Source organism: Streptomyces sp. NPDC001220, from assembly GCF_053597895.1.
Genome location: NZ_JBSFJE010000002.1, coordinates 630,392 through 745,734, shown reverse-complemented (window position 1 = coordinate 745,734; position 115,343 = coordinate 630,392). Strand labels below are relative to the sequence as shown.

Genomic DNA, 115,343 nt, shown 5'->3' with positions numbered 1-115,343 from the left:
AGCCCGCCGCCGCGATCGCCACCACCCCGCGCCCGGCCGCCCGGCCGTGCCGTCGCCGCCCGAGGGCGACCGCCGCTCCCGCCCCGGCCAGGCACAACCCGAGGAACAGCGCCTGCGCGTGCTTCACGGCGAACAGAGCCGACAGCGCGCCCGCCACCAGCGCCGTTCCCGCTCGCGCCCGCCCGGTGAGGGCCAGTGCGCAGCCCCAGACCGCTGTCAGGGTCAGCGCCAGCATCAGGCCCTCGGTCATCGGCCGCATCGCCGTCGTGCCCACCGGCAGGACGTAGTAGAGGGCCTGCCCGGTCAGCGCCAGCGGTACCGGTACCGACAGCGTCCGCAGGACCAGGAAGGCCAGTACCCCGCCCGCGGCCGTGACCAGGACAGACGCCAGCCACACCCCCCAGGTCACCCCGAACACGGTGACGAACGGCAGCAGGAGCACCGGATAGCCGGGCCGCACCTCGAAGATGGCCCGCAGCCGGGGGCCCACGAAGGGCACGACGTGCCCGTCCGTCCGCCCCGCCGCCAACCGGGTCTCCACGCGCCGTAGTCCGTCCTCCCGGCACTCGGCGAAGACCCGTCCCGCTGGGCTCGGCGCATGGAAGTGCACGACGTTCACGCTCTGCGCACGGGCGGCCTCGGACGCCTGGCCGGCGCACGCCCAGTCGACCGTCCGGGCCGCCGCCGCCCGCTGGTCCGCCCCGCCCAGGGTCAGCGCGTAGGACACGTAGTTCTTGGAGTCGGGGGTGTCCCGGCCGGTGACGTCGGCGAGTTGCAGCACCGCGAACACGGCGGCCAGGACCAGCACCCAGGTGCGCGGTCTCACGTCGACGCCAGCAGATCGTGACCCGGGGCCGGTTCCGGCACCCGCACGTCGGCGGCCGGCATCGGCTCGCCGAGCAGCAGCGTCCGTACGACCCGTTCGGCGGCCCTGCCGTCGTCGAACTCGCAGAACCGGGAGCGGAAGTCGGCCCGCAGCCGTGCCGACTCCTCGTCCCGCCAGCCGCCCGAGGTGAACAGCCACGCCAGCTCCCGGTAGGAGCGGGAGACATGGCCCGGTGCCTCGGCGGTGATGTCGAGATAGGCGCCCCGGCTCGCGGTGTACGCGGCCCAGTCGTCGGCGTGCACGACGATCGGCCGGTCCAGGTTGGCGTAGTCGAACATGACGGAGGAGTAGTCGGTGACCAGCGCGTCCGCCGCCAGCAGCACCTGCTCCCCGTGCGGTTCGCCGGTCGCGTCGACCACGATCCCGCGCCGGTGCAGCTCGGCCAGGCCCATCCCGCGTGCCGGACCGGTCGCCAGCGCCGGGTGCAGCCGGACCACCAGGGTGTGGCCCGCGCCGAGGTCGGCGGCGAACCGGGCCAGGTCGATCCGCTCCACATGACCGCCCCGGACGTAGTCCCGGCGGGTCGGGGCGTAGAGCACGACCGTGTGGTCGGCGGGAATGCCGTACCGGGCCCGGAAGTCCGTGGGGCCGCCCTGGACCAGGACGTCGTTGCGCGGGCTGCCCGTGCGGGCCGACGTGAAGTGGCAGGGGTAGGCCCGCTCCCACACCAGCTCCGAGTGGCGGTTGGCGACCAGGCTGTGGTCCCAGCGGTCGGCCCGGCGCAGCATCTGCGGCACGTCGAGACCGAGCCGGGCGCCGGGCTTGCCCAGCAGATCGGCGCCCAGGTACTTCAGCGGAGTGCCCCGATGGGTGTGGATGTGCACGCTGCCGGGCCGCTTGACCAGCGCGCCGGGCCAGTTGACGTCGTTCACGAGGAACTTCGCGCGGGCGGTGAGCCGCCGGTACTCCGGGGAGTCCAGCAGGACGTGCTCCACGTCCGCGGGCAGCGCCGCCGCCACCTCCGCGTCCTTCACCACCCAGACGCCCCGCAGCTCCGGCGCGATCTCCCGGGCCTTGCGGTAGACGGCCGCCGGGTCGCCCCGCAGGCCCCGGTGCGAGGACGCCGAGTACAGGACAAGACGCTCGTCCAGCGCACGGTGGCCGCCCAGCCTGGACAGTGCGCGCCGGGCCCGGGCGCCCGCCGCCCGCCGCACCCGCAGCACCTGCCGTCCGCTCTCCCGGCCGGCCCGCCCGGCCTGCTGCCGCAGCAGGTACGACGCGTACGAGCCGCCCAGCACCCCGAGGTCGGCGCCCTCGGGCCGGTACGCCCGGTACAGCTCCGCCGTGCGGCGGAAGAACTCGCCCTTGGCGGCGGGCGGCAGCCGGTCCGGCTTGGCGAGGATGTCCAGGCAGTGCTCGCCCATCTTCCGGTGCAGATACGGCCGCCAGCCCGCCAGCTCCGGGCGCGAGTCGACGAAATCGAACACCCTCCGGTACTGGTCGTGGATGTCGAAGTGCTTGCGGCTGGTGGTGGAGAGGATGTTGCCCTGGCGGCGCTGGCGGTAGTTCAGGCAGATCCGGTCGAGGGTGGCGATCCGGCCGGCGCCGAGCAGGACCGGGAAGGTCCAGGGGGTGTCCTCGTAGTAGCCCGGCGGGAACCGGAAGCCGTTCTCCGCGACGAAGTCACGCCGGTAGGCCTTGTTCCACACCACCATCAACAGGTCGAGGATCTCCGGGTGTTCGGCCGCGGTGAAGACGCCGTCGGTCGCACTCAGCACCTCGGCGAGGGCGTTGCGCCGGGTCCCGCCCCACCAGTAGGTGCGGGCGTAGTCGAAGACCAGGACGTCCGGGTCGCCGGTCTCCGTCAGCCGGTCGGCGATCGCGTGCAGCGCGCCCGGGGTGAGGGTGTCGTCGCTGTCGAGGAAGAGGAGGAAGTCGCCGGTGGCGTGGGGGAGTCCGGCGTTGCGGGCACGGCCGAGGCCGACGTTCTCGGGCAGGTGCAGGACCCGCACCCGTGGGTCGCGGGCCGCGTACTCGTCGAGGATCGCGCCGCAGCCGTCCGGGGAGCGGTCGTCGACGGCGATCACCTCGATGTCGTGGAAGGACTGGTCCAGGACCGAGTCGAGGCACTCGCGCAGAAAACCCTGCACCTTGAAACAGGGCACGATCAGACTGAGTCGGGGCACGGTCAGCTCCTCACGAAGGCGGTGGTGGCCGGCGCGGGCAGACGTTCCGCGAGGGGGATCAGCGGCGGGAGCGACTCCGGCGGCTGGCCGAGGAAGACCCGGCGTACGACCCGTTCGGCGGCCAGACCGTCGTCGAACTGGCAGAAGCGGGCCCGGAACTCGGCCCGCAGCCGCTTGGACTCCGGGCTCAGGTGGGAACCCTCGCGGAAGATCCGGGCCAGTTCCTCGGGGGTGCGCGCGACCGGGCCCGGCGGCTCGGCCATCAGGTCGAAGTAGACGCCCCGGGTCTCCCGGTAGACCTCCCAGTCGTCGGCGTAGACGACGATCGGCCGGTCCAGGTTGGCGTAGTCGAACATGATGGAGGAGTAGTCGGTGATCAGCGCGTCCGCCGCGAGACACACGTCCTCGGCGGAGCGGTGCGAGGTGACGTCGATGACCCGGCCGGTGCCTGCGAAGGCGCCCCGGTCGTAGAAGTAGTGGGCGCGCAGGAGGACGACGACGTTCTCGCCGGCCGCCTCGCAGAACGCCTCCAGGTCGAGGCCGGGCTCGAAGCCGCTGTGGTGGTCGCGGTGGGTGGGGGCGTACAGCACGGCCGTCCTGCCGTCCGGGACGCCCAGGCCGCGGCGGGCCCGGACCACGTCGTGGGCGGACGCCGTGTAGTAGACGTCGTTGCGCGGATAGCCGTACTCCAGCGCCTCGTACGAACCGGGGAAGGCGCGCTCCCAGGTCTGGGTGGAGTGGCTGTTGGCGGAGAGGTTGAAGTCCCAGCGGTCGACGCGGCCGAGCAGCTTGGTGAAGCTGCCGGTCTGCGCGGCGACCACCGGGTACGTCGACTGGTCGACGCCCATCTTCTTCAGCGGGGTGCCGTGCTGTGTCTGGAGATGCACGCTGCCGGGCCGCTTGACGACGCCCTCCGCGAAGTTGGCGTTGTTGACGAGGTACTTGGCGCGGGCCAGCACCTGCCAGTAGCGGCGGCTGCCGATCACGGCGTACTCGACGTCCGGGGGCACGGTGTGTTCCTGGCCGGCCTCGACCAGGAACACCGAACGCAGCCGCGGGGCCAGCTGGCGGGCCGTGGCGTGGATCGCGGCCGGGTTGCACGCGTAACCGCGTCCCCAGTAGGCGCAGTACACGGCGAGGCTCTCGTCCAGCGGGCGGCGCAGGTCGAGGGCGTAGCGCAGCCGGGTGAGCGGCAGCCGTGGGCGGGGCAGCCGTCCGGCCGCCCGGGTCACCGCCCGGTTGGCCCCGCGCAGCGCCCGGAACGCGGTGTACGCGCCCGCCGCGAGCAGCCGGTGCTGCACACCGAGACTGCCGCCCGGCATCCGGAACCCGGCCGGCCGGTACGTGCGGTACAGCGCCCCCGCCCGCCGGAAGAACGCCCGGTGCCCGGACGGCAGCCGCCGCGGGTGGGCCGCCGTCCGCAGCACGGCCTCGAAGAGTTGCTCGAACAGCCGCCGCGTCCGCTCGCCCGGGAGCTCCGCCGCGAACGCCCCCGCCAGCACCAGCTCGACCTGGTCGAGGAGTTCGTGCTGGTGCGCACCCGGCAGGTTCAGCCGGCTGCCCTGCCGGCGCAGCCGGTGGCGTACCACCACCGAACGCAGCACCGCGACACGGCCGGCGGCGACAGTGGTCCGGCCACCCCAGCCGAGGTCCGTGAAGTGGCCGTCGGGGAAGCGGAGCCGACGGTCCGTGAGGAAGGCGCCGCGGTAGGCCGCGCTCCACGCCGGCAGTGTCACGCCGGTCAGCGCGGGCGCCTCGGCCGGGGCGAAGGCGCCCCGCGGGGTGCCCGCCGGCAGCGTCGCCGCCGGGTTGGCGGGTTCGCCCTCCCACCAGGGCACCCGCTCGTGCTCGAAGTACAGCACGTCCACGTCACCGGTCTCGGCCAGCCGTGCCGCCAGCCGCGCCAGCGCGCCCGGGACCAGGACGTCGTCGCCGTCGAGGAACAGCAGGTACGTGCCCCGCGCCGCCCGCATCCCGGTGTTGCGGGCCCCGCTCAGCCCGGCGGACGGCGGCGAGTGCACCGGGACCACCCGGGAGTCCCGCTCGGCGTATCCGGCGGCGACCGTGGCGGCCGGGGCGTCGGGCGCGTCGCAGACCGGGATCAGCTCCAGGTCGCCGAAGGACTGGGCGAGGACCGAGTCCAGCGCCTGGGACAGCCGGCCGGCGACCCCGTGGGACGGGACGATGATGCTGAAGCGGGGCATGCTGCTCTTTCTCAGGTGTCCATGCGGCCCGGCCTCCCCGTGGGGCGCCAGGTGGACGGCCGGGACGGAGTGGGCCGCGAGGTGTTGGGGGGCATGAAAGAACTCCCTGGAAGGCAAACGGCGGTCAGCGGCTCTCGGTGACGGGCAGGTGACCAGAAGGTTGCGGAACGGTGGCCAGCGGGGAGTGGGCGAGCCCCGAGGCCGCCGACGGAACAGGGTGTCGCTCGTCCAGGGGGATGAACTCCGGCAGCCCGGCCGTCTCACCGAGCACCACGTGCCGTACGACCCGCTCGGCGGCGCGTCCGTCGTCGTACCGGCAGAACCGCTCGCGGAAGGCGGCGCGCAGCTGCGCGGAGCGGGAGCCGCGCCAGTGGCCGCTGGCGAAGATGTCGATCAGCTCGTCCTCGCTGCGGGCGACCGCGCCCGGCGGGGTGGAGCGCAGGTCGAAGTAGGTGCCACGGGCCGCGTGGTAGGCGTCCCAGTCCTCGGTGTGCACGACGATCGGGCGGTCCAGGTTGGCGTAGTCGAACATGATCGACGAGTAGTCGGTGATCAGCGCGTCCGAGGCGAGGCAGAGCGACTCCACGCTCGGGTGGTCGCTGACGTCGATCACCCGTGCCCCGGCCGCGAGCGGGCCGCCGTGCCAGTAGTGGGCGCGGGCCAGGACCACGAAGCGCGGGCCGAGCCGGCGCACGATCCGGTCCAGGTCGAGCGCCGGGCGCTGGGTGCGCCGGTAGTCGCGGTGGGTGGGCGCGTACAGCAGCGCGACCGCGCCCTCGGGGACGCCGAGCGACTCGCGGATCCGGGTCACGTCGGCCGAGGTGGCCTGCTGGAAGACGTCGTTGCGCGGATACCCGTATTCGAGGGTGGTGTAGCCGCCGGGGTAGACGCGCTCCCAGGTCAGGGTGGTGTGGCGGTTGGCGGACAGCAGGTAGTCCCACTTGTCGACGCCCCGCAGGAGCTCCTCGAAGTCCATGCCGGCGCCGGCCGCCGGGTGTTCCTGGAGGTCGAGGCCCATGTGCTTGAGCGGGGTGCCGTGCTGGGTCTGCACGAACACCTGGCCGGGGCGCTTCCTCAGCCGCCGGTCGAAGTTGACGTTGTTCACCAGGTACTTGGAGCGGGCCAGCGCGGTCCAGTAGCCGAAGGTGCCCGGGCGCAGCCGGCGCGGGCCCGGCGGGACGGCGTGCTGGTGCTCGGGGCGCGCGATCCAGGCGGTGCGGATGTGCGGGGCGTGGCTGCGGAACGCCGCCTCCAGCGCGCCCGGGTTGCAGCTGTGGCCGCGGTTCCAGTAGGCGGCGAAGACCGCGCGGTCGGCGCGCAGCGGCAGCCGCAGCTGGACGCGGTAGTGCAGCTGGAGGAGGGCCGAGCGCAGGCCCCGGAGGGACTTGACGCCGGCCTTCACCGTGCGGCGGCCCGCGAACCGGGCCAGCTGGAGGGCGCGGTAGGTGCGGTGCAGACCGTAGTGGACGAGGCCGTGGCGGAGCCGGGTGGGCCACGGGACCGGGGCGCCCTCGGCCCGGTGCCGGCGGTAGTGGGCACGGGCCCTGCGCAGGAACTCGGCGCGGGTGCCGCGGGGCAGCCGCTCCCGCTTGGTGAACACCGTCGACAGGTGGTCGATCATCCGCCGGAACAGCACCGGCCGCCAGCGGGCCAGTTCGGGCCGCTCGTCGAGGAACGCGAAGACCCGGTCGTACTGCTCGAAGATGTCGAAGTGGCCGCGGCTGGCGGTGGAGAGGATGCTGCCCCGCCGTCGCTGCCGGTAGTGCACACAGACCCGGTCCAGGGTCGCGATCGACCCGGCGGTCATCAGGACCGGGTAGGTCCAGGGGGTGTCCTCGTAGAAGCCGGGCGGGAAGACGAAGCCGTGCTCCGCCACGAACTCCCGCCGGTACGCCTTGTTCCAGGCCACCATGAGAACCCGGAGGAGACCCGGCCGCTCCTCCAGCCGGAAGGGCGCCGGACCCTGCTCGGTCAGTTGCTGCGCGACCTTGTTGCGTTCCGCCCGGCCCGTCCAGAAGGTCCGCGCGTAGTCGTAGACCAGCACGTCCGGCTCGCCGGTCTCCTTGACCCGGTCGGCGATCGCCCGCAGGGCATCGGGGGTGAGCGTGTCGTCACCGTCCAGGAAGAGCAGGTAGTCGCCGCGCGCCTGCTCCATCCCGGCGTTGCGGGCACCGCCCAGGCCCTGGTTCTCCGGCAGGTGCACAGGCCGTACCCGCGCGTCGCGGGCCGCGTACTCGTCGATGATCGCGCCACAGGCGTCCGGCGAACGGTCGTCGACGACGATCAGTTCCAGATCGGGATACGACTGCGAGAGCACCGAGTCCAGGCACTCGGGCAGATACGCCTGGACCTTGTACGCGGGGACAATGACACTGAACCTGGGCAAGGGGCATCCATGGGTCGGTCGGCGCGGGCGTTCTGCCCGGGAACGGCCAATGGAGTGATTTGGTTACGGTTCCCTACGTCATGTGGGTTACGTTCCGTACTGCGCTTTCCGGGGGACACCCTCAGAAACGCGGCGAAGGACGAGCCGATGACCGACTCGCCCTTCTTCGAAGCGTCTTGTGCGGTTATTTGACCGCGCCGGCCATCACTCCCGTCACGAACTGCCGCTGGAACGCGAAGAACACCGCCAGCGGGATCACCATCGAGATGAAGGCGCCGGGGGCGAGGACGTCGACGTTGTTGCCGAACTGGCGGACCTGGGTCTGGAGCGCCACCGTGATCGGCTGGGTGCCCGACTTGGTGAACACCAGCGCGACCAGCATGTCGTTCCACACCCACAGGAACTGGAAGATGCCCAGACTCGCGATCGCCGGCCCGCCCAGCGGCATCACCACCCGGGTGAACAGGCGCAGTTCACCGGCGCCGTCGAGACGGGCCGCCTCCAGCAGCTCCCGCGGGATCTCCGCGAAGAAGTTCCGCAGCAGGAACACCGCGAACGGCAGACCGAAGCCGACATGGAAGAGGACCACCCCGAGGATCGTCCCGAACAGGCCGATCTTGCCGAAGAGTTCGGCGATCGGGATCAGCGCGACCTGGACGGGGACCACCAGCAGGCTGACCACGATCAGGAACCACCAGTCCCGGCCCGGGAACTCCATCCACGCGAACGCGTAACCGGCCAGCGCCCCGATGATCACGACCAGGACCGTCGCCGGGACGGTGATCAGGACCGTGTTCCACAGCGAGTGGGTGATGTCGCTGTTCTCGAGGAGGTTCTGGTAACTGTCGAACGTCAGCTGGGACGGCTTGGCGAACACGTGCCACCAGCCGCTCGCGCTCATGTCCTCCGGGGAACGCAGGGAGGAGGCGAGCAGCCCGATCGTCGGCACCAGCCAGAACAGGCCGACGACGATCAGGAAGACCCGCACCAGACCGCCGTTGATCTTCTCCAGCAGCCAGCTCATCGCCGCTCCTCCCGTCGCAGCCGGCGCACGTTACCGCGCCGTCCCGGGGGATAACCCCCGGACCCCCAGCCGAAAATCAGGCGGTGCACGCTCATCGCCGCTCCTCCCGCCGCAGCCGACGCACGTTACTGCGCCGTCCCGGGGGATAACCCCCGGACCCCCAGCCGAAAATCAGGCGGTGCACGCTCATCGCCGCTCCTCCCGCCGCAGCCTGCGCACGTTGAACCACATCACCGGGATCACGAGGAGCAGCAGGAACACCGCGATCGCGCTCGCGATGCCCGGCTGGCCCTCCGAGAAGCCCTTGCGGTACAGCTCCAGGGCGAGCACGTTCGCGTCGTCCTGCGAGGAGCCGGGCGCGATGATGTACACGAGGTCGAAGACCTTCAGCACGTTGATCATCAGGGTGACGGTGACCACCGCGAGGACCGGCGCGAGCAGCGGCACGGTGACCTTGCGGAACACCTGCCACTCGGACGCCCCGTCGACCCGGGCCGCCTCCAGGAGTTCCCGGGGGACACCCGCCAGCCCGGCCGCGATCAGCACCATCGCGAAGCCCGCCCACATCCAGATGTACGACCCGATGATGGCGGGCGTGACCAGGGACGGGCCGAGCCAGTCGACGCCGTTGTAGGGCTGCTTGAAGTTGCCCGCCGGGAGCCTGAGTCGCGCTCCGTCGGCGGCTGCGGGGAGGGTGAAGGTGCCGTCGGCGGCGGCCTCGGCCGAGGCCACCACCTTGCCGTCCTTCACCGCCTCGATGCGCATCCCGTCGTAGCCGACCTCGGACGGGTCGGGGGCGCCGAGCCTGCCGACGCCCTTGCCGCGGGTGAAGTCCTGCCAGGTGGTGCCGGTGATCTTCCCGGGGTCGGGCTTCGCCGCCACGGCCTTCTTCGCGCCGTCGGGCATCTGGTCCGGGGCGACGCCGACCAGGGGGAGAGCGACGGTCTGCCCGGTGTGGACGGCGGCCGTGGTGACGAAGCCGCCCTGGTCCGGCTTCAGCGGTGACTCGCGGCCCGGGTGGGCGTTCGGGAACGCGGAGGACTGGGCGAAGGTGTCGTGGATCCCGACCCAGACCGCGTTGGCGACGCCCTTGTCCGGGTCCTGGTCGTAGACGAGACGGAAGATGATCCCGGCGGCCAGCATCGAGATCGCCATCGGCATGAAGACGACCAGCTTGAACGCCGTGCCCCAGCGGATCCGTTCGGTCAGCACCGCGAAGATCAGACCGAGGGCGGTGGAGACCGTCGGCGCGAACACCACCCAGATGATGTTGTTCTTCAGGGCGGTGCGGATGCCGTCGTCCGTGAAGATCGCCTTGTAGTTGTCGAAGCCGGCGAAACCGTCGCCGTTCGCGTTGTAGAAGCTGCGGATCAGCGAGTACCCGATCGGGTAGACCACGAGCGCGCCGAGCAGCACCAGGGCGGGCAGGAGAAAGAGGAACGCCACGGTCCTGCGGGTGCCGGTCACGCTCTTGCGGCGGCCCGGAGGAGCGGGGGCCGTGGTCGCGGGTGCGGCCATCGCCCGGTCAGCTTCCGCTGCCGTAGGCGGCCGCCGCGTCCTTCTCCAGCTTCGCCTGGGTGCCCGCGACGTCCTTCGGGTTCTTCAGGAAGTCCTGGAGGTCCTTCCACTCGCCCTTGCCCGGGGTACCGCCGAACGCCTGCGGGGCCTGGTCGGACATGTCGAAGCGGAAGTCGTCACCGGACGCGATCAGGGCCTTGGCGATGGTGCGCTGCACCTCGTTCGGATACGCCGAGTTCGGCACGCTCTTGTTCGGGGAGAGATAGCCGCCGAGCTTCGCCTGGATCGTCGCCGCGTCCGGGGAGGCGAGGAAGGTCGCGAGGGCCTGGGCCCCCTTGGAGTCCTTGAAGATGACGGCCGCGTCACCGCCGGAGACCACGGGGGCGGCGGAGCCGACCGCCGGGAACGGGAACACCTTGGCGCCCGTGCCCACCTTCGCCTTGGTCTCGCCGATGTTGACCTGCACGAAGTCGCCCTCGTAGACCATCCCGGCCTTCGGCTGGTCGCCGCCGGTGAAGGTCTGGGTGACCGAGGCCGGGAACTCCGTCTGCAGCGCGCCGTCCGCGCCGCCCGCGACGTAACCCTTCTTGCCCCAGATCTGGGCGAGCGTGGTCAGCGCCTGCTTCACCGACGGGTCGGTCCACTTGATCTTGTGCTGGGCGAGCTGGTCGTACTTGTCGGGGCCCGCCTGCGAGAGATAGACGTTCTCGAACCAGTCGGTCAGCGTCCAGCCGTCGGCGCCGCCGACCGAGAACGGCGTGACGCCCGAGTCGTACACCGTCTGCGCGGTCGTCTGCAGGTCCTGCCAGGTCTTGGGTTCCTTGGCGCCCGCGTTCTCGAAGACCGTGGTGTTGTACCAGATCAGCGACTTGTTGGCGGCCTTGTAGTAGACGCCGTACTGCTTGCCGCCGACCTTGCCGATGTCCTGCCAGCCCTGCGAGTAGTTCTTCTGCACTTCCTTGAGCGCGTCCGCGCCGAGCGGCTTCGCCCAGCCCTTCTGCACGGCCTGTTTGATCGCGCCGGGCTGCGGCAGCAGCGCGATGTCCGGCGGCTGACCACCCGCGATCTTCGACCCGAGGAAGTTGATGATCGGATCCTGGGCGGGCACGAAGGTGACCTTCGCACCGGTGCGCTTCTCGAACTCCGCGAGCACCTGCTTGAAGTTCTTCTGCTCCTGCCCGGTCCAGACCGCGGCCACCTCGAGTGTGGTGCCGTCCAGCTTCGGGAGGGCGAGGGTGGAACCGGACGTACTGGCGCTGCTCTTGGAGCCGTTGTCGTCCTTCTTGTCGTCACTGCCTCCGCACGCGGTGAGCACGAGGGCTCCCGCGAGGAGTGCGGTGAGTGTCGTGAGGGCCCTGCCTGTCCGGATGGTGTTGCTCATGGCGCGCATCACTTCCCCGTTCGTCGTTCCTCGTTGAACGTCAGAACTCTGTTCCGTGCGCTCCGGTGTACGCGGGGGCCGCCTGTGCGGCAAGGGTGCGTACAGGTGAGGGCAGGGGATCGTGATCACCTCGTGATCAGTGACCCGGGTTCGCCCTCGCTCACAGAAGCGAGGGAACCTCCGCCGCCGAGACCTCTTTCGCCGCTCTCTCCACCGCGCTCGCCAGCAGCGCCAGGTCCGTCGGGCCGTTGCCCAACTCCCGCACCGGGCGGCGGGTCGGGGGGTCGCCCATGCGGGGCCAGTCGAGGGGGACGACCGTGGGGCGCTGGGTCGCCGTGCGGGGGATGCGGCCGGTGACGCGGCCCGCCTGGAACGCCGTGACACGGCCGTCCGGTGTGGTCAGGCGGCCACGGCCCGGCGCCGGTTCGTCGGGTCCCGCGGCCGGTGGGTCCAGGGTGACGCGCAGGGTAGCCCGCCGGGCCGGTTCCGTCTCCGCCGTACGGCCGCCCGCGCCGGCCGCCGCGATCAGGTGGACGCCGAGCCGGTCGCCCTCCTTCGCCACCGCCTCCAGCGCCCGCATCACGGAACCGGCGGCCGGCCGGCCCGGTGAGCCGAGGGCGGGGGAGACCAGGGCGTCCAGATCGTCGACCACGACGACCAGGCGCGGCAACGGCGGTGGTGCCTCGGTGCGTTGACGGGCGGCGGCCCCGGCCGACGGGCGCAACCGGATCGTGGAGCTCGGCGGCGCCTCTATGTCGGCGGCACCCGACGCGGCGGGGCGGCCGCGCTGGGCGACGATACGGCCCGAGATCTCCCGCTGGGCGTGCCAGTCGGTGAAGTCGGAGCGGCCCAGCAGCTCGGCCCGCCGCTTCAGCTCGGCACTCAGCGACTGCGCCAACTCCCTCATCCGGACCGGGTCGTTCACGGAGAGGTGGGTGGTCACATGCGGTATGTCCGTGCACACCCGCAGGCCCTCGCCGAGTCCCGCGCCGGAACCGGTGCCGACGCCGTCGCGGCCGTCGATCAGGACGATCCCGAGCCGGTCGGGCCGCTCGGCGGCGGCCAGCGAGGCGACGATCGCCCGCAGCAGTTCGGTACGGCCGCTGCCGGGCGGGCCCTCGATCAGCAGATGCGGTCCCTCGGCCACCAGGTCGGCGCCGAGCGGGCCGCGCGGTCCGGCGCCGAGCACCGCCCGGGCCCGGCCGCCCAGCGACTCCGCGTCGTCGGCCGCGTCCGCCCAACGGGCCATCAGCGACGCCGGGGTGGCCCGGGCCAGCCCCAACTCGTCCAGCAGACGGGCGGACTGGGGGAGCGGGGTGGCCACGCGGGTGTGCCGGTCGCCGGCCGGGCCGTCGGGGCGCAGCGGGGCCAGCGCCCTCGCGAACCGCTCGGCCCAGGCGGGGGAGACCGCGTCCACCGCGGCCAGGGTGCCGGGGCCGAGGGGGGCCGCCGCATCGGTGCGGGCCACCCGCAGCAGATGCAGTGCGGTCGCCACGTCCCCGCTGAGCAGGGCCACGGCCCCGCACTCCCGGAACGTCGGCGTCACCGCGCACGCCGCCTCGTAGGTCTGGGTGACCGGCGAGGTGGGCGAGGTGGGTGCCGTCTCCGCCAGGCAGATCACATGCACTCCGGCGCGCGGCCCGGCGACGGTCAGCCGCGCCACCGCGTCCCGCAGCGCGGAGCCGCCGGGATCGCCGTCCACGACGACGACCGTGTACGGCCCCGGGAAGCCGCCCCTGTCGTCGCCGTCGTCGGTGCCGAGGTCGTCGCGGGCCCAGGAGGGGCGGTGGGCGGTCTCGGCGGACGGGGCGTCCGGGGTCGTACCGGCCAGGTTCGGGCGGTCGGCGGCGGTGGCCGGCCGTCGGGGCGCGGACAGGTCCTCCACCCTGCGGAGCAGTTCCTCCACGCGGGCGGCGGCCTGTTCGCGGTCGTAGGCGAGCAGGAGGCGGCAGTCCTGGCCGTGTCCGGGGCGGACGTGCGGGAGCCAGCCGAGCCAGGACCACTCGGCCGTGCGCTCCTCCAGGGGGCGGGCCCGGTCCGCGCTGATCAGCACGATCTCCAGCAGGTCGGGGGAGTGCAGCGCGGCGAGCTGGGCCAGCACCGCGCGCGTGAGGCCGGCGAGGCGGGTGCGCGGGCCCGCGAGACCGAGGGCGCCGGCCTCGCGCAGGTCGGCGGTGACCGGCACGGCGGGCAGCAGCCCCGGGGCGTCGGGCGCCGGGCGGTCCGCGGTGCCGAGCCGGACCGTGAGCGTCTCCGGGTGGCCGGGCCCGCGCTCCCAGAGACGGGGGCCGGGGCCGAGCGCGGTCAGCAGCAGGGCGGCGGGATCCGGCCAGGTCTCGGGCTGGGCGGGGAGATCGGCCGATGCCGGGCCGCCGACCTCGGCCGCGGGCTCGCCGTCGGCGGCCGACGGGACCTCACCGCGCCCGCCGGCCAGCCGCCGGGCCCAGGCCCCGAGCCCGCCGCGCCTGCGGGCGCCGGGCAGGGCGGGGGCGTCGGTGCCGCGCAGGGGGGTGCCTTTGCGCCTCGCGGAGAGGGCGGGGCCGTCGGAGCCGTCGTCGGTCGGTGAGGTGCCGTCCGGGGACGGGCGGTGGTGCGCTGTGGCCGGACGATCGGAGGACGCGGGCCCGGCGGAGCCGCCGCTTCGGGCGCCGGGGCCGGACGTGGGCCCGTGGGAGCCGCCTGGGGCGCCGGGGCCGCCGAGAACTCCGGAGCGGCCGGCGTGGGTGTCGCCGGAGCGTTGCGTGGGGGCGGACCGGCCCGTGGCGGTGAAGCGGTCCGTGACGGTGGAGCCTTCCGCGGCGGCGGGGCGTTGTGGGTCACCGGAGCGCTGCGCGGGGGCGGCGCCACCGCGTGGGCCGGGCAGTCCGCCGCGGCCCCCGGCCGACTCGGGGTCGTACCCGCGTCCGCTCGGCGAGGACTCGTACCCGCGCCCGGCGGACATGGGCGGCTGGTGCCCGGGTGCGGTCGTCTGTGCTCCGTCCCGGCGTCCGGCCGGGGACGGTTCGTGCCTGGATCCGGTCGGCTGCGGTCCGCCTCCGCGTCCGGCCGACGGGGGCTCGTGCCTGGGCCCGGCCGGCGGTGAACCGTCTGCGCGCCCGGCCGTCTGCGGTGCGTCCCCGCGTCCGGCGCCCGCCGGGGACCCGGCGCCCTGGCCGGCCCCGGCCGCCGGGATCCCGCCTCCCCACCCGGCCTGTGGCGAGCCGCCGCCCTGGCCGGGCGCCGGCAGCCCGCCCCGGCTCTCGATCCTCGGCGCCTCCCCCTGCGCGGGTACGACAGGTGGCTCCACCGGCCCGTGTTCCTGGCCCCCCGCCGCTCCGCCCGAGGCTCCCCAGCCCGCGGTGCCGTAGGCGTGATGGGTGCGGCCCGCGGGTCCGGTCCGGCCGTCGGCCGCCCCGCGCGCGGAGCCCGGGAAACCGCCGGCAGCCCCGCCGGCCGCGAAGCCGCCGTTCTCCTCGTCCGCGTCCGCGCCCTCACCGCCGAGCAGCACCCGTACGCAGCCCTCCCCGTCCGGTGCCGTGTCCACGCGGGCTCCCGGTCCCCCGGACGGCGTAAGCCGCAGGGCCGATTCCCCGATGCGCAGGAGCGCTCCCGCGGCGAGGCGGACCGGGCGCTCGGTGACGCGGGTGCCGTCCAGGGCCGTGCCGTTCGTGGAGTGCAGGTCGGCGACCGAGACGCGGCCGTCGGCGGCGACCGTGACGGCGCAGTGCAGCCGCGAGACGTCGGGGTCGTCGAGCGGGACGTCGGCGTCGGCGGAGCGGCCGATGGTGATCTGGCCGCCGTGCAGGAGGTGGACCCCGCCCGCGTCGGGCCCGGCGATCACATGGAGCTGGGTCGGGGCGTCGTCGAGCTCGGGATGCGGCTCGGGGGCGGCCGGCGCGCCCAGGGACAGCACGGCGCCGTCGACCAGCGGGGGCTCGCCCAGGGTCCGGCGGCGGGCGTCCAGCCGCTCGGTCCCCGCGTACAGCACCACCGGGGCGCCGCTCGTCTCCCGGCCGCCCGGGCCGCCGTCACCGGTGACAGCCGAGGCCAGCGCGGAGGCCACCGCGGCCAGATCCGTGCCCGCGGGCGCCGTCACCAGCACGTCCCGGCTCACGGTCCGGCCCCGCTGCGCGGCAGGGCCCAGCGGGTCTACGACGGTCAGCCGGATCTGCATCGCCGTCAGCGGTCCCTTCTGCGCGGGCGCGGAATTCCCCCCACCGCCACGAGCACGTCGGCCAGTTCTGCTGTCGCACGCATCCTCGCACCTGCCACTGACAACGCGCCCACGCCCCGATGGTAAGTGATCTTGATTGGTCAGCTCTGCCCCCAAAAGTGCCTGACCAATACCGCGCGGGCGATCACTTGAGATCGGTCACGTCCGGACCCGGCAACCACCGGACCGAAGCGAGCGTCTTTCCATCGAACAACTGCGGGAACGCCTACGTATGGGGATACGTCCGGAACACCTGCCGGCCGCCTGCGGTGCGGGGGAAAGCACAGCCGGACGACAGCCCGGTACCAGGGACCACGGCACTACAGTGGGTCGGACACAAGAACCGGACACACCAGCAAGCAACAGGGAGCGGATGACGTGCGGCCGGTAGGCAGCAAGTACCTCCTGGAGGAGCCGCTCGGACGCGGCGCCACCGGTACCGTCTGGCGTGCCCGCCAGCGGGAGACCGCGGGCGCCGAGGCGGCCGTGCCCGGCCAGCCCGGGGAGACCGTCGCGATCAAGGTCCTCAAGGAGGAGCTCGCCAGCGACGCCGATGTCGTGATGCGGTTCCTGCGGGAGCGCTCCGTGCTGCTCCGGCTGACCCACCCGAACATCGTCCGGGTCCGCGACCTCGTTGTGGAGGGCGATCTCCTCGCCCTGGTCATGGACCTCGTCGAGGGTCCCGACCTGCACCGCTACCTGCGTGAGAACGGCCCCTTCTCGCCGGTCGCCGCCGCGCTGCTGACCGCCCAGATCGCCGACGCGCTCGCCGCCAGCCACGCCGACGGCGTTGTGCACCGCGACCTGAAGCCCGCCAACGTGCTGCTCCAGCAGTACGACGGCCAGATGCACCCGCTGCTGACCGACTTCGGCATCGCCCGGCTCGCCGACTCCCCGGGCCTGACCCGCACCCACGAGTTCGTCGGCACGCCCGCGTACGTGGCGCCGGAGTCCGCCGAGGGCCGCCCGCAGACCTCCGCCGTCGACGTCTACGGCGCCGGCATCCTGCTGTACGAGCTGGTCACCGGCCGTCCGCCGTTCTCCGGCGGCAGCGCCCTCGAAGTCCTCCACCAGCACCTCAGCGCCGAGCCGCGCCGCCCGTCCACCGTCCCCGACCCGCTGTGGACGGTCATAGAGCGCTGCCTGCGCAAGAACCCCGACGAACGTCCCAGCGCCGAGAACCTCGCGCGCGGCCTGCGGGTCGTCGCCGAGGGCGTCGGCGTGCACGCGAACTCCGCGCAGATCGCCGCCGCCGAGGGGGTGGGCGCGCTGCTGGCCCCCGACCCGGCGCCGACGGCCGTACCGGGGTCGGCCGACCCCACGCAGGTGCTGCCGAACACCGGCGCGTTCGGATCGTACGACCCGAACGCGGCGACCAGCGTGCTCCCGCACACCGGCGGCCCCACCGGCGCCGCCGACCCGACCGCCGTGCTGCCGAACACCGGCGCCGCCGACCCGACGGCCGTCATGCCGCCGATGCCCCAGGGACAGCCGGGCCAGCCGCAGCCGGACCAGCCGCACCCCTGGCAGACCCAGCTCCGCGCGGCCCGCGACCGCAACGAGCAGACGCAGGTCCAGTACCTCGACCCGAACGAGGACCCGCTGCGCCGCCGCCCGCAGCGCCAGGTGGCCCGGCCGCAGCAGCAACAGCCGCGCCAGGCCCCGCAGCAGCAGCCGGTACGCCGGCCGCAGCCGCGCGGGCAGCAGGGCGGCGGGTACGGCCAGCAGGGCGGGTACGGGCAGCAGCAGCCCGCCGGCTACGGCCAGCAGCCCGCCGGGTACGGCCACCAGCCGCAGCAGTACGCCCCGCAGCAGCAGCCCCAGCGGCCGCAACAGCGCTACGCGCCCCCGGCCGCCCCCGCCGAGCCGCAGCGGGCCCCGCGCGAGCCGCGGCAGCGCAGCGCCAACCCGATGAAGATCCCCGGCCTCGGCTGCCTCAAGGGCTGCCTGTTCATGGTCGTCATCCTGTTCGTCGCGGGCTGGCTGATCTGGGACCTGACCCCGGTGCACACGTGGGTGGGGGAGGGCAGGGGTTACTGGAGCCAGCTGAAGGACTGGACGACGTCGGTCAGCAACTGGATCGGCGACCTCGGCAACGGCTCCGGCAACAACAACTGACCGCGACTCTGGGGATTTGTCGACACCTGGCGGGTGATTTCCGCCTCCGTGGTGAAGGTTGGCTCATCGGACGCGTACTTTTGTCGGCAACACGCGTCTGTAGGAGCAGTCTTGGCACGGAAGATCGGCAGCCGGTACACCGCCAACCAGATCCTGGGGCGGGGCAGCGCCGGCACGGTGTGGCTGGGCGAGGGGCCGGAAGGGCCCGTCGCCATCAAGCTGCTGCGCGAGGATCTCGCGTCCGACGAGGAACTCGTGGGCCGCTTCGTGCAGGAGCGCACGGCCCTGCTGGGCCTTGAGCACCCCAACGTGGTGTCCGTCCGCGACCTCGTCGTCGACGGCAACGACCTCGCCCTCGTCATGGACCTGGTCCGGGGCACCGATCTGCGCACCCGCCTGGAGCGGGAGCGGCGCCTCGCGCCCGAGGCCGCGGTGGCCATCGTCGCGGACGTCGCGGACGGGCTGGCGGCGGCGCACGCGGCGGGCGTGGTCCACCGGGACGTGAAGCCGGAGAACGTGCTGCTCGACATGCAGGGCCCGCTCGGCCCCGGCGGGGCCCACCCCGCCCTGCTGACCGACTTCGGCGTGGCCAAGCTGATCGACTCCCCGAAGCGGACCCGCGCCACGAAGATCATCGGCACCCCGGACTACCTGGCACCGGAGATCGTCGAGGGCCTGCCGCCCCGGGCCTCGGTGGACATCTACGCCCTGGCGACCGTTCTGTACGAGCTCCTCGCGGGCTTCACCCCGTTCGGCGGCGGCCACCCCGGCGCGGTCCTGCGCCGGCACGTGACCGAGACCGTCGTCCCCCTCCCCGGTATCCCCGAGGAGCTGTGGCAGCTGCTCGTGCAGTGCCTGGCGAAGGCGCCGGCCTCCCGGCTGCGGGCGTCCGAGCTGGCCGCGCGGCTGCGGGAGCAGCTGCCGACGCTGGCGGGGATGCCGCCACTGGACGTCGACGAGCCGGAGACCGAGGCGTCGGAGGAGGCCGCCGAGGAGACGGCCGCCGCTCCGGCCGCGGAGGAGCAGCGGGTACGGCGCCGGGGGGCCGTCTCCCTGGTGCCGGGCGCCAAGCCGGACTCCAACCGGGACACGCACACGTCGATGAGGGTGCCGGGCCCCGACGAGCTGGCGGGCGGCGCGCGGGGCACGGCCAGGGCGCCGAGGGCGGCCGGGGCGCCGCGACCGGGCTCGGCCCGGCACAAGGCGGCGGCACGGCGGCGCAGGGTGACGCTGGGCGTGGCCGGGATCGTGCTGGCGGCGGCGGTGGGAGTCGGCGCGTGGCTGGCGAGCTCCGGAGACGACTCCCCGCCCCAGGACACCCACAGCACCTCGGCGCCGTGACCTTCCGCCCGCCCGCCTGACCCGGCGACCGCGGTCCCCGGGCACCCCGCTCCCCCCGGGCGGGCGGGCCGGGCGCCGGTGGCCGGGCGCTGTGCGCTTGGCGGAGCCGTTACGCTGGGAGGCGTGGCAGTCGTCGATGTATCCGAAGAGCTCAAGTCCCTCTCCTCGACCATGGAGTCGATCGAGGCCGTTCTGGACCTCGACAAGCTGAGGGCAGACATCGCCGTGCTCGAGGAGCAGGCGGCCGCGCCGTCCCTGTGGGACAACCCGGACGAGGCGCAGAAGATCACCAGCAAGCTCTCCCACCTCCAGGCCGAGGTCAGGAAGGCGGAGGCGCTGCGCGGGCGGATCGACGATCTCGCGGTGCTGTTCGAGATGGCCGAGGAGGAGGACGACCCGGACACCCGTGCCGAGGCCGACTCCGAGCTCGCCGCCGTCAAGAAGGCGCTGGACGAGATGGAGGTGCGGACGCTGCTCAGCGGGGAGTACGACTCCCGCGAGGCGCTCGTGAACATCCGCGCGGAAGCGGGTGGCGTCGACGCCGCCGACTTCGCCGAGAAGCTGCAGCGGATGTACCTGCGCTGGGCGGAGCAGAAGGGCTACAAGACCGAGGTCTACGAGACGTCCTACGCGGAAGAGGCCGGCATCAAGTCGACCACCTTCGCCGTGCAGGTGCCGTACGCCTACGGGACGCTCTCGGTCGAGCAGGGCACCCACCGGCTGGTGCGCATCTCGCCGTACGACAACCAGGGCCGGCGGCAGACCTCCTTCGCGGGCGTGGAAGTCCTCCCCGTCGTCGAGACGACCGACCACATCGAGATCGACGAGTCCGAGCTGAGGGTGGACGTGTACCGGTCCTCCGGGCCCGGCGGGCAGGGCGTCAACACCACCGACTCCGCGGTGCGCCTCACCCACATCCCCACCGGCATCGTCGTCTCCTGCCAGAACGAGCGGTCGCAGATCCAGAACAAGGCGACCGCGATGAACGTCCTCCAGGCCAAGCTCCTGGAGCGGCGCCGGCAGGAGGAGCAGGCCAGGATGGACGCCCTCAAGGGCGACGGCGGCAACTCCTGGGGCAACCAGATGCGTTCGTACGTCCTGCACCCGTACCAGATGGTCAAGGACCTGCGTACGGAGTACGAGGTCGGCAACCCCGAGGCCGTCTTCAACGGCGAGATCGACGGCTTCCTGGAGGCCGGAATTCGCTGGCGCAAGCAGCAGGAGAAGTAACTTTGTCGACTTGCCCATGGTGAGTCGGCCCGATTCGCGAACTGCCGCCCCCTGGGCGGCAGTTCTCGTTTTTCCGGGCCACGCCGGGGCTATGTCTGGGTTTTACATCACACTCACAGGCTTCAACTCCCCGCATTCGGCGCGCAACTGGACATCGCGCCCGCAACGGCCTTGACGTTGCTTTGAAAAATGGGAAGGGTGAAGCGTGGCATGCGTATCTCTGGGGCGCATGAGAACCGGGGGGCTCGCGTATCCGTAGCTACCTCCGTAGAGCACAGCCCCAGCGCCGCCAACCTGACATTCAGCTACTGGGGGTAGCAACCAGATGACCAAGAAGACACGGATCCGGGTCGCGCGGATAGCCGCCTGCGCCGTGATCGCCGCCGGTGCCTCGCTGACCGCCGCCGGCGCGGCCTCCGCCCTCTCCATCGGCGTCGAGGCCAACGAGGACGGTCTGACCGCCACTGTCAACACGGCCGACGACCCGACCGACGACCCCACCGGGATCCCGACCGGCCCGGCCACCAGCGAGCCGCCCACGAGTGAGCCGCCCACCAGCGAGCCGCCGACCAGCGAGCCGCCGTCCGAGTCCTCGGAGCCCTCGGACGAGCCCACCCAGCCGACCGACGAGCCCACCGAGCCGACGGACGAGCCGACCAGCGACAACCCGACCGACGGCAGCGGCACGGGCACCGGTGGCGGCAACAACACCGGCACCGACGGCAACTCCGGCACCTCCGCGCAGGAGGAGGGCTCCTCCGCCCTCACCGACACCGGTTCGGACTCCACGAACACCCAGGCCCAGGGCGGCGGCGACCAGCTCGCCGAGACCGGTGCCGCGCAGACCGGCTTCCTGATCGTCGGTGCCGCCACGATGATCGCCGGCGGTATCGGCTTCCGTATCCTGCCGCGCCTCATGGGCGGCCGTGGCGGCGCCGCCGCCTGACGGCAGCCGTTCGCTCACGGAGCGTATGCGTTCACGTGTGACGAAGGGCCCGGAGCAGCAGCTCCGGGCCCTTCGGTCGCTTTTCGCGCGATGCGTTTGTCTGTGACGTTCGCTACGCGGTCTGATGCGCCAGCAGCGCCACGGCGGCGATCAGTACCGCCAGCAGCCCGATCAGCGCCATCGGGTTCAGCCCGCCCAGGAAGTTCTCCTGCTGCAGACGCTCGCGGTTGGCGCGGCACACGGGGCACCGGCCTTCGCTCACGGGCGCCGCGCAGTTCGCGCACACCAACCGGTCGTACGTCATGCGCTCGCCCTCCTTGCACCGGCCATTACCTACACAACGCTCAGCGGAACGAGAACGTTCCCCCTCCACTGTGCCAGGTTCCCCCGGAAAGGGCGCGGCCGTCCGTGGACCTCGCCCCGGCGTTCCGGAAAGACTGCCCCGGAACAAAACCGCACAAGCCTCACCCAACCGTGACCGGCGCCTGCGCTTCCTCACCCGACTCGCGTATGGTCACGCTCATCTACCCCCGGCGACCCGTGGTGCATCCGTGATCCGATTCGACAATGTCTCCAAGGTCTACCCCAAACAGACCCACCCCGCACTCAGGGATGTGTCCCTGGAAGTGGAGAAGGGCGAGTTCGTCTTCCTCGTGGGGTCCTCCGGCTCCGGAAAGTCCACCTTCCTGCGGCTGATCCTCCGCGAGGAGCGGTGCAGTCACGGCCAGGTGCACGTCCTGGGCAAGGACCTGGCCCGTCTCTCCAACTGGAAGGTGCCGCAGATGCGCCGCCAGCTCGGGACGGTCTTCCAGGACTTCCGCCTGCTGCCCAACAAGACGGTCGCCGAGAACGTGGCCTTCGCCCAGGAGGTCATCGGCAAGTCCAAGGGCGAGATCCGCAAGTCGGTGCCGCAGGTGCTCGACCTCGTCGGGCTCGGCGGCAAGGAGGACCGCAGGCCGGGCGAACTCTCCGGTGGTGAGCAGCAGCGCGTGGCCATCGCGCGGGCCTTCGTCAACCGGCCCAAGCTGCTGATCGCCGACGAGCCGACCGGCAACCTCGACCCGCAGACCTCCGTCGGCATCATGAAGCTGCTCGACCGGATCAACCGGACGGGCACCACCGTGGTGATGGCGACACACGACCAGAACATCGTGGACCAGATGCGCAAGCGCGTCATCGAGCTGGAGAAGGGCCGACTCGTCCGCGACCAGACCCGCGGCGTCTACGGCTACCAGCACTGAAACCGATGCACACGTTCCCGACGCTTCACGCGCTCCACGACGGAAAGGCATAACCCGACGCCATGCGCGCCCAGTTCGTACTGTCGGAGATCGGAGTCGGTCTCCGCCGCAATCTGACGATGACCTTCGCGGTCGTCGTCTCGGTCGCCCTGTCCCTGGCGCTCTTCGGTGGCTCGCTCCTCATGAGCGACCAGGTCACCACCATGAAGGGCTACTGGTACGACAAGGTCAACGTCTCGATCTTCCTCTGCAACAAGAGCGACGCCGAGTCCGACCCCAACTGTGCCAAGGGCGCGGTCACCGACGACCAGAAGAAGCAGATCCAGGCCGACCTCGGCAAGATGTCGGTGGTCGAGAAGGTCACCTACGAGTCGCAGGACGACGCGTACAAGCACTACAAGGAGCAGTTCGGCGACTCCCCGCTCGCCGACTCCCTCACGCCGGACCAGATGCAGGAGTCCTACCGGATCAAGCTGAAGGACCCGCAGAAGTACCAGGTGGTCGCGACGGCCTTCGACGGCCGTGACGGCGTCCAGTCCGTCCAGGACCAGAAGGGCATCCTGGACAACCTCTTCGGGCTGCTGAACGGCATGAACTGGGCGGCCCGCGCGGTCATGGCGATGATGCTGGTGGTCGCCCTGATGCTGATCGTCAACACGGTGCGCGTCTCCGCGTTCAGCCGTCGGCGCGAGACCGGCATCATGCGCCTGGTCGGCGCCTCCGGCTTCTACATCCAGGCCCCGTTCATCGCGGAGGCCGCGGTCGCCGGCCTGATCGGCGGCACAGTCGCCTGCGGATTCCTGGTGATCGCCCGCTACTTCATCATCGACCACGGCCTGGCCCTCTCCCAGAAGCTGAACCTGATCAACTTCATCGGCTGGGACGCGGTGCTGACCAAGCTCCCGCTCATCCTCGCAACAAGCCTCCTGATGCCCGCCCTTGCGGCGTTCTTCGCGCTGCGCAAGTACCTGAAGGTGTGACGCATGCCAAGAGGGCCGTACGGGCAACCGCCCGTGCGGCCCTTTTCGTTGTCCTAGACTCACCGGCATGTCAGGCCGAGAGCTGTTCTGTCAGCCCCGCCGGGTTCGCCGGGGGGCGGCTCTGACGTTGGTGTTCGCAGGCTTGTTGGTGACCGGGGCGGCCACCGGGGCGTTTCCCGATCCGGGGCTGGCCGACCGGAAGACGCCGGGCGGAGCCGCTCGTCCGGCCGCCGGGCACGACGAGGTCGCCAGGGCGGCCGCCGAGGCGATGGCCGACGGCAAGTCGCCCATGGAGGCGGCGGAACGGGCCGTGAGCCGCAGCGGGGACCGGTGGGCCGCGGTCTACTCCGAGGGCGAGTACCAGGAGTTCGAGGAGGCGCTCGACGGCCAGTACACCGGTGTCGGGCTGTGGGCCCGGCGGGAGCGGGACGGCCGGATCGAGGTGACCAAGGTGCAGGCCGGGTCACCCGCGGCCACCGCCGGCATCAGGAACGGCGACCGGCTGCGCAGTGTCGACGGGGCGGACGTCGACGGGCGGCCCGTCACCGACGTCGTCTCGTTACTGCGCGGCGACGCCACCGACGCCCGCGCCGGTACGACTGTCACCCTCGGCCTCGAACGCGGCACGCACGCGTGGACCGAGACCCTGCGCCGCGCGCTGCTGTCCACCGACTCGGTGACCGTCCGCAAGCTGTCCACCGGTATCACCGTCATCAAGATCTCCGCCTTCACCAGGGGGTCCGGGGAACTCGTCCGCGACGCCGTGCGGCAGGCCCCCGCCGACGGCGGGATCGTCCTCGACCTGCGGGGCAACTCCGGCGGCCTGGTCAGCGAGGCCGTCACCGCCGCCTCCGCCTTCCTCGACGGCGGCCTGGTCGCCACCTACGACGTCGACGGCGCCCAGCGCGCCCTGCACGCCGACGCCGGCGGCGACACCGCGAGACCCCTGGTCGCGCTCGTCGACGGCGGCACGATGAGCGCGGCCGAGATGCTCACCGGCGCCCTCCAGGACCGCGGCCGGGCGGTCGTCCTCGGCTCCCGCACCTTCGGCAAGGGCTCCATCCAGATGCCCACCCGGCTCCCCGACGGCTCGGTCGCCGAGCTCACCGTCGGCCACTACCGCACCCCCTCGGGCCACACCGTCGACGGCCGGGGCATCACCCCCGACCTGGAGGTGGGCTCCGGGGCGCTGGAGCGGGCCGAGACGGTCCTCAGCGGCCTGGGCGACCCGTCGTAGCCCGCCGTGGGTGCCCCTGCGGGACCCACCGCTAATCCGCTTCCCTCGCACCCCCTCCGTAGTGCGAAAATGGAGGGCACTATGGCCAAGGGAATGTACGTACCGAAAGAGTCCCAGCAGAAGCAGCAGGGGACGGCCGCCAAAGCCAGGGACGGCGAGAAGGGCGGCAAGCGCAAGATCGTCGCGCAGAACAAGAAGGCGCGGCACGACTACGCGATCATCGACACCTACGAGGCCGGCATCGTGCTGTCCGGCACCGAGGTGAAGTCGCTGCGCCAGGGCCGCACCTCGCTGACCGACGGCTTCGTGCAGATCGACGGGAACGAGGCGTGGCTGCACAACGCCCACATCCCCGAGTACAGCCAGGGCACCTGGACCAACCACTCGGTGCGCCGCAAGCGCAAGCTGCTGCTGCACCGGGAGGAGATCGACAAGCTGGAGGCCAAGTCCCAGGAGACGGGCCACACGATCGTGCCGCTCGCCATCTACTTCAAGGACGGCCGCGCCAAGGCGGAGATCGCGCTCGCCCGCGGCAAGAAGGAGTACGACAAGCGGCAGACCCTGCGCGAGCAGCAGGACCGGCGGGAGTCGGACCGGGCGATCGCGGCGGCGAAGCGGAAGCAGCGCGGCCAGTAGGGCGAAGCCGCCGGGAATACGGTGGCATCGGCGTGCGTTGGTCACGTACGATGGGACCAACACCAGGGGAAGCCCGGGTGTGCGCATTGAAAAATCAACATGGGGATGATCGGTTTCGACAGCGGATGTTGAAACAGGGGAAGCGTGTCGAGGAAGCGGCAATGATCTCGTTAACCATATGTCGCAACCAATAATCGCCAATTCCAAGAGCGATTCCCGCGCCTTCGCCCTCGCTGCCTAATAAGCAGTGAGTGAAGGCCCTTAACGGGTGTCAGCCCGGGGGTGTTCCCGACCCGGACCCTGGCATAATCTAGGGGACTAAACCATCGAGCCCGGTCACGGGGTTCGGTGGGAAATCAAACAGTGACTGGGCCCGTCGGCGACTTGTTCGCGTGATCGCCGGGGCCGAGAAAATCACAGCGAACTGCACACGGAGAAGCCCTGCTTTTGCACCGTTGGACGCGGGTTCGATTCCCGCCATCTCCACAGTCTCCATGTTGCGAGGGCCCGGTGGTCTACGACCACCGGGCCCTCGTCGTGTTCGCGGGACATGGCTGATGTGAAGGTTGATCTCGTTCGGTCAAAAACTCTTCACAGGTAGCCCATAAGTTGACTAAAGTGCGGTGCGCGCAGGGCTGATCTGACCAGTCGGCTGCCGCGCACGTCCATCGGCGACCGGGGGAACACTGTCGCCACGGGGGAGGGGCACATCGTCATGCCGTCATCGCTGACGTATCCGCAGAGACGAACGCATCCGCGCCGTACGCGAGCCTGACCGCCGCCACGGCACCTCACTTCTTCCAGTCGGGCCCCCGGTCTGCCCTCTTCACGAAGAACGGATGCTCTTTTGCGTTCCAGACCCGGGCCAGTGACGCCTCTTGCGCGAAAGTCCCGCAGTCTCAAGCGACTTGTCCCCTCCGTGCTCGCGCTCGCCGTGCTCGCCACGGTCGCCGGCCGGCCGGACCCGCCCCAGGACCGGGCCGCCGGCTTCAGTCCGGTGGCCGACAGCTACGACGGCTTCGACGCCAAGGCCGCCGAGCAGTTCCGTCAGGACCAGTGCCTGATGGCCGAGGTGCTGCGCACGGGCGGCGCGGCCATGTTCAGTACCGCCCAGAACGGGCTCGACCAGACCCCGGACAAGCTGCACACCGCGGCGAACCGCGAGTACTGGAATCCCACCCCGCTCTCGACGGCGTACGACAAGGACAAGGACACCGCCGACAAGGCGGGCGACGCCCTCAACGCGTACGTCGACGTCTGGAAGAAGCCGCTCGACGGCCTGAGCACCCCGGGCGGATTCACCGAGGCCGGATTCCACTGGCCGCCGGGAACCACCGGTACGGGCCCTGGCTTCTTCGAGCAGACCGGCCTGGGCCAGTGGATCGCCGCCCAGTTCTGGAAGTCGGAGGACGACTTCTACAAGGATCCGACCCCGAAGGCCGACGACGCCACGGTGAAGGCGGTCAAGGACCTCGGCACCCCGCTCTACGGCGGTGACCCGGACCCCTCGCTCCCCTCCCCGCAGTGGCAGCAGGCCTACGCCGAACACCAGGCGTGGGACGGCCTGGTGAACTCGTCCACGCCTCCGACGGGCACCGACGACGCCCGTGTCTTCCTCTCCTCCGGCGGTTTCCCGCGCACCGCGCCCGAGCCGGGCAGCGTCGAGTACCGCATCGCCGTGGAGGACCTGAAGACCCGGTTCGCGTCCTGCGACTGGCGCAGCCCCGTCGACCCGGACAGGGTCCTCGGCAAGGAGGTCGCAGACGCGTCCGCCGAGTGGCAGCGGGAGATCGCCGGCCAGACCACCCAGCGCGACCAGATCCTCAACGCGAACCGCGACGCCACCAAGGCCCTCGCGACCGGCTCCAAGGCGCTGGGCGAGCTGCTGGGCCAGTCGTGGATCGCCGACCGCCTCGCCCGCTGGCAGGACTACTGGTCCGCCGGCGGCCCCGGCTGGATCGGCGACAGCCCGATGATCGTGCACGCGCACGGCGCCGCCGACAAGTGCCTCGAAGTGGGCGGCGGCAAGAAGGACAACGGCACGCCGGTGCAGATCTACACCTGCAACGGCTCGGTCGGGCAGAAGTGGGCGATCAGCGGCGACGCGCTGGTCAACGTCAACTCCGGCAAGTGTCTGGAGGTGAAGGGCGGCGGCATCACGAACGGGACCGTGGCGCAGATCTCGACCTGCAACACCAAGACCCCGGCCCAGAAGTGGGAGTACGACACCCACGCGACCAGCCGCCTGTACAACCCCGGCACCGGCAACTGCCTGGACCTCGCGACCTACGACAACGGCCGCGACGCCCGGATGTGGGACTGCAAGGGCACCGACCCGCAGAAGTTCGACATCGCCCCGTCCGGCCACAACGGCACCGACAAGCTGGACTATCCGACCAAGGCCCAGTTCGACAAGGCGAAGAAGGGCGTCACCGACGCCCAGGCCGCGGCGAAGACCCAGCTCGACCTGCTCAAGGCCCAGGCGGCCGCGGCGAAGAAGTCCGCCACCGACACGGACACCGCCACCCAGGCCGCCTACGCCGTCGCCGACCAGGCGGGCGCCCCGCGCGGCCGAGGCCTGCTCGTCGGCCGGCAGAAGGCCCAGGTCACCAAGGCGTCGGCCGCCGCGCTCGACGCCCTGTCCAAGGCCGGCGACACCGCCTACGCGGCGACCAAGGCGTCCGCCGGGGACAGCGCGACCATCGCCGCCCGCGCGGTGACGCAGGCGGCACAGTCGAAGGCCGCGTTCCGTACGGCCGCCGCACAGGAGGCCAACGCGCAGGCGAAGGCCGCCGCCGACGCGGCCGCCGTACAGGCGCAGACCGCCAAGGCCGCGCGCGACACGGCGAAGGCGAAGCTCGGCGAGACCCAGCGGGCGGAGGCCGGCGCGAAGGCGGCCGCCGCCACCGCGCACGCCAAGCGGCTCGACGCGGAGGCGGAGGAGGCGACGGCCAAGGCGGAGAAGGCGACCGCCGCGCAGAAGCAGGCCGAGGCCGCGCAGCACAGGACGAACGCCGAGGGGTACGCGAAGACCGCCGCCGAGGCCAAGGACCGGGCGGAGACCGCCGAATCCACCGCCCGCGCCAAACGCCAGGACGCGGAGGCCGCGCGGGACCTGGCCAAGGGCAAGTCGGACGACGCGTGGGACGCGAAGAACAAGGCGAACGCGGCCCGCGCGAAGTCCGACGCCAAGGACGCCTACGCCGACGCGCACGACTCCGACGCCGACGCGAAGGACTCCCGGGCCGCGGCCGACGAGGCGGACCAGGCGGCCGACGACGCGGAGGCGGCGGCGGGTTCGGCCCGTACCGAGGCCGACGCGGCGAGCCAGGCCGCGGCGGACGCCGACGCGGCGGCGACGCGTGCCGAGGCGGCGGCGAAGCGGGCCCGTTCCGACGCGGACGACGCCCAGGCGGCCAAGCTGAAGGCGGACGCGGCGGTACGCACCGCGACCAGCGCGGCGGCGGACGCCATCAAGGCCTCCCAGTCCTCGGCCGCCGCGGCCCGCGCCGCCGTCAAGCTGGCCGACGAGGCGGAGCAGCACGCGGCCGACTCCAAGAAGCAGGCCGACGCGGCCAAGGCCGAGGCCGCCAAGGCGGTCGCGGGCGCGGCCGACGCGGCCGGTCACGCGTACACGACCGCGCAGGCGGCCGAGGACGCCGGAGCCTCCGCGCAGCAGGTCGCCGCACCGGCCAACGACGCGATCCAGCTCGGCTCGCCCTACGTCGACACCGACTCCGCGGCCGGACTCGTCGTCCTGACCGGCCAGTCGTCGAAGACGATCGCCGAGCAGCAGCAGGCCGTCGCCGAGGCGCACGCCGCCAACGCGCAGAAGAACGCCGAGCAGGCGCAGAGCCTCGCCGACGCGGCGACCGGCGACGCCAAGGCCGCGTACACGATCGCCGCCGAGGCGGCCGGTCACGCGGCGGACGCCCGCAGGTCCTCGAAGGAGGCGCTGGGGTACGCCGCCGAGGCGGCGCAGTACGCGGCGGACGCGCAGAAGTCACTGGCGCGCACCATCGAGTACGACCAGCAGGCCACCGCGGACGCGGCAGCCGCCGACCAGGCGGCCGGCAACGCCGAGGGCTACGCCAAGGACGCCCGGGACTCCGCCGACCAGGCGGCCCTGGACGCGGACGCGGCCCGTACGGCGGCCGCCGAGGCCGAGCAGTCCGCGAAGGATGCCCGTGCCGCGGCCGATCGCGCCGACGCCGAGGCCACCGCGGCCGAGGAGGCGGCGAAGGACGCCCAGCGGTACGCCGAGTCGGCGCAGCAGGCGGCCGACCAGGCGGCAGCCGGCGACGCGAACAAGCAGGTGCAGGCCGGCGCCGGGACCGGAACCGGGATCGGCGGGGTGTTCTCCGTCATCGACGACATCAAACAGCAGGGGGACCCGCAGCGGCTTCCGGACGACTGCTCCCGGCTGCCCTGCGACCTGGTGTTCGAAGTGCACTTCGACGCGGTCGTCAGCTACTACTACTGCGACAACCTTGATGTCCCCGCGACCGAGGCGGGCTGCCCCGCCGAGGACACATACTTCCTCACCACCAAGACGTTCAAGAACCTGAAGAAGACGGTCAAGATCTCCTCCTGGGAGGCGACCAAGGACCTGTGGAAGGGCCTTTACCACTCGATCATCGATGACTTCACCGGCTGCTACCACAAGGCCACCGGCAGCGGTGACGGGAGCTACGGCGACTGTGCCTGGGCCGCCACCTGGCTCCCGCTCGGCGGACCGATCGGGAAGATCACCGAGACGATCCGCGCCTTCGACGCCGCCCTGCGCACCGGCATCGGAGTCGACGACGCCCTGAAGGCGCTGCGCGCGCTGGACATCGACGCCGCGGCCCTCGCCAAGATCGAGGACACCGCGCACGTCTACGAGGACGCGCTCGCGCTCTGCACGAAGGACAGCTTCCCCGGTGGTACCGAGGTGCTGTTGTCCGACGGCTCGCGCAAGGCGATCCGGGACGTCCACGAGGGCGACCTGCTGCTGGCCGCCGACCCGGAGACCGGCCGGCTGCGCCCGGAACCGGTGACGGACACGTTCCGCCACGACACGCGCCGAATGACGGACATCGGCGTGGCCGGTGGTCTGATCACCAGCACACGCGGTCACCGTTTCTTCGTGGCCGGCCGGGGCTGGACCCAGGTCTCCGGCCTTCGGGTGGGCGACAGGCTGCGCACTGCGGACGGGACGCTGAGCCCCGTCACGGCCCTCACGGACCGTTCGGGCCGTACCGAGGTCTACGACCTCACGGTCGACGACCTGCACACGTTCTTCGTGCGTACCCAGGGGCGGGCGCCTCAGGACGTCCTCGTCCACAACTGCCTGAACATCATCGCGGACGAGGGCAAGTTCGGTGCCCACACCCTGACGCAGCACGTGCGGCGCTCCGACACGCAGATGGCCGACAAGGCGAGGACGGTCCGGGGCGGCGTCGCCACCAGGTGGATGAGCGAGGACGTCGCCAACAGCTCGGTCAACGACGCGTTCCAGCAGTGGTTCGCCCGTAACCCGAAGGGGCTGGACGGCTGGCTGAGCCGCATGCGCGACAAATTCGGCAGGAACGGCGACCGCGGGCACTTCGATCCCCAGACCGATCTGAAGGAGATCACATGGACCCTCAAGGACGCCAGGAATCTCGGCTTCAAGTGGGTGAAGGACGGCCCGCAGAAGGTCGACGCCGGAAATAAGGTGGTCATCCAGCTGAAGTACGTCGGTCGCCAGCACCCGTCCGGTTACGTCGTGTACTCGTCGTATCTCGCCGGCTGAGCCACCGGCCTCACCTGTCCGACCGTGCCGGGGACGACGGCACACACCGTCCCCGGCGCGACGGGCGGGGCGGAAGAAGTGTCGCCTTCTTCCGCCCCGCCCGCTCCGACGCTCCGCGAGGAACTCATGGAAGAACCACGGGAAGCACGCTTCTGGAACTTCGAGGAGGATTTCGGGCTCAGTCTGCTGATCGCGACGCTCGGGACGGCCGTGACGCCGGTGGTGCCGGACGGGGACGCCGACGACGCCCGCGTTCTGCGGGACGATGCCCGTCTGCTGTTGGACTCGCGCCTTCCGGCCGAGACCCTGCGGACGGTATGGCGTGCCGCGGGGGGAGGTCAGGACCCCGGGCCGGACGTCCCCGGCCTGCTCCGCCGGATCGTGGAGTCGGCCGAGGACCGGATCGCCCGGGAAGCCGCCGGTCTCTCTTCGGCCGACACGTTCTTCGAGAGCACACCGCCCATGGTCACGGTGGACGAACCGGCGATGAGGAAAGCCGTGTGCGCCGAGGTGAGAGCCGTGTCGCACCTGCTGACGGGCCCGGACGTCGGAGCCGCGTTGGAACGCGTGGCCGCCGAGGCGGATGCCGACCTCGGTTTCCGGCTGTTCCTGCGTGTCGTGAAGGAGACTCCGGTCACCGTCGCCGTGGAGCGGTACGACCGGTACCGGACGATCGGTGAGGTGTTCGGCTACCCGGGGCGCCTGGTGCACGACGGGCTCGATGTGCGCTGGCCCCGCTTCGACCACGTCTCGCTGCGGCGGCGCTTCTACTGGGACTTCGGGTTCTCGTACCTCGCCGGACGATTCCACGGCGATCTGTGGCAGCACTCCTACACGGTCGACGAGGGCATTCGCGGCGCGGCCTCCGAGTACGCGGGTCTGGTGCCGGGTTCCTCAGCGTTCGCGCTGCTGGAGGACACGCTGCGGCTGTCCCGGTCACCGATGTCCGACGATGCTCTCACCGAGCTCTGGCAGGCGGCGACGGGCTATGGCTACGACCCGCAGGCCGAGGGTGTCACGGCGCGGCAGTGGCTCCATCGGATCGCGGAGGTCTGCATCGAACGCCTGCGGGAGATCGACCCCGGGTTCACCCTCGGCGCACCCTCGCCGGGCGACTTCGAGGCACTGAACGCGGTCCTGCGGGAACTGCGGGAGATCGCTCCCGTTCTGACCCGCGCGGTGCACGACAGCCCCTGGTACGGCGTCACCAGGAGCCCGTGGTTCGAACACTCCCGCACGGTGGTTCCCGCGCTCGAGCAGGTCGTCGACCAGGTCGATCCCGATCTCGGCTTCCGTCTGCTGCTCACATGTGTCAGGGCCTACGACGTGCCGGTCACCGATGAGCAGTACGCCCGCTGGACGGCTCTCGGCGACCGGTTCGGCTACGGCCGACGACACGTCGCCGACCTGGCTGATCCGCACGCGGAACGCTGACCCCTTCGACGCCGTGACCTACCGGGGCCTGGCCCATGGCGGTCTGTCCATGATGACGGCCCCCACCTGGCAGGGCGGAAGGAAGTTGCAGGCGATAGGGGGCACGCACCCGGGTGCGGGCCTTACCTTGTCCCAGCACCGGTACGAGTCCGTGGTCCGGTGGCGTTCCACTGCCTCCGTCGGCCGACTCCCGCCGGCCGCCTCCCGCGCTTCGACGTGGGAGGGTGGGTGCGGGCCGTCTGGCCGTCAATGGGTGCGGCGGGAATTGAGGGAAGCGATTCGACCGACCGCTTTCGCCGTTCGGCCGGCCGTGTTGACCACAAGGGCTGTGACGGCCGCGGCGGCCGGGGCGGCGAAGGCGGCCGTCGGCGAGACGTGTTCCGCCGCCCAGCCGCCCAGTGCGGAGCCGGCCGCGATGCCGGTCAGCAGGGCGGTCACGACCAGGCTCATCCCCTCGTTGAGACGCTCCTCGGGAGTGCGGTCCTGGACCAGGGTCATCGCGGTCACCATGGTCGGCGCGGTCGCCATACCGGCCACGAGCAGGGCGGCCGCCAGCGCCCACAGGCTGTCGGCGGTGCGGGCCGCGAGGAGGGGGAGGAGCATCAGGGCCGCCATCGCCGACAGGCAGACCGGCAGCCGCCGTTCGGCCGGTCCGGTCGGCCTGATCGCCCCGTACACCAGTCCCGCCGCGCAGGAGCCGGCCGCCTGGAGGGCGAGGACGGCACCGGCCGCCGCACGATGGCCCTGGGCGTCGGCGTAGGCGATCGTGACCACCTCCATCGAGCCGAACACCGCGCCGGTCGCGACGAAGCAGGCGAGGAGGGAAGGGATGGGCAGGGGGCCCTTTCCGGTGCGGGTGGGCCGGGGCGGTGGCTCGGTGGCCCGCTGGGCGGTGAACAGCAGCATGCCGGACAGCAGCAGGACCGCGCCGACCAGCGTGCCCGCCTCCGGGAAGAACGTGCCGGTCAGGAAGGACGCCAGCACCGGGCCGAGCATGAAACACAGTTCGTCCGCGGCCTGTTCGAAGGAGTTCGCGGTGTGCAGGGCGTCCGGGTCCGCGCGCAGCAGATGGGCCCAGCGGGCCCGGGACATGCCGCCGAGGTTGGGCGTGGTGGCGGTGGCCGCGTAGGCCGCGAAAAGGGTCCAGTCCGGGGCGCCGAAGCGGACGCAGAGCAGCAGGGCGAGGCTGCCGAGCACCGCGGTGACGGTGGTGGGTACGGCGACCCGCGCCTGGCCGTACCGGTCGACCAGCCGTGCCACCCACGGCCCGGCCACCCCGGTCGCCGCGAGGCCGGTCGCGGTGACGGCACCGGCGAGGGCGTACGAACCACGGGCACCGGCGATCATGACGACCGCGCTGACACTGAACATGCCCATGGGCAGCCGGGCCAGCAGGTTCCCGGCGGTGAAGGCACGGGCGCCGGGGAGGGCGAAGAGCCGGCGGTAGGGGCCGGATGGGCGGCGTGGACGGTGGGAGAGGGCGGTGGTGCGGGAGCCGGAGCGGCCGTGAGTGTGGTGATGGGTGCGGGGGCCGAAGTCGACGGCGACGAGGGTGTCGGCGGTGACGGTGTAGAGGGGGTGCGGAGGGTCCTGCGGATGCGGCCTCGGAGGGGATTGCGGGCGGGGCTTCGGCTGGGGCCCCGGGTGGGGCCTCGGGGCGGTCGGCTCGGTCGGATGCGGCATGTCCATCACCGTCGCCCAGGGCCGATCAAGGGGTCCAACACCTGCTCGGTGCCGATTCACGCACCCGTGTTGTAAGTTCGCGTGATGTCAGCGCCCGCCCACATCGATCCCCGGTTGCTGCGTGTCTTCGTGACCGTCGCCGAGGAACTGCACTTCACCCGCGCCGCCACCCGGCTGTACGTCGCCCAGCAGGCCCTGAGCCGTGATGTACGGCGGCTGGAGCGGGAGCTGGGCGCCGAGCTGTTCCTCCGGACCACCCGGCAGGTCGCCCTGACCGCCGACGGTGTCCGGCTGCTGCCGTACGCCCGCCGGGTGCTGGCCGCCCAGGACGCGCTGCTCGCCGCGTTCGGGCAGGCCCGGCCGCTGCTGGTGGACCTCAACTCCCCGGGTCTGGAGACCGGCCGCCGGGTGCTGCACCGCGCCCGTGAACTCGCCCCCGACGGGGAGCTGATGGCCCGCTACGAGAGCGGGCTCACCGGAGCGGCGGCCGAACTCCTCGCCGGGCGGCTCGACGCGTCCTTCGGACGGTTCGCGGGACTGGATCCGGCGCTGCGCTCCGGGCTCGAACAACAGCCCGTACGGCTCGAACGAATGGCCGTAATCATTCCCTCGGATCACCGGCTGGCGGGCCTGGCGGAGGTGCCGCTGGCCGCGCTGGCGGGTGAGACGGTGTACGCCGGCGCGGGGAACGAGCGCACGCTGGAATGGACTGACCTGGCGTTCTCTCTCTTCGAGGGGCGGGGTATCGCGGTCGCGCCGCCGCTGCCGCTGGCCGTCGGGGAGGAGGAGTTCGAGCGCATCATGGCCAAGAACCGGAATCCGATCCTCGGGGTAGTGGGATTTCCGGCCATACCTGGGACGGTCTCGCGGCCCCTGGTGGACCCCGTCCCCTTGTCGCCCGTGTCGCTCGTGTGGCGAAAGGGGCTGGTCCATCCGGGAGTGGACGCGCTGCGGCGGGCGGCCGCCGAGATCGGGCGGGCGGAGGGCTGGCTTCGGTGGCCGTCCGATGGATGGATTCCGGCCAGTGATCAAGATGTGATGGACGACCACAAATGACACATCGGGAACGGGGCCTCCCCTCGTGCGCTAGCTTCATGGCCCCGAGCGCGGAGAGCTAGAAGGGGGCGTTCGGAACCGGGTGGGGGCCCGGGTCCGGTGACGTGTGCTCGGGTTCGTCAGCGCGCCCGGAACACTCCCGTGGGGGGATGCGTGCGCGTGAAAAATTGGCGAGAAGAAACCCAACCGGAATTGCCCCAGGTGGCCCTGGATGCCCGGGATGTGCCACTGGCGGGCGGAGACGCACCGGAGGAGGCCGCCCGGGGAGCCGACGGCTCCGGGGTGACCGGGACGTCCGGGGTGACCGGGACGTCCGGAGTGACCACCGGTACCAGCGAGGTGCCCGGGACGGCCGGTACGACCGAGGCGCCCGGGACGGCCGAGTCGACCGAGGCGACCGGGGTGACCGAGGTGCTGCGGGTCGGTGCGCTGCGGGATCCGTGGGGCGTGATCCCGGGCGGCGCGGCTCGCGCGGTCCCGGCCGGCGCGGAGGGGCCGTTCGCTGCCGAGGACCCGTTCGCCGCCGAGGACCCGGGCTCCTTCCGGGGCTCGGACTCCTTCCAGGGCCCTGCCTCCTTCCAGGGCCCGGACCGGGGGCCCGCCCCGGTCGACGTCGGTGCGGTACGGATACGGCCGACCGGTGCGGCGGAGCTCTCCGACGCGCCGGTCTTCGTCGACGAGTCGGGGCGCCGCAGCCGCCGGTTCCGCAGGATCGGGATGGCCGTCGGCCTCGCCTGCGCGGTCTACGCGGTCGTCATCGTCGTAACCCTGCTGTCCGGCAGTTCCGACGCGCCCTGGCTGCCGGTGCCCGGGCAGAACCACGACCGGCCGGCCGGCAAGGTCGACGACTCGCCGCAGCCCGCCCCGGGCGCCCGGTCCTCGGGGGACGGCGCCCCGGTGGCCGCTCCGGCCGTGAGCGGCGACGGCAGGACCCCGCCCGCCGGCGCCTCCGCCCGGGCGCCGGGGGCGGGGAAGAAGGGGACCGGCCGGCCGAGCGCGTCCACGTCCGCGCAGCCGACGTCGTCCGCCGGGACGGCGGGCTCCTCGCCGAAGGCCGGGGCGTCGTCCGTGCCGCCCTCGCCGTCCGTCTCGGCGCCCACGTCGGCCACCCCGACCCCGCCCGCGTCGTCGGCCCCGCCCTCGCCCAGCGACTCGGCCGCGCCGACCGGCGGCCCGGTCGCGGAGGGGGCGGCCCCCAGGACCGGGACCGGCATCTCTCCCACCCCCGTCCTGTGATGGCGCCCCGCAGCCGTACCCGAACCGGCACCCGCGGCAGTACCCGGACCGGCACCCGTACCCGCGGCAGCACCCGGACCGGCACCCGTACCCGTCGTCATGGAACCGCCACCGCGCCGCTCACCGAGGGCTCCCGGCGCCGCCGCCTGTCCATGCGCCTGACGCTGCCCGTGCTGGTGGTCGGCGCCGTGATGGCGATGCTGATGCTGCGCGGCTACGTCCACAGCGAGATCCTCGCCGACCACCGCGTCCGTCCCGAGGCCTCCTCCGACAAGGTGCCGGAGAAGATCCTGGACGGCGGCCCGGTCATCGACACCCGGGGCGGCCGTACGACGTCACTGCGCATCCCCGACCACCACCTGGTCCTCACCTTCGACGACGGCCCCGATCCGACCTGGACCCCGAAGGTCCTGGACGTCCTGAAGAAGCACCACGCGCACGCCGTCTTCTTCGTCACCGGCACCATGACCTCCCGCTATCCGCAGCTGGTCCGGCGCATGGTGGCCGAGGGCCACGAGGTCGGCGTGCACACCTTCAGCCACCCCGACCTGTCGTACCAGTCGAGGAAGCGCATCGACTGGGAGCTGTCCCAGACCCAGCTGGCGGTCACCGGCGCGGCCGGCATCCGGACGTCCCTGTTCCGGCCGCCGTACTCCTCCTTCGCCGACGCCATGGACGACCGTTCCTGGCCGGTGACCCGGTACATCGGCAGCCGCGGCTACATCACGGTCGTCAACAACACGGACAGCGAGGACTGGCGCAAGCCGGGCGTCGCCGCCATCGTCCGCAACGCGACCCCGCACGACGGCAAGGGCGCGATCGTCCTCATGCACGACTCGGGCGGCGACCGCCACCAGACCGTCCAGGCCCTGGACCGCTTCGTCCCGCTGCTCCAGCACCGCGGCTACACCTTCGGCAACCTCACCGAGGCCCTGAACGCACCGAGCGCCCACACCCCGGTCACCGGCCCCGACCTCTGGCAGGGCAGGGCGTGGATCTCCCTGGTCCAGGCGGCGGACGGCGTCACCAACGTGCTGGTGGCCGGGCTCGCGGTGGTCGGCGTGGCGGTGCTGGCCCGGTTCGCCCTGATGCTCTGGCTCTCCTTCGTACACACCCGCAGGGTCCGCCGCAGGGGATTCACGTGGGGCCGGCCGGTGACGGAGCCGGTCTCCGTCCTGGTCCCCGCGTACAACGAGGCCAAGTGCATCGAGAACACGGTACGTTCACTGACCGCGAGCGAGCACCCGATCGAGATCCTCGTCGTCGACGACGGTTCGACGGACGGCACGGCGGAGATCGTGGCGGACCTGGACCTGCCCGGCGTCCGGGTGATCCGCCAGGTGAACGCGGGCAAGCCCGCCGCCCTCAACAGGGGCCTGGCCAACGCCCGCCACGACATCGTCGTGATGATGGACGGCGACACGGTCTTCGAACCGGCCACGGTACGCGAGCTGGTCCAGCCCTTCGGCGATCCGCGGGTCGGCGCCGTCGCCGGCAACGCGAAGGTCGGCAACCGGGACTCGCTGATCGGCGCCTGGCAGCACATCGAGTACGTGATGGGCTTCAACCTGGACCGCCGGATGTACGACGTACTGCGCTGCATGCCGACGATCCCGGGCGCGGTGGGCGCGTTCCGCCGTACCGCCCTGGAACGGGTCGGCGGCATGAGCGACGACACCCTCGCCGAGGACACCGACATCACGATGGCCATCCACCGGGACGGCTGGCGGGTGGTGTACGCGGAACGGGCACGGGCCTGGACCGAGGCCCCGGAGTCCGTCTCCCAGCTCTGGTCCCAGCGCTACCGCTGGTCGTACGGCACCATGCAGGCGATCTGGAAACACCGCGGGGCGCTGCTCGACCGGGGACCGTCGGGCCGCTTCGGCCGCGTGGGCCTCCCCCTGGTCTCGCTCTTCATGGTGGTGGCCCCCCTCCTGGCCCCCCTGATCGACGCGTTCCTCCTCTACGGCATCGTCTTCGGCCCGACACAGCGGACGATCGGCGCCTGGCTGGGCGTACTGACCGTGCAGGCGGTCTGCGCGGCCTACGCCTTCCGCATGGACCGCGAACGCATGACCCATCTCGTCTCGCTGCCGCTCCAGCAGATCCTCTACCGCCAGTTGATGTACGTCGTACTGCTCCAGTCCTGGATCACGGCCCTCACCGGCGGCCGGCTGCGCTGGCAGAAGCTGCGGCGCACGGGAGTGGTGGAGGCGCCGGGCGGCGGAGCCGGCGGCCGGGAGAAAGGGAGGCAGGCGGCATGACACAGGCCGAGACGGCCCCCGTCCCAACAGGGAAGCGGTCCGGAACCGGCGGCCGGGACCGCTACCTGGACCTGCTCCGCTCCCTGGCCCTGCTCCGCGTGGTGGTCTACCACCTGTTCGGCTGGCCCTGGCTGACCATCCTCTTCCCCTCCATGGGCGTGATGTTCGCGCTGGCCGGCTCGCTGATGGCACGCAGCCTGGACCGCCCGGCGGCGAACGTGATCAGGGGCAGGCTCCGCCGCCTCCTGCCGCCACTCTGGCTGTTCAGCGCGGTCCTGCTGACCATGATGCTGACGGCCGGCTGGCATCCGCTGAACGACCCCGACGTGGGCACCGGTTGGGCCGGCTGGGGCAGGCTGATCGACTACTTCCTGCCGATCGGCGCCCCGCCGTACCCCGAACACCTCGGCTCGGCCTCGGGCCTGCTGGACGACACGTGGGCGGAACAGGCGGCGGGACCGCTGTGGTACCTGCGCGCCTACCTCTGGTTCGTGCTCCTGTCCCCGCTCCTGCTGCGGGCGTTCCGCAGGGCGCCGCTGCCGACGGTGCTGGCGCCGCTGGCGCTGACGGCGGTGGTGGGCACGGGAGTGGTGTCCGTCCCCGGCGAGACCGGCGACGCGGTGACCGACTTCGCGGTGTACGGCGGCTGCTGGATCCTGGGCTTCGCCCACCACGAGGGCGTGCTGGCGCGGGTCCCGCGCTACGCGGCGGTCTCGCTGTCCTGCCTGGTGATGGCGGTGGGCCTGTGGTGGGCGTCGGGCCACCCGGGCCCCGAGGGCTGGGACCTGAACGACATCCCGCCGGCGCAGGCCTGCTGGTCGTTCGGGGCCGTGGTGCTGTTGCTGCAGTACTCCCCGTCATGGCGGGAGCTGCCGGGCCGTCTGCGCCGCTGGGACAGACCGATCACCCTCGCCAACAACCGTGCGGTGACCGTCTACCTCTGGCACAACATGCTGATCATGGCAACGTTCCCGATCATCGACGAGGCGTACAACCTGCCCTTCATGGCCTCCGACCGGGCGGCGTCCCTGCTGGACTCGACATACGGCTTCTGGACGTTCGTGCTGGTGTGGCCGCTGATCGCGGCGGCGGTGCTGGCCTTCGGGTGGGTGGAGGACGTGGCGGCGGGACGCCGACCCCGGGTGTGGCCGGACGGGAGGCGACGGGGGCGGGCGCGCCGGCGGGCGCCATGAGAAGCGGCCGTCTCAGTGCCATTCCTCGGGATCGAGCGGCCCCACGCGTCCGGGAGGCCGGTCCAGCGGGTGTCAATCGTCCTCGTCATTCCTCTGCAGGGAAATCCGGCGTAAGAATCCAGTATTCGGATCCCTCGGTGCTGGCCGCGCAGATCCGGTGACCGCTCAGGGAACGGGCGATGAAAAGGAGCTCTCCCGCTTGATCCGCCAATGCGGAAATATCGGTTGCCGGGGTCAGCCTGACGTGAACCCACCCGTAGCGCATACTGCCGGCCGCCAGAAAAGTTCCGTCATCGGCTACTACTCCTCCTTCACGTGCACGGGTCTTCCAGGCATCGTCGACCCGGTGACTCGCGTCGGGCCCGCGCTTGTTGATTCTCTGAACCGGCGTGGCATCGATGTGCACGACCCGGCGAAACGCCTCTTCGACGGATGGGCCGTCAACGCCCGTGTAGCGAGCGACCACTTCCAGGCCGGCGTTCGTGAATCGGTACTCGATTTCTGCGTCCATGGCAACCCCTGAAACTCATTGCTGGTAGAAGAAGTGATGGTCTCCGCCAGGCTTGTCCAACGCCCGGTACCGCTCCATGGTGCCGTACCCTTCCTGGGTATTGTCCCAGCCGAAGTTGACGAGGTTCCGGCTCTGCTCTTCTGGGGTCTGCCCCTTGGGGGCGCCTGCGTGGAAGTGAGGGCCGGCCGGGTCATGGGTGTGTTCCACGATGACACGCGACCCGTTCTCCATCTCGAACTGGCGGAAATTTCCCCAGTGTGTCGGATCCTTGGAGTACACGTATCCCGGCATGTTCTTGTAATTCTTGTCGCCCATGACCACCCATTCCGCGTCCGGAGTGGTCCCGTGCGGCACTCCGGCAACTTCGAACGCGGATTTCTCGGCGTCCGCTCTGCTGCCGAAGGGGTTCCCTTTCTCTCCCAGCGGGTAGTCCGGTGCGAGTCCGAGCGCGTCTGTCCACGTAAGGGGGTTGTGAACGTACGCCATCGGGTTCGGAGCCGGGGTGAGCCCCAGCGGGTCCGCTGTGAGATACCTGGCTGTTTCCGGATCGTAATGGCGAAAGTAGTTGTAGTGAAGGGCCGTTTCCGGGTCGTGGTACTGCCCGGGGAAGCGGAGCGGGGTATACGCCGAACCGCTCTCGGACCGGGCGCTGTTTCCCCAGACCGTGCTGCGGGAACGCCAGGCGATCCGGCCCTGTTCGTCGACGAGTTCGGTCGGCGTGCCGACCAGGTCCGTGACGATGGCGAAGAAGCGGGAGTCGATCTCTTCCCGAGACATCTCGTCCGCGGTGATGCGTTCCGTCTGCGCGATGGGGCGCCGGTTCTGGTGATCCCAGGTGAGAGTGGTGCGGTTGGGGAGACCGACAGCCACCGTCGTCTGTTCGCACAGAACGGTGCCGTCCCAGGTGAAGTCGACGCGCTCGACGATCTCCTCGCCGGTGTCGGCCAGACGGAGTTTGGCCACGCGACGGCCCAGCGGGTCGTATTCATAACGCCAGCGTGTGCCGTCCGGAGTGATGACAGAAGTAAGGCGGTCCTCGGCATTCCATGCGTAACGCCAGGTCTCCGGCTTGCGGGACAGGCGCGATTGCTGACGCAGGACGACACGGCCGAGAGCGTCATGCTCGTAGCGAACGTGTCCCGCGCGGACAATGCGGGTGCCTGTGTACTCGCGGTCGCCGACGGCCCCCGGACCTTCGTGAGCCGTCGGCCATTCGGCGGTGGTCTGGTTGCCCATCTCGTCGTAGACGTACCGCTCCGTCCAGCCCTCGGCCTGCACCGCCGTCACGCGGCCTGCCGCATCCAGCTCGAAGCTACGGGTTCCGGCCAGACGGTCGTCGATGCCGATGACGTTGCCGTCGGCACGGTACCGATATGTCCGATGCTGGATGAGGCTGCCCTGCACATCCGTCAGCGTCTGGTTCGTCAGACGCCCCGCGGGGTCGTAGCCCTGTTCCAGGGTCAAGGCACCGTTGACGGCGCGGGTCAGTTCGCGGCCGGCCGTGTCGTACGCGAAGTCGATCGACCGGCCCGACGACACCATGCCGGTGCGGTTTCCCGACCCGTCGTACGTCCAGCTGCTTCGGGCGCCGCTCGGAGTCGTGCGAGCGGTACGACGTCCGAGCGAGTCGTACTCGTACCGCACTGTGCGGCCGGAGACGGTCTCCGAAAGCACATGGCCGAAATCGTCACGCACAAGGCTGAGCGCTGTCGTGGGGCCGCTCGCCTGGGTCAACCGGTCGGCCTCGTCATAGCCGTACGTGGTTACCTGACCTGCCGCGTCCTTCCGTATGACCTGGCCCAGTGCGTTGCGCTCGAACCTGATCGTCTGACCGAGAGCGTTCGTACGAGACACAAGACGACTTGCCGCGTCGTACGCGAATGTGAGGACGCGGTCGTCGAAGTCCGTTTCGGAGACGAGCCGGCCTGCCGCGTCGTACTCATATGTCCACTTCAGGCCTTGCGGGCCGGCGACCTCGGTGAGGCGCAGTTGTGCGTCGTGGACGAACTCGTAGCGAGCCCCGTCCGGGCCGGTGCGAGCGGCCAGCAGGTCGAAGTGGGTGTACTCGAAGTGAGAGGTCGCGCCCATGGGGTCGACGTGGCTGACGCAGTTGTCCTCGCCGTCGTAGGTCCATGACTCCGTGACGCCGTCCGGTGCCGTGCGACGGACCAGCCGTCCTTCGACGCTCCACCTCAGACGGGTGACGGCACCCGTGGTGTCTGTGAGGGTGACAGGTCGGCCGAAGGGGTCCCGGTCGTAACGGGTTGTGCCGGCCGACGGGTCACTGATCTCCACAGGGAGGCCTGCGCGGTCACACACGACCGTCGTGATGTGGCCGAGGCCGTCGGTGACCGATGTGAGCCGGCCCGAGTCGTCGTGGGAAAAGCGAGTGACCATTCCAGCAGAGTTGTTTGCGACGATGCGATTGCCGCGATCGTCGTAGCTCCAGCGGTGGATACCCCCGTCAGGACCGACGACCAGGGTGGGCAGACAGAAGTCGTCGTACGCCACTTGGATTTCTCGGTCGTCTGGACGCGTGATGTTGGTGGGCTGACCGTACGGGTTGTTGGTGAACCGGGTGGTCTGACCGAGTGCGTCCGTCTTGGCCAGGACGTGGTGGTTCCGGTCGTAACTGGTGTGGGTGGTGTTGCCGAGGGGGTCGATCTCGGCGATGACCTGGCTGTTGCTGTTGACGACGAAGCGGGTGGTGGCGCCCTGGGCGGTGGTGAGGGTGGTGATGCGGGTGCCGGGCCAGGCGGGGGCGGTGCCGTCGTAGTCCAGGGTGATGGCGATGTGGCCGGCTTCGCCGCCCTCGGCGACGCAGCGGTCGTGGTCGTCGTAGGTGTAGGCGTAGCGGCTGTTGTTGGTGTCGGTCCAGGAGGTGACGCGCAGCCGGTCGTCGTAGGTGAAGCGCAGGGGCAGGCCGGAGGAGTTGACTGTCTCGGTGAGGTTGCCGTCCGTGTAGCCGTAGCGCTTGATGACGACATCCGAGCCGTAGTCGGCGGCGCCGACCAGGGTGAGCGCGGTGACGCGGCCCTCGTCGGTGGTGATGCGCAGGTGGTAGCCGCCGGAGTGGCGGATGGCGAGCGGGGTGCCGTGCTCGTCGTGGTCGAAGGTCAGGGAGTGCCGGTTGCGGTCGGTGATGCGGGTGAGGAGCGCGGTGCCGTCGGCGGTGGGGCGGGTGAAGTGGTGGGTGTGGCCGGTGAGGGGGTCGGTGATGCGATAACCGCCGTCGTCGAGTCGGGTCAGGAAACGACGGGGGCCGGCCTCGGGCAGGACCGGGGTGTGGGGTGCGGTGGGGTGAGGGTAGGCGAGGAGCAGGCCGTCTTCGGTGATGTGGACGATGCCGTGTTCGTCGGTCTCCAGACGCTGGTCGAGGGTGGAGGCCCAGGTCGGGCCGAACCACCAACCGCAGCGGTAGTCGGAGGCGACGCGGCGGGTGAAGGCCAGCGGCAGCAGGCCGGGCAGTTCGATGTCGGTCTGCGGGAGGTACATGGCGCCGGTAGCCATGTCGACCGGGTCGCTGCCCTTGGAACGCACCACGCTCTTGAGCCGGTTGAACGCGCCCTCCGCGCCGTCGGCCAGCATGCCCCGTGCGTTCTTCCCCAGCCCGCGGACGGCGAGGCCCATGGCCTTCATGCCGCCGCGGAGGTTCTTCATCTCCTTGAGGCCCTTGGCGAGTTTGCCGAGACTGGTGATGCCCTTGCCGCCGGGTATGCAGTCCAAGGCTGCGAACGCGACATCCCACAGGGACGCCTGCCCTTTGGAGTATTTGTAGAGCGTGTCCGCGAGCACGACGAGCGCGGCCACGAGGACGATCGCACCGAGGATGGGGCCGCCGATGATCAGCGCGATGATGCCGACGACCGCGACGACGACCTTGCAGACGGTGACGATGGTGTCCCAGTTGTCCTCGAACCAGTGGCCGACGTCCTGCCACCAGTGCCGGTTCGGGATCCCCGCGTCCGAGGCCTCGTCGATCTTCCGCTTCGCCTCACCCGCCGCGTCGTCGCGCATCTTCCGGGCGTCCTCGGCCATCTTCTTCGCGGCATCGAGGGCGTTCTGCGCGGTGGTGACGTCCGACTGCGCCTTCGTATGCGCGGACTTGGCGCTCTGCACGTCCCTGGTGGCGGCCCGCACCTTTGCCTCGTCCGGCTTGTCCGCCGTGGACTTGCTGCCGGTGGGATCGTCCTTGTACTTGTCGGCTTCCTTGCCGGCCCGGGTCACCCACGAATCAGCGGAGGACAGCCGGGACTTGGCGGAGGAGAGGTCGCTCTGGGCTTCCTTCGCCTTGGCGAGAGCCTTGTCCGCCAGGGCCTGCGCCCGCTCCAGCTTCGGCCAGTAGTCCGCGAGCGCGTCGCCGCACATCTCGTACGACTTCTTCAGCTTCTTCAGGTTCTTCGGGACGTCCTTGAACTGCTCCTTGAAGACGTCGGCGGACTTGCCGGCCCACTGCAGCAGGGTCTCCTCGCCGGCCATGCCCTTGACCAGACGCAGAGCGTCGGAGACGTCGTCGGCGAAGTCGTGCAGCTGGGTGGCGAGGGTGCGTACGCGTTGCGGGTCGCCCGGGGTCGGGTCCCGGTCGAGGTCGAGTGGATGCCAGTCCGCCGGCCGATACCCCGCCATAACCGCGCAACCCCCGTCGCGTACGCCCCATCAACAAACCTGTGCACACGTGAAGTTACAGGCCAGGCCGGTTTGAGGTGAAGGGTGGTCCGTGATCGGCACGCGGGAACCGACGCCACCTCCGGGCTGCCTGACCCGGTCAACAGTCCTTTGCGTGGATCAACTGAGGGGCGTCGCGATGTCACGGGACGGCACCAAAGCTGCGGTGAGGGCGTTGAGTTGTCTGACTATGATCTGCTATGCGGGTTTCGTGCGACAGGGGCGTGGCAAATCACTCTGGTGCGTTCCGGATTGACCCCGATACCGTATTCGCTGCTTCGCAGACCCCAACCGCCCCACCAGGAGCCCACCGTGACCCGCCGTTCCCGCCGCCTGCTCACGACAGCCACCGCCGGTGTGACGGCCGCGCTCCTGCTCGCCGGCTGCGGCGGAGGCGACGGAGACAAGTCCGACTCGAACGGCAAGATCGCGGGGGCGGACACGGGGGCTTCGGCTTCGACTTCGGCTTCGCCGAGCGCGTCGGCGTCCACTTCGGCCGACCGTCCGAAGATCACGCTTCCGTCGGACGTGAAGCTGACGTTCAGCCCGGACAGCACGGGTGATGCGGTGAAGGACGCGATTCTGAAGGACAACGCCGAGTTCGTCCGTGCCATCAACGCCGCCATCGTCGCCCAGAACCCCCGGCTCCCCGCTCTGGAGTACTACACGGAGGGCGAGGGCGCCGTGGCGGCCCAGGACTGGGTGCAGTCGTTCAAGAAGGCCGGCTGGACCGTGACGGGAACGGTTCGTTATGTCGACCGTCAGGTCAGCGTCGAGTCCAAGAGCAAGGCCTCGCTGACGTATTGCGGGGACGAGAGCAAGGGCTACACCAAGGTCATCAAGACCGGAGTGGTCGAGCAGACGAAGGTCGACAAGAACAGCTACGTCGCTTACGGCGCTCAGGTTGAGAAGAACGACAAGGGGGTCTGGGAGCTCGTGAAGATCGCTTCTACTCGGGGGGCAGCCAAGTGCCAGCCCTGAACGGACTAGCTCGCGGTGTTGCCCTCCTCGCTGTGGGATCGATCTGTCTCACTCTTGCTCCTTCGGCCCAGGCTTCCCAAGGTGCGCCGACGGGCGGAGCGGTCGGCACCGGTTCGGGTTCGAATGAGTCTGGCAACTCGTCCCCGGACGGCAAGCTCTCCTCGACCGTCGGTGTGATCCGGTACGACCTTTCCAAGAACGGCTCGGGTAGTTCCGCCGGCCCCGTCGCTCCCATCACGTCCTGGACCCCGCCGGCGTGCTGGTACGCCCCGAAGTACTCCCCGGCGGATTTGCAGGCGTACCTGGAGCCGATCTGGGAGGCCGGTTCGACCGGTGACGCGTGGGACGCGACTCAGCGCGACCGGTACGTCAACGGTCACCCCTACAAGGACTTCAACAAGGACGAGACCGGCAAGGGCTACTGGTGGGACTCGTACGTCAACAAGTCCTTCCCGCCCGGCTGGGACAAATGCAATGAGCCCTACTTCTGGGTGGCTACCGGCGACGACCCGCCGGCCAACATCGCGAACACCGTCACACCTGAGATTCTTGCCAAACTGGCGTACAACGAAATCCGCGTGCCCTCCAAGGACGTGAGTCTGGCGCCCGCGAACACGACAAAGGTCAACCTCCCCACGTGGGCCTGGCTGGACGGGGCGACGTTCAAGCCGGTGTCGGTCACCGCGCGCATCGACGTCCTGGGCATGTGGGCGACGACGACCGCCAAACCCGTCGCCCTCAAGATCGACCCGGGTACGTCCGACGCGGTCACCTACCCGGCGTCGGGTGTCTGCGAGATCAACAACGGCACGGTGGGGGAGAAGTACAGCACGGGTGACGCCGACCGGACGCCACCCTGTGGAGTGAAGTACCTTCACTCGTCCGGCGACGGCTCGTACCAGCTGAGGGCCACGATCACCTGGCAGATCAGCTGGACCGGCAGCGACGGCGGCGGCCCCCACAACCTGCCCGACGGCACCTTCGGCCGGTCTCAGGATGTCGTCGTGCAGGAGATCCAGTCCGTCAACAGGTGAGGGGCGTGACGCTGGGCGTCGTCATGCCTGAGTGATGTGCTGATTTGCTCGGGTGTACCTCATGCCGGTGCGGCCCGGGTCGATCCGGATGTCGTATTCGCCGCCTCAAATGCCGTGTCCGGGAAGAAAGCGGCCTGTTCAGGAACGGGCAGGCCGCTCGTGGTCCGGCCGGTAATCCTTTGCGGTAGCCAACCATGTCCCGCTACCGTGGTCCGCTGCTTTCTTTGACCTCATCCGCCCCACCAGGAGCCCCTCGTGACCCGCCGTTCCCGCCTGCTCACGACAACTGCCGCCGGGGTGACGGCCGCACTGCTGCTGGCCGGCTGCGGCGGAGAGAGCCAGGGCTCCAAGTCGAACGAAAAAGGCGAAGACGAGGGGGCATCGGCGTCCGTTTCGCCGAGCGCGTCGGCGTCGGCATCCTCTTCGACCGGCCGTCCGCAGGTCACGCTACCGTCGGACGTGACGGACGAGTACGTCGACTGGAAGACCGGTGACGCCGCGAAGGACGCCGTCCTCACCGACACCGCCGCGCGCATCGATGCGACGAACGACGCGATCCTGCACGGCGACACGGGCGCGCCGGGCCTGTCCTTCTACTACCGGGACAAGGCGTTGAGCGGCGCCGTCGCCTGGATCCAGGCCTACCTGGACGCCGGCCTCTCCTTCACCGGCACCACCCGCTACTACGCGCCCCAGGTCACCCTGTCGTCCGGAGAGGCCACGGCGACGGTCCTCTACTGCTCGGACGAGAGCAAGGGCTTCAACAAGAACCGCAAGACCGGAAAGGTCGACCGGACGCCCTCGGCCCAGAGTCCGTACTTGCTGTACAACACGCGTCTGGCGAAGAACGGTTCGGGCGTGTGGCAGACCACGGCCCTGTCCTCCCACCGCGGCGACAAGGCCTGCACCGGCTAGCCGATGAGCCGAGCGCGCGCGATACCTCATGACACATCCCAGTCGCCTGACCAGGAGCCTCTCGTGCACCGTCGTTCCCGTCTGCCCGCGACAGCCGTGGTCGGCCTGACAGCCGTACTCCTCCTGGCGGCGTGCGGCGCGAACAGCGGTGGCGGCGGATCGCAGGCGGACGACAAGGCGACGGCGACACAGACCTCGGCCTCGCCGAGCCCGTCGGCGTCCGCGTCGGGGCGTCCGACCGTCGAACCGCCCGGGGACCTCACCTACAACTTCGACTGGCCCGGCACGGGCGACGCGGCCAAGGACGCCGTGCTGGCGGACAGCGAGCAGAACATCAAGGCGGTCGACCTCGCCATCGCGAACCAGGATCCGCTGGACAGCGCCTACCGGTTCTACTTCGAGGGCGAGGCCGCTGCCCAGATCCAGCGTTACGTCCAGGCCTATGTGACGGCGAAAGCACGGACGACCGGTCACTACCGCTACTACGACCCGGTGGTGAACGTCAGCGCCCCGGACAAGGCGTCGCTCGTGTACTGCGAGGACCAGGGCAAGGCCTACGACCTCTACCTGAAGACCAAGAAGGTCGACAAGACGGCTGTCACCAAGAACAGCTACGTCCTCTACAGCACGCAACTACACAAGAATGGCAAGGGAGTCTGGGTGGCGCAGAAGCTTTCGTCGCAGAGGGGGAGTGCCAAGTGCCAGCCCTGAACACCGTCACGAAGGCCACCGTCGGGCTGATGGCCGTCTCCCTTCTCGCCGGGTGCGGTGGGAACGGCGGCGGAGCGGAAGCCGCGGACAAGGCCTCGCCGTCGGCCACAAGGACCGGGGCGTCGGTCTCGCCCAGCGTTTCGGTGTCGGAGACCACGACCGGCCGTCCGAGGATCGAACTGCCCGCTGATCTCACCCTCACCTTCGAGGTTTCCCGGACGGGTGATCCCGTGAAGGACGCGGTGCTCGCGGACGGCGCGGAAAGGGCGCGGGCGGAGGACGCCGCTATCACCGGGACTGACCCCAAGGGTGAGGGACTCGCCTACTACAACACGGGTAAGGCTCTTGAGGCCACGCTGTCCTGGGTCGCCCAGTTCAAGAAGGCCGACGTCACGATCACCGGCGTTGCCCGGTACTACGACCGCAAGGTGACGCTCACGAGCAAGACGTCAGCGATCCTCACCTTCTGCGGTGACGAGAGCAGGGGCTTCAGCAGGGACAAGAAGACCAAAAAGGTCAACAAGACGCCTGTCACCAAGAACAGCTACGTCTCGTACAACACCCGGCTCGACAAGAACGCCGACGGTGTCTGGCAGACGTCGCAGATCATTTCCGTCAGGGGGGCAGCTCGGTGCCAGCCGTAACGAGGGCTGTCGGTGCCGTGGTGGTTGTACTCCTGCTGGCGGGATGCGGTGGGGGTGAGGGGGATGCGAAGGCGAGTGAAAGCAGCGGCGCGGGTGCGACGAACTCCGCCTCTGCGTCGCCGACTTCCGCGTCCTCGACTTCCGCGCCGTCGACCGGCGGCGGGCGCCCGGAGATCACCTTTCCCGCCACCGCCAAGAACGTCTTCGAGGACACGAAGTCCGGTGACGCGACCAAGGACGCGGTTCTCGCGGACAGCGCCCTGAGCGTCAACTCCATTGACGAGGCGATCTTCAAGCAGAGCACAGGCACGAAGGCGCTCGGGTACTACAACGCCGGGAAAGCGCTGGGCGGGTCGATCACGTACGTCAATGGTTACCTGAAGAAAAAGGACACCTGGATCGGCGAGACCCGCTTCTTCGACCGGAAGGTGACACTGTCCGGCGCCAAGAACGCATCCGTCACATACTGCTCCGACGAGAGCAAGTCGTTCATCAAGAACAGGACGACCGGAAAGGTCGACGAAACGCCGACCACTGCGAACTCCTACGTGCTCTACCACACCACACTCGTCAAGAACGCAGACGGCGTCTGGCAGACCACCGACATCGTCTCGAACAGGGGTGACAAGGCGTGCCAGCCGTAACGAGGGCGGTAGGTGTCGGTCTGGCAGGCGTGCTGTTGCTCGCTCTTGCCGGATGCGGTGGGGAGTCGGAAACCGGCGGGGAGGGGCAGGCGCCGGCGGTTCGGGGACGACCAGCCCCTCCGCTTCCAGCCCGTCCGTCTCGGCAGGCTCGGACGGTCGGCCGGTGATCGACATGCCGGCCGATCTGTCGTACCGCTTCGACTGGCCCGCGACCGGTGACGCCGACAAGGACGCGGTGCTGGCGGACAGCGAGCAGTCGATCAAGGCGGTGGATCTCGCGATCGTCCGCCAGGACGCGCTCGACGAGGCGTACCGCTATTACTACGACGGTGAAGCCGCCACGGGGACGCGGAAGTTCATCCAGAACTACGTGGACCACAAGGCCGGCCTCACGGGCGCGTACCGCTTCTACGACCCCGATGTCGCGGTCGCGAAGGACGGTACCGCCTCCTTCAGCTACTGCGAGGACCAGGGCAAGGCCTACGTCAAGTACCTCACGACCGGCAAGGTCCGGAAGACCGAGGTCACCGCGAAGAGTTACGTCGGTTACCGGACCGGTCTCAAGAAGAACGCGAAGGGTGTCTGGGTGATCGGCACGATCACGTCGCAGATCGGCAGTGCCGAGTGCCAGCCGTGACGAAGGCCGTCACTCGTCGGACCACGCCACCAGCCGTACGTTCTCCTCGCCGTGCACCCTGGCCAGGGCCTTCATGACCGTCGTCGGGACCGCGTCACGGCGTCGGGAGCGTTCGGCTCGGTAGACGGTGGTGTCCGTGGTCGCGGGAGACGAAGTGTGCCCAGGCGGAGGCACTGACTGTGAGATGAGGGCCCACGGGGTTTTTCGAGTCTCGGATGTGGACGGCCGAGGGGGCGGTGGCTATCTCGACGCAGTTCGAGGCGTCGGGGCTGTAAGTGGACTTCTGCCAGTGGAGTTCGGACACGGTTCCCTCAGATGGTCTTGGTGATGCGGCGGATCAGGTCACGGGACTCTGCCGGTTCGAGAGCGTTCTCCTCCATGCGGTCGAGAACGAGTCGGTACTTTTCCAGCTGGGCCTCCGCATCCAGGAAGTCACACCCGTGGTGGGTGTCCAACTGAACGGTGTCGAGCTGAGGCACCGGTCCCATCAGATAGTCGACGGACTGTCCGGTGCCGGGGAAGGATCCCTTGCCGAACGGGATGACCCGTACGGTCACGTGCTCCAACTCGCCCATTTCCAGCAGGTGCTTGAGCTGAGCGCGCACGACGGTGGGCCCGCCGTACCCCATGTGCAGTGCGCACTCGTGGATCACCGCCGTGTAGGGCGGAGGGTTTTCCCGGTGCAGGATTTCCTGTCGCTTGATCCGGTGGCTGACCCGATGCTCGATCTCGTACTGCCTCAGTGCCGGCACGGCTTCCTTGAAGAGGGCCCGCGCATGGTCGGTCGTCTGGAGCAGCGCGGGGACGTGGATCACCAGGGCAACACGCAGTGCGGCCGCGTGGTACTCCAATTCGGCTAGGTCGACGAGGCCGACTGGCAGGTGGTCGCGGTAGTTGTCCCACCAGCCGCGAGTGCGCCGACCCGTCATTGAGGCCAGCGCGTCCACGAGTTGTTCGTCAGGGCAGGCGTAGGCGCGTGTCATGGATCGCAACCGGTCGGCACTGATGGGGGTGCGGCCAGTTTCGATCATGCTGACGCGTGCCTGATTGACGCCCAGGAGGTTGCCTGCACTCGTGGCCGTGAGTCCGGCCCGCTCCCGCAATTTACGCAGCTCAGCGCCCAGCCGTCGCTGCCGGAGCGTAGGGCTGTCGGTGGGCGGCACGCGGTCTCCTCCCGGCCGCGACGCGGCCCTGTGCTCCCTCACACGAGTGAAGGGTGGATGGTTTCAGTGGATTTAGTTAGATGCATCTAACCATTTGCCCTACGGTGAATGCATACCGCTCAACTCCCCCCGCCCATAAGCCGGAAGCGCACCACTCACGGCAGAGCCACCGCCCGGCGTGGCCGTTGAGCCCGATCCGCCTCCCCTTCTCTCGCTGGAGGTCACCGTGGGAACCGTATCCCTGCCCGACACCTGGGTGTACGCCCTCCGCCTGCCACACGACCCCCGCGCGGCACGCGTCGCACGTATGACCGTACGGGCGGTGCTGAGCGGGCACGGCAGGCTTGAAGTCCTCGACGTCGTGGAGTCGTTGACGTCCGAACTGGTCGGCAACGCCTACCGGCACACGAACGGCCCCGCCTCCCTCCGGCTGACCGCCCTGCCCGACGGGCGGCTGCGGGTCGGTGTCTGGGACAGTCATCCGCGCGTCCCGGCTCCCTTCGGCGAGCCGCCCTGGGACCGCGTTCCGCTCGCTCCGGCGGATGCCGAAGAGGGGCGCGGGCTGCACCTCGTGCAGGAGTACGCCGACTCCTGGGGCGGCTGGCCCATCGGGGACGGCGGCCCGCTGGACCGCGGTGCCGGGAAGCTGTTGTGGTTCGAGGTGGACAGGTCAAGCTCCGGTCAATCCGCTCGGTAGCCGTCCCCTCGTGGCCTGCCGCATGGAAAACTTTCCCGGTTGCGGAAGTGAAAAGAGTGGCTCAGCCGACGGGGAGTGGATGCTGTGAGCGCGCGGCAAGTGCGGAAGATGTTGGGGTTGATGGCCGGTGGCGAGCCCGTCGAGCTCACCAACGCCTGGGCGTCCGTGAAGAAGCTCGCCCGACTGGCCTTCATCGCCCAGCAGTTCGGGTACGAGTACGCCGACGCCCGGCACACCGGCTCCCGCAACAACGTCCTCAAGATGCTGATCGTCCCCGACCACAGTCCGCAGGGCCGGGCGCGGGCCGCGCAGAACTGGGCGCAGTACCCGAACGCCGGTGACGGGGTCTCGCTGCCGCCGCTCATCCCCGACGCCGTCGAACTGCTCAAGGCCCGGATCCAGTTCGACCTCACCGGCAAGAGCGCCGAGAAGCGGATGCTGTTCGGGGCCGGCGGTATCACCCTCGGGCTGGTGCTGGCCGCGGCGCGGGCCGGCGGGAGTGCGGGCGCCTTCGTCGTCGCCGGTGTCGTGTGGGTCATCCTCATGGCCGTCATGGGGCTCGGGTTCTTCGTCACGCGCGGGCGCAACGCCAAGTTCGCGCAGCGGCTCCAGGCCGCCGGGTTCATGCCGGTGACGGGGGAGAACGGCCGGGTGCGGTATCTGCCGCCGGGCACACCGATGCCGATGCCGATGCCTGCGCAGATGCCGATGCAGCCGGCCCCGTACCAGCAGGCCCCGGTCCAGCAGCCGTACCAGCAGCCCCCGGTCCAGCAGCCGTACCAGCAACCCCCGCACCCGCAGCCGTACCCGCAGCAGGCCGGTCCCTACGGCCCGTACGGCGCCCAGCCAGGCCCCGCCGGTTACGGTCAGCAGCCGCCCGCCCCGGGCCCGTACGCTCCCGGCGCCTACGGCCCGTACTCCCCGCCCCAGCAGCCTCCCTACCCCTCCCGCTGAGGCACCGCCCCGTCGCGACCTCTCACCCGACCTCCCACCAGGGTGAGAGCAACGTTCCCTTCCGGTCACCCACAGCCACAGTGCGGAAACGCCGTCTCCCTACCTTCGGGCTCAGTCACTCATCCGGAGTCGGAAAGACCGAGCACGCGGAGCACCGTGGAGGCGTCATGACAGCCCCAGCCCCTACCTCACGCAGTCGCTGGATCCAGGAGTGGGATCCGGAGGACGAGGCGTTCTGGAACGCGACCGGTGAGAAGGTCGCACGGCGGAACCTGATCTTCTCCGTCCTGTCCGAGCACATCGGGTTCTCGATCTGGACCATGTGGTCCGTGCTGGTGCTGTTCATGGGCCCCGAGTACGGCCTGACCCCGGCCGACAAGTTCCTGCTGACCTCCGTGGTCACCCTGGTCGGCGCCGTCGTCCGGGTGCCGTACACCTTCGCCGTCGCGCTCTTCGGCGGCCGGAACTGGACGATCATCTCCGCCGCGCTGCTGCTCATCCCGACCGTCGCCGCCTTCGTGGTGACGAAACCGGGGACGTCGTTCAGCACCTTCCTCCTCGTCGGCCTGCTGGCCGGCATCGGCGGCGGCAACTTCGCCTCCTCCATGACCAACATCAACGCCTTCTTCCCGTTGCAGAAGAAGGGGTGGGCGCTCGGGCTCAACGCGGGCGGCGGCAACATCGGTGTGCCCGTCATCCAGCTGGTCGCGCTCGCGATCATCGGGGCCGGCGGCGGGCCGCGCGTGCTGCTCGGCATCTACATCCCGCTGATCGTCCTGGCCGCCGTCCTCGCCGCGGTCTTCATGGACAACCTCGCCACCGTGAAGAACGACACCGGCGCCGCGATCGACGCCGCGAAGGACGCCCACACCTGGATCATGTCCTTCCTCTACGTCGGGACCTTCGGGTCGTTCATCGGGTACGCGTTCGCCTTCGGGCAGGTGCTCCAGGTCCAGTTCGGCCGTACGCCGCTCCAGGCCGCGTACCTCACCTTCATCGGTCCGCTGCTCGGCTCCCTCATCCGGCCCGTCGGCGGATGGCTCGCCGACCGGTACGGCGGGGCGCGGATCACGCTCTGGAACTACGTCGGCATGGCCGCCGCCACCGCCCTCCTCGTCGCCGCCAGCATGCAGAAGTCACTGCCGCTGTTCGTCACGTTCTTCGTCGTGCTGTTCGCGCTCAGCGGCCTCGGCAACGGGTCGACGTACAAGATGATCCCCGGCATCTTCCAGGCCAAGGCCCTCGCCAAGGGGCTCACCGGCGAGGAGGCCGTGGCCTACGGGCGGCGGCTGTCCGGCGCCTCCATGGGCCTGATCGGCGCGGTCGGCGCGCTCGGCGGCGTCGGCATCAACCTCGCCTTCCGGCAGTCCTTCCTCTCCTACGGCTCGGGCACCGGTGCCTTCGTCGCCTTCCTGGTCTGCTACGGCCTCTGCTTCGCCGTCACCTGGGCCGTATACCTTCGCCGGTCCGCCGCGCGGAGGCACCCCGCAGCCGCCACCGAGACAAAGGCGCAGCTCAGCTACGCCGAGGTGTGACGTAACACGGGTGACACGGAGCCGAACCGAGCCTGTCACGCGCCGTTGACAGGCTCGGCGGGCATGCGGGCCAGCTAGGAGAGCAGTCATGGACGAGGAACAGCAGCGGCCGGATCCCGGCCGGTCCGGCCCTCTCGCGGGGTTCACCGTGGGGGTCACGGCCGCGCGCCGGGCCGACGAGCTCGGGGCGCTGCTCCAGCGGCGCGGCGCAGCCGTGCTGCACGCGCCCGCCCTGCGTATCGTGCCGCTCTCCGACGACGGGGAACTGCTCGCCGCCACGAAGGAGATCATCGACCAGGCGCCGGACGTGGCCGTGGCGACCACCGCGATCGGGTTCCGGGGGTGGATCGAGGCCGCGGACGGGTGGGGCTTCGGCGAGCAGCTGCTGGACCGGCTGCGCCATGTCGAGCTGCTGGCCCGCGGCCCCAAGGTCAAGGGCGCGGTGCGGGCCGCCGGGCTCACCGAGCACTGGTCGCCGTCCTCCGAGTCCATGGCCGAGGTGCTCGACCGGCTCCTGGAGGAGGGCGTGGAGGGCCGCCGGATCGCCGTACAGCTGCACGGGGAGCCGCTGCCGGGGTTCGTGGAGTCGTTGCGGGCGGCGGGGGCGGAGGTGCTGCCGGTGCCGGTGTACCGGTGGATGCCGCCGGAGGACCTCGGGCCGGTCGACCGGCTCCTGGACGCCGTCGTCTCCCGCACGGTCGACGCGGTCACCTTCACCAGCGCGCCCGCGGCGGCCTCCCTGCTCTCCCGCGCCGGGAAACGGGGCCTCCAGGCCGACCTGCTCGCCGCCCTCCACCACGACGTCGTCCCGGCCTGCGTCGGCCCGGTCACCGCGCTCCCGCTCCAGGCCCTCGGCGTCGACACCATTCAGCCGGAACGGTTCCGGCTCGGACCCCTCGTACAGCTGCTCTGCCAGGAACTCCCCTCGCGGGCACGGGCGTTGCCGATCGCCGGCCATCGGGTGGAGATCCGGGGGCACGCGGTCCTCGTGGACGGCGCGCTGAGGCCGGTGCCGCCGGCCGGCATGTCCCTGCTGCGGGCGCTGTCGCGGCGGCCGGGCTGGGTGGTGGCCCGCGCCGAACTGCTGCGGGCCCTGCCGGGCGCGGGGCGCGACGAGCACGCGGTGGAGACGGCGATGGCTCGCCTGCGTACGGCCCTGGGCGCGCCGAAGCTGATCCAGACGGTGGTCAAGCGGGGCTACCGGCTCGCCCTGGACCCTGCGGCGGATGCCAAGTACGCGGACGCGTGAGCCGCCGCCGGAACCTGCCCGGGTCCCGCCCGGACCCTGCCCGGGCCACGCCCCGGTCCTGCGGCGGACGCCAAGTACGCGGACGCGTGAGCCGCCACCGGCCCAGCCCCGGCCTCGCCCCGGTCGGTCCGCCCGCCCCGGTCGGTCCGCTCGCCCCCGCCGGTCCGCCCGCCTCGGACCACCTCTCCACCGCACCACCTCTCCACTGCACCACCTCTCCACTGCACCACCGCTCCACCGCACCACCGCTCCACCACACCACCGCGCCACCCCTCCATAGCCTGGGCCGGACTTCGCCGTGGGGGATGAGCGGTCCGGCTGACCGGCGTACGACGTTCTGGGGACCGTCTCCCGGCAACCGGCCGTAACCGGCGGCTCCCGGGCCGCCACTCGGGTCCGTTCCTCCCCGCCCGCGCCGGGTCGTCCCGCGCGGACGCGTGCGCGCGACCGTGTGTGCCCCGGGCCGCGGGCGTGCGCTCTGCCGGATCCGGCCGGGCGGGCGGCACGCTGACGCCGGACCGAGGCACAGGGGGGAACGGGACATGACACGCTGGCAGCCGTTGCCGGCCACACTGCCGGGAGAGGCCCGGCACCTGGTCGAGCAACTGCGCGTCCTGAAGGGCCGTACCGGGCTCAGCCTGGCCGGTCTGGCCCGGCGCACCGCGTACAGCAAGTCGTCGTGGCAGCGCTATCTGAGCGGGGACAGACTGCCGCCGAGGAGCGCGGCCCAGGTGCTGTGCCGGCTGGGCGGCGGGGACCAGACGCGGCTGCTGGCACTGTGGGAGCTGGCCGACCAGGCGTGGCCGCAGGGCGCGTCGGAGCCACCGGCGGACGAGCCAACGGTTCCGGTACCGGTACCGGAACCCCCTCCCGCGCCGGGACCGCCTCCCGCGCCGGAACCGCAAACGCGGCGGTGGCGGACGGCCGCCCTCGCCGCGTTCGGTGTCATCGTGCTGCTGACCGCGGGGCTGCTGTGGGCGCTGCCCCGCGGGGCGCTCAGCCGAGCTTGTCGTAGTACGCGATCTTGTAGGAGCCGGTGCCCTTGATCCGGACCCGGTACTTGCCGCTGATCCGCTTGAGCGGGGCGTTGTGCGAGGTGCCGTGGTACGTGACGGTCTGGAACGAGGTCGGGCCGGTGAGCCGCTGCTGGGCGAACGTCCACGTCTGGTCGGTGACGACGCCGTCGTTGTCCGAAAGGCCGAAGTGCTCCTGCCACCACTGGGTCGCCGACTCGGTCTCGGGGCCGAACGAGCCGTCGATCTGGCTCCTGGTGAAGGGGTGCCAGTCGCCGTCGTCGTCCTGCCACTGGGCGCCGTCGGCCCACAGCACGGTCTCCCACAGGGCCGTCGCGTTGCTCGTGGCGTAGTCGTCGACGCCGAGGTTCTCCTCGTCCTGCCAGTCGTCGGTGACACCGCCGCCGCCGTCGATGCCGTGGTACGGCGCGGCGGCGCTCGCGGCCGGTGCCAGGGCCAGGCCGCCGGCGCCCAGCAGTACGGCCGTCGCCACCGCGACGACCCGGGTGCGCATGCTCATGAACGTGTCCTTTCTGAACCGCCGTCCCCCGTGGGTCCCCCTTGGGGCGGCTCGCTGTGCGTTCGCAGGACAAAGGGTCACGGCCGGGGGCGGCCGGGGCGAGGCCCAGCGGGGTATCCGGGCCCGACGGGGACGGCCCGCGCCGCACGCACCGGCGTCCCCGCCGGGTGCGGGTCGGACGGGAACCTCGCGGAACACGGGTACGGGGGGTTCCGGCCGCCCGCCGGGCCGGGCACTGTGAGAGGACACGGTTCCCTGTCCTAGGTGGTGGCGGGCACATGGCACTGGGTACGGCGACGGCCCCGTACGAGCTGCGCTTCGACGCCGGGCGGATCTGCCTGGATCTGCTGGCGACCACGCATCCCGGCGAACGGCTCGACGCGCTCGAGCCGTTGCGGGCCTGGATCACCGGCTCCGGACTCGTCCCGCCGGGCACCCCGCTGGCCCACGCCGACACCGGCTGGCTGATCGCGTTCCGTGAACTGAGGGGACATGTAGAACAGTTGGTGCGCGACCGGAACGCCGGCCGGACTGGCGTCCGGAGCAACACCCGTGCCCTGTCGTACGACTTCGCGCTCGCCGGCGTCAACGACCTCGCCCGCGCCGCCGCACCCCCGTCGCCGCGTGCCGTACCCGGCGCGGACGGGTTCCTGGTGCGGGAGTTGGCGGGGCCGCCCGAGTGCGCGGCGCTGCTCGCGGCCGTCGCCCGGGACGCCGTGGAACTGCTCACCGACGCCGTCGCACGGGCGGCCGTCCGGGAGTGCGAGGGCGACAACTGCCCCATCGTCTATCTGGACACCTCCCGCGGACGCAGACGCCGCTGGTGCTCCAGCGAGATCTGCGGCAACCGCGAACGGGTGGCCCGCCACCGCCGCCGCGCGGCCCTCGCCCGAGCATGAGCATCAGCGTGGGACATGGGTATGGGTACGGGCATGACCGCCGAGCGGTCCTCAGCCGACCCGGCCTCCTCAACCTCCGCCCCTTTTGCGGCATCTGCCGGATCTTCATCGAAGCTCCCCGAAAGTGATTTCGACAACATTCGGTTTGTCCGTGGCAACCCCCGGGCACCGCTCGGGCGTTCGACGTTGTGTCGGAAATGTAAAGATCACGCGGTGGGAATGTGGGGTCATGTCCCGCTCGTCATGTCACCTCGCGGAAAAATGTGAGGTCTTGTTGAACACACCGCGAGTCACTTCCGTACCGGTGGGGGAGCGACCGACTGGGGGAACCCCCGGACACCGGAGGTGGGCGTGCGCAAGGATGCGGCCGTGGCCAATGAACGTGGATCGAGGGCCCGACATCGCATGTCCCAGCCCTCGGAGCCTGATGAGGAGCTGATGCGTGCCCTCTACCGAGAGCACGCCGGACCTCTCCTTGCGTATGTCCTTCGGCTGGTCGCCGGTGATCGGCAACGCGCCGAGGACGTCGTGCAAGAGACACTCATCCGTGCCTGGAAGAACGCCGGCCAGCTCAATCGAGCGACCGGATCGGTACGCCCCTGGCTGGTGACGGTCGCTCGCCGCATCGTCATCGACGGTCACCGCAGCCGGCAGGCCCGGCCGCAGGAGGTCGATCCGTCGCCGCTGGAGGTCATCCCCGCGGAGGACGAGATCGACAAGGCGCTGTGGCTGATGACGCTGTCTGACGCGCTCGACGACCTGACCCCGGCCCACCGGGAGGTGCTCGTCGAGACGTATTTCAAGGGGCGTACCGTCAACGAGGCGGCCGAAACGCTGGGTATACCCAGCGGCACCGTGCGCTCACGGGTGTTCTATGCCCTGCGGTCCATGAAGCTGGCACTGGAGGAGCGGGGGGTGACGGCGTGATGAGTGTGTACGGGGGACACGGCGGGTTCGGCACAGGTGGTTCGGGTATGTCTGGTGCTATGCAGGAATCTCCGGTTCCCAATGAGCACGAGACGGTCGGCGCCTATGCGCTGGGGATTCTCGACGACGCCGAGGCAACCGCTTTTGAGGCCCATCTGGCCGGGTGCGAGTGGTGCGCCCAGCAGCTCGACGAGCTGGCCGGAATGGAGCCCATGCTGGCGGCCCTGGCCGATCTGCCGGGTTCCGGATCCACGCCGTCCATCGGCGAGTCGCTGTCCGCCAAACCCAGCCCTCGGATGGTCGAGAAGCTGGTCGTGGAGGTCGCCGACAAGCGGAAGGTCCGCACCCGGCGCAGCCTCTTCGGCCTGGCGGCCTCGGTCGTGCTGATCGCCGGCGGCACCGCGGCCGGCGTGGCGCTGAGCGGCTCGGACAGCGGCGGCGGCACGGACATGGCCATGGGCCCGGCCCAGACGGCCTTCCAGACGATGTCCGACAAGAAGACGGCCACGGACCCGGCGACCCACGTCACCGCGACCGTCGCCGTCGAGAAGAAGGACTGGGGCACCCACGCGGTCCTCCAGCTCAAGAACGTCGCCGGCCCGAAGAAGTGCTCGCTGATCGCCGTCGGCAAGAACGGCGAGCGGGAGACGGTGACCTCCTGGTCCGTTCCGACCTGGGGATACGGCATCACGGACGCCAAGTCGGAGAAGGCCAAGGAGCCCCTCTACGTACACGGCGGCGCGGCCTTCGCCCCCAATCAGATCGACCACTTCGAGGTCATGACGTTCGACGGCAAGAAGCTGGTCTCGGTCAGCGCGTAGCTTCGGCGGGCCCCCTTCGCGTACGGTTGACGGCTGCCCAGCACGTCAGAAGGGGGCCCGGTGGCCGCTCAGGCTCAACAATCCGCGGTCGGCCCTCACGGCACGGAACAGGACTCCGCTCAGGACTCCGTCCGGGACCGTGAGATCAGCGTCGAACAGGAACACCTCGACCGGGTGTACCAGCGCCTCGAGGAGAAGATCCACGAGGCGGAATTCCTCATGAACGACGCGGCCAAGCGCGGCCAGGTGGGCACGCCCGGCGCGCTCGCCGAGCGGGACGCGCAGGTGTTCCGCGCGGGCGTCCACCTCAACCGGCTCAACAACGAGTTCGAGGACTTCCTCTTCGGCCGGATCGACCTGCTCCTCGGCAAGGACGGCAAGAAGGGCCCGGACGGCGCCTACACCGCCGTGGAGCCCGCCGAGGGCGCGGTCCGCGCGGACCACACCGCCGACATCGCCGAGACCCTGCACATCGGCCGGATCGGCGTCCTCGACCAGGACTACGCCCCGCTGGTCATCGACTGGCGGGCACCGGCCGCCGCGCCGTTCTACAGGTCCACTCCGGTGGATCCCGGGCGTGTCGTACGACGCCGGGTGATCCGCTCCAAGGGCCGCCGGGTCCTCGGGGTCGAGGACGACCTGATGCGCCCGGAGCTGACCGCCTTCCTGGACGGCGACACCCTGCCCGTCATCGGCGACGGCGCCCTGATGGCCGCCCTCGGCCAGGCCCGCACCCACTCCATGCGGGACATCGTCGCCTCCATCCAGGCCGAGCAGGACCTGGTCATCCGCGCCCCCGCCGCCTCCGTGACCTACGTCGAGGGCGGCCCCGGGACGGGCAAGACGGCCGTGGCGCTGCACCGCGCCGCCTACCTGCTCTACCAGGACCGGCGCCGGTACGCGGGCGGCATCCTGATCGTCTCCCCGACCCCGCTGCTGGTCGCGTACACCGAGGGCGTGCTCCCGTCCCTCGGCGAGGAGGGACAGGTCGCCATCCGCGCCATCGGCTCCCTCGTCGACGGCGCCGAGGCCACCCTGTACGACACGCCGGCCAACGCCCGCGCCAAGGGCTCCTCCCGGATGCTCCGGGTGCTGCGCAAGGCCGCCCGCGGGGCCCTTGAGGGGAACGACTCCCCGGCCCGGCTCAGAGTCGTCGCTTTCGGCCGCCGCCTGGAGCTGGAGGCCGAGGAACTCGACCGCATCAGACACAACGCGCTGGGCGGCACGGCCCCCGTCAACCTGCTGCGGCCCCGTGCCCGCAGGCTCCTGCTGGACGCCCTGTGGGCCCGCTCCGGCGCGGCCGGCCGGCACAGCGACCCGGAGCTGGCCGCCGAACTGCGCTCCTCCTTCGACGAGGACATCGTCACGGAGGACTCCTTCATCGGGTTCCTCGACGCCTGGTGGCCCGAGCTGACCCCGCGGGCGGTCCTCACCGCGATGGCCGACGAGCGCCGCCTGGGCCGCTGGGCCCGCCGCATCCTCAACCCCGGCGAGGTCCGCAGGGTCGCCCGCTCCCTGCGCCGGGACGGCCACTCCGTGCACGACATCGCCATGCTCGACGAACTCGAGGCCATCCTCGGCGCCCCGGTCCGGCCCAGGAAGAAGCGCGAACTGGACCCGATGGACCAGCTCACCGGCCTGGAGGAGCTGATGCCGACGCGCGAGGAGTCCCAGCGCGAGCGTGCCGAACGGCTCGCCCAGGAGCGCGTCGAGTACGCCCACGTCATCGTCGACGAGGCGCAGGACCTCACCCCCATGCAGTGGCGGATGGTCGGCCGCCGCGGCCGGCACGCCACCTGGACGGTGGTCGGCGACCCCGCCCAGTCCTCCTGGTCCGACCCGGACGAGGCGGCCGAGGCGAGGGACGAGGCCCTCGGCAGCCGCCCGCGGCGCCGCTTCGAGCTCACCGTGAACTACCGCAACCCGGCGGAGATCGCCGAGCTCGCGGCCAGGGTGCTGGCCCTCGCCATGCCCGGCTCCAAGTCCCCGTCGGCGGTCCGCTCCACCGGGGTCGAGCCGCGTTTCGTGGTGGCGGACAACGGACACGGCGCGGCCGCCCGCGACTCGCTGGAGAAGACCGTCCGGGCGGCGGCCGAGCAGCTTCTCGACCGGGTCGACGGCACGGTCGGCGTGGTCGTGGCCATGGACCGGCGCGCCGAGGCCGCCCGCTGGCTCGCCGGGCTCGGCGACCGGGTGGTGGCCCTGGGCAGCCTGGAGGCCAAGGGCCTGGAGTACGACGCGACGGTCGTCGTGTCGCCCGCCGAGATCGCCGACGAGTCCCCGGCCGGGCTGCGCGTGCTGTACGTGGCCCTCACCCGGGCGACCCAGCAGCTGACGGTGGTCTCGGGGGAGAGGGACGAGCCGGACGCGGCCGGGGTTCCGGACCTGCTCAGGGAGTGAATGCGGGGCCGTTCGGCTGGAGGTTTCCTGTGAAGTCCGCGGACGGGAATGGCCTTACGGGATCTGTTTGTTAGCCTTGTCGTGACACCGGCTCGATCCAAGCCCCCGGGCCCAACCTTCGTCGCTACGAGCGACCACTTGCCGCGAGGCGAGCATGGCGGGCCGGTGTCATGAACGTCGAAGAGGCCCACGTCACGATGTGATGTGGGCCTCTTTTCCGTGCGAACAATACGCACGAAACCAGGCCCCGCTAACGCCTACCCGGCGGTAGGTGCGACGATCGGACGGCACAACTCGCTACACGGTGAAACGAAGGAAGTCGGCCATGGCAACGGCGCCCAGCGTCTCCTACTCGATGACCATCCGGCTGGAGGTGCCCGCGAGCGGAACCGCCGTCTCGCAGCTCACCACCGCCGTGGAGTCCTCCGGAGGCTCGGTGACCGGCCTCGACGTCACCGCGTCGGGCCACGAGAAGCTCCGCATCGACGTCACCATCGCGGCCAGCTCGACCGCCCACGCCGACCAGATCGTCGGGCAGCTCCGCGAGATCGAGGGCGTCACCCTCGGCAAGGTCTCGGACCGTACGTTCCTCATGCACCTCGGCGGCAAGATCGAGATGCAGTCCAAGCACCCCATCCGCAACCGTGACGACCTCTCCATGATCTACACCCCGGGCGTGGCCCGCGTGTGCATGGCGATCGCGGAGAACCCCGAGGATGCGCGTCGCCTCACCATCAAGCGCAACTCCGTTGCGGTCGTGACGGACGGCTCGGCGGTCCTGGGGCTCGGCAACATCGGCCCGAAGGCCGCGCTGCCCGTCATGGAGGGCAAGGCGGCCCTCTTCAAGCGGTTCGCGGGCATCGACGCGTGGCCGCTGTGCCTCGACACCCAGGACACCGACGCGATCGTCGAGATCGTCAAGGCGATCGCCCCCGGGTTCGCCGGCATCAACCTGGAGGACATCTCCGCGCCGCGCTGCTTCGAGATCGAGGCGCGCCTGCGGGAGGCCCTCGACATCCCCGTCTTCCACGACGACCAGCACGGCACCGCGATCGTCGTCCTCGCCGCCCTGACCAACGCACTTCGCTGCACCGGCAAGGCGATTGAGAACATCCGGGTCGTCATGTCCGGCGCCGGCGCGGCCGGTACGGCCATCCTGAAGCTGCTGATCGCGGCCGGCGTGAAGAACGCCGTCGTGGCCGACATCCGCGGTGTCGTGCACTCCGCCCGCGAGGACCTGGTGGAGGCCCCGGCCGACTCGCCGCTGCGCTGGATCGCCGACAACACCAACCCCGAGGACCTCACCGGCACGCTGAAGGAGGCCGTGCGCGGCGCGGACGTCTTCATCGGCGTCTCGGCCCCGAACGTCCTCGACGGCGACGATGTGGCCGCCATGGCCGACGACGCGATCGTGTTCGCACTCGCGAACCCGGACCCCGAGGTCGACCCGGCGATCGCCCGCCAGACGGCCGCCGTGGTGGCCACCGGCCGCTCCGACTTCCCCAACCAGATCAACAACGTGCTGGTCTTCCCGGGCGTCTTCCGCGGCCTGCTGGACGCGCAGTCCCGGACGGTGAACACGGACATGATGCTCGCGGCCGCGAAGGCCCTCGCCGACGTGGTCACCGAGGACGAGCTGAACCCGAACTACATCATTCCGAGCGTCTTCAACGAGAAGGTCGCGGGAGCGGTGGCGGGCGCGGTGCGGGAGGCCGCGAAGGGCGCCTGAGAACGCCCTCGTCGGGAGCGCCCCGAAAGGGGCGCGGGGCTGTGTCGATGTGCGGCTACCGCCGCGTGGGCGCGACCAGCCCCCGCCGGCCGGCATCCGAAACGCGACGCGCCCGCATGATGCGGGGGTCTGGGGGCAGCAGCCCCCAGTAAACGTCTGTGAAACATGCCACGCCATCCGATCGGCGCGTCGTGAAACCCCCCCTTCGGCCCCCCCGTAGGGTATGGGCGGCAACGGATTGGCGTTCCCGCCGCAGGTGGGGGCAGGATGCGTCCCGGCCCAACATGCGGCTCCGCCGCGTGGCACGCCTCCATGGCAAGAAGAACACGGGAGTAACAACATGAACCGCAGTGAGCTGGTGGCCGCGCTGGCCGACCGTGCCGAGGTGACTCGCAAGGACGCCGACGCCGTGCTGGCCGCGTTCGCCGACGTCGTCGGCGACATCGTCTCCAAGGGCGACGAGAAGGTCACCATCCCCGGCTTCCTGACCTTCGAGCGCACCCACCGTGCCGCTCGCACCGCGCGCAACCCGCAGACCGGCGAGCCGATCAACATCCCCGCCGGCTACAGCGTGAAGGTCTCCGCGGGCTCGAAGCTGAAGGAATCCGCGAAGGGCAAGTGACCTTGCCTTCCGTAGGCCACGGGACGGCGTACGGCGTGTAACACGACGATGGGGCGGCCCCTCCACCAGGGGCCGCCCCATCGTCGTACCTACTGCATCGTCGTACCTACTGCATCGTCGTACCTACTGCGCGGGCGTCAGCCGAGCGCCTTGCCCGGCAGTTCCACCTTCGCGCCGAGCTCCACCAGCTTCTCCATGCCGTGTCCGCCCGGGGGCAACCCCCGGACCCCCGGCCGGGAGGGCGCCGCCCGGGGCCGGGGTCAGGAGGTCGCGGTCAGCCGAGCGCCTTGCCCGGCAGTTCCACCTTCGCGCCGAGCTCCACCAGCTTCTCCATGAAGTTCTCGTAGCCGCGGTTGATGAGGTCGATGCCGTGGACCCGGGACGTGCCCTGGGCCGCGAGGGCCGCGATCAGGTACGAGAAGCCGCCGCGCAGGTCGGGGATGACCAGGTCGGCGCCCTGGAGCCGGGTCGGCCCTGAGACGACCGCGGAGTGCAGGAAGTTGCGCTGGCCGAAGCGGCAGGCCGAGCCGCCCAGGCACTCGCGGTAGAGCTGGATGTGCGCACCCATCTGGTTCAGCGCAGAGGTGAAGCCGAGCCGCGACTCGTACACCGTCTCGTGCACGATCGACAGGCCCGTCGCCTGGGTCAGGGCGACCACCAGCGGCTGCTGCCAGTCGGTCTGGAAGCCGGGGTGCACGTCCGTCTCCAGGGCGATCGACTTCAGCTGGCCGCCCGGGTGCCAGAAGCGGATGCCCTCGTCGTCGATCTCGAAGGCACCGCCGACCTTGCGGTAGGTGTTCAGGAACGTCATCATCGAGCGCTGCTGGGCGCCCTTGACGTAGATGTTGCCCTCGGTGGCCAGCGCCGCCGACGCCCAGGACGCGGCCTCCAGACGGTCCGGGAGGGCGCCGTGGTTGTAGCCGCCGAGCTCGTCCACACCGGTGATGCGGATGGTCCGGTCGGTGTCCATCGCGATGATCGCGCCCATCTTCTGCAGCACGCAGATGAGGTCCTCGATCTCCGGCTCGACGGCCGCGTTGGACAACTCCGTGACACCCTCGGCGAGTACGGCCGTCAGCAGCACCTGCTCGGTCGCGCCGACGGACGGGTACGGCAGCCGGATCTTCGTACCGCGCAGGCGGGTCGGCGCCTCCAGGTACTGCCCGTCGGCCCGCTTCTCGATGGTCGCGCCGAACTGCCGCAGCACGTCGAAGTGGAAGTCGATGGGCCGGCCACCGATGTCGCAGCCGCCCAGACCCGGGATGAAGGCGTGCCCGAGCCGGTGCAGCAGCGGGCCGCAGAACAGGATCGGGATGCGGCTCGAACCCGCGTGGGCATCGATGTCAGCGACGTTCGCGCTCTCCACGTACGTCGGGTCCAGCACCAGCTCGCCGGGCTCCTCACCCGGACGGACCGTCACCCCGTGCAACTGGAGCAGGCCGCGTACGACACGCACGTCACGGATGTCCGGAACGTTGCGCAGCCGACTCGGCGCACTGCCCAGCAGGGCGGCGACCATGGCCTTCGGTACGAGGTTCTTCGCACCGCGGACCCGGATCTCGCCCTCCAGCGGGGTGCCGCCGTGGACAAGCAGGACATCGTCGTTGACGGTCATGAATCTCGCGTTCCGTGGAGTGGGGCAGGGCCGGAAAGACAGAGTAATCGCCCATCGGCCCCCCGCCGTAAGCCCAAGGACCACCCAGCTACGTCATAGCTGTGTCACAACACGAACGGTTCCTCGCCGGGCACATGGGGTCACCGCGCGTCATCGTGCGCCGGGGGGTGCTTCCTTCCTCCCTGAGCTGCATTCACTCCCACACCCCCGTTGGCTCCCCATACGAGGGAAAGATGCGGGATCATGTCAGGCATGACCGAGGTGTCCTCGCTCACAGGGCGGCTGCTCGTGGCCACGCCCGCCCTGGCGGACCCGAACTTCGACCGCGCGGTGGTGCTCCTTCTCGACCACGACGAGGAGGGCTCCCTCGGTGTCGTCCTCAACCGGCCCACCCCGGTGGACGTCCGGGACATCCTGGAGGGCTGGGCCGCTCTCACCGGCGACCCCGGGGTCGTCTTCCAGGGCGGGCCGGTGTCGCTGGACTCCGCGCTCGGCGTCGCGGTCATCCCGGGCGGCAACGGCGACCGGGCCCCGCTCGGCTGGCGCCGGGTGCACGGCGCGATCGGCCTGGTCGACCTGGAGGCCCCGCCGGAGCTGCTCGCCTCGGCCCTCGGCTCCCTGCGGATCTTCGCCGGTTACGCCGGCTGGGGCCCCGGCCAGCTGGAGGACGAACTGGTCGAGGGCGCCTGGTACGTCGTCGAGTCGGAGCCCGGCGACGTCTCCTCTCCGTCCCCCGAGAGACTCTGGCGCGAGGTGCTCCGCCGCCAGCGCAACGAGCTGGCGATGGTGGCCACCTACCCGGACGACGCCTCGCTCAACTGACGGTGGGCCTTCTCTCAACCGTTGCCCGGGCGCTTCAGTACCCTGGGCCTTATGAGCACTCTTGAGCCCGAGCGCGGGACTGGTACGGGGACCCTCGTAGAGCCGACGCCACAGGTGTCCCACGGCGACGGCGACCACGAGCGCTTCGCCCACTACGTCCAGAAGGACAAGATCATGGCGAGCGCCCTCGACGGGACCCCCGTCGTGGCGCTGTGCGGCAAGGTGTGGGTACCGGGCCGCGACCCGAAGAAGTACCCGGTGTGTCCCATGTGCAAGGAGATCTACGACTCCATGGGCAGCAGCGGTGACGGCGAGGGCGGCAAGGACAAGTAACACCTCCGGATCCTCCGAGGCCCCGGGCGCGCTTTGGCGTGCTCCGGGGCCTTTGTCGTACCCGGGCGTTGCACAGGGTGCGTCCCCCGGTCACAGAGTGGTCGAGACCTCTTGTCGGCATGTTCATGTTGTCCCTACCCTCCGTGGTGTTGTGCAGAGCGAAACCGTCGTTGCACATGTTGCAACGGGCGCAGTGTGTGCCGTGTCTTGAACGCTTACGCTTCAGCGCGCCCCGGAGGGTCACTCCATGAAGCTCCCCGTCCCCGCATTCCTCGTCGCCGCCCTGTTCCTGGCGGCCTGCGCCCCGCAGACCTCCTCCAACTCCGCCTCCGACAAGGACGACAAGAGCGGCACCCTGCGGGTGTGGCTCTTCCAGGAGGTCGGCAACGACCCCAAGCAGAAGGTCGTCGACTCGGTCGTCGCCGACTTCGAGAAGGCGCACTCCGGCATCAAGGTCGACGTGGAGTACATCCCGGTCGACACGCGCGCGCAGCGGGTCAAGGCCGCGTTCAGCGACCCCGGGTCGGCTCCCGACGTCATGGAGTACGGCAACACCGACACCGCCGGTTACGTACGGGACGGCGGACTGCTCGACGTCACCAAGGACTTCGGGGCGTGGCCGGAGGCCAAGGACACCGACCCGACCGCCCGCCAGTCGGTCACCGTCGCCGGCAAGGTCTACGGCGCCCCCTTCTACGTCGGCGTCCGCGCCCTCTACTACCGCACGGACGTCTTCAGGGAGCTCGGTCTGAAGCCGCCGGCGACGTTGGCCGAGCTGGCGACCACGGCCCGTGCCGTCCGCAAGGCCAGGCCCGACCTGTACGGCCTGGTCGTCGGCGGCGCCTACACCTACGGCGCGATGCCCTTCATCTGGGCCGAGGGCGGCGACCTCGCCACCGTCAAGGGCGGCTCGTACACCGCGGCGATCGACAGCGCGGCCGCCCGGAAGGGCATCAAGGAGTACACGTCACTCTTCGGCGACGACAACTGCCCGGCCGCCAAGTGCGCGGGCTTCGGCGGCAACGACACAATCACCGCGTTCGCCGCGGGCAAGGCGGGCATGGCGATCGGGGGCGACTTCAGCCACGCGGCCGTGGAGGCGGGCGCGGTCAAGGGCAAGTACGCGGTGGTGCCGCTGCCGGGGGCCACGGCCGGATCGGTCGCGCCGGCCTTCGCGGGCGGCAACAACATCGGGGTGCTGAAGAGCACGACCCATCGCACGCCGGCCGTCGAGCTGATGGAGGCGTTGGCCTCGAAGAGGACACAGGCCGCGCTCTTCGACGCGATGGGGTTCCTGCCGACGTTCAAGGACGTGCGGGACCAGGCGGCGGCCAAGGAGCCGTTCGTGAAGCCGTTCGTGCGGACGCTGGCCGCGGGGACGAAGTTCGTGCCGGCTTCCGCCGGGTGGTCGGGGATCGACTCGTCGCTGGTGCTGCCCACGATGTTCCAGGAGGTCATCAGCGGCAAGAAGAGCGTGGGGGCGGCTTCGGGGGAGGCGGCCGAGAAGATGGATGCCGCGTTCGGCTCCGCCGGATGACGCCCACGGGAGTGGGGGCCGCGGTGCGTGGGCGGGTGCGGGGCCGTCGTGGCTGGTCGCGCCCACGCGGCGGCAGCCGCAGATTCAGCACAGCCCCGAGCCCCTTCGGGGGCGCTGGGTGGAGCCCCTGGTTGTATCTCACTCCCGCTCTCGTCGTCCTCGGCGGGCTGCTGGTCTACCCCATCTATCAGCTCGGGTTGATCTCGGTCTTCCGGTACACGCAGGCTCAGGTCAGTGGTGGTGAGCCGACCGCCTTTGTCGGGCTCGACAACTACTCGGAGGTCTTCGGGGACAACCGGTTCTGGTCGGTCCTGCTGGCCACCGTCGGCTTCGCCGCCGCCTGTGTCGTGTCGACGCTCGCCGTCGGCTGCGCGCTCGCCGTGCTGCTGACCCGGGTGCGTGCGGTGCCGCGGATGGCGTTGATGCTGGCCGCCCTCGGGGCCTGGGCGACCCCCGCGGTCACCGGGTCGACCGTCTGGCTGTTCCTCTTCGACCCGGACTTCGGGCCCGTCGACCGCGTCCTCGGGCTCGGTGACCACTCCTGGACGTACGGGCGGTACAGCGCCTTCCTCCTCGTGCTGCTCGAAGTGGTCTGGTGCTCCTTCCCGTTCGTCATGGTCACCGTCTACGCCGGGATCCGCGCCGTGCCGTCCGAGGTGCTGGAGGCCGCCGCGCTGGACGGCGCCTCGCAGTGGCGGATCTGGCGGTCCGTGCTGGCGCCGATGCTCCGGCCGATCCTCATGGTCGTCACCATCCAGTCGGTGATCTGGGACTTCAAGATCTTCACGCAGATCTACGTGATGACCGGCGGGGGCGGGATCGCGGGACAGAACCTGGTGCTCAACGTGTACGCCTATCAGCAGGCCTTCGCCTCCTCGCAGTACGGACTCGGCGCCGCCATCGGCGTGGTGACGCTGCTGGTCCTGCTCGGCGTGACCCTCGGCTATCTGCGGCTGCTGCGCCGCCAGGGGGAGGAGCTGTGACCGTCGTGAATCTTGTGCGCGGGTCGATACGCAGGCCGGGACGGCTGGCCGCCGAGGCGGCGGCGCTGGCGATCGCGTTCGTGGTCGCCTTCCCGCTGTACTGGATGGTGCTGGGCGCCTTCAAACCGGCCGGTGAGATCGAGTCCGGCCGGCCCCGGCCGTGGACTCTCGCGCCCTCCACGGACTCCTTCCGGCGGGTCTTCGGACAGCAGGAATTCGGCCGCTACTTCGTCAACAGCCTTGTCGTGGCGGGCAGTGTGGTCATCGTCTCGGCGGTGATCGCCTTTCTCGCCGCGACCGCCGTGACACGATTCCGGTTCCGCTTCCGGACCACCCTGCTGATCATGTTTCTGGTGGCTCAGATGGTGCCCGTGGAGGCCCTCACCATCCCCTTGTTCTTCCAGATGCGGGACTTCGGTCTGCTGAACACGCTGGGCTCGCTGATCCTGCCCCACATCGCCTTCTCGCTGCCCTTCGCGATCTGGATGCTGCGGGGGTTCGTGAAAGGGGTGCCTCAGGCGCTGGAGGAGGCCGCCTGCATCGACGGGGCGAGCCGGTCGCGCTTTCTCTGGCAGATCCTTTTCCCGCTCGTGCTGCCGGGTCTGGTGGCCACGAGCGTGTTTTCCTTCATCTCCGCCTGGAACGACTTCCTCTTCGCCAAGTCCTTCATCATCAGCGACACTTCGCAGTCCACGCTGCCGATGGCGCTGCTGGTGTTCTTCAAGCCCGACGACCCGGACTGGGGCGGGGTCATGGCGGCCTCCACGGTGATGACGATTCCGGTGCTGGTGTTCTTCGTACTCGTACAGCGACGGCTGGTCTCCGGACTGGGCGGCGCGGTCAAGGACTGACATGACTTCCGAAGTGGATCTGATTCCGGCACCACGCGCGGTCGAGGGACCGATGCGATGCGGTGTCCTGTTCGACACGGACACCACCCTGTGGGCCGCGCCGGGCACCGAGGGGACCGAACGCTGGCTGCGCTCGACCCTCGGCGCGGCACTCGGACTGCCGCTGCGGCCCGGCACCGAGGACGCCCGCGACTGCGTACGGCTGTGCCTGGACGACTCGCTGGAGCCCGAGGCGTACCGGTTGAGCGTGATCGCGAATTGGGGGATCGAGATCCGCGGCGGCGGTCCGGCCGGGGTCTTCTGGGGCGCCCAGACCTTGCGCCAGCTGCTCGGGCCGGAGGCCTTCCGCCGAGCGCCCGTGCGCCCCGGGATCCGGTACGGAATCCCGCACCAGATCATCGAGGACGCCCCCCGATTCCGCTGGCGCGGCCTGATGCTCGACGTCGCCCGGCACTTCATGCCCAAGGAAGGCGTCCTGCGCTACCTGGATCTCATGGCCGCGCACAAACTCAACGTCTTCCACTTCCATCTGACGGACGACCAGGGCTGGCGCATCCAGATCGACCGCCACCCCCGGCTCACCGAGGTCGGCTCCTGGCGGCCCCGCACGAAATTCGGCCACCGGGCCTCACCGCTGTGGGAGGAGAAGCCGCACGGCGGCCACTACACCCGGGACGACATCCGGGAGATCGTCGCCTACGCGGCCGCACGGCATATCACGGTCGTCCCCGAAATCGACGTGCCCGGCCACTCGCAGGCCGCCATCGCCGCGTATCCGGAACTCGGCAACACCGACGTCATCGCTGCATCCATCGCAGGGGGCACCGCCCTCTCGGTCTGGGACTCCTGGGGGATCTCTCCGAACGTACTCGCCCCCACCGACAACACCCTGCGCTTCTACGAGGGGGTGTTCGAGGAAGTGCTGGAGCTGTTCCCGGCCGATGCCGCCGAGTTCTCGGCGTTCATTCACATCGGCGGCGACGAATGCCCCAAGGACCAGTGGCGGGCCTCGCCGGCCGCCCAGGCGCGGATGAAGGAACTCGGGCTCGCCGACGAGGAGGCGTTGCAGTCGTGGTTCATCGGTCACTTCGCCAAGTGGCTTTCCGCGCGCGGACGCAGACCGATCGGCTGGGACGAGATCCTGGAGGGCGGGATCGCCGAGGGCGCGGCCGTGTCGTCGTGGCGCGGCTACGGCGGCGGGATCGCGGCCGCGCGGGCCGGGCACGACGTCGTCATGTGCCCCGAGCAGCATGTGTACCTGGACCACCGGCAGGCCGCCGGGGCGGACGAGCCCGTGCCGATCGGATACGTCCGCACCCTGGAGGACGTGTACCGGTTCGAGCCCGTTCCACCGGGCCTCGACGCGTCCGAGGCAGCTCATGTGCTGGGCACCCAGGCCAACCTCTGGACCGAGGTGATGGAGGACCACGCGCGCGTGGACTACCAGGCCTTCCCCCGGCTCGCCGCCTTCGCCGAGGTCGCCTGGAGCGCCCTCCCGGCCCCGGGGGAACGGGACTTCGCCGGTTTCGAGCGCCGTATGGCCGCCCATTACCGGCGTCTGGACGCCCTGGGCGTGGCCTACCGCCCGCCGGCCGGCCCGCTGCCGTGGCAGCGGCGCCCCGGGGTGCCGGGCCGCCCGATCGACGGCCCGCCCCCGAAGCGCTAGCCCCCTGCCCCGGTCCCTTCCGAGCTCCCTGCCCCGGTCCCTTCCGGGCTTCTCTCCGGCTCTCCCCCGCGGCTCCTCCGGCCCCGCTCCTCGTTCCGAACGCGGAAGGGAAAAAGACCTCAAGGGTCACCGAAGAGTGTCAATCGGTATGCACTGGTGATGGCGTACGAAAACGGACCAAGTTGCCGGTGAGGTGGGCGAATGCCTCCTAGCGGACCCGTGCGTTCGAGGCTTGCGAAGATGTGCCAGAGTTGCCACGTCCGCCCTGTGAGCACGTACCGTACGGCCACACAGGTGGGACCAGGTGGGGGCAGCGGGAAGGGGCAGCCGGTTTTGACCACGCACGCACCGCAGGCGGCGCAGTCCGTCACGCTGCCCACGACACTGAACGAAGCAGTGGCGGCCCTCACCGCCATGCCCGCCGCCGTCCCCGTGGCGGGCGGTACGGACCTGATGGCCGCCGTCAACTCCGGACAGCTCCGGCCCGCCGCCCTGGTCGGCCTCGGCCGGATCAGCGAGATCCGCGGCTGGCAGTACCAGGACGGCAACGCGCTGCTCGGCGCCGGACTCACGCATGCGCGCATGGGCCGTCCCGACTTCGCGGCCCTGATCCCGGCGCTCGCCGCCGCCGCGCGGGCCGCCGGTCCGCCCCACATCCGCAACGCGGGCACCCTGGGCGGCAACATCGCCACGGCCGCGCCCACCGGCGACGCGCTGCCGGTGCTCGCCGCCCTGGAGGCGACGCTGATCATCGCGGGGCCGGGCGGCTCCCGCCGGGAGATCCCGGTGTCGCACCTGCTGGCCGGCGTGGAGATGCTCCGCGGCGGCGAGTTGATCGGTTTCGTGCGCGTGCCGCTGCTGCACGCCCCGCAGGTCTTCCTGAAGGCCACCGGCCGCACCGGCCCCGGCCGCTCGGTGGCCTCCGTGGCCCTCGTCCTCGACCCCGCGCGGCGCGGGGTCAGATGCGCCGTCGGAGCCATAGCGCCGATGCCGCTGCGGCCGCTGGAGGCCGAGCAGTGGGTGGCCCGGCTGATCGACTGGGACAACGACCGCGCGCTCGTCCCGGAGGCGCTGCACGCCTTCGGCGAGTACGTCGCGGCCGCCTGCATCCCCGACCCGGCACCCGAGCCGGACGGCTCGGTGCCCCCGCTTCCGCCTGCCGTACTGCACCTGCGGCGCACTGTCGCCGCGCTGGCCCGACGAGCACTGGGGAGGGCGCTGTCATGACCGACGAACAGCACGGAGAGGGCGCGCCGTCGGGTGGCGGCCGCTGGGACCCGCTGCCCCAGGGCGACTACGACGACGGCGCGACCGCCTTCGTGAAACTCCCCGAGGGCGGCATCGAGGCCCTGCTGTCCCGTGACAGCCCCCTGGCCGCGCCCGGGCACGGCTACGTGCCGCCGCAGATAGCGGTCGCTCCCGACAGCGAGACCTGGGGCGCGCCGGCCGACGGCGGTCGGTGGCCCGACCCGAACGCGGTCCCCCAGGAGCGGCCCGCCGACGACCGGTTCACGTACCAGCCGGCGGCGACCCAGCAGTGGACGTACGAGGAGCCGCCGCCCGCGCCCGGTCACGATGTGACCGGGCAGTGGTCCATTCCGGTCGCGGGCGGTGATGTTCCCGACGAATCGGGCGAGTTCACCACATCCGCGCTCATGGAGCAGTGGGGCGGCACGCCGCCGGCGACCCTGCCGGGCGGCGCGCCCGCGCCCTGGGCGGCCGAGGTCCCGGCCTGGGAGCACCCCACGGAGGCCCCCGGGGCGCCCTCAGGCGCCCCAGTGGGCCACGGTGGCACTCAGGCCCCCGCCTTCGCCTCCGGGCCCGCTGACGCGCATTCTGGGCCCGGCGCGCCCGAGGTGGACGAACCGGGTGAACGGGCCGATACGGGCGAACTGCACCGGGTCGCCGAGTCACTTGACGCCGCCGCACGCCGCGACTTCGGCGAGTCGCCCGACACCGGCGCCCCGCACGCAGGCGGCGGATCGCCCGACACCGGCGCCCCGCCCGGACCCGGAGGGTCGCGCGCGGCCGGCCGGCCGACCGCGCCCGGAGATCCGGCCGACCCCCGTGGGCAGACCGCGGTCGGGCACGAGGCCGCGGCCGGCCATGCGGGCCCCGCGACCGCCACCGGCCCGGCCCGGCCCGGCGAAGACGACGAACCCCACGGCACGCCCGCCCAGCACCCCACCGGGAGCTTCGACCCGCGCCGCCCCACCGCCGACCCGCAGGCCGCCGACGGCGACGCGCCCTCGCAGGGGCCACCCGCACCCGACGACGAAAGCCGCACGTCCGGCGCGGACGGGACGGAACACGCCGAAGGCGAAGCCGAGGCGCTCGACGACCACCCCCTCGCCTCCTACGTCCTCCGCGTCAACGCCACCGACCGCCCCGTCACCGACGCCTGGATCGGCGAGTCGCTCCTCTACGTCCTCCGCGAGCGCCTCGGCCTGGCCGGCGCCAAGGACGGCTGCTCCCAGGGCGAATGCGGCGCCTGCAACGTCCAGGTCGACGGCCGCCTGGTCGCCTCCTGCCTGGTCCCCGCGGTCACCGCGGCCGGCAGCGAGGTCCGCACGGTCGAGGGCCTCGCCCAGGACGGCCGGCCCTCCGACGTCCAGCGCGCGCTCGCCCTGCGCGGAGCCGTCCAGTGCGGCTTCTGCGTCCCGGGCATGGCCATGACCGTCCACGACCTGCTGGAAGGCAACCCGGCCCCCACCGAGATGGAGACCCGCCAGGCCCTGTGCGGCAACCTCTGCCGCTGCTCGGGCTACCGGGGTGTCCTGGACGCCGTCCAGGAGGTCGTCGCCGAACGCGAGGCACACGCCGCCGCCGACGCTGAGACGGACGGCGACGAGGCCCGTATTCCGCATCAGGCGGGACCGGGAGCCGGCGGCGTCAACGCGTCGGCGTTCGACTCCCCGGGCACCTTCGCGTCCCCCGCCCAGCGCGAGCAGTCGTCGTACGACGCCCGGCGCGAGCAGTCGTACGACCAGTCGTACGGCGGTGACCAGACGTTCGGCGACCAGAGTCAGAGCTACGGCGACCAGCCCTACGGCTCGGACGGAGGCCAGGCGTGACCAACGAGACCGTCACCACGACCACCGCCGCGGAGAGCGCCGTCCCCGCCCCCGAGCCGCTGCCGCACGGCCTCGGCGTGTCGCTGCCACCCGCCGACGCGCGCGCGAAGACCGAGGGCACCTTCCCGTACGCGGCCGACCTGTGGGCCGAGGGCCTGCTCTGGGCGGCCGTACTGCGCTCCCCGCACCCGCACGCGCGCATCGTGTCGATCGACACCAGCCACGCGCGCGAGATGCCCGGCGTACGGGCCGTCGTCACCCACGAGGACGTCCCCGGCACCCCCCGCCACGGCCGCGGCACCCCGGACCGCCCGGTGTTCGCCGCCGAGGTCGTACGGCACCACGGCGAGCCCATCGCCGCCGTCGCCGCCGACCACCCCGACACGGCCCGGATGGCCGCCGCCGCCGTCATCGTCGAGTACGAGGTGCTCGACCCGGTCATCGACCCCGAGCAGGCCTTCGAAGCCGAGCCGCTGCACCCCGACGGCAACCTGATCCGGCACATCCCACTGCGCCACGGCGACCCGGACGCGGCCGGCGAGATCGTCGTCGAGGGCCAGTACCGCATCGGACGCGCCGACCCGGCCCCCATCGGCGCCGAGGCCGGACTCGCCGTGCCCCGCCCCGACGGCGGGGTCGAGCTGTACCTGGCCTCCACCGACCCGCACACCGACCGCAACACGGCCGCCGCCTGCTTCGGCCTGTCGCTCGAACAGGTGAAGATCGTCGTCACCGGCGTGCCGGGCGCCACCGCCGACCGCGAGGACCAGGGCTTCCAGCTGCCGCTCGGCCTGCTCGCCCTGAAGACCGGCTGCCCGGTCAAACTCACCGCCACGCGCGAGGAGTCCTTCCTCGGCCACGCCCACCGCCACCCCACCCTGCTCCGCTACCGGCACCACGCCGACGCCGACGGCAAGCTGGTCAAGGTCGAGGCCCAGATCCTGCTCGACGCCGGCGCCTACGCCGACACCTCCGCCGAGTCCCTGGCCGCCGCCGTCTCCTTCGCCTGCGGCCCCTACGTCGTCCCGAACGCCTTCATCGAGGGCTGGGCCGTACGCACCAACAACCCGCCCTCCGGCCACGTCCGCGGCGAGGGCGCCATGCAGGTGTGCGCCGCCTACGAGGCGCAGATGGACAAGCTGGCGAAGAAGCTCGGCATCGACCCCGCCGAGATCCGCCTGCGCAACGCCCTCGCGACCGGCGACGTACTGCCCATCGGCCAGACGGTGACCTGCCCGGCCCCCGTCGCCGAGCTGCTCCAGGCGGTACGGGACTTCCCGCTGCCCGCGCTCCCCAAGGACACCCCCGAGGACGAGTGGCTGCTGCCCGGCGGCCCCGAGGGCGCGGGCGAGCCGGGCGCGGTGCGCCGGGGCGTCGGCTACGGCCTCGGCATGGTCCACATGCTCGGCGCCGAGGGCGCCGACGAGGTCTCGACGGCCACCGTCAAGGTCCACGACGGCATCGCGACCGTGCTCTGCGCGGCCGTGGAGACCGGCCAGGGGTTCACCACCCTGGCCCGCCAGATCGTCCAGGACACCCTCGGCATCGACGAGGTCCACGTGGCACCCGTCGACACCGACCAGCCGCCGGCCGGCCCCGGCTGCCGCGGCCGCCACACCTGGGTCTCCGGCGGAGCCGTCGAACGCGCGGCCAAGATGGTCCGCACCCAGCTCCTCCAGCCCCTCGCCCACAAGTTCGGCATGTCCACCGAACTCCTCCAGATCACCGACGGCAAGATCACGTCGTACGACGGCGTCCTGTCGACCACCGTCACCGAGGCGATGGACGGCAAGGAGCTGTGGGCCACCGCACAGTGCCGTCCGCACCCGACCGAGCCGCTGAACGCGGAGGGCCAGGGCGACGCCTTCGTCGGTCTCGCCTTCTGCGCGATCCGCGCCGTCGTCGACGTCGACATCGAGCTCGGTTCGGTCCGGGTCGTGGAGCTGGCCGTCGCCCAGGACGTGGGCCGGGTCCTCAACCCGGCGCAGCTCAACGCGCGGATCGAGGCCGGTGTCACCCAGGGCGTCGGCATCGCGCTCACGGAGAACCTGCGCACCCCGCGCGGGCTGATCCGCCACCCCGACCTCACCGGATACGCCCTGCCGACCGCCCTCGACGCGCCGGACATCCGGATCGTCAGGCTCGTCGAGGAGCGGGACGTGGTCGCGCCCTTCGGCGCCAAGTCGGTCAGCGCGGTACCGGTCGTGACGTCCCCGGCGGCCATCGCCTCCGCCGTCCGCGCGGCGACCGGCCGCCCGGTCAACCGCCTCCCGATCCGCCCGCAGGCCGCGGTGGTCACCGGCCAGTGAGCCTGTCCGGGCTCGTCGTGATCGCGGGGATGGGTGCACCGCCCACGCCCTTCGGGCAGTGGGGGAGGCGTCGGGCAAGCCGAACGCTGGACGTCGTCGTCCTCGCCCCCAGCCCCGAGGCGGTGGCGTAGCGGGCGGCTGGGCCGCCGAAGGCCGGGTACGGAACCGCGTGGACGATCACCGACCTGGACGCGGAACCACGGCTGCGCGCCCGGGCGTCGGGTCTGTGGCCGGGCACCTCGGCGTTGACCGTGGAACAGACGGTGGCGGCGATTCCCACCGGGACGGAACGGTCGAGGGTCGCCTGACGTCTCTTTTCCACGGGGCGTTGTCAGTGGCGCGGCGTAGTGTTCTGGGCAGTGGGGACGGCCGTTTCGGAGGGGAAGCCCGAACGGCACACCATGCCCTGCTCAGGACGGCCTACGGCACACCACTCCGACCCACTTGCATTTCCTGAACTCTTTGATCGCGGGGGCAGCGATGAGCACGACCAGCACGACCGGCAGCGGTGCGGCGGCGATCACGCTGACCGAGGCAGAACTGGACCGTTACATCACGCACGAACCGACCCGCATGTGGCTCACCGGCCCCGGACTCCCCGACACCGGCGGCCTGTTGACGTTCGAACCGCTCCGCACGGCCGGCCTGCGCACGCTCGCCGACGTCGCGGACGTCACGGCAGGCCCGTCCCGGCTCGCGGAGGAGCTCCGGGACCGGCTGGTGATAGGCGAACTGCTGGCCCCGGCCGGCCTGGACACGGAGTCGATCCTCCTCGACGGCGGCACCGGCGAGATCAGCACGGCGTACCTGGTCGACCCGGCCGACCCGCGCCCGCTGGCGCCCTCGCTGGAGACGCTGCTGCGCTTCGCCGCGGTCACCGAGGAACTGACCGGCCTGCGCGGCCGCTTCGCCTCCCTCGCCGGGACCTACGGCACCAAGGCGGCCACCGAGGCCTCCCGCAAGCTCCTGGAGCTCTTCGAGGAGGGCACGGCAGGCCGGGTCCCGCCGTACTGGAAGGCGACGGCACTGATCCGCCCGCTCGGCCTGATCGCGGGCCCCGGCACGGACTCCGGGCTCGCCGTCGACCTGCCGGCCCGGCTGCTGGACCAGGAGTTCGGGCAGGGCCGGGTGGCCCGCTTCGAGGAGGTCGACTTCCCGCCGACGCTCACCCACCTGCCGACCCGCCGCTTCCTGCGCGAGACCGGCCTGCCGGAGAACGCGGTCCTCTTCCACCTCGACCCGGACGCCCCGCTGCCCACCCTCAAGGAGTACTTCACCGACGTACAGCCGGGCGGCTTCCCCCTGGACGCCCTGCCGTCCCACGCCGACCACCTCATACGCCTCGGCTACCTGGTCGAGGACAACAGCCTGGTCGTGGACGGCACCACGGGCGCGATCCTCAACTTCTCCGAGCCCGAGGCGACCCTCTACCCCCTCAACACGGACATCTCCACGCTCGCCTTCACCCTCTGGCTCCTCCACCACGAGCGCACCATCGACGAGCACCTGGGCCACGAACTCACCACGGAGGCCTACGACCAGCTCGCCGCGACCATGCTGCACACCCTCGCGACCATCGACCCGACCCCCACGACGATGGACGCCGAGTGGCACTACTGGACGGAGCTGTTCCAGGACGAGGCGGGCGGGGTGCTCTGAGCGGCCGGAGGCGAGCGGGGACCGGGGGAGGTCAGACCACCAGCCCCTGGCGGTAGGCGTGGACGACCGCCTGGACGGCGGTAGGCGTGGACGACCGCCTGGACGCGGTCGCGCAGGCCGAGCTCGGTGAGGATGCGGGAGACGAAGGTCTTGACGGTCTCCGGGCTGATCAGCAGGGTTGCGGCGATCTCGCTGCCCAACCGCCGCGGAACTGGCCCGAACGCCACGGATCGCGGCCCGCGGAATCGTCACCACACGGTGGACACCTGCACGTAGCTCGCACGGGGGACAGGAGAGGGCGGCGGACGGGAGCGGCGCCCGTCACGGCCGCAGCACTGTCACAGAACAACGCCTTATCCGGTCATCCTCCTGCAAGACGGGTAAATCGCTCGGCCGTACCGGGCGCCCACGCCCCGCACCGTCGATGCGCGGATCAGCGCAGCAAAGGAGTAGACCCATGACTCGCAGGCGAGTACTCATCACGGGCGCGTCCAAGGGCATCGGCCGCGCCCTCGCGGAGCAACTGGCGGGAGAAGGCCATACCCCCGTGGGTATCGCCCGCAGCGCCCCGCGGTCCTTTCCCGGTGAGTTCCACGAAGCCGACCTCGCCGACCGTGCCGCCACCGCTCGGGTTCTGGGCGAAGTGATGGGCTCGGGACCGGTCGACGCCGTGGTCAACAACGTGGGGACGGTGCGACCCGCGCCCGTCGGGGAGGTCGCTCTGCCCGATCTCGACGCGGTGCTCGACATGAACGTGCGCACCGCGGTCCAGATCGTCCAGGCCGTCCTGCCCGGGATGCTCGAACGGTCCTGGGGTCGCGTGGTGAACCTCACCAGCCTGGTCACCCTGGGTCTGCCGGATCGAACGTCCTACGGTGCGGCCAAGGCCGCCCTGGAGTTCCTGACACGAGGCTGGGCCGGAGAGCTCGCCGCACATGGGATCACCGTCAACGCCGTGGCCCCGGGCCCCACCGAGACCGAGTTGTTCCAGGAGACCAACCCGCCCGGGTCGGCCTCGGCAGCCCGCTACCTGGCGACTGTTCCGATGGGGAGGTTCGGGCGTCCGGACGAGCTAGCGGCCGCCATCGCCTTCCTGCTCTCCGAGAAGGCGGGTTTCATCACCGGCCAGGTCCTGCGCGTCGACGGCGGCGCGAGCATCGGCCGCGCCGGCGCTTGAGGACGACCCTTCCGGGTCTTCCGCCGCGCGCGGACGTGCGCGACGCACTGGAGGCCATGGCGGGATTCGAACCCACGTAACTCGCTTTGCAGGCGAGCCCCTGAACCACTCGGGCACACGGCCGGGAACAGCTTCTTCCGTCACGGCCGTGGTGGGAATCGAACCCGCGTGACTCCCCGCGAGCGGAGCTCGCCGGTGGATGCAGCGCAGGCGCGTCCCCGAACCGCTCGGGCTCACGGCCGTTGCCGACTTCGGCCCCTCGGCCGGGTCGGTGATTCGAAGGTAAGGGTGGGTGGGTGAGGGGCTCAAGGGAATCGGTGGGGCTGCAATGGGACTGCCATGTGGCGTTCACGAAGGGAGGGCGGATGGGAGGTCTACGACCAAGGTCCGAGGTGGGGTGGGGCTCGGGACAGGGGCCAAGGTGGGGATCGGGGCTTACCTTGGTCGGTATGACCGCTCTTGAGCCCAGCGACGCCGTTGTCGCAGATGAGACGACAGATGACGCAGCCGGTGGTGCGGGTGTGCTGGGGCGGTCGTACCGGGCGCTGAGCGTCGGGATCGTGTCCGTGGTGCTGCTGATCGCCTTCGAGGCGACCGCCGTCGGGACCGCGATGCCCGTGGCCGCCCGGGAGCTGGACGGGGTGTCGCTGTACGCGTTCGCCTTCTCCGGGTACTACACGACCAGTCTGTTCGGGATGGTGCTGTCCGGGCAGTGGTCGGACCGGAGGGGGCCGCTCGGGGCGCTGACCACGGGGATCGGGGCCTTCGCCGCGGGGCTCGTCGTCGCCGGGACCGCGCAGGTCATGTGGGTGTTCATCCTGGGGCGGGCCGTGCAGGGGTTCGGCGGCGGCCTGGTCATCGTCGCGCTGTACGTGGTGGTGGGGCGGGCCTATCCGGAGCGGCTGCGGCCCGCGATCATGGCGGCCTTCGCCGCCGGCTGGGTGGTGCCGTCCATCGTCGGGCCGCTGGCCGCCGGCGCGGTGACCGAGCACCTCGGGTGGCGGTGGGTGTTCCTCGGCATCCCGGTGCTCGTGGTCTTTCCGGCGGCGCTCGCCCTCCCCCAGATACGGCGCCGGGCCGGCGGGCCGGTCGCGGAACGGGCGCGGGAGACCTTCGAACGGCGGCGGCTCCGGCTCGCGTTCGGTATCTCCGCCGGCGTGGGGCTGCTGCAGTACGCGGCTCAGGACCAGCGGTGGCTCTCCCTGCTGCCGGGGGCCGTCGGGGGTGCGCTGCTGGTCCCCGCCGTACTCGGGCTGCTGCCCCGCGGGACCTACCGGGCGGCCCGCGGGCTGCCGTCGGTGGTCCTGCTGCGCGGGGTCGCGGCCGGTGCGTTCGTCTCCGCCGAGTCCTTCGTGCCGCTGATGCTGGTGACCCAGCGGGGCCTCTCGCCCACCCTCGCCGGGTTCTCGCTGGCGGCGGGCGGGGTGACCTGGGCGCTGGGCTCGTGGGTGCAGGCGCGGCCGCGCGTGGCGCCGTACCGGGAGCGGCTGATGACCCTCGGGATGGTGCTGGTCGCCGCGGCGATCGCCACCGCGCCCAGCGTGCTCGTGCACGGCGTGCCGGTGTGGATCGTCGCCGTCGCCTGGGCCTTCGGCTGCTTCGGGATGGGCCTGGTGATCGCCTCGTCGAGCGTGCTGATGCTGCGGCTCTCCGCCCCGCAGGAGGCCGGCGCCAACTCGGCCGCCCTGCAGATCTCCGACGCCCTGTCGAACGTCGTCCTGCTCGCCGTGGCCGGCGCCGCCTTCGCCTCCCTGGGGGGCGGCAGCATGACCGGGACGGCCGGTTCCGGTTCCCATCCGGTCGCCTTCGCCGTCGTGTTCCTGCCGATGGCCGCCGTGGCGCTCGTCGGGGTGTGGGTGACGACCCGGCTTCGTGATCTGTGACGTGAGTCCCACCCGAGGGTGAGGCGGGCTTGTCTGCGCGTTGACCGCCACAGGGCGCCGGTAGGGTGGCCCGGTTGTCATACGCATACGTGGCCGCCCGACCCCCTTACTACGGAGACCGTGACTACCACCGCCGCTTCCTCCTCCTCCCATCACCTTTCGCCGGCCTTCCCCGGCCGGGCGCCCTGGGGTACCGCCAGCAAGCTGCGTGCCTGGCAGCAGGGGGCCATGGAGAAGTACGTCCAGGAGCAGCCGCGTGACTTTCTCGCCGTCGCCACGCCCGGCGCCGGCAAGACGACGTTCGCGCTGACCCTCGCGTCCTGGCTGCTGCACCACCATGTCGTGCAGCAGGTCACCGTCGTCGCCCCCACCGAGCATCTGAAGAAGCAGTGGGCGGAGGCAGCGGCGCGGATAGGGATCAAGCTCGATCCCGAGTACAGCGCCGGACCGCTCAGCCGGGAGTACGACGGGGTCGCCGTCACCTATGCCGGTGTCGGGGTGCGGCCGATGCTGCACCGCAACCGGTCCGAGCAGCGCAAGACGCTCGTCATCCTCGACGAGATCCATCACGCCGGCGACTCCAAGTCCTGGGGCGAGGCCTGCCTGGAGGCGTTCGAGCCGGCGACCCGGCGGCTGGCGCTGACCGGTACGCCCTTCCGGTCCGACACCAACCCCATCCCCTTCGTGACGTACGAGGAGGGGCAGGACGGGATCCGGCGGTCCGCCGCCGACTACACCTACGGGTACGGCAACGCGCTCGCCGACCATGTCGTGCGGCCGGTCATCTTCCTCTCCTACAGCGGCAACATGCGCTGGCGGACGAAGGCCGGTGACGAGATCGCCGCGCGGCTCGGCGAGCCGATGACGAAGGACGCCGTCAGCCAGGCCTGGCGTACGGCGCTCGATGCGCGCGGTGAGTGGATGCCGGCCGTGCTGCGCGCCGCCGACCAGCGGCTGACGGAGGTGCGGAAGGGTATTCCGGATGCCGGGGCCCTGGTCATCGCCTCGGACCAGGAGTCGGCCCGCGCCTACGCCAAGCTCATCCGTGAGATCACCGGGAACAAGGCCACCCTCGTTCTCTCCGACGACACCGGTGCGTCCAAGCGGATCGACGACTTCAGCGCGAGCGACGACCGGTGGATGGTCGCGGTGCGGATGGTGTCCGAGGGCGTCGACGTCCCCCGGCTCGCCGTCGGGGTGTACGCCACCACCATCTCGACTCCCCTCTTCTTCGCCCAGGCCGTCGGCCGTTTCGTACGGTCCCGGCGCCGTGGCGAGACGGCCTCCGTGTTCCTGCCCACCGTCCCGGATCTCCTGACCTTCGCCAACGAGATGGAGGTCGAGCGCGACCACGCCCTCGACAAGCCGAAGAAGGACGGCGAGGAGGACCCGTACGCCGAGTCCGAGAAGGAGATGGAGGAGGCGAACAAGGAGCAGGACGAGGACACCGGCGAGCAGGAGCAGTTCGCCTTCGAGGCGCTGGAGTCCGAGGCCGTCTTCGACCGGGTGCTGTACGACGGTGCCGAGTTCGGTATGCAGGCGCACCCGGGGAGCGAGGAGGAGCAGGACTACCTGGGCATCCCGGGCCTGCTGGAGCCCGACCAGGTGCAGCTGCTGTTGCAGAAGCGGCAGGCCCGGCAGATCGCGCACAGCCGCAAGAAGCCGGACGACGAGGCCGACCTGCTGGAACTGCCCGCGGAACGGCGGCCGGTCGTCTCCCACAAGGAGATGATGGAGCTGCGGAAGCAGCTGAACACCATGGTCAGCGCGTATGTGCACCAGAGCGGCAAGCCGCACGGGGTGATCCACACCGAGCTGCGCCGGGTGTGCGGGGGGCCGCCGAGCGCGGAGGCCACGGCGGGACAGCTCCGGCAGCGGATCGCCAAGGTGCAGGAGTGGGCCACGCGTATGAGGTAGCCGGTCGGCCGCGGGTGAGCGGGGGCTTGTCCGGCCCACGCGGCGGAGCCGCATGTCGACATGGCCTCGTGCCCCCTCGGGCCCGGTACCTGGCCTCTTCGGACGCGATACGTGGGCGCATACCGTCACATACCGAAGTAGTCCGTACCCGAGCGTGACCGGATTCTGGACGGAGGCTTCCGCTCAGCGAACCCCCTTCGCTACTGTCCGGCTACGCACACGCCCCGTGGCAGCGCCGCCGCGGAGCGCAGCCGTGAAGCGACTGGGCCCGGAGCCGCCGGGCCGTCCTGCCGATCGGCGGCCTCTGAAGCGCGTCGCTGACGGGACTCGGCGACGCATCCGCCGCGTCGGAGGCTGCCGACCTCACCACTTAAGGAGTGGGCGTCGTGACCGCGGAGACCTCTCAGACGCTCGACCGGGGCCTCAGGGTCCTCAAGCTGCTGGCCGACACGGACCACGGGCTGACCGTCACCGAGCTTTCCACCAAACTGGGCGTGAACCGGACCGTGGTGTACCGGTTGCTTGCCACGCTCGAGCAGCATGCGCTGGTACGGCGCGATCTGGGCGGGCGAGCCCGGGTCGGCCTCGGAGTACTGCGGCTGGGACGGCAGGTGCATCCGCTCGTACGGGAGGCCGCGCTGCCGGCCCTGCGGTCGCTCGCCGAGGACATAGGGGCGACGGCACATCTGACGCTGGTCGACGGGACCGAGGCGCTCGCCGTCGCGGTCGTCGAGCCGACCTGGACCGACTACCACGTGGCCTACCGGGCCGGGTTCCGGCACCCGCTGGACCGGGGGGCCGCCGGGAAGGCGATCCTGGCCGCACGGCACTCGCCGAAGGACGAACCCGGGTACACGCTGACCCACGGCGAGCTGGAGGCCGGTGCGAGCGGTGCGGCCGCGCCGCTGCTCGGGGTCACCGGGGTCGAGGGGAGCGTCGGGGTCGTGATGCTGGCCGACGCCGTGCCCGAGCGGGTGGGGGCGCGGGTCATGGACGCGGCACGGGAGGTCGCGGAGGCGTTGCGCTGAGGGTCCGGCGAGGGTCCGGGGCGGTGGCCTGAAGTGGTTGCCACGTCGTCGCGTTAGATTGACTCCGTGCTCTCACGTCTCACGCGTCTCCAGGCCGTCGCCGTCTGTGCGGTTCCCGTCGTGGCTCTGATCGGTACGGCCGTCTTCGCACCGTTGCCGTTCTCGGTGGCCCAGCCCGGGATGACGGCGAACGTGCTCGGCGACAACCAGGGCACCCCGGTGATCACCATCTCCGGGGCGCCCACCCGGACCACCGGCGGGCAGCTGCGGATGACGACGATCGAGGCGACCGGGCCGGACACCCGGGTGTCGCTGGGCGACGTCCTCGGCAACTGGTTCCGCACGGACCGGGCGGTGATGCCGCGCGACTCGGTGTATCCGAGCGGCGACAACGTCAAGGAGATCGAGCAGCACAACACCGAGCAGATGGAGCAGTCGCAGGACGCGGCGGCGCAGGCCGCGCTGAAGTACCTGAATCTCAACGCCGACAAGGTCAAGGTGACCTTGAAGCTGGCGGACGTGGGCGGGCCGAGTGCGGGGTTGCTGTTCTCGCTCGGAATCGTCGACAAGCTGGACGGGAACGGCAGCGGGGGAGACCTCACCGGGGGGAAGAACATCGCCGGTACGGGAACCATCAGCGCCGACGGCACGGTGGGGGCCGTGGGCGGGGTGGCGCTGAAGACGCAGGCCGCGCGGCGGGACGGGGCGACGGTCTTTCTGGTGCCGAAGGACGAGTGCGCCGATGCGAAGGCCGAGCTGCCGAAGGGGTTGCGGCTGGTGCCGGTGACCAGTCTCAAGGGGGCTGTGTCCGACTTGGTCGCCTTGGAGAAGGGGACGAAGGTTCCCAGCTGTTGAGTTTTGGCGCGGCGCGTGGGGGCTGATCGCGCCCGCGCGGCGGAGCCGCACAGTGATACGGCCCCGCGCCCCTGAAAGGGGCGCCGAGCGTGCCGCGTGCTGAGAAGCTCCGGGCCCCTTCAGGGAGTTGCAGGCGCCGGAGTCGCGATGCACAGGCCGACAACTCCCGGTCCGGTCCCGCTACTTGACGAACCCCTCTGCCTTCATCCAGTCCAGTGCCACCTGGTGCGGGTCCTCGCCGGCCACGTCCACCTTCGCGTTCAGCGTCTGGGCCACCGTGTTGTCCAGCTTCGCCGTCACCGGGTCCAGGACCGTCGCGATCGCCGGCCACTTCTTCAGGGCCTTGGTGTTGATCACGGGCGCCGCGTTGTAGTTGGGGAAGAACTTCCTGTCGTCCTGCATCACCACCAGGTTCATGGACCTGATGCGGCCGTCGGTCGTGAAGACCTCGCCGTAGGTGCAACTGCCCTTCTGCACCTGGGTGTAGATGATCCCGGTGTCCATCTGCGTGATGTTCCTGGCCGGCACGCTCATGCCGTACGCCTTCTCCATGCCGGGCAGGCCGTCGGCACGGTTGGCGAACTCGCCCTCCACGCACAGGGTCACCGCGCCCGGGTCCGACTTCGCCAGCGCGGCCACGTCCGACAGGGTCTTCGTGCCGTACTTCCTGAAGTTGGCCTGGTTCATGGCCAGTGCGTAGGTGTTGTTGAGCCGGGAGGGCGCGAGCCAGGTCAGGCCGTTGCGCAGGTCGGCGTCGTGGACCGCCTGCCACTGCCGCTGCGGGTCGGGGATGGGGTGGCTGTTGCCCAGGTAGGTGATCCACGCCGTGCCGGTGTACTCGTACATCCCGTCGGCCTCCCCGGACCTGACCGCCTCGCGGGCGCCGACCGAGCCCTGGATGCCGGTGCGGTCGAGGACCTCCGCGCCCGCCGCCTCGAAGGCGATGCCCATGATCGCGCCGAGGATCAGCTGTTCCGTGAACTCCTTGGAGGTGACCGTGAGATGGGCGCCCTTGAGGGGCTCACCGGCTCCGATCGAGCCCGGTGTCACGTCGTCGACCATGGGGGAGCCGCTCGTCAGGCCGCAGCCGGCGGCCGGCAGCAGGGCCAGCAGCAGCGCCAGCGATAGGCAGCGCCTTCTCACCGGCCCACCTCCAGGCCCCGCGGCCGGAGCAGGATCTCCGCCAGCGAGGCCAGCCAGTCCACCAGCAGGGCCAGGGCCACCGTGAGCACCGAGCCGAGGACCAGGACCGGCATGCGCTGGTTCGTGATGCCGGTGGTGATCAGGACGCCCAGGCCGCCGCCTCCGCCGAAGGTGGCCAGCGTCGCCGTACCGACGTTGAGGACCAGGGCCGTACGGACGCCCGCGAGGATCAGCGGGACGGCCAGCGGCACCTCCACCTTCCGCAGCACGCCCAGCGGGGACATGCCGATGCCGCGCGCCGCCTCCAGGAGGGTGGGGTCGTTCGCCTTCAGGCCCGCGATGGTGTTGGAGAGGACCGGCAGGATCGCGTAGATGATGATGCCGATCAGGGCCGGCCTCTCGCCGACGCCCAGCCAGATGACCAGCAGGGCCAGCAGGCCGATCGCCGGGGTCGCCTGGCCCATGTTGGCGAAGGCCATCGCCACCGGGGTGGCCTTCCGGAAGGCCTTGCGGGTCAGCAGGATGCCCAGCGGGATCGCGATGATCAGCACGAAGAACGTGGAGATCACGGTCAGTTTCACCTGCTGCCACAGACACTTGGAGACCTGGCCGTGGGAGAGGGCGTTCGCGGAGATCGTGTCCAGGTGGGCCTGCTGGAACCACAGCCAGGTGGCCAGCAGCAGCGCCACCAGGAACGCCGGCAGGAACGTCAGCTTCCGCCAGGTGATGCGGCGGGCCGGCGGCCCCTGCCGCGGCGGCGGGGCCTCCTGTTCGGCCTCGCCCTCGTCACGGAAGGCGAGGCCCTTGACCTCGTGCTCGCCCTCGGGGCGGGCGTCGGGGGACGTACTCACGCCTTCTGCTCCCCTCCCTCGCCCTCCTGTTCGGCATGGGTCTGGGCGGCCCGGGCCTCCTCGAGTTCGTGCTGGTGCTCCATCGCCTCGAGGCGGTCGGCCTCCAGGAGCTCGTGCACCGAGTTCATCAGGGTCTCCATGTCGACCACCCCGATGAACTGGCCGCGCCGCCCGGTCACCGCGACCCGGCCCGCGTTGTCGGTCAGCACCGCCTCCAGCGCGTCGCGCAGGGTCGCGTCCCGGGTCACCGTGTCGTGCACCAGCGTGCCGGCGCGGGCCAGCGAGCCCCTGGCCCGCATCAGGTCGCCGCGCCGGAGCCACTTGTAGGGGCGGCCGCGCTTGTCGAGCAGCAGGATCTCGTTCGTACCGCTGCCGCGCAGCTTGTTGAAGATCTCCTGGAGCGGGGTGTCCAGGGTGACCGTCGGATAGTCCCCCATCTCGACGTCCCGGACCCGGGTGAGGTTCAGCCGCTTCAGGGCCGCGCCCGCGCCGACGAAACCGGAGACGAAGTCGTCCGCCGGGTTGGTGAGGATCGCCTCCGGGGTGTCGAACTGGGCGATGTGCGAGCGTTCGCGGAGTACGGCGATCCGGTCGCCGAGCTTGATCGCCTCGTCGAAGTCGTGGGTGACGAAGACGATCGTCTTGTGCAGTTCGCGCTGGAGGCGGATCAGCTCGTCCTGGAGATGGTCACGGGTGATCGGGTCCACGGCGCCGAACGGCTCGTCCATCAGCAGCACCGGCGGATCGGCGGCCAGCGCCCGGGCCACGCCCACCCGCTGCTGCTGGCCGCCGGAGAGCTGGCGCGGATAGCGGGCGTGGAACTCGCCGGGGTCCAGGCCGACCAGGTCGAGCAGTTCCTCGACACGGGCCCGGATCCGGGCCTTCGGCCAGCGGAGCATCTTCGGGACCAGGGCGATGTTCTGGGCGACCGTCATGTGCGGGAACAGCCCGGCGGACTGGATGGCGTAGCCGACCTTGCGGCGCAGCTTGACCGCGTCGATGTCGGTGACGTCCTCGCCGCCGATCCGGATCCGTCCGCCGGTCGGCTCGATCAGCCGGTTGATCATCTTCAGGGTGGTCGACTTGCCGCAGCCGGACGGGCCGACGAAGACCACCGTCTCGCCGGCCTTGATCTCCATGTTCACGTTGTCCACGGCCGGCTGTGGGCCGCCCGGGTAGCGCTTGGTCAGGTTCTCCAGCTCGATCGAGGCGCCATGGGATTCAGCCACGGATCCCCCTGGGAATGGTCAGCCGTCCGATCAGGACGTACGCCGCGTCGAACAGCAGCGCGAGGATGATGATCCCGACGGTGCCCGCGAGCACCTGGTTGAGCGCGTTCTTGCTGCCCAGGGAGGCCAGTCCGCGGAAGATCTCGTTGCCGAGGCCGGGACCGGAGGCGTACGCGGCGATCGCGGCGATGCCCATCAGCATCTGTGTGGAGACCCGGATGCCGGTCAGGATCGGCGGCCAGGCCAGCGGCAGCTCCACCCGCATCAGCCGTGTCAGCCGGGACATGCCGATGCCCCGGGCCGCGTCCACCAGCATCGGGTCGACCCCGCGCAGGCCCACGATCGAGTTCCGCACGATCGGCAGCAGTCCGTACAGCGTCAGGGAGATCACCGTCGGCGGGACGCCGAGGCCCACGACCGGGATCAGCAGACCGATCATGGCGAGGGAGGGGACGGTGAGGATGGTGGCGGTCGCGGTGGTGGCGAGGTTGCCCGCCCACTCGCTGCGGTAGGTGACGAGACCGATCAGCACGCCGATGAGGGTCGCCGCGACCATGCACTGGAAGACCGCGCTGGCGTGCTGGTAGGCGTCCGTGAGCAGGGTCTGGTGCCGGTTGCCCAGGTACTCCCAGAAGCTCACGTGCGCTCACCCCGAACTCCGAACCGGTCAGGTCGTCCCTTCGCTGTCCGCCGCGGCCTGTTCCACCAGCGGGATGATCCGCAGCGGAACGGGGTTCTCCATGACGATCGCCGTGGAGGCCCGGACGATGCCATCAAAACCGACGACCCGGTCGATCACCCGCTGGAGATCGGCGTTGGAGCGGGCCACCAGCCGGCACAGCATGTCGCCGGTGCCGGTGGTGGTGAGCAGCTCCAGCACCTCCGGCACGGTCGCCAAGTGCGCCCGCACGTCCGGGCCTTGGCCCTGCCGGATCTGCAGCGTGGCGAACGCGGTGACGGGGTAGCCGAGGGCCGCCGGATCCACCTGCGGGCCGAATCCCTGGATCACTCCATTCGACTGAAGCCGGTCGAGCCGGGCCTGCACGGTCCCGCGCGCCACCCCGAGCCGACGGGACATCTCCAGCACGCCGATCCGCGGCTCCCGGGCCAGCAGCACCAGGATCCGCCCGTCCAGATGATCGATCGCCATGCCCGCCTCCGGGTGGTCATCCTGCACAGAAAGTCCGCCACTGCGGCCGTACCGCTGAACATATTGTCCAGTGAATACGGGAACTATTGCGCACCTTGTGGGCCGGGGTCACCCTTCGACCATGACGCAGACCACACAGCACGCTCCCGACGCGACCACCCGGCAGGACGATCCCTTCCCGGTCAAGGGAATGGACGCGGTCGTCTTCGCCGTCGGCAACGCCAAGCAGGCGGCGCACTACTACTCCAGCGCGTTCGGCATGCGGCTGGTCGCGTACTCCGGACCGGAGCACGGCAGCCGGGAGACCGCGAGCTACGTCCTGGAGAACGGCTCGGCGCGGTTCGTCCTCACCTCCGTCGTCAGGCCGGAGACCGAGTGGGGCACGTTCCTGTCCCGGCACGTCGCCGAGCACGGTGACGGGGTCGTCGACCTGGCCATCGAGGTCCCGGACGCGCGGGCCGCGTACGCGTACGCCGTCGAGCACGGCGCCCGGTCGCTGGCCGAGCCCTACGAGCTGAAGGACGAGCACGGGACGGTGGTGCTCGCCGCGATCGCCACGTACGGCGAGACCCGCCACACCCTGGTCGAGCGGACCGGGTACGACGGCCCGTACCTGCCGGGGTTCGTCGCCGCGTCCCCGATCGTCGAGCCGCCCGCCCGCCGTACCTTCCAGGCCGTCGACCACTGCGTCGGCAACGTCGAACTCGGCCGGATGAACGAGTGGGTCGGCTTCTACAACAGGGTCATGGGCTTCACGAACATGAAGGAGTTCGTGGGCGACGACATCGCCACCGAGTACAGCGCGCTGATGTCCAAGGTCGTCGCGGACGGCACGCTCAAGGTCAAGTTCCCGATCAACGAGCCCGCCATCGCCAAGAAGAAGTCCCAGATCGACGAGTACCTGGAGTTCTACGGCGGGGCGGGCGTCCAGCACATCGCGCTCAACACCAACGACATCGTCGAGACCGTACGGACCATGAGCGCGGCCGGCGTCGAGTTCCTCGACACCCCCGACTCCTACTACGACACCCTCGGCGAGTGGGTCGGCGACACCCGGGTGCCGGTCGACACCCTGCGCGAGCTGAAGATCCTCGCCGACCGGGACGAGGACGGCTACCTGCTGCAGATCTTCACCAAGCCGGTCCAGGACCGCCCGACGATCTTCTTCGAGATCATCGAGCGCCACGGCTCCATGGGCTTCGGCAAGGGCAACTTCAAGGCCCTCTTCGAAGCGATCGAGCGCGAGCAGGAGCGCCGCGGCAACCTGTGAACCGGGGGCTGGCCGGGCTCGGCACCGCCGGGGACCACCGTCGTGGCCGGCGCCGTTGCGGCGGAGCGGATTTGGTGCCGGTCTCTTCTCGCCGCCGCGGCGGCGGTCAGCCGCGACGGCGGATCCCGGCGGTGTCCGGCCGCCGGTGGGTCACTGCGGGGCCTCTTCGTTCGGGGGCTGGTCGCCCAGGGTGGCCAGGGTGGCCCGGGCCACCGGGGCCTGCAGGGGGGAGAAGTACGGGTTGATGCGCAGGGCGTCCTGGAGATGGCGGCGGGCGGACGCGTCCAGGTCCAGGTCGTGTTCGATCATGCCCCGGTGGAAGGCGTACGACGCGCTGCGGACCCCGCCGCCCTTCGTCGAGTCCGTGGCGATCGAGGCGTAGCCCAGCGCCTCCTTGTCGTCGCCGGCCCGGTGCAGCGCCCACCCGAGCGCGTCCGCGACCTCGATGCCGGGCTGCTGGTCCCACTCGGCCGTCAGCCGCTGCACCCCCTCCTCGGCATCCCCGTGGTCCGCCTCGTACTGCCCGATCAGCAACTCGTCGTCGACCCCGGCGTCCAGTTCCCGCCGCACCTGCGTCTGCAACAGCGCGTACTGCGTCTCCGCCTGGTGCCCCATCCCCAGCGACTCGTACAACTCGGCCAGCTCCAGGGTGACGCGTGGATCCGGCCGGTGCGTGAGCGCCCGCTGGTACGCGGCCAGCGCCTCCTGCGTGCGGCCCAGCGCGGCCAGCGCCCGCCCCTGCCCGGCCCGGGCCGCCGACTGGTCGGGGTCCAGGCGCACCGCCGCCGTGAAGTGCCGTAGCGCTTCGTCCCGGTCTCCCCGCTCCCAGGCCAGTTGCCCGGCCTGGGTCAGGTACGCGGCCTGCTCGGCCGGCGTCCCGGCGGCCGCCGCCGCGTCCGTCACCTGTGCCACCGCGTCCTCCCGCCAGCCCCGGTCCCGGTACACGGCCGAAGCCCGTGCCATCACGGCCGGCTTCACGGCCGCCCCGACCTTCAGCGCCATCAGCTTGTCGAGCGCGGACCGGGCCGCCTTGTAGTCGCCGAGCCCGTCGTAGGCGTCGATCAGCGCCGGATACGTCGACCACCGCTTCGGCGCCGCCTTCAGCGCCTCCTCGCCGAACCGCTTGGCCGTCGCGAAGTCCCGGCGCGCGTTGGCCAGCGCGGCGAGACCGGCCAGCGCGTCGGTGTTGCCCTTGCCGGCCACCTGGAGGGAGGTCTGCAGCGCCCGTTCGGCCCGCGGATAGTCGGCGGTGCCGGCGGTCCGGCGCGCCCGCTCCACGTACGCGGCCCCGAGCACCGCCCAGGCCCGCGCGTCCTTCGGCTGCGTCCGCACCCGGCTCTCGCGCGCGCCGATGAGCGCGGTGAGGTCGGGCAGCGCGGCGGGCAGGCCGTTGAGGACGGCCGTCTGCGCCGCCGCCCGGGCCGCGGCCTGCGCCCTCGCCTGGGCCCGGGGCCCGGCAGCCGGGGGCGGCGCGGCGGCGTGGCGCGGCTCCGGCCGGTGCGGCCACAGCGTCAGCGCCGCGCCGGCCGCCGCCCCGCCCGCCAGCGCGACGACCAGAAGCCGCCGCAGTACCCGGCGACGGCGGCGCGGCGGCCCCGACTCGGTGAGCAGCGAGGTGGTGGGCCCTGACGGTCGGTTATCGAGCGCGCACATGCCGCATACTGTGCGTCAATACGACGACCGCGCCCGGGCGGCCCAAGGAGGGCACCTGTGGGGTTCACACCGATGGCCCCGGGTGCGACGCTGTGATCATGAGCCGTATCGAAGCGCCTCGGGACGAGACCACCGGCAACCTCACCGACCGGCTCCTGGCGGGCCTGCCGGCCGACGCGGTTCTCGTGGACCCCGAGGTGACCACCTCCTACGCCAACGACATGGCGAGCTTCTGCCCGGCCGGCGCCCCGGCCGTCGTCGTACTGCCGCGCACGGTCGAGCAGGTCCAGCACGTCCTGCGCGTCGCCACCGAGCTGCGCGTCCCGGTCGTCCCGCAGGGCGCCCGCACCGGCCTGTCCGGCGGCGCCAACGCCACCGACGGCTGCATCGTGCTGTCCCTGACCAAGATGGACCGCATCCTGGAGATCTCGCCGGTCGACCGCATCGCCGTCGTCGAACCGGGGGTGGTCAACGCCACCCTCTCCCGCGCGGTCGAGGAACACGGCCTCTCCTACCCGCCGGACCCCTCCAGCTGGGAGATGTGCACGATCGGCGGCAACATCGGCACGGCTTCGGGCGGCCTGTGCTGTGTGAAGTACGGGGTGACCGCCGAGTACGTGCTCGGCCTGGACGTCGTCCTCGCCGACGGGCGGCTGCTGTCCACCGGCCGGCGTACCGCGAAGGGCGTCGCCGGGTACGACCTGACCCGGCTGTTCGTGGGTTCCGAGGGCTCGCTCGGTGTCGTCGTACGGGCCGTCCTGGCCCTGAAGCCCAAGCCGCCGCAGCAGCTGGTGCTGGCCGCCGAGTTCGGCTCCGCGGCCGCCGCCTGCGACGCGGTGTGCCGGATCATGGCGGGCGGGCACGTACCGTCCCTCCTCGAACTGATGGACCGTACGACCGTGAAGGCCGTCAACGCACTCACCCGCATGGGCCTGCCGGAGTCGACCGAGGCGCTGCTCCTGGCCGCCTTCGACACCCCGGACCCGGCCGCCGACCTCGCCGCGCTCGGCGCGCTGTGCGAGGAGGCGGGCGCCACCCAGGTGGTACCGGCCGAGGACGCCGCCGAGTCCGAACTCCTCCTCCAGGCCCGCCGGTCCTCGCTGGTCGCCCTGGAGGCCGTCAAGGGCACCACGATGATCGACGACGTGTGCGTGCCCCGCTCCCGGCTCGGCGACCTGATCGAAGGGGTCGAGCGCATCGCGGAGAAGCACGGGCTGACCATCGGTGTGGTCGCCCACGCGGGCGACGGCAACACGCATCCCACGGTCTGCTTCGACGCGCAGGACCCCGACGAGTGCCGCCGCGCCCGCGAGTCCTTCGACGAGATCATGGCCCTCGGACTGGAGCTCGGCGGCACCATCACCGGCGAACACGGCGTCGGCGTCCTGAAGAAGGAGTGGCTGGCCCGGGAGATCGGGCCGGTGGGCGTGGAGCTCCAGCGGGCCGTGAAGGACGCCTTCGACCCGCTGGGCATCCTCAACCCCGGCAAGCTGTTCTGACCCCACACGGGCCACACGGGCCACACGGGCCACATGGTCCATACGCTCCATACGCCCTGTCCGTCGGGGACCTCACCGGGCGAGCAGCTGGTCGAGCGCGTCGTCGATCCCCAGCCGCCCGCCCTCGGTCCCCGGGGCCACCACCCGCAGCGTCCGCTCCAGCCAGGCGGACACCTGGGCGGTCGGCGCCTCCAGGAGGGCGTCTCCGTCGGGTGAACTCAGCGCCATCAGCACGACGCAGCGGCCCTCCACCTTCGTCGGCCACACCCGCACGTCCCCGTGCCCGCACGGCCGGAACACCCCCTCCACCAGCAGGTCGCGGGCGAAGGTCCAGCGGACCGGGGACGCCGAGTTGACGTGGAAGCTGACATGGACGGCGTACGGGTCGTCGGAGCGGTAGCCGAGCCGGGCCGGGACCGGGATGCTCCGCTCGGGGGACAGGATGAGCCGCAGCTCGAGTTCGCGCTCCACCACGGTGTGCTGCATGACTTCGTTTCCTCTCGCTCGGTCGTACGGGCGCCTGTGGCCGGGCCCGTACGAGGGGAGAGGGCGTGGGGCCGTGAGCATTACGCGGGTTCGGGGAAATTCTTTCCGCCGCGCCGAAGGGGGCGCACAGGGATGCCCGGAAAGGGGCGGGTCCTGCGGGACTGGCGGTGGTGGGCACGCGCGTCTGATAGATGTGGAGCCTCCCACACGACCCCCGAGCAGATACGGGATGACGGACATGACCGCCCCTACCCCGGCACCCGGTGACGAACGGCCCCGCGAGGGCTACTACCCGGACCCGTCCATCCCCGGCTACGTCCGTTACTGGAACGGCGCCGCGTGGGTGCCGGGCACCAGCCGCCCGGCTCCCTCCGGCGGCGAACCGCTCGCCCCGCCGCCCGGTTCCCGCCCCGCGACCCCCGCGGTGGAGGAGACCGGCCCGCACTTCTTCGACGAGGACCCGCAGCAGGGTGGATCCGGCTGGGCGGCCGAGGGGAGTGCCTGGGGCACCGACCCCCGGGCGGCGGCGGGTTCGCCGCCCCGGCCGGACGGCCGGTCGTCCCACACGGACGGCTCGGCGACGATCCCGCCGGCGGACCAGGGGGACGTCGACTCCGGCGGCACGTTCATCTTCCGCAGGCCGACGCTGGGCCCGGCGGGCACCCCGCCGGCCGACCGGCAGCCCATGGACGACGGCACGATGACCTTCCGCGCGGTCCGCGCCGAGAACCCACCGAACACGGGGGCGGCGACCGCCGGCACGGGTTCCGGCGGGGCCGGCGGACAGGATTCCGGTGCGGCGGGCGCGGGTGGTCGGGGCGCGGGTGCCGGCGCGGCCGGGTTCGGCGGTCCGGGTTCAGGCGGCCGAGGTGCCGGCGCCGGCGGACAGGGCGCCGCCGCGGCTTCGGGCGGGTTCGGTGCGCCGGGGTCCGGTGGTCCGGGCGCGGCCGGGGCCTCCGGGTCCGGTGGCCCCGGCGCTCAGGGCCCCGCCGGTGCACCCGGGTTCGGTGCGCAGGGCCCGGTGGGCGCTCCCGGTGGCGCCCGCCCCGGCTTCGGCGCCGGAAAGGCCGCCGCGGAACGCGCCGCCGCGGGCCCGGCTCCCGCCGCGCCCCAGGCCGTCGCTCCCGGGGTGCCCGCGCAGTCCGCCGGGCCGCAGGCTGCCGCCCCCATGGCCGCGGGGCCCGGCGGGGGGCAGTCCTCCTGGGCGCAGCAGGTGCATCAGCTCGCGGGTGACCAGCAGGTCGCGCCCTGGAAGCCGCCGGTGGAGGACGTCTTCCAGGCGGCCGCCCGGCGGCAGGCGTCGGCCCGCCCCGCCGGACTCGGCAAGCGGTTCGCCGCGCGGCTCGTCGACAGCCTGGTCGTCGGCATGGTGACCGCCGCGGCCGCCGTACCGTTCGGCACCCGGGCGGCCGACCACGTGCAGGACAAGATCGACGCGGCCAAGCTATCCGGCCGTACCGAGACCGTCTGGCTGCTCGACGGCACGACCGGCCTCTACCTCGGCATCGTGCTCGCCGTCCTGCTCCTCGTCGGCGTCCTCTACGAGGTGCTGCCCACCGCCAAGTGGGGCCGCACGCTCGGCAAGAAGCTGTTCGGCCTGGAGGTACGGGACATCGAGGGCCAGGAGCCCCCGGCGTTCGGCGCGGCGCTGCGCCGCTGGCTGGTGTACACGGTGCCCGGTCTGCTCGGCATCGGGATCGTCGGCGTCGCCTGGTGCCTGTTCGACCGGCCCTGGCACCAGTGCTGGCACGACAAGGCGGCGCACACCTTCGTCGCCGGCTGACGGGGCGTCGTACCCCGTACGGCCCCGCGCCGGATGCGGACCGGGCGGCTTCGCGGTCCACTCGGGCCATGAGCACCGAACCGCCCCCGGGCTCCGGACAGCCGCCGGAGGACGACCCGTTCAAGAAGCAGCCGCCGTCCGGTGAGCCGGGCGCGGGCCAGGGGCCGGGCTCGCCGTACGACACCCCGTACGGCGGCGCGCAGCCCCCGCCGCCCTCCTACGGCGGCGGTCCCCACGGAGCGGGTGGCGGCGGTCCCTACAACGGTGGCGGCGGCGGTCCCTACGGCGCGGGCGGCGCCGGTGGCTATCCCGCCGATCCGCTCGCCGGGATGCCGCCGCTCGCCGACAGCGGCAGACGCACCCTCGCCCGGATCATCGACATGGTCCTGGTGCTCATCGTGGTCTGGCTGCTCACCTGGGCCTTCGGGGTGCGCGAGTACCAGGTGAACGGCGACAAGATGGAGGTCGGCAAGTCCTTCGCGCAGTCGCTGGTGGCCGCCGTCCTGTTCGTCGGGTACGACACCCTGATGACCGTCAAGGCCGGGCAGACCCTCGGCAAGAAGTGGCTCGGCATGCGGGTCGCCGACCTGGCCGACGGCGCCACGCCCTCCGCCCAGACCTCGCTGGTGCGGGCCCTGGTGCTGTGGCTGCCGTTCGCCTTCTGCTGCGCCTGCGTGTGGACGGTCATCTGCGGCGGCTGGAGTTTCTTCGACAAGCCGTACAAGCAGGGGCTGCACGACAAGGCCGCGAAGACGGTCGTGGTCAGTACGAGGAACTGACACCGGGAGGGCAGGGGGCGCACAAGCAGTCGGCGGGTCCGTCAGTCTCACGGATCCGCCGACTTCGCTTGCTTCTCGGGTGTGCGTGCGTCAGGGCGCGGTGGGCTCCCGGACGGACTCGGCCGTGGCGGCGGCCACGGTCTCCCGGTGCAGGGGGATCCGCACCTGGGGCGACGCGATCGGGGCGGGCTCGGACTGTGCGACCGTGCGCGGCCGGGGGAGTGGCACCGTCATGGCGACCAGCAGTCCCAGACCGAGCGCCGCGAGCGCGATGACCGCGATCCCGATGCCCGAACTCGTCTGTGACAGCAGCAGCATGGCGAGCGTCGAGCAGATCACGGTGCACGAACCGTAGACGAGCTGTGCCGGGGTCGGACGAGGCATGGCAATCGTGTCCTCGGAAGATGTGGGGGTGAGACGGGGAGCCGGCCTTGCTTTCCACCGGCTTCCGGACGTTCCACCGTTCGACTCTATTCGCGTGCATGCCCGAGCGGAACGGCTGGTAAGCGTGACCTAACCCACGGTACCGGTGCACAGGGGGCGCACGGTCGCATGGCATACGGCATCCGGAGGCATATGCGCGCCGGTTGAGCGAGGCCCGTCAGGGGTCGACCCCTAGCACAGTGTCCGTAAAGCGAACTTCCTCTCCGCATAGTGCAGTTGAACTGTCCAAGTCAAGGTCTGTCTTTTCTCGTAAACCAGTAGTCAAATGACGTCACTTGAATCGACGCGTTGATCGTGCGCGCACGGATCCCTCCATGAATCCGGACCCCCCTTCCGTGCGCGCGGGCGCGGGGGAGGACCTCAAGTGACCAATAGATCCTGGACGTTGAGAGCGCTCGCCATCGGGGTGACACTCGCGACGGCATCCGCGGGCTTCACCACCTTCGCGGTCGCCCAGGCCGCGACGAAGCCGGCCAGCTCCACCGTCGACCGGAAGGATCCGTCGACGAAGCAGGACGAGCACAACCTCGACGGCCCCCTGAGCAAGACCCAGGAAGCCCAGCGGCAGGAGGCCCTCGACCAGGTCATATCCGGCAAGGCCCAGGTCAAGGACCGGGACGGCTCGAAGGTCGTCCAGCTCAAGGGCAAGAAGGGCGACAGCAAGTACGTCGAGCTCGGCCGGGAGAAGACCGACAAGATCTTCACCATCCTGGTGGAGTTCGGCGACCAGAGCGACCCCCGCTACGGCGGCACGGTCGGCCCGCTGCACAACCAGATAGCCGCGCCGGACCGCACCAAGGACAACTCCACGGCCTGGCAGGCGGACTACAACCAGGCCCACTTCCAGGACCTCTACTTCGGCACCGGCAAGAAGACCGAGTCGCTGAAGAAGTACTACGAGAAGCAGTCCTCGGGCCGCTACTCGGTCGACGGCGAGGTCACCGACTGGGTCAAGGTCCCCTACAACGAGGCCCGGTACGGCAACAACGCCTGCGGCTCCACCACCTGCTCCAGCGTCTGGAACCTGGTCCGTGACGGACTGACGTCCTGGGTCGCCGGCCAGAAGGCGGCCGGCGAGTCCGACGCCGCCATCAAGGCCGACCTCGCCCAGTACGACCAGTGGGACCGCTACGACTACGACGGCGACGGCAACTTCAACGAGCCCGACGGTTACGTCGACCACTTCCAGATCGTGCACGCCGGCGAGGACGAGTCCGCGGGCGGCGGCGCCCAGGGCACCGACGCCATCTGGGCGCACCGCTGGTACGCCTTCGGCACCGACGCCGGCGCCACCGGTCCCGCGGGCAACAAGCTCGGCGGCACCCAGGTCGGCGACACCGGCATCTGGGTCGGCGACTACACCATGCAGCCGGAGAACGGCGGACTCGGTGTCTACGCCCACGAGTACGGCCACGACCTCGGCCTGCCCGACGAGTACGACACCAACGGCGGCGAGAACTCCACCGGCTTCTGGACCCTGATGTCCTCCGGCTCCTGGCTGGGCACCGGCAAGGAGGCCATCGGCGACCTGCCCGGCGACATGAACGCCTGGGACAAGCTGCAGCTCGGCTGGCTCAACTACGACGTGGCCAAGGCCGGCGCGAAGTCCTCGCACAAGCTGGGCGTGGCCGAGTACAACACCAAGAACAAGCAGGCCCTGGTGGTCTCGCTGCCCGACAAGGCGGTCACCACCACCGTCGTCGCCCCGGCCCAGGGCTCGACCCAGTGGTGGAGCGGCAGCGGTGACAACCTCAAGAACACCCTGACCCGTGAGGTCGACCTGACGGGCAAGTCGTCGGCGGCGCTGAGCCTGGACGGCTGGTACGACATCGAGTCGGGCTACGACTACCTCTACGCCGAGGTGTCCACCGACGGCGGCGCCAACTGGACCGCCCTGGACGGCACGGCGGGCGGCCAGGCCATCCCGCGCGACGGCAGCGACAAGCCGGCGCTCACCGGTTCGGTCGACGCGTACACCAAGCTGTCGTACCCGCTGGACGCCTACGCGGGCCAGAAGATCCAGCTGCGCTTCCGCTACCAGACCGACGGCGGGGTCGCCCTGAAGGGCTTCGCGGCCGACGAGATCACGGTGACCGCGGACGGCTCGGCCCTCTTCTCCGACAACGCGGAGTCGGCGGACCCGGCTTGGACCGCGTCCGGCTTCTCCCGCATCGGCGCGTCCTTCACCAAGGAGTACGCGCAGTACTACATCGCGGAGAACCGCCAGTACGTGTCGTACGACAAGACCCTCAAGACCGGTCCGTACAACTTCGGCTTCTCGACGACCCGTCCGGACTGGGTGGAGCACTACCCGTACCAGAACGGCCTGTTGATCTGGAAGTGGGACACCTCCGAGGCGGACGACAACACCAGCGTCCACCCGGGAACGGGTCTCATCCTCCCGATCGACTCGCACCCGGCGCCGCTGAAGTGGTCCAACGGCACGCTGATGCGCAACCGCGTCCAGGCGTACGACTCGCCGTTCAGCCTCTACGCGAGCGACGGGATCACGCTCCACAACGCGGACGTGGCGACCAAGATCAGGCAGTCGTCCGGGGTGTCGGTCTTCAACGACCACAAGAGCACCTACTACGACGCCTCGAACCCGGCCGCCGGTGTCAAGATCACTGACACCAATACGAAGATCAACATTGTCACGGAGGCCCGAGACGGCTCGACGATCTCCCTCCAGGTGGGCCCTGCGGTGAAGTAGCTCGCATCTTCGCAGGTCAGAGACGTATCGGCGGTGACCCCCTGGCGGGTCGCCGCCGATCGTGTTTAGGTGCGTCCTGTGGCTTTCTTATTGACACCGACTCGTACGGGGGTATGACCGCATGGCCGCAGGAGGGTTCTGCAAGCTGCCGAACGGCAGCGTGGTGGTGGCACTGAACCTGCCCAGCCCCGCCCCTGCCGGGGGCACCGCCGGGGTACGGGTACTGGTCCTCGCCCAGAACCGCGCCCGCGCTCTGACCAGGCTCCGCAACCTGGGCATGCGTGCCGTCTACCTGCGGGGCAACGCCGCCCCGCCGACCCCGGACGAGATCACGGCCGTCCTCCACCACCCCGACGGCCTCATATGGCGAACGGCCCCTGACAACGGTGTCACGGTGACGGAGCTGTGGCATCCGATCAGGGCCCTGCTGCGCCGGCCGGCCGCCCAGGCCTGACTCCCCGGCCTCTCCTTCGGGCCCGACCGGAGCTGTCCCTTCAGACGACGGGCTTCCCGGTCAGCTCCACGCCTGCCTCGCGCAGTTCCTGGAGCGCCGCGGCGGTGGTCTCCGCGGCGACCCCGGCGGTCAGGTCGAGCAGGACGTGCGTGCGGAAGCCCTCCTTCGCGGCGTCCAGCGCGGTGGCCCGCACGCAGTGGTCCGTGGCGATCCCGACGACGTCCACCTCGGTGATCTCCCGGGCGCGGAGCCAGTCGGCCAGCGGGACCCCGTTCTCGTCCGTGCCCTCGAAGCCGCTGTAGGCGGCCGAGTACGCGCCCTTGCTGAACACCGCGTCCACCGCGCCGGAGGCGACCGCCGGGGCGAAGTTCGGATGGAAGCCGACGCCCTCCGTGCCGGCCACGCAGTGCGCCGGCCAGCTGTGCACGTAGTCGGGGTTGTCCGCGAAGTGGCCGCCCGGCGCGATGTGGTGGTCGCGGGTCGCCACCACGTGGCGGTAGCCGGCGGGCGCCTGCCCGATCAGCTCCGTGACCGCGGCGGCCACGTCGGCGCCGCCCGCCACCGCGAGGCTGCCCCCCTCACAGAAGTCGTTCTGCACATCAACGACGATCAAGGCGCGGCGCATGGTCGGTGTCCTTCGCAGTCGGTATCGGGTCTGTCGAGGGGGGAGACGCGGAAAGAAGGGGTGCGGGCCCGGCCTGAACCTCCGAGCGTAGAGACTTACGGGGGCGTAGGGGAGGGGGCTTTGCGGGGCGCGTACGCGGGCACCCGCTCTAGCTACCCGAGCGCCCCTGGACGTACTCCGTCGGAAGGACCGCTTCTCCGCGGGAGAGCTGGGTCGCGGACAGCGGCAGGTTGGCCTTGGCCGCCGCATGGCGCGCGCGGGACGCGTCGAGCGGTTCGCGGGCTGCCACCTGTCCGGACTTCACCAGTTCGACCAGCAGCTGCTGGTCGACGAGGCCGGCCGGCACCTCCCCGGTGCCGATGACCTCCGCCTCCGCCACCCCTTCGGCGTCCAGCCGCCGCGCCGCCCACTTGCGGCCGCCGACGGACGTCTTGCCGCCGGACGATTTCTTGGCGACCGGCAGCAGCGGGGCCTTCGGGTCGGCGGACCCGGCGCGGGCGACCAGCTTGTAGACCATGGAGCAGGTGGGGTGCCCGGAGCCGGTGACCAGCTGGGTACCGACGCCGTACGCGTCCACGGGCGCCGCGGCCAGCGAGGCGATGGCGTACTCGTCCAGGTCGGAGGTGACGATGATCCGGGTGTCGTTCGCGCCCAGCTCGTCCAGCTGCTGCCGGACCCGGTGGGCGACCAGCAGCAGGTCGCCGGAGTCGATACGGACGGCGCCCAGCTCGGGGCCGGCCACCTCGACGGCGGTACGGACCGCCTCGGCGACGTCGTAGGTGTCGACCAGCAGGGTGGTTCCCCGGCCGAGCGAGTCGACCTGGGCCTGGAAGGCGTCCCGCTCGTGGTCGTGGAGCAGGGTGAAGGCGTGGGCGGAGGTGCCCACCGTCGGGATGCCGTAGCGGAAGCCGGCCGCCAGGTCGGAGGTGGTCGCGAAGCCGCCGACGTAGGCGGCGCGGGAGGCGGCCACGGCGGCCAGCTCGTGGGTGCGGCGGGCGCCCATCTCGATCAGCGGGCGGTCGCCGGCGGCCGAGGCCATCCGGGAGGCGGCGGCCGCGATCGCCGAGTCGTGGTTGAGGATGGAGAGGATCACGGTCTCCAGGAGCACGCACTCGGCGAAGGAGCCCTCCACCCGCATGATCGGCGAGCCCGGGAAGTAGACCTCGCCCTCGGGGTAGCCCCAGATGTGACCTCTGAAGCGGTAGCCGGCGAGCCAGCGCAGGGTGGGCTCGTCGACGATCTTCCGCTCGGCCAGGAAGCCGAGGACGTCCGGGTCGAACCGGAAGTTCTCCACGGCGTCCAGGACCCGTCCGGTGCCCGCCACGACGCCGTACCGGCGCCCTTCGGGGAGCCGCCGGGTGAAGACCTCGAAGACGCTGCGCCGCTCGGCCGTACCGGCCCTGAGCGCGGCCTGCAGCATCGTCAGTTCGTACTGGTCCGTGAAGAGCGCCGTCGAGGGAACATCCACCGGCAGCCCAAGGTCCGCTACATCCACGACAGCTCTCCTACGCTATGAATCTCCGGGTGCCCCGGGGCTTGCCGGGGGTCCGGCCCGCGGCGCAGCCGCTATCGGGTGTCGCGTCCCCCGGGGTATGCGGCATGACTGGAGATGCTACCCCCATCTCGTCAGTGTGACGATTTGTGGGGCGCGTGGCAGCATGGGCCATGTGACGTCACCCGCTCCCGTAGAGATCGAACGTACCGAGTCGGCGGAGGAGGTCTTCGCCGTACCCGAGCCCGACGTCCCCTGGGTGACGATCGTGCACAACGACCCCGTCAACCTCATGAGCTATGTGACGTACGTCTTCCAGACGTACTTCGGCTATCCCAAGGACAAGGCCACCAAGCTCATGCTGGATGTCCACCACAAGGGCCGGGCGGTCGTCTCCAGCGGCAGCCGCGAGGAGATGGAGCGCGACGTGCAGGCGATGCACGGCTACGGCCTGTGGGCCACCCTCCAGCAGGACCGGAAATGACCCCCCGCCGGCCGGACCGGAAATGATCCCCGGCCCGCAGGACCGGACGTAGCCAGACCCCTCGACCAGCACCGGAAGCAGCGAACCCCCTCCATGCCAGGAATCTTCGAACCGCTCCCCGGCGGCGGCGCGGCCGTCGCGCTCGACGACGTCGAGATCTCGATCATCCGGACGCTGGCCGTCCAGCTGCTGGAACTCATCGGCCCCGGCCCCGCCGAGGACGCCCCCGACGACCCGCTCGCCGAACTCTTCGCGGAGGGGCCCAGCGAGGCGCCCTCCGACCCGGTGCTGCGCCGGCTCTTCCCGGACGCCTACGGCGACCCGGAGCGGGTGCCCGACTCCTCGCAGGAGGCCGAGGAGCAGCAGGCCCACTCGGCCGAGTTCCGCCGCTACACCGAGAACGACCTCAGGGCCGGCAAGCGGGAGAGCGCCCTCGCGGTGATCCGCTCCCTGGACGCGCTGGCCCCGGTGGGGGAGGGCGGAGCGGTCCTGAAGCTGGCGCCCGAGGAGTCCCGGCAGTGGCTCGGCGCCCTCAACGACCTGCGCCTCGCCATCGGCTCCCGCCTCGACATCACCGACGAGGACGACACCGATCTGCTCTACCGGCTCCCCGACGAGGACCCGCGCAAGCCGATGGTGATGGCCTATCTGTGGCTCGGCGGCCTCCAGGAGACCCTGGTCACCACCCTTATGCCGTAATCCGTCCCGTTTTTGCGTTCGCTCAGAGGACGCTCAAATCCGGATAACGATCCTGTCACCGTTGCGGCCGGGTATGACATTTTCTGCCCCGCTTTGTCCGCTTCTTCCTGTGGTGTGCGCCACAATCCCCTTCGGCGGAACCCGGTGATCAATATTGCGGCCGTGATAAATCTTCACGACCGCCCGGCGACACCACCCATGTGTCCGTCCGGGTGCGCCACCGAACCGGCAACAGCCGGTCAGGCACCACTCCAGCAATCCGGGGGGATCGAAACCCGATCCGCGGCCGACCAGAGGCCCGGGTCGGCATGGAGAAAGGCGCACACCACACATGACCTCCGCTCAGGTCGACACGTCGGAGCAGTCCTCCGAAGCCTCGGAAGAGGGGTACGAGCGCGGGCTCGGCAGCCGCCAGGTCCAGATGATCGCCATCGGCGGCGCCATCGGCGTCGGCCTCTTCCTGGGTGCCGGGGCGAACATCGCCAAGGCCGGACCCAGTCTCATCCTGATGTACGCCCTCGCGGGCGGCATCATCTTCTTCATCATGCGGGCGCTCGGTGAGCTGCTCCTGTACCGCCCGGTCTCCGGCTCCTTCGCCGAGTACTCTCGGGAGTTCCTCGGCCCGTTCTTCGGCTACTTCACCGGCTGGACGTACTGGCTGATGTGGGTCGTCACCGGCATGGCCGAACTGACGGCCGCCGCGATCTACGTCAACTACTGGTTCCCGTCCGTCCCCCAGTGGGTGACCGCGCTGGTCTTCCTGGTGATCCTCTTCGGGGTCAACCTGATCTCCGTGAAGGTCTTCGGAGAGCTGGAGTTCTGGTTCTCCATGGTCAAGGTCACCGCCCTGATCGGCATGATCGTGATCGGTCTCGGCGTCCTCACCTTCGGCTTCAGCGCCGCCGGTGACACCGCGTCGGTCGCGAACCTCTACCAGTTCGACGGCTTCTTCCCCAAGGGCGTCGGCTCCTCCCTGATGACCCTCCAGGGCGTCATGTTCGCCTACCTCGCGGTCGAGCTGGTCGGCGTCACCGCCGGCGAGTCCGAGAACCCGGAGAAGACCCTCCCCAAGGCGATCAACACGCTCCCCTGGCGCATCGCCCTCTTCTACGTCGGTGCGCTCACGGTGATCCTCTGCGTCGTGAAGTGGACGGAGTTCGCCCCGGGCGTCTCCCCGTTCGTCGCGGCCTTCGCGAAGATCGGCATCCCGGCCGGCGCCGGCATCGTCAACTTCGTCGTCCTGACCGCCGCGCTGTCCTCCTGCAACTCCGGCATGTACTCCACCGGCCGGATGCTGCGGAACCTGGCCGACAGCGGCGAGGCCCCGGCCGTGTTCCGGAAGCTGTCCGCGTCCAAGACCCCGGCGCTCGGCATCACCGTCTCGGTGCTCTTCATGGGCATCGGCGTGGTCCTCAACTACATCGTCCCGGAGAAGGCGTTCGGGTACGTCACCTCGGTGGCCACCGCGGCCGGCATCTGGACCTGGCTGATGATCCTGATCAGCCACGTCCTCTACCGCCGCGCGGTCGACGCCGGCCGGCTGCCCGCGTCCTCCTTCCCGGCGCCGGGAGGGGCGGTGTGCAGCTGGATCGCCATCGTCTTCCTGCTCTTCGTGACCGGCCTGATCGCGTACGACGGCGACTCCCGGGTCTGCCTGTACGTGATGGCCGGCTGGGCCGCCGCGCTCGGCATCGGCTGGCTGGTCCTCAAGTCGCGCAACCCGGAGATCGCCGAGCGGCGCGAGCGGGCGCCGCTGGAGAAGGTGAGCTGACCCCTCTCGCCACCCCCCAGGACGTCCCGTCGCAGGGAGCACTCGTGGCGCCCCCTGCGGCAGCCGCTCAGGACGTCCGGCATATGGGCCGCCCCGTACCAGCCTTCGGTACGGGGCGGCCCTCTGCTTATCCTGGCCGACATGCTGACCATCACCCAGGCCCTCGTCGACCAGATCGTCGCCCACGCGCGCAAGGACCACCCCGACGAGGCGTGCGGGGTCGTCGCGGGGGCGGCCGGCTCGGACCGGCCCGAGCGGTTCATCCCGATGCTGAACGCGGCGATGTCCCCGACGTTCTACGAGTTCGACTCCGGCGACCTCCTCAGGCTCTACCGCGAGATGGACGACCGCGACGAGGAGCCGGTGGTCGTCTACCACTCCCACACGGCGACGGAGGCGTACCCGTCCCGGACGGACATCAGCTACGCGAACGAGCCGGGCGCCCACTACGTCCTGGTCTCGACTGCCGACACCGACGGTCTGGGCGACTTCCAGTTCCGCTCCTTCCGCATCGTGGCGGGCGAGGTCACGGAGGAGGAGGTCGACGTCGTCGAGGGGTACTGAGCCGGTTCTCCTCCGCGCCGCGGACCCGGACTTCTCCGCCCCGACGGCGCTCAGCCGCGACGGCGGACTTCGGCGGTGCCGGGCCGGCCGGTGGTGCCGGGCCGGCCGGTGGGCACCCGCCGGCCGGTGGGGGCTGGTCGCGCAGTTCCCCGCGCCCCGGGGAGTGTCTCAACCCTCGGTCGGAAAGTGTCCGTCATCCGGGATCACACTGCGGGACCCGCACCGGGAATCGATACGATGACCCCATGGTTTCCTTCGACGTGAGCGAGAAGGCGGCGGGCGGCATGCTCGTGGCGCGGCTGCACGTCGACCTGTGCAGGCTGAACAGCGCCATCTGTTGACGTTCCCTGCCGCCGTACGGCCGTGAGCCGCGGCGTGCCGCTGCGCGCCCACCCACCCAGACTTTCCGACAGGAGCCCTGAGCCATGGCCATCGAGGTCCGCATCCCGACCATCCTCCGCCAGTACACCGACGGTCAGAAGGCGGTGGAGGGCAGCGGTGAGACCATCGCCGACCTCTTCAACGACCTCGAGACCCGGCACGCCGGCATCCACGCCCGCATCGTGGACGACGGCAAGCTGCGCCGTTTCGTCAACGTGTACCTGAACGACGAGGACGTCCGTTTCGTCGACGGCATCGAGACCAAGCTGACCGACGGCGACACCGTGACGATCCTGCCGGCGGTCGCCGGCGGTATGGCCTGAGATCGGCATGCGCTACGACTCCCCGTTGGCCGCGGTCGGCAACACCCCCCTGGTGCGCCTGCCGCGGCTCTCGCCGTCCGCCGACGTCCGGATCTGGGCCAAGCTGGAGGACCGCAACCCGACCGGCTCGGTCAAGGACCGTCCCGCCCTGCACATGATCGAGCAGGCGGAGAAGGACGGCCGGCTCACCCCGGGCTGCACCATCCTGGAGCCGACCTCGGGCAACACCGGCATCTCGCTGGCGATGGCGGCGAAGCTCAAGGGCTACCGCATGGTGTGCGTGATGCCGGAGAACACCTCGCAGGAGCGCCGGGACCTGCTGGGCATGTGGGGTGCGGAGATCATCTCCAGTCCGGCGGCCGGCGGTTCCAACACCGCCGTGCGGGTGGCCAAGGAGATCGCCGCCGAGCACCCGGACTGGGTGATGCTCTACCAGTACGGCAACCCGGACAACGCGGGGGCGCACTACGCGACGACCGGTCCGGAGATCCTCGCCGACCTCCCCTCGGTCACGCACTTCGTCGCCGGGCTCGGCACCACCGGCACCCTCATGGGCGTCGGCCGGTACCTGCGTGAGCAGAAGCCGGACGTGAGGATCGTCGCCGCCGAACCCCGGTACGACGACCTCGTGTACGGGCTCAGGAACCTCGACGAGGGCTTCGTACCCGAGTTGTACGACGCCTCCGTGCTCACCACCCGCTACTCGGTGGGCTCGGCGGACGCCGTCACCCGGACCCGGGAACTCCTCCAGCAGGAGGGCATCTTCGCGGGCGTCTCCACCGGCGCCGCGCTGCACGCCGCGATCGGCGTCGGGAAGAAGGCCGTACAGGCCGGCGAGAGCGCCGACATCGTGTTCGTCGTCGCCGACGGCGGCTGGAAGTACCTGTCGACCGGGGTCTACACGGCCGCCACGACCGAGGAAGCCATCGAGACCCTCCAGGGTCAGCTCTGGGCATAGCCCTCATCATGCACGCGCCAACCCCCTCCTATGAGGGGGCTAAGCGCTGTCCATGCCGGAGCAAAGATCTTCCTCCGGGGGGACCGGGCTTCGCCGAACCCGACTAGCTTCTCCTCCGTCCTGTTCATGCCATGCATGTCGGCATCGCAGGGTGTTCGAAATGTCATGCTCATGACTGCGCGCACTCTGCCGCCGCTACGCGCGTCACGGGCCTGCCTTGTAACCCCACCGATGGAGGCAGTACCCCCATGCGTGAATCACGACGGAGCCTGCGAAGACTCCTGGCCGTAGCCTTCCCCGCCCTAGCCCTCGCCGTGTCCGGATTCGTCGCGGCACCCACCGCCGGGGCCGCCCAGCCCGCGGCCGCGGCACCCCACACCACCACCAAGGTCACCCAGAACTCCAAGGCGCTCAGCGACCCCGCCCGCCAGGCCGTGCACAGCACCGGCAAGGCCGGCCAGAAGGTGCCCACCAAGCACCTGTGCGCCACCGCCACCAAGGCCGGCCAGGTCTCCTGCTTCGCGCAGCGCCGGACCGACATCAAGCAGCAACTGGCCTCCGCGCTCGCCGCCGCCCCCTCCGGCCTGAGCCCCTCGAACCTGCACAGCGCCTACAACCTGCCCTCGACGGGCGGCTCCGGCCTGACCGTTGCCGTGGTCGACGCCTACAACGACCCCAACGCGGCCTCCGACCTGGCCACTTACCGCTCGCAGTACGGCCTGTCCGCCTGCACCAAGGCCAACGGCTGCTTCAAGCAGGTCAGTCAGACCGGTTCGACGACCTCCCTGCCGACCAACGACACCGGCTGGGCCGGTGAAGAGGCGCTCGACATCGACATGGTCAGCGCGGTCTGCCCGAACTGCAACATCATCCTCGTCGAGGCCAACTCCGCCACCGACTCCGACCTCGGCACCGCCGAGAACGAGGCCGTCGCGCTCGGCGCCAAGTTCGTCTCCAACAGCTGGGGCGGCTCCGAGTCCTCCTCCCAGACCAGCGAGGACACCTCGTACTTCAAGCACCCGGGCGTCGCGATCACCGTCTCCTCCGGTGACTCCGCCTACGGCGCCGAGTACCCGGCGACCTCCCAGTACGTGACCGCCGTCGGCGGCACCGCGCTCTCCACCTCCTCCGGCACCCGCGGCTGGACCGAGTCCGTCTGGAAGACCAGCAGCACCGAGGGCACCGGCTCCGGCTGCTCCGCCTACGACGCCAAGCCGAGCTGGCAGACCGACACCGGCTGCTCCAAGCGCATGGAGTCCGACGTCTCCGCGGTCGCCGACCCGGCCACCGGCGTGGCGGTCTACGACACCTACGGCGGCTCCGGCTGGGCGGTCTACGGCGGCACGAGTGCCTCCTCGCCGATCATCGCCGGTGTGTACGCCCTCGCGGGCACCCCGGGTTCGAGCGACTACCCGGCGAAGTACCCCTACAGCCACACCGGCAACCTGTACGACGTGACCAGCGGCAACAACGGCTCCTGCTCGCCGTCGTACTTCTGCACCGCCGGCACCGGCTACGACGGCCCGACCGGCTGGGGCACCCCCAACGGCACCGCCGCCTTCACCTCCGGCACCAGCACCGGCAACACGGTGACCGTCACCAACCCCGGCAGCCAGTCCACCGCCACCGGCAGCTCGGTCAGCCTGCAGATCTCGGCCTCCGACAGCGCGGGCGCGACCCTCACCTACAGCGCCTCCGGCCTGCCCACCGGCCTGTCCATCTCCAGCTCCACCGGCCTGATCTCCGGTACGGCGTCCACCGCGGGCACCTACAGCGCCACCGTCACCGCGACCGACTCCACCGGCGCCTCCGGCTCCGCCTCCTTCACCTGGACCGTCAGCACCAGCGGCGGCGGCACCTGCACTTCCGCCCAACTGCTCGGCAACGCGGGCTTCGAGTCGGGCAACACCACCTGGACCGCCTCCAGCGGGGTCATCACCAACGACACCGGCGAGGCTGCCCACGCCGGCTCCTACAAGGCCTGGCTGGACGGTTACGGCTCCACCCACACCGACACGCTCTCCCAGTCGGTGACCGTCCCCTCCGGCTGCAAGGCCACCTTCACCTTCTACCTGCACGTCGACACCGCCGAGACCACCACCAGCACCCAGTACGACAAGCTGACGGTGTCCGCCGGTTCGACCACCCTGGCGACGTACTCGAACCTCAACGCCGCCACCGGCTACACCCAGAAGTCCTTCGACCTGTCGTCGTACGCGGGCTCGACCGTCACCCTGAAGTTCAGCGGTGTCGAGGACTCCTCCCTGCAGACCAGCTTCGTCGTCGACGACACCGCCGTCACGACCAGCTGACCCCGCCCGCCGAGTGACCGGATCCCGCCCCCGGAAGCCGTCCGGGGGCGGGATCCGTACGTCCGGCTGATACGTCACATCGGCACCAAGGGTTCCGTTCCCGACGGAAAGGCGGACACCCCATGCGCCGTACGACGGTCCACCGCGCGTCGCTCGCCGCGGCGACCCTCCTCCTGCTGGCGGGCTGCGGCTCGCAGAGCGGGAGCACCGACCAGGGCAGCGGCAAGGTGTCTCCCTCGCCGGCCCCCTCCAGCCCCGGCGCGAGCGGCTCCTCCGGCAGTTGCACGCCCCTGACCTCCGAACTCACCGCCGCCGACAACCGCAGTACGGTCTGCGTGGCGGTCGGCGGGCAGCTCCGGCTCGCCCTCGACGGCACCCGGCAGCGCCCCTGGAAGACGGTCACGGCGAGCGGCTCCGCGCTGCGGGCCACCAACGGCGGGATCGTGCTCCAGCCCGGGGACGCCTCCGCCGCCTACACCGCGGTGGCCGCCGGCACCGTCACCCTCACCTCGTCCCGCCCGCTGTGCGCCGAGCCCACCGCGCCCGGCGGGGTCTCCTGCAAGGGCATCCAGGAGTGGCAGGTCACCGTCAGGGTGAAGTGACCCTCAGGGGGCCAGGTGCCGCACCTGGTCCCACAGCACCGGGTCGACCACGCCCACCCGGCGCCGGAACTCCCACACCGACACCTCGCGCAACTCGTCCGTCTCCAGGAAGCTCGGCCGGCCATGGGCGTCCCCGACCGAGCCCGGCGGCAGCGGGATCACCCCGGCCCGCTCGTCGTGGTACTTGCTGGTGATCTTGGCGACGGTCGCATGGTTGCCGCGCACCGCCAGCACCAGACAGGGCCGGTCCTTGGCGCCCGGCCCGTCCTCGTAGGGCACGTTGGCCCACCAGATGTCCCCCGGATGAGGCCGGCCCGTCTGCACGCGCGTGCCGCGCGGATGCCCCGGCGGGCGGGTGCGCTGTCCACGCGGACGATGCCCCCGGCCCCATCCGTCGACGAGCGTGGCGACCAGCGCCAGCAGGACGACTGCCGCGAGCGCGAGCCACCATGACGTGTCCATACGACGACGTTACCGGCGCGAGATAACCGATGCGCGCCCTTGCGCGATCCTTATGCGCCCCTGGTCCAGCCGAACCGGTGACAGCACAGGTGAGTTCGCCCACAACGGCCCCTGGCGGAGGAGCGACCGGCCCTTTTGCGCCTTACGCTCGACAAACCGCACGACCCCCGCTCACCTCTCTTCTCCGACTCCAGTTCCCGGTTGTTCCGGGTGTTCCGCCAACGGAGGTTTCTGCTTCATGAAGCTCACCGTCGTCGGCTGCTCGGGGTCGTTCCCGTCCGCGGAATCGGCCTGCTCGAGCTACCTCGTAGAGGCCGACGGCTTCCGGCTGCTCCTCGACATGGGCAACGGCGCCCTTGGCGAGCTGCAGCGCCACTGCGGTCTCTACGACCTCGACGCGATCTTCCTGAGCCATCTGCACGCCGACCACTGCATCGACATGTGCGCCTACTTCGTGGCGCGCTACTACCGCCACGACGGCGGACCGTGCCCCCCGATCCCGGTCTACGGCCCCGAGGGCACCGAGCACCGCCTCACCACGGCCTACGCCGACACCCCCACCGCCTCCTCGATGAGCGAGGTCTTCGACTTCCACACGGTCAAGCCGTCCACGTTCGACCTCGGACCCTTCACGGTCCACACCGAGCGGGTCCGCCATCCCGTGGAGGCCTACGGTGTCCGCGTCGAACACGGCGGGAAGTCCCTGACGTACTCGGGCGACACCGGCGTCACGGACGCGCTCGAATCGCTGGCCCGGGACACCGACCTGTTCCTGTGCGAGGCGGCCTTCACGCACGGCAAGGAGAACATCCCGGACCTGCACCTCAACGGCCGCGAGGCCGGCGAGACCGCCGCCCGCGCCGGCGCCCGCCGGCTGGTCCTCACCCACATCCCGCCGTGGACCGACCCCGCCGTCAACCTCGCCGACGCCCGCGAGGTCTTCGACGGCCCGGTGGACCTGGCGGCGCCCCGCGTCGTCTACGAGATCTGACACGTCGTACCACGGGGTTCAGGCCTGCAGATACGGCAAGGCCCCCGCAGCCGCCGGGCTGCGGGGGCCTCGTCAGGCCGGGACGGGACTCACGCCTTCGTGAGGTCCTCGACCTCCTCCTCGGGCTCGCGGCCCGGGGTGGGGAGGTTGAACCTGATGATCGCGAAGCGGAAGACGAAGTAGTAGATCGCGCCGAACACCAGGCCGATCGGAATGATCAGCCAGGGCTTGGTCGCCAGGTTCCAGTTGAGCGCGTAGTCGATCGCACCCGCGGAGAAGGTGAAGCCCGCATGCACCCCGAGCGCCCAGGTGATCGCCATGGACAGGGCGGTGAGCACCGCGTGGATCACGTACAGCAGCGGCGCGATGAACATGAAGGTGAACTCGATCGGCTCGGTCACACCGGTCACGAACGAGGTCAGCGCCATCGACATCATCATGCCCATCACGGCCGCGCGGCGCTCCGGGCGGGCGGTGTGCGCGATGGCGAGGGCGGCGGCCGGCAGGCCGAACATCATGATGGGGAAGAAGCCGGACATGAACTGACCGGCCGTCGGGTCACCGGCGAAGAAGCGGGTGAGGTCACCGTGGACGATCTGGCCGGAGGCGTCCTTGAAGTCGCCGATCTGGAACCAGGAGACGGTGTTCACGAACTGGTGCATGCCGACCGGGATCAGCGCGCGGTTGATCAGACCGAACAGACCGGCACCGAAGGCGCCCAGACCGGTGATCCACTCACCGAAGTTCGAGATGCCCTCACCGATCGGCTTCCAGATCAGACCGAAGAAGACGCCCATCACCGTGCCGACGAAGGCCATGATGATCGGGACGAGCCGGCGGCCGTTGAAGAAGCCGAGCCAGTCCACCAGCTTGGTCCGGTGGAAGCGCTGCCAGACCACCGCGCCCAGCAGACCCATCACCAGGCCGCCCAGCACACCCGGGTTGTTGTACGTCGCGGCTATGTCCGCGCCCGCCTGGACCTTCGCGTCGGTGACGGGGAACGCGGTGAGGACGTTCTTGTAGACCAGGAAGCCGACCAGGGCGGCCAGCGCCGTGGAGCCGTCCGACTTCTTGGCGAAGCCGATCGCGACACCGATGCAGAACAGCATGGGGAGGTTGTCGAAGATCGCGCCGCCCGCCGTGGCGAACACCGAGGT

The 115,343-nt window shown here is 70.9% G+C and carries 91 protein-coding genes, 2 tRNA genes, 1 other RNA gene and 1 pseudogene (2 of these 95 running past the window's edge); 64 read left to right on the top strand and 31 right to left on the bottom strand.

Features of this window, described 5'->3' with window-relative positions; all coding sequences use genetic code 11:
- From ACWDGI_RS07880 to ACWDGI_RS07845, 8 genes are all read right to left on the bottom strand, one after another.
- Positions 1-826 carry the 5' portion of a hypothetical protein gene (locus tag ACWDGI_RS07880; protein WP_450756409.1) on the bottom strand. It extends 470 nt beyond the left edge of the window, so only the first 826 of its 1,296 coding nucleotides appear in the window; the start codon lies at positions 824-826; its stop codon lies beyond the left edge, outside the window.
- Complete coding sequence (locus ACWDGI_RS07875) at positions 823-3,012, bottom strand: bifunctional glycosyltransferase/CDP-glycerol:glycerophosphate glycerophosphotransferase (RefSeq protein WP_450756407.1); 2,190 nt, start codon at positions 3,010-3,012, stop codon at positions 823-825. The genes ACWDGI_RS07880 and ACWDGI_RS07875 overlap by 4 nt, the downstream gene beginning before the upstream one ends.
- Before the next feature lie 2 nt (positions 3,013-3,014).
- Positions 3,015-5,216 (bottom strand): bifunctional glycosyltransferase family 2 protein/CDP-glycerol:glycerophosphate glycerophosphotransferase, encoded by a 2,202-nt coding sequence (locus ACWDGI_RS07870; protein ID WP_450756405.1) that lies wholly within the window; start codon positions 5,214-5,216, stop codon positions 3,015-3,017.
- Between the two features lie 124 nt (positions 5,217-5,340).
- Positions 5,341-7,602, bottom strand: a complete 2,262-nt coding sequence (locus ACWDGI_RS07865; RefSeq protein ID WP_450756403.1) for a bifunctional glycosyltransferase/CDP-glycerol:glycerophosphate glycerophosphotransferase — start codon at positions 7,600-7,602, stop codon at positions 5,341-5,343.
- Between the two features lie 184 nt (positions 7,603-7,786).
- Positions 7,787-8,626, bottom strand: coding sequence for a carbohydrate ABC transporter permease (locus ACWDGI_RS07860; protein ID WP_450756401.1), 840 nt, complete (start codon positions 8,624-8,626; stop codon positions 7,787-7,789).
- Positions 8,627-8,812: 186 nt separating this feature from the next.
- Positions 8,813-10,144 (bottom strand): carbohydrate ABC transporter permease, encoded by a 1,332-nt coding sequence (locus ACWDGI_RS07855; protein ID WP_450756399.1) that lies wholly within the window; start codon positions 10,142-10,144, stop codon positions 8,813-8,815.
- Positions 10,145-10,151: 7 nt separating this feature from the next.
- Positions 10,152-11,534 carry an ABC transporter substrate-binding protein gene (locus tag ACWDGI_RS07850; protein WP_450756397.1) on the bottom strand — a complete coding sequence of 461 codons (1,383 nt, stop codon included), beginning with the start codon at positions 11,532-11,534 and terminating at the stop codon, positions 10,152-10,154.
- Between the two features lie 151 nt (positions 11,535-11,685).
- Positions 11,686-15,678: an FHA domain-containing protein gene (locus tag ACWDGI_RS07845; protein ID WP_450756395.1), complete on the bottom strand. Its 3,993-nt coding sequence runs from the start codon at positions 15,676-15,678 to the stop codon at positions 11,686-11,688.
- Positions 15,679-16,095: 417 nt separating this feature from the next.
- Between ACWDGI_RS07845 and ACWDGI_RS07840 the strand changes: the two genes are divergently transcribed.
- The 4 genes from ACWDGI_RS07840 (at position 16,096) to ACWDGI_RS07825 (ending at position 21,352) form a co-directional block, all read left to right on the top strand.
- Positions 16,096-17,835: a serine/threonine-protein kinase gene (locus ACWDGI_RS07840; RefSeq protein WP_450756393.1), complete on the top strand. Its 1,740-nt coding sequence runs from the start codon at positions 16,096-16,098 to the stop codon at positions 17,833-17,835.
- A 111-nt stretch (positions 17,836-17,946) separates the two neighbouring features.
- The gene (locus ACWDGI_RS07835) at positions 17,947-19,176 is read left to right on the top strand and encodes a serine/threonine-protein kinase (RefSeq protein ID WP_450756391.1); all 1,230 of its coding nucleotides are present in this window, start codon (positions 17,947-17,949) and stop codon (positions 19,174-19,176) included.
- A 123-nt stretch (positions 19,177-19,299) separates the two neighbouring features.
- On the top strand, positions 19,300-20,406 hold the full coding sequence (gene prfB / locus ACWDGI_RS07830) for a peptide chain release factor 2 (protein WP_450756390.1): 1,107 nt from the start codon (positions 19,300-19,302) through the stop codon (positions 20,404-20,406).
- Positions 20,407-20,731: 325 nt separating this feature from the next.
- The gene (locus ACWDGI_RS07825; protein ID WP_450756388.1) at positions 20,732-21,352 is read left to right on the top strand and encodes a hypothetical protein; all 621 of its coding nucleotides are present in this window, start codon (positions 20,732-20,734) and stop codon (positions 21,350-21,352) included.
- Between the two features lie 112 nt (positions 21,353-21,464).
- Here the strand turns inward: ACWDGI_RS07825 and ACWDGI_RS07820 are convergent, their stop codons facing one another.
- Positions 21,465-21,656 (bottom strand): hypothetical protein, encoded by a 192-nt coding sequence (locus ACWDGI_RS07820; protein ID WP_351701422.1) that lies wholly within the window; start codon positions 21,654-21,656, stop codon positions 21,465-21,467.
- Positions 21,657-21,903: 247 nt separating this feature from the next.
- On the opposite strand from ACWDGI_RS07820, the gene ftsE reads away from it, so the two are divergent.
- The 7 genes from ftsE (at position 21,904) to ACWDGI_RS07785 (ending at position 32,656) form a co-directional block, all read left to right on the top strand.
- Positions 21,904-22,593, top strand: coding sequence for a cell division ATP-binding protein FtsE (ftsE, locus tag ACWDGI_RS07815; protein WP_360489516.1), 690 nt, complete (start codon positions 21,904-21,906; stop codon positions 22,591-22,593).
- 62 nt (positions 22,594-22,655) lie between these two features.
- Positions 22,656-23,573: a permease-like cell division protein FtsX gene (ftsX, locus tag ACWDGI_RS07810; protein ID WP_450756386.1), complete on the top strand. Its 918-nt coding sequence runs from the start codon at positions 22,656-22,658 to the stop codon at positions 23,571-23,573.
- A 67-nt stretch (positions 23,574-23,640) separates the two neighbouring features.
- Entirely contained in the window at positions 23,641-24,810 is a 1,170-nt protein-coding gene (locus ACWDGI_RS07805; protein WP_450756384.1) for a S41 family peptidase, read from the top strand.
- A gap of 93 nt (positions 24,811-24,903) precedes the next feature.
- Entirely contained in the window at positions 24,904-25,446 is a 543-nt protein-coding gene (gene smpB, locus ACWDGI_RS07800; RefSeq protein ID WP_351701596.1) for an SsrA-binding protein SmpB, read from the top strand.
- Positions 25,447-25,547: 101 nt separating this feature from the next.
- Positions 25,548-25,935, top strand: a transfer-messenger RNA (tmRNA) gene (ssrA, locus tag ACWDGI_RS07795).
- A 574-nt stretch (positions 25,936-26,509) separates the two neighbouring features.
- Entirely contained in the window at positions 26,510-31,222 is a 4,713-nt protein-coding gene (locus ACWDGI_RS07790) for a ricin-type beta-trefoil lectin domain protein (RefSeq protein ID WP_450756529.1), read from the top strand.
- Between the two features lie 126 nt (positions 31,223-31,348).
- Entirely contained in the window at positions 31,349-32,656 is a 1,308-nt protein-coding gene (locus ACWDGI_RS07785) for a hypothetical protein (protein ID WP_450756382.1), read from the top strand.
- A 246-nt stretch (positions 32,657-32,902) separates the two neighbouring features.
- On the opposite strand, the gene ACWDGI_RS07780 is transcribed toward ACWDGI_RS07785, so the two are convergent.
- Positions 32,903-34,339 carry an MFS transporter gene (locus ACWDGI_RS07780; RefSeq protein ID WP_450756380.1) on the bottom strand — a complete coding sequence of 479 codons (1,437 nt, stop codon included), beginning with the start codon at positions 34,337-34,339 and terminating at the stop codon, positions 32,903-32,905.
- 84 nt (positions 34,340-34,423) lie between these two features.
- On the opposite strand from ACWDGI_RS07780, the gene ACWDGI_RS07775 reads away from it, so the two are divergent.
- The 4 genes from ACWDGI_RS07775 (at position 34,424) to ACWDGI_RS07760 (ending at position 40,088) form a co-directional block, all read left to right on the top strand.
- Positions 34,424-35,395: a LysR family transcriptional regulator gene (locus ACWDGI_RS07775; protein ID WP_360489509.1), complete on the top strand. Its 972-nt coding sequence runs from the start codon at positions 34,424-34,426 to the stop codon at positions 35,393-35,395.
- Positions 35,396-35,596: 201 nt separating this feature from the next.
- The gene (locus ACWDGI_RS07770; RefSeq protein WP_450756378.1) at positions 35,597-36,631 is read left to right on the top strand and encodes a hypothetical protein; all 1,035 of its coding nucleotides are present in this window, start codon (positions 35,597-35,599) and stop codon (positions 36,629-36,631) included.
- Between the two features lie 152 nt (positions 36,632-36,783).
- Entirely contained in the window at positions 36,784-38,895 is a 2,112-nt protein-coding gene (locus tag ACWDGI_RS07765; RefSeq protein ID WP_450756527.1) for a glycosyltransferase, read from the top strand.
- The gene (locus tag ACWDGI_RS07760; protein ID WP_450756376.1) at positions 38,892-40,088 is read left to right on the top strand and encodes an acyltransferase family protein; all 1,197 of its coding nucleotides are present in this window, start codon (positions 38,892-38,894) and stop codon (positions 40,086-40,088) included. The genes ACWDGI_RS07765 and ACWDGI_RS07760 overlap by 4 nt, the downstream gene beginning before the upstream one ends.
- Positions 40,089-40,173: 85 nt before the next feature.
- Here ACWDGI_RS07760 and ACWDGI_RS07755 read toward each other — a convergent pair whose 3' ends face one another.
- Both ACWDGI_RS07755 and ACWDGI_RS07750 read right to left on the bottom strand, forming a co-directional pair.
- On the bottom strand, positions 40,174-40,599 hold the full coding sequence (locus ACWDGI_RS07755) for a hypothetical protein (RefSeq protein ID WP_450756374.1): 426 nt from the start codon (positions 40,597-40,599) through the stop codon (positions 40,174-40,176).
- A 15-nt stretch (positions 40,600-40,614) separates the two neighbouring features.
- Positions 40,615-45,225, bottom strand: coding sequence for an RHS repeat-associated core domain-containing protein (locus tag ACWDGI_RS07750; RefSeq protein WP_450756372.1), 4,611 nt, complete (start codon positions 45,223-45,225; stop codon positions 40,615-40,617).
- A gap of 351 nt (positions 45,226-45,576) precedes the next feature.
- Between ACWDGI_RS07750 and ACWDGI_RS07745 the strand changes: the two genes are divergently transcribed.
- The 7 genes from ACWDGI_RS07745 (at position 45,577) to ACWDGI_RS07715 (ending at position 50,830) form a co-directional block, all read left to right on the top strand.
- Entirely contained in the window at positions 45,577-46,245 is a 669-nt protein-coding gene (locus ACWDGI_RS07745) for a hypothetical protein (protein ID WP_351701374.1), read from the top strand.
- Positions 46,233-47,279 carry a hypothetical protein gene (locus ACWDGI_RS07740; RefSeq protein WP_450756370.1) on the top strand — a complete coding sequence of 349 codons (1,047 nt, stop codon included), beginning with the start codon at positions 46,233-46,235 and terminating at the stop codon, positions 47,277-47,279. Before ACWDGI_RS07745 ends, ACWDGI_RS07740 begins: the two co-directional genes overlap by 13 nt.
- Before the next feature lie 255 nt (positions 47,280-47,534).
- Positions 47,535-48,194 (top strand): hypothetical protein, encoded by a 660-nt coding sequence (locus ACWDGI_RS07735; protein WP_450756368.1) that lies wholly within the window; start codon positions 47,535-47,537, stop codon positions 48,192-48,194.
- A gap of 63 nt (positions 48,195-48,257) precedes the next feature.
- Positions 48,258-48,905 carry a hypothetical protein gene (locus ACWDGI_RS07730; protein WP_450756367.1) on the top strand — a complete coding sequence of 216 codons (648 nt, stop codon included), beginning with the start codon at positions 48,258-48,260 and terminating at the stop codon, positions 48,903-48,905.
- A gap of 29 nt (positions 48,906-48,934) precedes the next feature.
- Entirely contained in the window at positions 48,935-49,549 is a 615-nt protein-coding gene (locus ACWDGI_RS07725) for a hypothetical protein (protein WP_450756365.1), read from the top strand.
- Positions 49,550-49,566: 17 nt separating this feature from the next.
- Positions 49,567-50,193, top strand: coding sequence for a hypothetical protein (locus tag ACWDGI_RS07720; protein WP_450756363.1), 627 nt, complete (start codon positions 49,567-49,569; stop codon positions 50,191-50,193).
- Between the two features lie 172 nt (positions 50,194-50,365).
- A complete protein-coding gene (locus ACWDGI_RS07715; RefSeq protein WP_450756525.1) occupies positions 50,366-50,830 on the top strand; it encodes a hypothetical protein in 465 nt (154 codons plus the stop codon).
- Positions 50,831-50,924: 94 nt separating this feature from the next.
- On the opposite strand, the gene ACWDGI_RS07710 is transcribed toward ACWDGI_RS07715, so the two are convergent.
- Together ACWDGI_RS07710 and ACWDGI_RS07705 are read right to left on the bottom strand one after the other, a co-directional pair.
- Positions 50,925-51,134 (bottom strand): DUF397 domain-containing protein, encoded by a 210-nt coding sequence (locus ACWDGI_RS07710; RefSeq protein WP_450756361.1) that lies wholly within the window; start codon positions 51,132-51,134, stop codon positions 50,925-50,927.
- A 7-nt stretch (positions 51,135-51,141) separates the two neighbouring features.
- A complete protein-coding gene (locus ACWDGI_RS07705) occupies positions 51,142-51,993 on the bottom strand; it encodes a helix-turn-helix domain-containing protein (RefSeq protein ID WP_450756359.1) in 852 nt (283 codons plus the stop codon).
- Positions 51,994-52,219: 226 nt separating this feature from the next.
- Between ACWDGI_RS07705 and ACWDGI_RS07700 the strand changes: the two genes are divergently transcribed.
- From ACWDGI_RS07700 to ACWDGI_RS07680, 5 genes are all read left to right on the top strand, one after another.
- Positions 52,220-52,690 (top strand): ATP-binding protein, encoded by a 471-nt coding sequence (locus tag ACWDGI_RS07700; protein WP_450756357.1) that lies wholly within the window; start codon positions 52,220-52,222, stop codon positions 52,688-52,690.
- Positions 52,691-52,774: 84 nt separating this feature from the next.
- Positions 52,775-53,644 (top strand): hypothetical protein, encoded by an 870-nt coding sequence (locus tag ACWDGI_RS07695; protein WP_450756355.1) that lies wholly within the window; start codon positions 52,775-52,777, stop codon positions 53,642-53,644.
- A 167-nt stretch (positions 53,645-53,811) separates the two neighbouring features.
- Positions 53,812-55,179, top strand: a complete 1,368-nt coding sequence (locus ACWDGI_RS07690) for a nitrate/nitrite transporter (RefSeq protein ID WP_450756353.1) — start codon at positions 53,812-53,814, stop codon at positions 55,177-55,179.
- A gap of 88 nt (positions 55,180-55,267) precedes the next feature.
- The gene (locus tag ACWDGI_RS07685; protein ID WP_450756351.1) at positions 55,268-56,428 is read left to right on the top strand and encodes a uroporphyrinogen-III synthase; all 1,161 of its coding nucleotides are present in this window, start codon (positions 55,268-55,270) and stop codon (positions 56,426-56,428) included.
- Between the two features lie 542 nt (positions 56,429-56,970).
- A complete protein-coding gene (locus ACWDGI_RS07680; protein ID WP_450756349.1) occupies positions 56,971-57,474 on the top strand; it encodes a helix-turn-helix domain-containing protein in 504 nt (167 codons plus the stop codon).
- Here the strand turns inward: ACWDGI_RS07680 and ACWDGI_RS07675 are convergent.
- On the bottom strand, positions 57,425-57,961 hold the full coding sequence (locus ACWDGI_RS07675; protein WP_450756347.1) for a peptidoglycan-binding domain-containing protein: 537 nt from the start codon (positions 57,959-57,961) through the stop codon (positions 57,425-57,427). The two genes, ACWDGI_RS07680 and ACWDGI_RS07675, sit on opposite strands and share 50 nt — an antisense overlap.
- A gap of 278 nt (positions 57,962-58,239) precedes the next feature.
- Here ACWDGI_RS07675 and ACWDGI_RS07670 point away from each other — a divergent pair, with 278 nt between their 5' ends.
- The 6 genes from ACWDGI_RS07670 to ACWDGI_RS07645 all read left to right on the top strand — a co-directional run bounded on the left by ACWDGI_RS07670 (position 58,240) and on the right by ACWDGI_RS07645 (position 65,359).
- Complete coding sequence (locus ACWDGI_RS07670) at positions 58,240-58,860, top strand: CGNR zinc finger domain-containing protein (protein ID WP_450756345.1); 621 nt, start codon at positions 58,240-58,242, stop codon at positions 58,858-58,860.
- 405 nt (positions 58,861-59,265) lie between these two features.
- Complete coding sequence (locus ACWDGI_RS07665; RefSeq protein WP_010039908.1) at positions 59,266-59,787, top strand: sigma-70 family RNA polymerase sigma factor; 522 nt, start codon at positions 59,266-59,268, stop codon at positions 59,785-59,787.
- Between the two features lie 59 nt (positions 59,788-59,846).
- Positions 59,847-60,608 (top strand): anti-sigma factor family protein, encoded by a 762-nt coding sequence (locus tag ACWDGI_RS07660; RefSeq protein WP_450756343.1) that lies wholly within the window; start codon positions 59,847-59,849, stop codon positions 60,606-60,608.
- Positions 60,609-60,668: 60 nt separating this feature from the next.
- Positions 60,669-63,008 (top strand): HelD family protein, encoded by a 2,340-nt coding sequence (locus tag ACWDGI_RS07655; protein ID WP_450756341.1) that lies wholly within the window; start codon positions 60,669-60,671, stop codon positions 63,006-63,008.
- A 325-nt stretch (positions 63,009-63,333) separates the two neighbouring features.
- A complete protein-coding gene (locus tag ACWDGI_RS07650; protein ID WP_450756339.1) occupies positions 63,334-64,737 on the top strand; it encodes a malic enzyme-like NAD(P)-binding protein in 1,404 nt (467 codons plus the stop codon).
- 340 nt (positions 64,738-65,077) lie between these two features.
- Entirely contained in the window at positions 65,078-65,359 is a 282-nt protein-coding gene (locus ACWDGI_RS07645; protein WP_089106629.1) for an HU family DNA-binding protein, read from the top strand.
- Positions 65,360-65,633: 274 nt separating this feature from the next.
- Here ACWDGI_RS07645 and murA read toward each other — a convergent pair whose 3' ends face one another.
- Complete coding sequence (gene murA / locus ACWDGI_RS07640; protein WP_450756337.1) at positions 65,634-66,974, bottom strand: UDP-N-acetylglucosamine 1-carboxyvinyltransferase; 1,341 nt, start codon at positions 66,972-66,974, stop codon at positions 65,634-65,636.
- A 252-nt stretch (positions 66,975-67,226) separates the two neighbouring features.
- Here murA and ACWDGI_RS07635 point away from each other — a divergent pair, with 252 nt between their 5' ends.
- From ACWDGI_RS07635 to ACWDGI_RS07590, 10 genes are all read left to right on the top strand, one after another.
- A complete protein-coding gene (locus ACWDGI_RS07635; RefSeq protein ID WP_450756335.1) occupies positions 67,227-67,796 on the top strand; it encodes a YqgE/AlgH family protein in 570 nt (189 codons plus the stop codon).
- Positions 67,797-67,847: 51 nt separating this feature from the next.
- On the top strand, positions 67,848-68,129 hold the full coding sequence (locus tag ACWDGI_RS07630) for a DUF3039 domain-containing protein (protein ID WP_351322921.1): 282 nt from the start codon (positions 67,848-67,850) through the stop codon (positions 68,127-68,129).
- Positions 68,130-68,376: 247 nt separating this feature from the next.
- Positions 68,377-69,666, top strand: a complete 1,290-nt coding sequence (locus ACWDGI_RS07625) for an extracellular solute-binding protein (protein ID WP_450756333.1) — start codon at positions 68,377-68,379, stop codon at positions 69,664-69,666.
- Positions 69,663-70,649, top strand: coding sequence for a carbohydrate ABC transporter permease (locus ACWDGI_RS07620; RefSeq protein WP_450756331.1), 987 nt, complete (start codon positions 69,663-69,665; stop codon positions 70,647-70,649). Before ACWDGI_RS07625 ends, ACWDGI_RS07620 begins: the two co-directional genes overlap by 4 nt.
- A 5-nt stretch (positions 70,650-70,654) precedes the next feature.
- Positions 70,655-71,500 carry a carbohydrate ABC transporter permease gene (locus ACWDGI_RS07615; protein WP_450756329.1) on the top strand — a complete coding sequence of 282 codons (846 nt, stop codon included), beginning with the start codon at positions 70,655-70,657 and terminating at the stop codon, positions 71,498-71,500.
- 1 nt (position 71,501) lies between these two features.
- The gene (locus ACWDGI_RS07610) at positions 71,502-73,166 is read left to right on the top strand and encodes a beta-N-acetylhexosaminidase (protein ID WP_450756327.1); all 1,665 of its coding nucleotides are present in this window, start codon (positions 71,502-71,504) and stop codon (positions 73,164-73,166) included.
- A 333-nt stretch (positions 73,167-73,499) separates the two neighbouring features.
- A complete protein-coding gene (locus ACWDGI_RS07605) occupies positions 73,500-74,393 on the top strand; it encodes an FAD binding domain-containing protein (protein ID WP_360489483.1) in 894 nt (297 codons plus the stop codon).
- Positions 74,390-76,240: a 2Fe-2S iron-sulfur cluster-binding protein gene (locus tag ACWDGI_RS07600; protein WP_450756325.1), complete on the top strand. Its 1,851-nt coding sequence runs from the start codon at positions 74,390-74,392 to the stop codon at positions 76,238-76,240. Before ACWDGI_RS07605 ends, ACWDGI_RS07600 begins: the two co-directional genes overlap by 4 nt.
- The gene (locus tag ACWDGI_RS07595) at positions 76,237-78,549 is read left to right on the top strand and encodes a xanthine dehydrogenase family protein molybdopterin-binding subunit (protein ID WP_450756323.1); all 2,313 of its coding nucleotides are present in this window, start codon (positions 76,237-76,239) and stop codon (positions 78,547-78,549) included. Before ACWDGI_RS07600 ends, ACWDGI_RS07595 begins: the two co-directional genes overlap by 4 nt.
- 480 nt (positions 78,550-79,029) lie before the next feature.
- Complete coding sequence (locus tag ACWDGI_RS07590) at positions 79,030-80,208, top strand: SUKH-4 family immunity protein (RefSeq protein ID WP_450756321.1); 1,179 nt, start codon at positions 79,030-79,032, stop codon at positions 80,206-80,208.
- Here ACWDGI_RS07590 and ACWDGI_RS07585 read toward each other — a convergent pair.
- A pseudogene (locus tag ACWDGI_RS07585) lies at positions 80,163-80,402 on the bottom strand (response regulator transcription factor); the annotation flags it as partial. The gene ACWDGI_RS07590 and the pseudogene ACWDGI_RS07585 sit on opposite strands and share 46 nt — an antisense overlap.
- A gap of 263 nt (positions 80,403-80,665) precedes the next feature.
- Here ACWDGI_RS07585 and ACWDGI_RS07580 point away from each other — a divergent pair.
- A complete protein-coding gene (locus ACWDGI_RS07580; RefSeq protein WP_450756319.1) occupies positions 80,666-81,385 on the top strand; it encodes an SDR family oxidoreductase in 720 nt (239 codons plus the stop codon).
- A 48-nt stretch (positions 81,386-81,433) separates the two neighbouring features.
- On the opposite strand, the gene ACWDGI_RS07575 is transcribed toward ACWDGI_RS07580, so the two are convergent.
- A tRNA-Cys gene (locus tag ACWDGI_RS07575) sits at positions 81,434-81,508 on the bottom strand.
- Between the two features lie 20 nt (positions 81,509-81,528).
- Positions 81,529-81,626 (bottom strand) — tRNA-OTHER (locus ACWDGI_RS07570).
- Between the two features lie 208 nt (positions 81,627-81,834).
- Here ACWDGI_RS07570 and ACWDGI_RS07565 point away from each other — a divergent pair.
- The 4 genes from ACWDGI_RS07565 (at position 81,835) to ACWDGI_RS07550 (ending at position 87,068) form a co-directional block, all read left to right on the top strand.
- Positions 81,835-83,268 (top strand): MFS transporter, encoded by a 1,434-nt coding sequence (locus ACWDGI_RS07565; RefSeq protein WP_450756317.1) that lies wholly within the window; start codon positions 81,835-81,837, stop codon positions 83,266-83,268.
- 120 nt (positions 83,269-83,388) lie between these two features.
- On the top strand, positions 83,389-85,185 hold the full coding sequence (locus ACWDGI_RS07560) for a DEAD/DEAH box helicase (protein WP_450756315.1): 1,797 nt from the start codon (positions 83,389-83,391) through the stop codon (positions 85,183-85,185).
- A 386-nt stretch (positions 85,186-85,571) separates the two neighbouring features.
- A complete protein-coding gene (locus tag ACWDGI_RS07555; RefSeq protein ID WP_450756313.1) occupies positions 85,572-86,213 on the top strand; it encodes an IclR family transcriptional regulator in 642 nt (213 codons plus the stop codon).
- A 66-nt stretch (positions 86,214-86,279) separates the two neighbouring features.
- The gene (locus ACWDGI_RS07550; protein ID WP_450756311.1) at positions 86,280-87,068 is read left to right on the top strand and encodes a S16 family serine protease; all 789 of its coding nucleotides are present in this window, start codon (positions 86,280-86,282) and stop codon (positions 87,066-87,068) included.
- A 180-nt stretch (positions 87,069-87,248) separates the two neighbouring features.
- Here the strand turns inward: ACWDGI_RS07550 and ACWDGI_RS07545 are convergent, their stop codons facing one another.
- Genes ACWDGI_RS07545 through ACWDGI_RS07525 form a run of 5 tightly spaced genes read right to left on the bottom strand, consistent with a single transcriptional unit; the run spans position 87,249 to position 91,441 of the window.
- Positions 87,249-88,211 (bottom strand): glycine betaine ABC transporter substrate-binding protein, encoded by a 963-nt coding sequence (locus tag ACWDGI_RS07545; RefSeq protein WP_450756309.1) that lies wholly within the window; start codon positions 88,209-88,211, stop codon positions 87,249-87,251.
- Positions 88,208-89,062 (bottom strand): ABC transporter permease, encoded by an 855-nt coding sequence (locus ACWDGI_RS07540; protein WP_450756307.1) that lies wholly within the window; start codon positions 89,060-89,062, stop codon positions 88,208-88,210. Before ACWDGI_RS07540 ends, ACWDGI_RS07545 begins: the two co-directional genes overlap by 4 nt.
- Positions 89,059-90,291: a betaine/proline/choline family ABC transporter ATP-binding protein gene (locus tag ACWDGI_RS07535; RefSeq protein ID WP_450756305.1), complete on the bottom strand. Its 1,233-nt coding sequence runs from the start codon at positions 90,289-90,291 to the stop codon at positions 89,059-89,061. Before ACWDGI_RS07535 ends, ACWDGI_RS07540 begins: the two co-directional genes overlap by 4 nt.
- The gene (locus ACWDGI_RS07530) at positions 90,284-90,931 is read right to left on the bottom strand and encodes an ABC transporter permease (protein WP_450756303.1); all 648 of its coding nucleotides are present in this window, start codon (positions 90,929-90,931) and stop codon (positions 90,284-90,286) included. Before ACWDGI_RS07530 ends, ACWDGI_RS07535 begins: the two co-directional genes overlap by 8 nt.
- Before the next feature lie 27 nt (positions 90,932-90,958).
- Positions 90,959-91,441, bottom strand: coding sequence for an Lrp/AsnC family transcriptional regulator (locus tag ACWDGI_RS07525; protein ID WP_351748245.1), 483 nt, complete (start codon positions 91,439-91,441; stop codon positions 90,959-90,961).
- Between the two features lie 121 nt (positions 91,442-91,562).
- Between ACWDGI_RS07525 and hppD the strand changes: the two genes are divergently transcribed.
- Positions 91,563-92,711 (top strand): 4-hydroxyphenylpyruvate dioxygenase, encoded by a 1,149-nt coding sequence (hppD, locus tag ACWDGI_RS07520; RefSeq protein WP_450756301.1) that lies wholly within the window; start codon positions 91,563-91,565, stop codon positions 92,709-92,711.
- A 150-nt stretch (positions 92,712-92,861) separates the two neighbouring features.
- On the opposite strand, the gene ACWDGI_RS07515 is transcribed toward hppD, so the two are convergent.
- Entirely contained in the window at positions 92,862-94,364 is a 1,503-nt protein-coding gene (locus tag ACWDGI_RS07515; protein WP_450756299.1) for a tetratricopeptide repeat protein, read from the bottom strand.
- A gap of 92 nt (positions 94,365-94,456) precedes the next feature.
- Between ACWDGI_RS07515 and ACWDGI_RS07510 the strand changes: the two genes are divergently transcribed.
- Complete coding sequence (locus ACWDGI_RS07510) at positions 94,457-95,863, top strand: FAD-binding oxidoreductase (protein WP_450756297.1); 1,407 nt, start codon at positions 94,457-94,459, stop codon at positions 95,861-95,863.
- A 72-nt stretch (positions 95,864-95,935) separates the two neighbouring features.
- Here ACWDGI_RS07510 and ACWDGI_RS07505 read toward each other — a convergent pair whose 3' ends face one another.
- Positions 95,936-96,349 carry an SsgA family sporulation/cell division regulator gene (locus tag ACWDGI_RS07505; protein WP_450756295.1) on the bottom strand — a complete coding sequence of 138 codons (414 nt, stop codon included), beginning with the start codon at positions 96,347-96,349 and terminating at the stop codon, positions 95,936-95,938.
- A 238-nt stretch (positions 96,350-96,587) separates the two neighbouring features.
- Between ACWDGI_RS07505 and ACWDGI_RS07500 the strand changes: the two genes are divergently transcribed.
- Complete coding sequence (locus ACWDGI_RS07500; RefSeq protein ID WP_450756293.1) at positions 96,588-98,132, top strand: RDD family protein; 1,545 nt, start codon at positions 96,588-96,590, stop codon at positions 98,130-98,132.
- A gap of 68 nt (positions 98,133-98,200) precedes the next feature.
- Positions 98,201-98,911, top strand: coding sequence for an RDD family protein (locus ACWDGI_RS07495; protein WP_450756291.1), 711 nt, complete (start codon positions 98,201-98,203; stop codon positions 98,909-98,911).
- A 90-nt stretch (positions 98,912-99,001) separates the two neighbouring features.
- Here the strand turns inward: ACWDGI_RS07495 and ACWDGI_RS07490 are convergent, their stop codons facing one another.
- Complete coding sequence (locus ACWDGI_RS07490; protein ID WP_450756289.1) at positions 99,002-99,295, bottom strand: hypothetical protein; 294 nt, start codon at positions 99,293-99,295, stop codon at positions 99,002-99,004.
- A 424-nt stretch (positions 99,296-99,719) separates the two neighbouring features.
- On the opposite strand from ACWDGI_RS07490, the gene ACWDGI_RS07485 reads away from it, so the two are divergent.
- Positions 99,720-102,068, top strand: coding sequence for an immune inhibitor A domain-containing protein (locus tag ACWDGI_RS07485; protein WP_450756287.1), 2,349 nt, complete (start codon positions 99,720-99,722; stop codon positions 102,066-102,068).
- 121 nt (positions 102,069-102,189) lie between these two features.
- Complete coding sequence (locus tag ACWDGI_RS07480; protein WP_362576929.1) at positions 102,190-102,522, top strand: hypothetical protein; 333 nt, start codon at positions 102,190-102,192, stop codon at positions 102,520-102,522.
- Positions 102,523-102,562: 40 nt separating this feature from the next.
- Here ACWDGI_RS07480 and ACWDGI_RS07475 read toward each other — a convergent pair whose 3' ends face one another.
- Together ACWDGI_RS07475 and ACWDGI_RS07470 are read right to left on the bottom strand one after the other, a co-directional pair.
- Positions 102,563-103,147, bottom strand: a complete 585-nt coding sequence (locus ACWDGI_RS07475) for an isochorismatase family protein (protein ID WP_450756284.1) — start codon at positions 103,145-103,147, stop codon at positions 102,563-102,565.
- Positions 103,148-103,295: 148 nt separating this feature from the next.
- On the bottom strand, positions 103,296-104,642 hold the full coding sequence (locus ACWDGI_RS07470) for a nicotinate phosphoribosyltransferase (RefSeq protein WP_450756282.1): 1,347 nt from the start codon (positions 104,640-104,642) through the stop codon (positions 103,296-103,298).
- A 163-nt stretch (positions 104,643-104,805) separates the two neighbouring features.
- Between ACWDGI_RS07470 and clpS the strand changes: the two genes are divergently transcribed.
- The 9 genes from clpS to ACWDGI_RS07425 all read left to right on the top strand — a co-directional run bounded on the left by clpS (position 104,806) and on the right by ACWDGI_RS07425 (position 112,733).
- On the top strand, positions 104,806-105,123 hold the full coding sequence (gene clpS, locus ACWDGI_RS07465; RefSeq protein WP_351701234.1) for an ATP-dependent Clp protease adapter ClpS: 318 nt from the start codon (positions 104,806-104,808) through the stop codon (positions 105,121-105,123).
- A 93-nt stretch (positions 105,124-105,216) separates the two neighbouring features.
- Positions 105,217-105,822 (top strand): DUF2017 domain-containing protein, encoded by a 606-nt coding sequence (locus ACWDGI_RS07460; RefSeq protein ID WP_450756280.1) that lies wholly within the window; start codon positions 105,217-105,219, stop codon positions 105,820-105,822.
- Between the two features lie 331 nt (positions 105,823-106,153).
- Complete coding sequence (locus tag ACWDGI_RS07455; RefSeq protein WP_450756278.1) at positions 106,154-107,593, top strand: amino acid permease; 1,440 nt, start codon at positions 106,154-106,156, stop codon at positions 107,591-107,593.
- 141 nt (positions 107,594-107,734) lie between these two features.
- Positions 107,735-108,157: a Mov34/MPN/PAD-1 family protein gene (locus tag ACWDGI_RS07450; protein ID WP_450756277.1), complete on the top strand. Its 423-nt coding sequence runs from the start codon at positions 107,735-107,737 to the stop codon at positions 108,155-108,157.
- A 245-nt stretch (positions 108,158-108,402) separates the two neighbouring features.
- On the top strand, positions 108,403-108,498 hold the full coding sequence (locus tag ACWDGI_RS07445; protein WP_450756275.1) for a putative leader peptide: 96 nt from the start codon (positions 108,403-108,405) through the stop codon (positions 108,496-108,498).
- An 84-nt stretch (positions 108,499-108,582) separates the two neighbouring features.
- Positions 108,583-108,861: a MoaD/ThiS family protein gene (locus ACWDGI_RS07440; protein WP_351701220.1), complete on the top strand. Its 279-nt coding sequence runs from the start codon at positions 108,583-108,585 to the stop codon at positions 108,859-108,861.
- Between the two features lie 7 nt (positions 108,862-108,868).
- Positions 108,869-109,819, top strand: coding sequence for a PLP-dependent cysteine synthase family protein (locus ACWDGI_RS07435; protein ID WP_351322961.1), 951 nt, complete (start codon positions 108,869-108,871; stop codon positions 109,817-109,819).
- 248 nt (positions 109,820-110,067) lie between these two features.
- On the top strand, positions 110,068-112,131 hold the full coding sequence (locus ACWDGI_RS07430; protein WP_450756273.1) for a putative Ig domain-containing protein: 2,064 nt from the start codon (positions 110,068-110,070) through the stop codon (positions 112,129-112,131).
- 122 nt (positions 112,132-112,253) lie between these two features.
- Positions 112,254-112,733, top strand: coding sequence for a hypothetical protein (locus ACWDGI_RS07425; protein WP_450756271.1), 480 nt, complete (start codon positions 112,254-112,256; stop codon positions 112,731-112,733).
- A gap of 3 nt (positions 112,734-112,736) precedes the next feature.
- On the opposite strand, the gene ACWDGI_RS07420 is transcribed toward ACWDGI_RS07425, so the two are convergent.
- Positions 112,737-113,195 (bottom strand): type II toxin-antitoxin system PemK/MazF family toxin, encoded by a 459-nt coding sequence (locus ACWDGI_RS07420; protein WP_450756269.1) that lies wholly within the window; start codon positions 113,193-113,195, stop codon positions 112,737-112,739.
- A 238-nt stretch (positions 113,196-113,433) separates the two neighbouring features.
- Between ACWDGI_RS07420 and ACWDGI_RS07415 the strand changes: the two genes are divergently transcribed.
- Positions 113,434-114,186 carry an MBL fold metallo-hydrolase gene (locus ACWDGI_RS07415; protein ID WP_450756267.1) on the top strand — a complete coding sequence of 251 codons (753 nt, stop codon included), beginning with the start codon at positions 113,434-113,436 and terminating at the stop codon, positions 114,184-114,186.
- 89 nt (positions 114,187-114,275) lie between these two features.
- Here ACWDGI_RS07415 and ACWDGI_RS07410 read toward each other — a convergent pair whose 3' ends face one another.
- On the bottom strand, positions 114,276-115,343 hold the 3' portion of the coding sequence (locus tag ACWDGI_RS07410) for a PTS transporter subunit EIIC (RefSeq protein ID WP_450756265.1). It continues 180 nt past the right edge of the window; only the last 1,068 of its 1,248 coding nucleotides appear in the window; the start codon falls outside the window, past its right edge; it ends in the stop codon at positions 114,276-114,278.

Coding starts and splice junctions, on each gene's coding strand:
- ACWDGI_RS07515 (WP_450756299.1), bottom strand. CDS start 94,364: ATGTGCGCGCTCGATAACCGACCGTCAGGGCCCACCACCTCGCTGCTC.
- ACWDGI_RS07675 (WP_450756347.1), bottom strand. CDS start 57,961: ATGAGCATGCGCACCCGGGTCGTCGCGGTGGCGACGGCCGTACTGCTG.
- ACWDGI_RS07425 (WP_450756271.1), top strand. CDS start 112,254: ATGCGCCGTACGACGGTCCACCGCGCGTCGCTCGCCGCGGCGACCCTC.
- ACWDGI_RS07660 (WP_450756343.1), top strand. CDS start 59,847: ATGCAGGAATCTCCGGTTCCCAATGAGCACGAGACGGTCGGCGCCTAT.
- ACWDGI_RS07415 (WP_450756267.1), top strand. CDS start 113,434: ATGAAGCTCACCGTCGTCGGCTGCTCGGGGTCGTTCCCGTCCGCGGAA.
- ACWDGI_RS07490 (WP_450756289.1), bottom strand. CDS start 99,295: ATGCCTCGTCCGACCCCGGCACAGCTCGTCTACGGTTCGTGCACCGTG.
- ACWDGI_RS07820 (WP_351701422.1), bottom strand. CDS start 21,656: ATGACGTACGACCGGTTGGTGTGCGCGAACTGCGCGGCGCCCGTGAGC.
- ACWDGI_RS07860 (WP_450756401.1), bottom strand. CDS start 8,626: ATGAGCTGGCTGCTGGAGAAGATCAACGGCGGTCTGGTGCGGGTCTTC.
- ACWDGI_RS07805 (WP_450756384.1), top strand. CDS start 23,641: ATGTCAGGCCGAGAGCTGTTCTGTCAGCCCCGCCGGGTTCGCCGGGGG.
- ACWDGI_RS07750 (WP_450756372.1), bottom strand. CDS start 45,225: ATGGCGGGGTATCGGCCGGCGGACTGGCATCCACTCGACCTCGACCGG.
- ACWDGI_RS07775 (WP_360489509.1), top strand. CDS start 34,424: ATGTCAGCGCCCGCCCACATCGATCCCCGGTTGCTGCGTGTCTTCGTG.
- ACWDGI_RS07625 (WP_450756333.1), top strand. CDS start 68,377: ATGAAGCTCCCCGTCCCCGCATTCCTCGTCGCCGCCCTGTTCCTGGCG.
- ACWDGI_RS07440 (WP_351701220.1), top strand. CDS start 108,583: ATGGCCATCGAGGTCCGCATCCCGACCATCCTCCGCCAGTACACCGAC.
- ACWDGI_RS07765 (WP_450756527.1), top strand. CDS start 36,784: ATGCGCCTGACGCTGCCCGTGCTGGTGGTCGGCGCCGTGATGGCGATG.
- ACWDGI_RS07420 (WP_450756269.1), bottom strand. CDS start 113,195: ATGGACACGTCATGGTGGCTCGCGCTCGCGGCAGTCGTCCTGCTGGCG.
- ACWDGI_RS07650 (WP_450756339.1), top strand. CDS start 63,334: ATGGCAACGGCGCCCAGCGTCTCCTACTCGATGACCATCCGGCTGGAG.
- ACWDGI_RS07760 (WP_450756376.1), top strand. CDS start 38,892: ATGACACAGGCCGAGACGGCCCCCGTCCCAACAGGGAAGCGGTCCGGA.
- murA (WP_450756337.1), bottom strand. CDS start 66,974: ATGACCGTCAACGACGATGTCCTGCTTGTCCACGGCGGCACCCCGCTG.
- ACWDGI_RS07825 (WP_450756388.1), top strand. CDS start 20,732: ATGACCAAGAAGACACGGATCCGGGTCGCGCGGATAGCCGCCTGCGCC.
- ACWDGI_RS07610 (WP_450756327.1), top strand. CDS start 71,502: ATGACTTCCGAAGTGGATCTGATTCCGGCACCACGCGCGGTCGAGGGA.
- ACWDGI_RS07870 (WP_450756405.1), bottom strand. CDS start 5,216: ATGCCCCGCTTCAGCATCATCGTCCCGTCCCACGGGGTCGCCGGCCGG.
- ACWDGI_RS07525 (WP_351748245.1), bottom strand. CDS start 91,441: ATGGCGATCGATCATCTGGACGGGCGGATCCTGGTGCTGCTGGCCCGG.
- ACWDGI_RS07630 (WP_351322921.1), top strand. CDS start 67,848: ATGAGCACTCTTGAGCCCGAGCGCGGGACTGGTACGGGGACCCTCGTA.
- ACWDGI_RS07450 (WP_450756277.1), top strand. CDS start 107,735: ATGCTGACCATCACCCAGGCCCTCGTCGACCAGATCGTCGCCCACGCG.
- ACWDGI_RS07460 (WP_450756280.1), top strand. CDS start 105,217: ATGCCAGGAATCTTCGAACCGCTCCCCGGCGGCGGCGCGGCCGTCGCG.
- ACWDGI_RS07690 (WP_450756353.1), top strand. CDS start 53,812: ATGACAGCCCCAGCCCCTACCTCACGCAGTCGCTGGATCCAGGAGTGG.
- ACWDGI_RS07855 (WP_450756399.1), bottom strand. CDS start 10,144: ATGGCCGCACCCGCGACCACGGCCCCCGCTCCTCCGGGCCGCCGCAAG.
- ACWDGI_RS07480 (WP_362576929.1), top strand. CDS start 102,190: ATGGCCGCAGGAGGGTTCTGCAAGCTGCCGAACGGCAGCGTGGTGGTG.
- ACWDGI_RS07500 (WP_450756293.1), top strand. CDS start 96,588: ATGACCGCCCCTACCCCGGCACCCGGTGACGAACGGCCCCGCGAGGGC.
- ACWDGI_RS07580 (WP_450756319.1), top strand. CDS start 80,666: ATGACTCGCAGGCGAGTACTCATCACGGGCGCGTCCAAGGGCATCGGC.
- ACWDGI_RS07505 (WP_450756295.1), bottom strand. CDS start 96,349: ATGCAGCACACCGTGGTGGAGCGCGAACTCGAGCTGCGGCTCATCCTG.
- ACWDGI_RS07495 (WP_450756291.1), top strand. CDS start 98,201: ATGAGCACCGAACCGCCCCCGGGCTCCGGACAGCCGCCGGAGGACGAC.
- ACWDGI_RS07725 (WP_450756365.1), top strand. CDS start 48,935: ATGGCCGTCTCCCTTCTCGCCGGGTGCGGTGGGAACGGCGGCGGAGCG.
- ACWDGI_RS07685 (WP_450756351.1), top strand. CDS start 55,268: ATGGACGAGGAACAGCAGCGGCCGGATCCCGGCCGGTCCGGCCCTCTC.
- ACWDGI_RS07565 (WP_450756317.1), top strand. CDS start 81,835: ATGACCGCTCTTGAGCCCAGCGACGCCGTTGTCGCAGATGAGACGACA.
- ACWDGI_RS07845 (WP_450756395.1), bottom strand. CDS start 15,678: ATGCAGATCCGGCTGACCGTCGTAGACCCGCTGGGCCCTGCCGCGCAG.
- ftsX (WP_450756386.1), top strand. CDS start 22,656: ATGCGCGCCCAGTTCGTACTGTCGGAGATCGGAGTCGGTCTCCGCCGC.
- ACWDGI_RS07715 (WP_450756525.1), top strand. CDS start 50,366: ATGCCGGCCGATCTGTCGTACCGCTTCGACTGGCCCGCGACCGGTGAC.
- ACWDGI_RS07780 (WP_450756380.1), bottom strand. CDS start 34,339: ATGCCGCATCCGACCGAGCCGACCGCCCCGAGGCCCCACCCGGGGCCC.
- ACWDGI_RS07850 (WP_450756397.1), bottom strand. CDS start 11,534: ATGCGCGCCATGAGCAACACCATCCGGACAGGCAGGGCCCTCACGACA.
- ACWDGI_RS07635 (WP_450756335.1), top strand. CDS start 67,227: ATGACCGAGGTGTCCTCGCTCACAGGGCGGCTGCTCGTGGCCACGCCC.
- smpB (WP_351701596.1), top strand. CDS start 24,904: ATGTACGTACCGAAAGAGTCCCAGCAGAAGCAGCAGGGGACGGCCGCC.
- hppD (WP_450756301.1), top strand. CDS start 91,563: ATGACGCAGACCACACAGCACGCTCCCGACGCGACCACCCGGCAGGAC.
- ACWDGI_RS07590 (WP_450756321.1), top strand. CDS start 79,030: ATGAGCACGACCAGCACGACCGGCAGCGGTGCGGCGGCGATCACGCTG.
- ACWDGI_RS07645 (WP_089106629.1), top strand. CDS start 65,078: ATGAACCGCAGTGAGCTGGTGGCCGCGCTGGCCGACCGTGCCGAGGTG.
- ACWDGI_RS07680 (WP_450756349.1), top strand. CDS start 56,971: ATGACACGCTGGCAGCCGTTGCCGGCCACACTGCCGGGAGAGGCCCGG.
- ACWDGI_RS07430 (WP_450756273.1), top strand. CDS start 110,068: ATGCGTGAATCACGACGGAGCCTGCGAAGACTCCTGGCCGTAGCCTTC.
- ACWDGI_RS07755 (WP_450756374.1), bottom strand. CDS start 40,599: ATGGACGCAGAAATCGAGTACCGATTCACGAACGCCGGCCTGGAAGTG.
- ACWDGI_RS07785 (WP_450756382.1), top strand. CDS start 31,349: ATGGAAGAACCACGGGAAGCACGCTTCTGGAACTTCGAGGAGGATTTC.
- ACWDGI_RS07455 (WP_450756278.1), top strand. CDS start 106,154: ATGACCTCCGCTCAGGTCGACACGTCGGAGCAGTCCTCCGAAGCCTCG.
- ACWDGI_RS07475 (WP_450756284.1), bottom strand. CDS start 103,147: ATGCGCCGCGCCTTGATCGTCGTTGATGTGCAGAACGACTTCTGTGAG.
- ACWDGI_RS07790 (WP_450756529.1), top strand. CDS start 26,510: ATGGCCGAGGTGCTGCGCACGGGCGGCGCGGCCATGTTCAGTACCGCC.
- ACWDGI_RS07620 (WP_450756331.1), top strand. CDS start 69,663: ATGACGCCCACGGGAGTGGGGGCCGCGGTGCGTGGGCGGGTGCGGGGC.
- ACWDGI_RS07665 (WP_010039908.1), top strand. CDS start 59,266: ATGTCCCAGCCCTCGGAGCCTGATGAGGAGCTGATGCGTGCCCTCTAC.
- ACWDGI_RS07600 (WP_450756325.1), top strand. CDS start 74,390: ATGACCGACGAACAGCACGGAGAGGGCGCGCCGTCGGGTGGCGGCCGC.
- ACWDGI_RS07435 (WP_351322961.1), top strand. CDS start 108,869: ATGCGCTACGACTCCCCGTTGGCCGCGGTCGGCAACACCCCCCTGGTG.
- clpS (WP_351701234.1), top strand. CDS start 104,806: ATGGGCCATGTGACGTCACCCGCTCCCGTAGAGATCGAACGTACCGAG.
- ACWDGI_RS07670 (WP_450756345.1), top strand. CDS start 58,240: ATGGCACTGGGTACGGCGACGGCCCCGTACGAGCTGCGCTTCGACGCC.
- ACWDGI_RS07445 (WP_450756275.1), top strand. CDS start 108,403: ATGGTTTCCTTCGACGTGAGCGAGAAGGCGGCGGGCGGCATGCTCGTG.